Below are 113,409 nucleotides of genomic sequence, written 5' to 3'. Positions count from 1 at the left end.
AAGCGGCGGGCGGATTTCCACCGTTGCATTGGCCTATGCACAGTCATGTCATGTGCCACGTCATCGGCTGATACACCAACCCACCGTGTTCGCTCACGTCTCCGGCGAGCACTAAGCCATAACGCTGGTAGGCGGCCACCGATGGCAGGGAAGCGCTGACGGTGATTTCGCCTGCCTCGGCATGCGCCAGGGCAACCTCCATCAGACGAGCACCCACGCCACGGCGCTGCCAACCAGGCGCGACGAACAGCAGGGCGACATGTCGGCGCTGCTTGAGCTCCACCATCCCCCTGACGGCACCGTCCACCACCGCTACCCACATCCGATTGTCGCCGGTCAGGCGTTCGCCGAACGCGGCCGGCGTCACCACGTCAGCGAAGTGCGCCACGCCCTGGGCGGACAGCGACGGAGCGATCGCCTCGGTGAAGGCGCCGAGGCAGAGGGCGGAGACAGCGGAGGCATCGCCATGCGTCATGTCGCATACGTGCATGGGGTCGTCCTTGAGTGCAAGTCATGGGGATCGACCTGTATAGCAGCCTGATAGCCCAGGCGGGAAGCAAAGGCGGTAGGGGGCCTTTGTGGGGCTTGCCTGCGATGCAGGCGGTGATGGAACGGCCGCCATCGCGGGCAAGCCCACAGGTCCGTGACAGACGGTTTCGCTGCAGTGCGGCAATGGGTAAGAAGCCCTTGCCGGGGCACTGGACTCGAATCGAGCCTGACACGCAGGGTGCGCGAAAGACGAGCCTGCAAGCAGGCCGACCTGCACGACAGGCGTCGCACAGGCCATGGCCGCCTTACAACACGCTGGCGAGGAACTCGCGCAGGCGGGGGTGTTGCGGGTTGTCGAGCAAGGCACGTGCATCACCGCTCTCGACCACCTGGCCCTGGTCCATGAACACGATGTGGTCCGCCACTTCACGGGCGAAGCCGATCTCGTGGGTGACCACCACCATGGTGATACCCGAGTGCGCCAGCTGCTTCATCACCTGCAGCACTTCGCCCACCAGCTCCGGGTCCAGGGCCGAGGTCGGCTCGTCGAACAGCATCACCTCCGGTTGCATCGCCAGGGCGCGGGCGATGGCCACGCGCTGCTGCTGCCCGCCGGACAGCTCTCGCGGCCAGGCCTCGGCGCGGTGGGCCAGACCCACCTGTTCGAGCAGGTCTAGGGCCCGTGCCTGGACGTCACGGCGCGTGTGGCCGAGGATGCGCAGCGGCGCATCGACGATGTTCTGCAGCACGGTTCGGTGCGGGAACAGGTTGAACTGCTGGAACACCATGCCGATGCGCTGGCGTTGTTCGGCCACGCGCGTCTCCGGCAGTTCGTGGAGCGTCTGGCCCTTGCGCTCGTAGCCGATCAGCGTGTCGCCGACGTGGACGGTGCCGCCGTCGAGCTTTTCCAGGTGGTTGATGCAGCGCAACAGGGTCGACTTGCCCGAACCCGAGGGCCCGAGGATCACCGTCACCGAGCCGGCGGCGATGTCCAGGTCGATGCCCTTGAGCACGGTGTTGCCGGAGAACTGCTTGCGCACCCCGCGCAGGCGGATGGATTCACTCATGCTTCGGACTCCTGTCGGGCCACCGGGCGGCCCAGCCAGTTGCGCCGCCCTGGAGTGTTGCCGCGGCTGAAACGCACTTCGACCAGGTGCTGCAACACCGACAGCACCGAGGTCATCACCAGGTACCAGGCGGTGGCCACCAGCAGCAGCGGGATCACCTCGTAGGTGCGCTGGTAGATGATCTGCGCCGAGTACAGCACGTCCTGCAGGGCGATCACCGAGACCACTGCGGTGGTCTTGAGCTGGCCGATCACCTCGTTGCCGGCCGGCGGCAGGATGGTGCGCATGGCCTGGGGCAGCACGGTCTGGCGGAAGATCTGTCCAGGCCGGTAGCCCAGCGCCTTGGCCGCTTCCAGCTGCCCGGCACCGACACTCTGGATGCCGGCGCGGATGATCTCGGCGGCGTAGGCGGACTGATGGATCACCAGCGCCAGCACCGCCGCACTGAACGGGCTGATGACGTCGTTGGTGGGGGCGCTCCAGAGCTCGCCGACCCACGGCAGGCTCAGGGCCAGGCGCGGGTACAGCGCGGCGATGTTGTACCAGAGGAACAGCTGCACCAGCATCGGCACGGCGCGGAAGAACCAGGTGTAGGCCCAGCTGACGCTGACCAGCACCGGGTTCGACGACAACCGCATCAGCGCCAGCAGCGTGCCGCCCGCGAAGCCGAACACCACCGAGATCAGGGTGAGCTTGATGGTCATCAGCACGCCGTCGAGGATCGAGTCCTCGGTGAGGTTGGCGGCCACCACGTCCCATTCGAAACGCGGGTTGTCGAGCATCGAGTGCAGCACCAGACCCAGCACCGCGATCACCACGGCGGCGCTGGCCCAGCGCCCCCAGTGGCGGTTGGGAACGATGCGCAGGTCGGCGCGCTCGGCGTCGGACCCTGGCTTCATCGCAGGTTGTCTTCGTTGAGGCCGGCCGACTTGACCGCGCCGAAGCCGATCTCCCACTTGTCGAGGATCTGCTGGTAGGTGCCGTCGGCGATCAGCGAGTTGAGCGCGGCCTGGATCGGTTTGCCCAGCGGCGACTGCTTGGGCAGCGCGATGGAGACGATGGTGTCCTCGATGGTGATCTCACCGGCCAGGGTCATCCCCTTGAGGCGGCTGGCCTGGTAGCGCAAGCCCTCGTAAGGGCCGAAGAACATCGGCACACGGCTGCTCATCACCGCCTGCACGCCGGCGGGGCGGTCCGGGAAGATCGGCACGGTGATCGGCTTGTTGCCAGCGGCCACGCAGGCCTCGCTGGCCTGTTGCAGGCGGGTCACCTGGGACGTACCGGCCCCGGCGCCGACGGTCTGGCCGCACAAGGCCTCCAGGCTGTCGAATGTACCGAGCTTGGCATCGGAGCGGGCGACCAGCGCCAGCTTGGAGGCGTTGTAGTAGCCGACGAAGTCGACCTGCTCCAGGCGCTTGGCGTTGGCGTCGATGTTCGCCAGGGCCGCGTCGTAGCGGCCGGACTTGAGCCCTGGGATGATGTTGTCGAAACCCCCGGTGTCCTTGAGCTGCAACTGCACGCCCAGACGGTCGGCCACGGCGCTGATGATGTCGATCTCGCGCCCGGCCAAGGTCTTGTTGTCGGCCTTGTAGAAGGTCGTCGGCGGGGTGTTGGGGTTGGTGCCGGCGACGATGTAGCCACGTTTCTGGATGGCCTCGGGTAGGGTCGCGTGCAGAGCCGCGTCGGCTGCGGGCTTGGCGGTGGCATCGAAAGGCACGCTGCCTGTAGCAGGTGCGGCGAAGGCGCCGGGAACGGCCAGCAGCGCGGCGATGGCGCTGATCAGTGCAGGTTTAGTCATGGCTCATTCCTCGTGTGGGGTCGACGGGGCGACGGCGGCGAAGTTGTCGGTGACGCTGGGCAGGCCCAGGTTCTCGCGCAGGGTGGCGTGTGCGTATTCGGTGCGGAACAGGCCGCGGCGCTGCAGTTCGGGGATCACCAGCTCGACGAACAGCTGCAGCTGCTCGGGCAGCACCGCCGGCATGATGTTGAAGCCGTCGGCGCCACCCTGTTCCAGCCAGGCCTGGAAGTCGTCGGCGATGTCTTCGGCGGTGCCGACGATCACCCGATGGCCACGAGACCCCGCGGCCACGGCGGCCAGCTGGCGCAGGGTGAGGTTTTCCCGCGCGGCCAGTTCGGTGAGCAGCTTGACCCGGCTCTGGCTGCCTTCGGTAGGGGCGACCGGCGGCACCGGGCCGTCCAGCGGGTAGACGCTCATGTCGGTGCCGAAGCGTGCCGACAGCTGCTCGATGCCGTTGTCGATGTCCACCAGCTCGTTGAGCTGGTCCCACACCGCCTGGGCCTGCTCGCGGGTGCGCCCGACGATGGGCATCACGCCCGGCAGGATCAACAGGTGGTCCGGATTGCGCCCGGCGTCGCGCACGAACTGCTTCTGGCTGCGGTAGAAGGCCTGGCCCTCTTCCAGCGACGCGGCGGCGGTGAACACCACCTCGGCGGTCTGGGCGGCCAGCTGTTGCCCGGCCGGGGACGAGCCGGCCTCGATGATCACCGGGCGGCCCTGGGGCGAGCGGGCAATGTTGAGCGGGCCCTGGACCTGGAAGTGCTTGCCCTTGTGGTTGGCCGGGTGGATCTTGCTGTCGTCGCTGTAGCGACCGCTCGCCTTGTCGCGCACGATGGCGCCGTCTTCCCAGCCGTCCCACAGCTTGAACGCCACCTCGAGGAACTCACGCGCCACCTCGTAGCGGTCGGCGTGGGAGGGCAGGTCTTCGCGGCTGAAGTTGCGCGCGGCATCGGCCGAGAACGAGGTGACCACGTTCCAGGCGGCACGGCCATGGCTGATGTGGTCCACCGAGCACAGGGCACGGGCCAGGTGGAACGGCTCGTCGAAGGTGGTCGAGGCGGTGGCCGCCAGGCCGATGTGACGGGTCTGCACGGCCAGGGCCGAAAGCAGGGTCAGCGGCTCCAGGCGCGACAGGGTCGATGGCAGGCGGTGTACGCTGGTGGCCAGCGCGTCGCCGACGAAGAACATGTCGAACTTGCCCTGTTCGGCGGTCTTGGCGATCCAGCTGAACCACTCGATATCGGTGGGCGAACCTTGCGCACCGTCGGCGCGCCAGCCACCGACGTGATGGCCCAGGGCTTGAACGAACAGGCCCAGGCGCAGTTGACGGGAAGGCGTCTGTTGCAGGGACATGGGGGGAATCCTTAATGACAGCGAACGAGAGCGACCAGACGCTGCAACGCGGCATCGTCGGTCAGAGAAAGGTCGGCGCAGAGCGCATCGAGGCGCTCGACAGGCCAGGCCTGCAGGTTGTCGCGCAGCTTGCCGAGTACGTCGGTGGGCGCGGCTGCGGTCTGCCGGCGGGTCACGCAGTGGCTCGACGAACGGCCGTCCGCCAGGTGCAGGGTGACCCGATGAAAGCGCAGGTCCGGGTCCAGCTCGTCGGGCGGCGCGGTGAGGTCGGGTACCCGCTGCACCTTGGCGGCCAGGGCGGCGATGTCCGGGCGCACCGGGTCCTCGCCGTAGCGCTCCAGCGCGATGGCGCCGTTGAGCAGCGCATCGGCGATCACGTACTCCAGGCTGAACCGGCCTTGCACGCCGGTCTGCGGGGCGCGGATCGACGGCGCGGTGTCGGCACCGGGCGGGAAGCTGACCTCGATGGACTGCACCTGCGCCGGCGAGAAGCCGTCGCGCTCGCGCAGCACGAACGCTGCTTCGATGGCGCTGTGGGTACCGCCGCAGGTGGGGTAGCGCTTGAATTCCAGGCCCGGTGCGCTGATCCGCCAGGGCGTGCCCCAGTCGGCCAGCAGGTCGTCGGGCCGGGCCTGGCCCAGGCCGAGGATCTCCAGAAACGCCTCCAGCACGTCATCGGCCTGCGCCGCGAACCCGGCCTGGGCCAGCTGCACGGCATTCACCGCCTGCCGCGCCGCGAAGCCCGCATGCAGGGCCTTGCCCGCACTGCCGAACTGCGCGCGCAGGCCTGCGGCTTGGGTCGCTGCCAGGCCGAGGGCGATCTGGGCCTGGCTTCGATCCAGTCGTAACAGACGACAGGCCGCGCCCGTGGCCGCGATCACCCCGAGGGTCGCGGTGCTGTGCAGGCCTGCCGCGTAATGCCGCGTGCCGATGGCCTTGCCCAGGCGCCCGGCCAGTTCCACGCCGATGATGTAGGCGTCGAGAAACGCCTCATGGCCCAGGGTATCCAGCGAAGGTGCCAGCGCCAGCAGGGTCGACAGCACCACCGTGCTCGGGTGGCCACGGAAGGTCGCGTGGTAGTCGTCGAAGTCCAGTGCGTGGCTCATGTAGCCCAGCTGCAAGGCCTGGTTGTCCATGCCGGCGGCGGCAGGGAATGCCTGGCGTACCGGTGCCAGACCGCTGTCGTGCAGCAGGCCGAGCTGAATCGGCAGCAGGCAGGCCAGGTAGTCGATGACCCCCTCGCGTGCCCGCTGGCGGTGTTCGTCCCGTGGCCGGGTCTGGAGGAGCGCGTCGGCCAGCGATCCGCTCAAGGAGATACTCACGAGGCATACCTCTGGATGCAAGGCGTTGACTGGCATCAAAAAATGAATGAGAGCGAGATTTTCAGGTTCTATAAAAACTTTTACCAATAACCAAAGGTTATGGATTATTCCATGGGGTTCTATGGGTGCCGAATATGGAATAACGAGTGTGGCTGGAACGGGTCGCACAGCAGGGCACGGACGGTTCGGCGGTACTCGGTTAAGCTATGAGCGTGTAAAAGACTGCGCGGTTCCGCATGGCCCAGGCCCGTAGTCATCTGGATGCACCACGCGCCTGAGCAGGCGAATCGCTCGAAGCATGGTCAGGCAGGGGTCAGCCCCACCCCTGGTGGCTGGTCGCAGTGGACGCAAGCCCGTGCAGCATCCTCTGGCTGCTGGACCTGGAGCAAATCCAAGAGCCAGTTAGTCTGATGTGCTCGGCATATCCCATTGACATATCCCGGCCTGCCGCTAGGATTGCCAGGTATCTGATTTCTTGTGAGGTGCGTCTTGGAACAAGGTGCCGTTTTTCAGAGCAACCGCAGTCAGGCCATAAGGCTGCCCAAGGCCGCTGCGCTGCCGGACGATGTCAAGCGTGTCGACGTTGTCGTGCTAGGTCGAGCGCGACTGATCACTCCGGCAGGTGAAGCATGGGACAGCTGGTTCGATGGCGAGGGTGTGACCACAGACTTCATGGCCGAACGCGAGCAGCCGGCTGAGCAAGAGCGTGAGGCCTTCTGATGCTCAAGTTCATGCTCGACACCAACATCTGCATCTTCACTATTAAAAACCGACCTCCATTCGTACGAGAAACCTTCAAGCGGCATCATGGCCAACTGTGCATCAGCACGGTAACGCTAATGGAGTTGATCTATGGGGCAGAGAAGTCCTCTGACCCTGAGCGAAATCTGGCTGACGTAGAAGGATTTGCTGCTCGCTTGGAGGTGCTCGATTACGACCAGGCGGCTGCCGCTCACAGCGGGCAAATCCGTGCTGAGCTGGCACGGGTAGGTAGACCGATAGGGCCCTTCGATACCATGATTGCTGGACACGCCCGTTCTCGGGGGCTGACGGTCATTACCAACAACCGTCGTGAGTTCGATCGAGTGGTTGGTTTGAGAGTCGAGGATTGGGTGAGTCCTACTGCGTAAGAAAACGCAGTCGAGGGCACACGTCGTGGTGTGCAGGCATACGTCGGGCAACTGTTTGCCGCCTGGGGCTCAGCTCATCCAGATCAGCCCCGCCACCATGATTGCCAACTGAACCCCGAGTAAGGTCAGAAGCCCTCTGGGCGTTCTGCGTGTGAACCAATACAGCGCGTTCAACAGCATCGAAACGAGGTTGGTGATCCAGAGCACGGCCAGCACGAGGAAGGTCTTGCCGACAGGCCAGGCCGATGGTATCTGCAGCACATAGACGACGAACCCCAGGCCGATCATGAGGGTGGCGACGGACATGAACGCCACTGCACGGGTCAATCGCAAGGCTTCATCGGGCATCATGGCAAGGCTCCCATTCTCTGGACGGTGTTGCTGTTCTGGCAGTCGGCACAACCTTGTGTGGGAGCGGGCTTGCCCGCGACAGCGTCCGGCCCGGCGCCCCGGTAGGGGGCGCTCAGCCGCCGTGGCGATACAGGCAATCGCGGTTCTCCTGTGGGAGATTCTATGGTTTCTGCCAAGTGCGACTGTGGCCCCTGCGGGCCCAATCGCGGCCGGTCCGGCGCCCCGGCAGGGGCCGCTCACTCGCCGCAGCGATACAGGCAATTGCGGTTCCCCTGTGGGAGCGGCCCCCGTGCCGCGATGGGCCGCAGCGCGGCCCTGACATCGCTCAGCAGTAAAAAGCAGCCGCACCTTCACTGATCGACCCCACGGCCGCCGGACGACTCACGTCCTGTCCTTGGTCCCCAGCACATCGCGAATGCTGTCCACCACGTTGCTGTCCTTGATCACATCGTTCAGCCATCCTTCCAGCGGCATGTTGCCCCACTTGATGGCACGTTCGATCAGGTACGGCACCGGGCTTTGCGGCTCGCTCTGCTTGAAGAACTGGGCGATCCCGGCCAGCATCGTGAAGGCTTCGTCGCGGGTCAGCGGGGTAGTGCGCAGCGCGGCCGGGGCGCTGGGCTGGGCGGCCACGGACGTAGGCGCGCCAGCGACCTCGGCAGGCGTGTCGGTCGCCTCCACCTCAGGCGCGGCCGCCACCGGGTTGAGCTCGACGCCACGGTCCTTGAGCAGCTTTTCGGTCAGCTGGTTGGCGCGCGAGAGCATGTCCACCAGCGTGGCGAAGCTCGGCGCGTCATGACCGAACAGGCGGTCGACGGTGGCTTGCAGGCGCTGGCAGGCCTGCAGGCTGCCGGCCACTTCCACGGCCTTGGCGCACAGGTGCTCGGTGTCGCTCAGCGCCACCGAACGCTGGAAGATCTCGGCGTTGATCTTGCCTTCGTCCAGCGCGGTCTGCATGGCCTTGGGGTTCTGCAAGGCCAGGTTCTCGACGTGGCGCGATTCGTCGTAACGCAACACGCCGAAGCCCTGGCCCTGGGTGATGGGCAGGCCACCGACGATGTCGGTGAGGGTGTTCTTGAGCCAGGACAGGCGCGCGGCACGCTCGTCCAGGCCGTCTTCGAATGAGGGGTGAAGCGTCTCCCAGAAAGTGTCCAGGATGCGCTCGGCCAGTTCCAGGCCAAAGCTGATCCCGTTGAAATGCTCACGCTGGGCCAGGCCTTCGGTGAGCCAGGCCACCAGCATCAGGTCCTTGCTCTGCACGGCCAGGCCATGGGCGGCCAGGGTGACGACCTGTTCCCAGTCGGCGGTCTTCAGGTCGGTCTGCCAGTCGCCTTGCGTCAGGTAGTCAGGGTCGGCGCGACGGGCCTCCTTGATCTGGTCGAACAGGGCGGAGAAGCTCAAGTCTTCGCCACTGCCACCGTCGATCGGGGCGGCCAGCTCGGCCAACGAAAGGTCATTGAGGGTTTCAGGCATGGGACACTCGGGTCAAGAGGGAGGGGCGCGACGCGCCGGCAAGCCGGCGGTCGCAGGACACGGGCCGCGGCTGCGGCCCGTGAACGGAGCAGTGTTTAGGCAAACACTTTGTTGGCGGTACGGTCCCAGCCGCCGACGATGTTGCCGCCGGCCTGGCCATCGGAACGCTTCTGCTGGGTGTAGGTGGTCTTGATGCGAGCGAAGTTGAAGCTGATTTCTTCGATCGGCAGGTCGCTGACCGACTTGTCTTCACCGGACTGGTTGCCACCGGCGACGAACTTGACCGACGACACCACGACTTCTTCCATGTCGATGGTCAGGTAGGTGACCTTGTCGCCACCGGCGCGGTTGACGTTCAGCTTCAGCTTGGCGATGTGCTTGCCGGTGCAGCAGTGCTCGAACAGCTTGGCCGAAGCCTTGTCGACCGCCTTGCGGATCTTGAAGTCGCTCAGAGCGACACGCTCGGAGGAGGCACCGCCCGAGGAGCTGGCGGTCGCCGAGGTGGCCTGGGTGGCGCCGTACTCGTAGCCCAGCACTTCGATCCAGTCTTTGTGCTTGTCGTCCAGTACTTCGCCTGGGATGCCGTCGATTTGGATATACGCGTCAAATGCCATGGTTAAAGCTCTCCATTTACAACTGATTAAGGGTGCTTGCGCAGCCCTTGGTTTCGACCTCGCCACGTGCATCGGCTGAGGCAACTGTCCGTCCGCCAGGCTTCATCCAGTAAAGCCCGGCGGACCGGTTCTGTGAACGCCGGCTCAATTGAGCCCACGCACTTCGATTTCGACCCGTCGGTTGGGCTCCAGGCACTTGATCAACTGGGCCCGGGGTTGCTGCATGTCACATTTGACCAGCGGCTTGTTGCTGCCTTCGCCCTGGGCCTCGACCAGTTCGGCCGGCACGCCCTTGCCGACCAGGTAGGTGCGGATGGTCTGCGCACGCTGCTTGGACACCTGCAGGTTGCCCTGGCGATCACCCAACTGGTCGGCGTGACCGGAAATGATGATCTTGCCGATGTTGGGCGTGTTCAGCAGCTTGGCGGCGATCGCGCTGAGCTGGCTCTGGCCTTCGCTCTTGAGGCTCTGGAAGTCGGCGCGGCCGAAGGCGAACAGCGTGTCGGACTCCAGCGTGATGGTCTCGATCGAGCGCAGCGACTGGGCGCGCAGGCTGTCGATGTAGTTGCGTGAGCTGGAGGTCAGGAACGCGTTGTCGAGGATGCGCGGTACGTCCGGTTCGCGCAGCTGCTCGCTGTAGAAGGTGATCTGGCGGCTGGCGTAGGTGTAGTCGTGCTGGCCGTCGCCCGTGCTGTTGGCCTGGTCCAGGCGCTTGCCGGTCTGGCGGGCGATGGCCGGGTACCAATAGTCCGGGATGCGCGCATTGAGCAGCGCCGGGTCGGTCTTCTCCCGTGGCGTGGACGACAGCATCACGTAGGTGTCCAGGGTCGCCTTGCCGAAGTCGGCGATCGACTGGGCACGGTTGTCACGGGGCAGGGCTTCGGTCTGGACACTGTCGACGCCGGTCACCGGTTGCAGCTCGCGGGCGTTGCGCTGATAGACCTTGAGCGTGGTGAGCAGGTAGAGCGTGCGCGTCAGGTTGTCGGCGGTCGGCTTGAGCATCACCCCCTGCAAGGTGTCGAAATAGCGTTCGCGCAGCACCGGCTCGACCGCATGGCCGGTGTACAGCCCCAGGCGCATGCCCAGCGGCACGCCCTGGTCGTGGTGCTGCTGATAGTAGTGCGCGGTCCAGAAGCGCAGGCGGTCCAGGCTGCGCCAGGCAGTGTACTGGCCCTCGGTGGCGGCGTCCTCGGCCTGGGCCTGGGCCAGCTCGTCACCGATGCGCGTCAGCGTGCTGCGGTTGTTGACGTAGGACCAGCCCCACAGACCGCACAGGATCAGCCCGGCCAGGCTGGCTGCACCGACCCAGGCGGCCTTGCGCCGACGCTCGCGGCGGTTGCTGGTGTACAGCGCCACCAGGTGCTGGTCGGGGATGATCACCTTGCGGAACAGGCTGTTGATGAACAGCGGCGCCGCCTGGCTGCCCAGGCTCGTCTCGACGGCGCCTGGCTCCAGGGCGAAACGTTCGCTCACCTGCTGGCCATGGCTGCCCCACTGGGCATCGTCGGCCTGCAGGGCGGCGGTGAAGTAGAAGCCGCGCAGCAGTTCGGCGGACTGGTACGGGTTGGCGCGCAGCAGGCTGTCGACGAACGCTTGCAGGCGCGGCTTGAGGGCCGCCAGCTCCAGCGGGAAGCGGTACACCGCATCGTTCTGGCGGGTGACCTGGATGTCCTGCTGGACCATCTGCTGGCTCGCCATGTGCTGCCAGTACTGGGTCAGCTCGTCCATGGCCACGCCGAAACGCTGGCCCCAGTCGGCGCGCTCGTAGTCGGTGTGCGGGAAGGTCTTGCCGACCACTTCGCCGCGCGCCACATCGTCCAGCTGGCGGTAGAACGCGGTGAAGCCGGGGATCAGGTCGCACTTGGTGAACACCAGGTAGATCGGCAGGCGCACCTCCAGCAGGGCGCCGCTTTCCTGGATCCGCTCGCGCAGGCGCTTGGCCACCCGCTCCTGGTCTTCCAGCGAGCCGTGCAGCAGGTCGGCGATGCTGACGCTGACGATCAGGCCGTTGAGCGGGCGACGCTGGCGGTGCTGACGCAGCAGCTGCAGGAAGCCGCGCCACTTGCCCGCTTCCTCGGGGCTGTTGACGTAGCGCCCGGCCGTGTCCAGCAGCACCGCTTCAGAGCTGAAGAACCAGTCGCAGTTGCGCGTGCCGCCCAGCCCCGCCACGCGCACGCCTTCGCGTTCGGCGTAGGGGAAGTTCAGGCCCGACTGCACGATCATGGTGCTCTTGCCCGCCGCGGGCTGGCCGATCACCAGGTACCAGGGCAGGGCGTAGAGGGCGTCCTTGGCCGGGGTGCCACGGGGCGAGCTGCCGTGCAGGCGCTCGATGCCCTGCAGCAGGCGCTCGCGCAGCAGGCTGATCTCTTCGCGATCGGCGGGCGTGGCGTTGAGCACGGCCTGGTCGGCGTCGTCGCGCAGCAGGCCTTCGAGGTCAGGGTGCTGCCCGGCGCCCCGGTAGAGCAGCAGCACGTAGCCGGCCGACAGCAGCAGGAACAGCCCGATCCCGGCCAGCAGGCTGTGCAGCGAGGCGAAGCCCAAGGCACGGCCCAGGGCCCAGACCAGGAAGATCGCCAGGAAGAACGCGATGCCCAACAGATAGGGCTGGTATCGCAGGCAGTAGTACTTGAGCTTGTTCATACAGGCGTCGTATCCAGCGCATCGACGAACCGGTCGATGACATGTTCAAGAGGTCGGTCGTTATCGCGCACGCGCGGTGCCGATGCCAGTGGGCTGAGCAGTTCCAGGTGTTCGCAGGCCGGGGCCTGGCCGCTGAGCAGGCGGTAGGCGTTGTGGGCATGCCGTGAGGGGAAGCAGTACAGCCGCGGCAGCATGAAGTCGTCGGCCAGCAGGCTCACCGCCGGTACGCCCAGGGTCGGGTTCATCCGCGTCAGCCAGGTCAGCCAGAGGTCGGCGGTCGGGTTCTTCAAGCCGCGCTCGGCCGGCAGCGGCAGTTCGATGCCACCGGCGAAGTCGCCGTGCAACGACGGCCCGGCCTGACGCAGGCGAGCGAGCGCGGTGGCGCTGTCGAAGGCTGGCCACGAGCCGTGCAGCGCGCGGGCCACGTCGGCGAAGCTGAAGTCGTGCAGGAACTTGGCGTGCACGCGGCGGAACAGGTCCAGGTCCTGGGTCTTGAGCGGGCGCAGGGCCTTGATCCGCTCGAACAGCGGACCGCGCTCGGCGCCTTGCACCGCCTGGTGCAGCAACGGCTTGATCTGGGCGCTGAACAGCTCGCCCAGGGTGAACGGGTTGATCAAAGGCGCGGCCTGCTCGCCCTTGATCAGCTGGAAGATGAAGAACGGGTAGCGCCGCTGGCTGGCGTCGCGGGAGCTGAGCAACCCACCCACCAGCCAGTTGCCCGTGCGCGCACGGTAGCTGAAGAAGCACATCGGCAGCGGGTCGAACGACGCCTGCCAGTGCTCGCTGTGGCGCAGGGCCGCGAGCGAGGACTGCAGCCAGGCGTCGAACTCGCAGACTTCTTCGGCCGCGCCATGCAGGCTGACGAAGTCCGCGCTCGACGGGAGCTTGCCGAAACACCCGATCATCGTGCGCCCCGACCACTGCCGTTGAGCGCGCTCAAGGCCTTGACCTGGTTCAGGTCGGTGAGCTTCACGCCGCCGAAGTTGCGCACCACCAGGCTCACGCGGCCGTTGGGGGTGTTCCAGCTGAAGCGCTGCTGCACGCCGTCGAGGTCGTCGACCCGGGCGCTGTCGTTCATCCGCAGCAGGCCCCAGCGGCCCGGGAAGTCGAACACCGTGAACCGCGCACCGCTCAGGGTGACCACGTCCAGGCGCGCGCCCGGTGCGGTGCTGGTGCCCGGCCAGGCGAAGCGGTTCCAGCTGCTGCGCCCGTTGCGGTAGTGCTGTTCCTGGCCATCGAGGGTGAAGACGATGTCGGTGAAGTGGGCCGACGGCTCGAGCATGATCTCGAACCCGTTCTCACGGTCCGACAGGCTGGCGATGACCTGGCCGACGGAGCTGGCCTTGTCGATGCTGTTGAGCATGCCGGGGTTGACCAGCGACGGCGCCTTGCCATTGCCCATGCCGAGGCCCTCGCCGTCGGACAGGTTGCCGATCTCGTTGCGCTTGAAGGCAGGCAGCAGGCCGGTGTCGGGGTCGACGAAGCGTTGCAGGTCTTTCACCGAGGCCTCGTTGCGGCTGGTGCCAGCGATCGGGTAGCGGTGCGCCATGACCTGCTCCCACGGCTTGGCGATCTGCTGCGCCCAGGCCTTGGCGATCTGCTGGCCGGCCGGGTCGCGCAGGGTGTCCCAGGCGTACTGGATCGGCAGCACGAACAGGCCCTGCAGCGAACGCGACAGGCCGTCCTGGCTGGTGTCGAGGCTGCTTTCCACGTAGTTGCGCACGGTGGTCACTTCGCTCGGCTGGCCCTCGAGGGTCTCGCTGATCAGCTGCTTGCTGCCCTTGCCGACGTCCTGGGAACGCTGGATGTTGTTCATGCGCACCTTGAGCTTGCGCAGCGCGGCCAGGTAGCGGTCCATCAGGGTGCTGTCGGCGCCCTCGGCGTTGTTCTGCGCGAACATCCGCGCCACCGGCTCGAAGCGCTTGGCCAGGCTGCCATCGTCCACCGCCGGCAGCGACGGGGCGACAGTGGCCGCCACCGCGTCCTGGCTGTCGAACAGCCCGGTCACCTTGCTCCAGAAGCCGTCCTCGCGCACCACGCCCGGGGTCGGCACGTCGCGCTTGACCGGCATGTCCCACTGGGTGTTGTCGTTGACGGCGGCCAGCAGGTTCTTCACCGGCGAGTTCTGCACGTCGCTGAGCAGGCCCAGCTGGGTGGTGGCGGCGTTCAGGTCGGCGAAGTGGCGCACGCCCACGCTGCTGACCATCTTGTACCAGGCCTGGGTGTAGTCGCGCTTGTAGCGGGTCATGAACTCGCGGATGAAGTTGGCCTTCTGCACGATGGCATCGCCGCCATTGCCGTCGAGCACCCAGTCGGACTCGTTGCGCAGGTTGCCCGAGACCAGCTTGATCAGCTCCGGCTTGACGAAGGTGTCCCAGCCCTGGCGGGTGTAGATCGCCGGCACGCCGGCCGAGCCGTAGAGCAGGGCACGGCCGGGCTGTGGCACCAGGTCGTTGAGGCTCAGCATCGGGAACTGACGGCTGGACTCGAGTTGCAGGCGCAGGTACTCGCGGTCGACCAGCGAACTGGAGAGCATGAACGACTTCAGGTGCTGGCGGGTCTCGCCGACCAGCTGCTCGTTGACCGGCAGGGCAGGTGCCTCGCCCTGTTCCAGCAGCTTGACGTACAGCGGCACGTTTTCCTTGATCACGTCCGTATCGGCCGGGGTGCCTTCGCCAGCGGCGTTGGCCCAGGCCTGGGGCAGGCTGGCGGCGACGAAGGCGGGGTCCGGGTGCGCCTGGGGGTCGGTCAGCATCAGGTACAGCTTGAGGGTGTTGTAGGCCTCGATGATCGAGGCGACCTGCTGCTCGTCCAGGCGCCCGAGCATTTCCTCGGACAGCGACAGGCCACCGGTGGCCGCCGACACCTCGGCGCCGTCGCTGGCGGTGGCCAGGTTGACCTTGCGGCTCAGGTTGCCCAGGCGGGAATTGTCCAGGGCCTGCTTGGCCTTGGCCGCCGCGGCGGCTTTCAACGCCTTGCCGTTGCGCGTCTTCGGCGCCGGGGCCGGGGTGAAGTCCAGGGCCTGATTGACGTCGGTGGCGAAGGCGTTGAAGGCGCGCATCTGCACCTGCAACTGCCGCGCGATCGGCTCCAGGGCCTGGCTGCGCAGTTGCGCCAGGTAGGCGGCGCTGGCCACGTCGTGGATCGCCTCGCCGTGGTACAGGCCGGCGCTCAGGCGCAGCGGCACGCCGTGCAGGCGGTGGTCCTCGACCGTCGCCATCTGCTCGCGCAGCACCTCCAGGCCTTTGCCCGAGGCCAGTTGCGCGTCGCGGTCGTCGGCCTGGTCGAGCTGCGCCAGCTCGCCGCGCAGGCTTTCGAGCCAGTGGCGGTTGTTGACGAACGACAGCGCCTGCCAGCCGATGAACAGCAGGCCGGCAACGGCGGCCAGGGTCAGCAGCGCCGGGTTGACGGCGGACTGGCGGCCCAGGCGGGACTGGTACAGGGTCAGGTCGCGGTCGGGGAAGATCACCCGGCGGAAGGTGTCGGTGATGAAGAAGCTGCGGTTGCCGGCCGTGCGCGCAGGCGCGGTGCCTTCAGCGGCGGCGTCGAGGGCGAACGCGTCGGCGATCACGTCTTCGTAGACGCGCTCGAGCTGCTGCTCGGTCTGCAGGGCGCTGGTGAAGTACACCCCGCGCAGCAGCAGGGCACCGCCGCGCTGGCCGTGGATGAAGGGGTCGAGGAACTGCTCGAGCACATCGCCCAGGGCCGAGAAGTACTGCGGGAAGGTCAGCAGGGTGCTGTCGGCTTCGGCGCCCAGGGCGATCATCTGCGCGTCGACGTGCTGGCGCACGTGGCGCTGCAGGTTGGCCAGGCGCGCCTGGAGCACGTCACGCAGCCCCTGGGTGCGGATCTCCGAGAGGCCGAAGGTCATGCCCAGCGGCTGCTGGCGCTCGTGCAGGTCGAGGCCCTCGAAGGCCTGGTCGAAGCCCGGCAACTGGTCGACCTTGCTCAGCATCAGGTAGATCGGCGGGTTGGCGCCCAGGCACTCGGCGTATTCCTCGACCCGTGCCACCAGCTGCGCGGCCATGGCGCTGCGATCCTCGATGCTGGCGGCCAGCAGTTCGGGCAGGCTCACCACCAGCACCAGGCCGTTGATCGCCGCCTTGCCGCGCTGCTTGCGCAGCATCTTCAGGAAGGCCGCGAACTCGCTGGCTGACTGGTCGTCGCGCAGGTAGCGGCCGGCGGTGTCGATCATCACCGCGTCGGGGCTGAAGTACCAGTCGCAGTGCTGGGTGCCGCTCTCGCTGTCGTTGGCCGTGGCGATGCTGGCCGACAGGCCCGAGTGGGTCAGCAGCGAGGTCTTGCCCGCCGCCGACATGCCCATCACCAGGTACCACGGCAGGTCGGACAGCGCCGCCTTGCCACCGCCGCCGGCCGAGCGGTCGGTGCGCAGCATGGCGATGGCGTGCTTGAGGCGCTCGCGCAGCACCTGCTGATCGCGGAACTCCCCGGTGGCGTTCCAGGAACGGTCCACCTCGATCTGCAGCAGGTTCTCCAGGTTCTGCTCGGCGCGGATACGCTGGTACTGGCGCAGCACGATCGCCAGCAGGAAGCAGGCGGTGATGATCGCCAGGGCCTCGGGCACGTGCAGGCGCAGCCACGGCACCAAGGGCGCGACCAGCCAGCAGACCAGCAGGCTCAACAGCCACAGCAGTGGCAGGAGAATCCAGAAACTTTTCAACGAACGCAGTAATGTCTTCATGTCTTCCTGACTCGGCTACCTGAAGGCTCAGGCACTGAACAGCTGGCGGATGTGGTCGGAGAGGGCAGCGACGTCCTTGTCCAGCAACCAGTCGAGCGTCAGGTACACCACGACGCTGACCAGTGCGATCAAGGCCAGGTAGACCCACAGCGGCACCTCGTGGCGCAGCATCTGCGAGACCTGGTCCGGCAGCGCCCAGTCGGGGGCCAGCGCCTTGGGCGGCTTGCGGTAGCGGGCGATGTCCTGGCCCAGGGTGTTGGCCAGGTAGCGCAGCTGGTCCTTCTGACCGAGGCCGAACTTGCCTTCGAAGCCCAGTGCCAGGCACAGGTGGTAGACCTCCAGCACGTCGACGTTCTGGCGCACGTCGGCCCGCAGCGCGTCGATCTTCTCGAAGAAGCCCTCGCCGGCCAGGTGCACGCCGAAGTAGCGGAACTGCAACGGTTGCAGCTCGACGTGCTGGCGCAGGGCGCTGTCGCCCGCGCGCAGCACGCTTTCGTCGAGGAACGCGCACAGCGCGTACTGGGTGTCCTTGACCTGCTCGACGCTGTAGTTGGCGGCCCGGGCATCGCGCTCCAGGTTGCCGAAGAAGCGCTCGACGCTGGCGTCGAAGGCCGGGACCGAAGTGACCTGGCGTCCGCGGCGCAGCATCAGCGCCATGCTGATGAAGTCCTTGACCAGGTCCTTGAGCGTCGGTTGTTCGCTGGCAGCCGCCACGGCGCCCTGTTGCAGTACGGCTTCGGTCATTTGAGCACCGCCATCAGTTCAAGCTTGAGGTTGGGAAGGGCACTGGGCGCATAGAAGCAGATGGTCTGCGATTCCATCATGCGGTCGTACACGTGGCCGTGGGGTTCGATGGCGAAGTACTGGTTGTCCAGGCGCACCGGGATCGCGTTGGGCAGGCGTGCGGCATGCACCAGGGTCACGCCGGGCATGGCGCTGTTGACCACCACTTCGATGTCTTCCGGCGAGCCGATCTTGATCGCGCGGGGCGCCATGTCGAGCAGGGTCGCGCCGGCCATGTCGGCATGCACTGCGATGTAGAAGTCGGCTTCGGTCAGGCGCTGGTCGTGCAGCTGGCCCTGCCAGTAGGACGGCTTGGTCTGGGTCAGGTGGATGACCACGCACTGGTTGGGCACGACGTTGTCGAGCATCACGCGGATCATCTCGTCGAGCCGCACCAGCGACGCCGCCGGATCGTGGTGATCGTACTCGGGGATGTCGCTGAGCTGGGTGTCGAGGGTGAAGGTCAGCAGCCCGCCGGCCAGGTCGGCCAGGAACAGGTACAGCCGCTCCGGGTGTAGGCGCGGGTGGGCCAGCAGGTGCGCCAGCTGCGGGTGGGCGCGGTTGACGGTGTTGAGCAGCCAGAACAGGGTCACGTCGCTGGAGCCGAACTCGGCGATCTGGTCGGCGCGCTCGCGGCGCCGGCCGGAGAGCGCCTTGCTCTTGGCCTGCAACGCGCCGAGCAGGCGCTTGCCGATGCCGGCCAGGGTCTCGTGGCTGCCCAGGTGCAGAGTCGGGTGCACGAAGTGCGGGTCGAGGTTGAAGCCGCCCATGCTGTTGCGGGTCAGCTTGGCCAGGGCGCAGTGGCTGAACCCGTCGAGGCTGTCGCCGTCGACCAGCAGCACCACGTTCAGGCGCAGGCTGGTGATCTCGTTCTCCAGCTCGCCCTCGTTGAGGTCGGGCAGGGTGTCGAACTGCTTGCGAAAGCGCCGCGAGGCCTTGTGTTCCTGGCCGTCCTCGACGTAGTTCAAACCGAACGGTTCGGGCAGCTTGAGCGCGGCGTAGACCTTCAGGTCGTTGGCCTTGAGCAGGTCCTTCAGGTCGCGCGCGGCCGGCAGCGGGTCGTGCTGCGGGGCGTCGTACAGGCTGCCGTCGGGGAACACCAGCTTGAGGCGCTTGAGTTGCAGCGAGCCATTGGACAGCGCATCCACGTCCACCTCCAGCAGCTGCACGCCCCAGTGGAACGGGGTGCCGCGCAGGGTGGCCTCGGCCAACTGGTGCTGGTGGAACTCATCCTGGTACTGGAAGTGTTGGGGCAGCAGGAACATGCCTTCCGACCACATCACTCGGCTCTGCTTGCTCATTTGACGCTATCCACGAGAGGGTTGAAGGAGGCGTCCGCTGCGTTGCGGGCCGAGGTGCCCACCGCGTCGGTCGCCTTGTCGAGGGCCGCATCCTGCGCCTTGTCGGTCAGGGTCTTGGGCACCCAGACCGGCTCGCCGGGTACGGCCAGGCGGTCTTCGGCCGGCGGCTTGTTCAGCACGTCGACACCGCGCATGGCCTCGATGCGCGTCTGGTCGACCAGCACCCGCAAGCCGTCGGAGGAAAACCAGATGCCTTCCTTGCGCAACGAGTTGGCGTCGAAGGCGACCTTCCAGCGTGCGTCCTGGTCCTGGCGGAAGAACGCCGCCACGCCGACGTACCGGGCGTTCTTGGCCAGGGGCCACTGGTCGATCTGGCCCATGCCGGGCAGCAGGGTGATCTCGCGGGTTTCCACCAGGGTGTTGCCCAGGGCTTTTTCCGGCATGTCCCAGAGGGTGTCGGGGCTGGCCGCCGCGAACCGCTCCAGGTCGGTCAGCTGGTACACGCGCATGACCACCGACAGCGGGTGGCCTTCGGCGTCCGGGTTGAGCTGGTTGCCGCCGTCGGAGGTCAGGATCAGGTTTTCATGGTCGGCCAGCATGTCGGCCGCCCAGCTCTTGTCCATGCGCTTGCCGATGCGGTCGGTGACCCCGCAGCCGACCAGCGCCAGCAACAGCGCGGCGGTGGTCAGGTGCTTGAGGGCAGTGTGGGTGTATGAGGTCAAGGCTCGCTCTCCGGGCCTTGCAGCCGGCGTCGGAGGCAGCTTGCTGACCGCCGCCGGAGAGGCGCTAGGCAGTTTGTTGACGTCCCCCTCAGGGACGATCACCACTGCCTCACCGAACGTCTTCATCAACAGCCGCAAGGCCGCCCGCGTCGAAAAGAGCATCGGTGCCTGCGACAAGCACCCAGGGCCGGTGCAGATCGCCGAAGGCTCGACCAACGTCTTCATCAACAGCGTCGCCGCAGCGCGCAAGGGTGACAAGCTCACCTGCGGGGCCACCATCACCAGCGGTTCGGGAGACGTGATTATTGGTGGCGGCACCTACCGTTACCTGCCCGTGGACGATGAAGTCCCTGAGTGGCTGCGCACCACGGTGGATGTCCTGATGGCCGTCGCGGGCGCGGCGGGTGGTATCGCCCAGTTGATCAAGGCAGGTACGCAGGCCGGCATGAAGGCCATCATGCCCTGCGCACTGAAGTTCACCGCAGGCTTCGTGGCCGGTGAGGTCGCCAGCCGCTACGTGGTCGAACCCGTGGCACAACGCGCCATTGGCGGCCTGGTCGGCAACCCCGTGGACCTCACCACGGGCCGCAAGGTCATCCCCGATGAACTCGACTTCAGCCTGCCCGGCCTGATGCCGATCGAGTGGACCCGCTTCTACGCCAGCGACCTGACCGTCGACAGCGTGCTGGGTCGCGGCTGGGTCTTGCCGTGGGAGCAGAGCCTGCGTCGCCAGGACCGGTTCATCTACCTCACCGACAACCAGGGCCGCGAAGTACCGTTCGTGGCCCTGCAGCCAGGTGAGCGCATCTATAACCCGCATGAGCAGGTGTACTTAGTCTGTACCGAAGGCGGTCATTATATTCTGCAGACGCTGGACAACCTGTTCTTCTACTTTGGGGAAGTGCCGGACACCAACACCGATGTCCCTCTCGAACGCATCGAAAATGCGCTGGGGCACTTCCTGCACTTCACCCGCAACTCCGATGGCACGCTGACTGATATCAGCGCTACGGGCGGTATTCGCGTGCATCTGCACTACGACCACCCCCTGGGGCGCCTGACCGACATCAAACGCGTGGTGAACAACCAGGCAGTCGAAACGCTTACCCAGTACCGCTACGACGAACACGGCCAACTCAACGCCGTGGTCAACCGCAACGGCGATACCGTGCGCAGCTTCAGCTACAGCGACGGGCTGATGGTCAGCCACAGCAATGCGCTGGGCCTGACCTGTCATTACCGCTGGGATACCGTGGGGGGCCAACCCCGCGTGGTCGATCACTGGACCAGCGATGGCGAACACTACCGCTTCCGTTACGATGTCGAAGCGCGTACCAGCTGGGCCACCGACGTGCTCGGTCGCGAGCTGCAGGTGCACTACAACGCCGATCACCGCGTCATCGCCAGCCGTGATTACGGCGGTGAGCGTTACGCCGTCGAACTGGATGAGCAAGGCAACATGGTCGGCCTGGATCTGCCCGACGGCAATCGTCTGACCTTCGTCTACGACGAGTACGCTCGTCTGCTCGAAGAGGTCGATCCGCTGGGGCGCAAGATCACCTATGAATATCACCACCTGACCACGCTGGTGACCCAGGTCAGCTACCCCGACGGCAGCACCTGGAAGGCGCGCTACGACGACAAGGGCAATCTGCTTGCCGAGTTCGACGCTCTGGGGCAGATGACCGAGTATCTCAACGGCGAAGATGGCCTGCCGCATACCATCATCGATGCGACGTACAAGTCCAAGTACCTGTGGTGGAATACTCGGGCTCAGGTTGAACGCTTCCAGGACTGTTCGGGCAAGAGCACCTGGTATCGCTATGACGAACGCCAGCATCTGGTAGCAGTAACCGATGCGCTGAATCAGACTACGACGCTGGAGCGTAAGCCTGATGGTGAGGTGACTCGGATCATTCACCCGGACGGTACGACGGAACGTTTCACTTACAACGTCCACGGCCAAGTGCTCAGCCACACCGATGGCAAGGGCCAGACGGTCCAGCTGATGCGCACAGGGCGTGGCTTGCCGAGCAGTCGCCAGGACGCCAAGGGTCAACGAGTCCGGTACGAGTACGACAAAGCCATCCGCCTGACGGCGCTGGTCAACGAGAACAATGCCACCTACAGCTTTGCCTACGATGCCTCGGACCGCCTGATTGAAGAAGTACGGGTCGACAACCTGACCCGGCGCTTCAGCTACGACATCGCCGGTCATCTCACCCGCCTGGATGAGATCGGCTACGGCGAGCGAGGGGAGCGACCTGAGCGCCATACCCTGTTCGAGCGCGACAAGATCGGTCGGTTGATTGCCAAGCTCAACGGCGACGCCAAGCAAACGTACGCCTACGACGATGTCGATCGGTTGTTGAGTATTGAGCGGCACCCGACCGATACAGGCAAGCGGCTAGGGATCACCGCGGAGAAGCTCGAGTACGCCTACGACGTGCTGGGCCGACTGACGCAAGAAATCACGCCCGATGGCACGCTGGGTTATGAGTACGACCCGCTGGGCAACTTGAGCACGCTGACCTTGCCCGATGGCCGCAAGATCAATCACCTGTATTACGGCAGCGGTCACCTGCACCAGCTGAACGTGGATGGCCATGTCATCAGCGACATGGAGCGCGATGATCTGCATCGTGAGGTGTATCGCACCCAGGGCAAGCTCACCAGCTGCTTCGGCTATGACGCCATGGGCCGCAAGGCGTGGCAGTATGCCTCGACGCTGCCTGCCGACAAGCTCTCGCAGGTACATAACGCCGGGATTCAGCCGGCGCTGTATGTGGAGCATGCCTACAACCCGATTCACCGCCGTTATCAGTACGATCCGGCGGGTGAACTGGTGCGCACACTAGACAAGCTGCGTGGTGAGATCACGTACGAGTACGAAGCCAATGGCCAGTTGCGTAGTCGCAATACCGGTTCGATCACCACCAGTGAGAGCTTCCGCTACGACCCGGCAGCCAACCAGCTGGACTTCGATGCGCGGCAGTTCGACAAGGTGAAGGACAACCGGATCCGGCAGTGGCGGGATCAGGAGTATCGGTACGATCCGTGGGGCAACCTGATCGAGAAGCGCTCGGGGCCGAGCAAGGTGCAGTACTTCAGCTATGACTGCGAGAACCGCCTGGTGCGGGCGGAGACGTTCCGTGGTGGTCGGTTGGCGAGCAAGGGTGAGTACCGTTATGACAGCAATGGACGGCGAGTGGCCAAGCGGGCTGAAATTGAAGGTGTGGTGGAGCAGAAGCGATTCCTTTGGCAAGGTCTGAGGATGCTGTGCGAGGAGACGCCTGGGCAGAACATCGTGTACCTGTACGAGCCGGGGAGCTATGCGCCGTTAGCGCGGATCAATCAGGTTGAAGGGGAAGGGCAGGAGGTCTATTACTTCCATACGGATCAGATTGGAACGCCGCTGGAAATGACCGACGCCGATGGCAGCATCGTCTGGCAAGCGACCTACAAGGCGTGGGGGGCGCTGAAAACGCTGCATGTGAGCGAGGTCGAGCAGAACCTGAGGTTTCAGGGACAGTACTTCGATGACGAAACGGGGCTGCATTACAATACCTTCCGGTACTACGATCCGGAGGCGGAGCGGTTTGTGACGCAGGATCCGATTGGGTTGGCGGGTGGGTTCAACCTATACCAATACAACCTGAATCCCGTGACATGGGTGGATGCGCTGGGGCTTGCAGGATGCGAACTTTTCAAAAGTAACTCTACGGACCACGATTACCATTTGAAGTTAAATAAATCTGAATATCCTGAGACGTTTGGACATATCCAAGATGCGATAAATGGGGGGCAGCCTTATATCGTCACTATTCAGAGAGATACTGCTAAGTTAAACAGAAAGCTGAGCTTGAAAGATGTAAAAACGATGAAGGCAAAAGATCGGGATGAATGGCCTATGGCAATGTTCGAAGAAGGCGGTAAAGGTGCCAGTGTAAGACACATTGATCCTAGCGACAATCGAGGTGCAGGGTCTAGCATAGGCAACATATTGTCTGATTTGCCAAACGGTACAAAGATCAAAGTGGAGGTGTATTAATGGTTGTCTCGAATCAAGAAGTTGATTTGCTCATATCTCATAGCCAAATTCAGGTGCGCTCCCGCCCCTATGATGAGTCGGCTAGTCAGTGGGGGCAAAAAAATCTTGAGCAAGGCGCAGTTCTACATAGTGACTACGTAGTATTTGATCCACTCCCGGATGATGCGTTCGGCGCCAATGTGAAGCTATATCTTCTCGAAAGCTTTTCACTGGATGAGTCGTCCCAGCGCTGTATTGTCGTCCCTTTCAAGGTAACAAATTTGGAGCATGTTGAACTCGCCTCGGCTACCGAAAAATCCAAAATTAACCTGAGTTTGGAACAACGACAATATTCCTTATACTTCGAGGTCTGTGAGGGGGATGAAATTTTTTATAAACTAACTTTTGTCCCTTCAGTAACGAAGGTCAACGCAGAGTTTTTGATTGACGATCCGTGGGGCGGTGTAAAGAGTCGGCGGCTGGTGCAAGGCGTCGCCTGAGCGTGGACTTTGTGTTCCTCCCAATAATAAGCCTTTGTGGGGGATACCGAAAAAGTGGCTGTAGAATCTCTGTAGTCACGGCGCTCGCGCCAACCGTTCTTTTACAACCTGCTAGGTAGATGACTGACACCAAGCCTCAGTCATCTCTCTTCAAAGTTCTCTGGTAGCCGAGGTTGCTATCGCGATTAGATTGAACTGGATGCGAATGGCAACACGACAGGGCTGATCCTGCCTAAAGCTAACAGTAATGTAGGCACCTTCGTCTATTGATCAGTACTCGTAGCTGAGTAGCGAACTCACACTCACGTCGCCCGATGGGCGCAAGATCAATCACCTGTACTACGGCAGCGGTCACTTGCACCAACTGAACGTGGATGGCCAAGTCATCAGCGACATGGAGCGCGACGACCTGCACCGCGAGGTCTATCGCACACAGGGCAAGCTCACCAGCTGCTTTGGCTACGACGCCATGGGCCGCAAGGCTTGGCAGTATGCCTCGACACTGCCTGCTGACAAGCTCTCGCAGGTTCATAATGCGGGGATTCAGCCGGCGCTGTATGTGGAGCACGCGTATAACCCAATCCATCGGCGTTACGAGTACGATCCAGCCGGTGAACTGGTGCGTACGTTGGACAAGCTGCGCGGTGAGATCACGTACGAGTACGAAGCCAACGGCCAGTTGCGTAGCCGCAATACCGGCTCGATCACCACCAGCGAGAGCTTCCGCTACGACCCGGCAGCCAACCAGTTGGACTTCGATGCGCGGCAGTTCGACAAGGTGAAGGACAACCGGATTCGGCAGTGGCGGGATCAGGAGTACCGGTACGATCCGTGGGGCAACCTGATCGAGAAGCGCTCGGGGCCTAGCAAGGTGCAGTACTTCAGCTATGACTGTGAGAACCGGCTGGTGCGGGCGGAGACGTTCCAGAGTGGGCGGTTGGAGAGCAAGGGTGAGTACCTCTACGACAGCCTTGGACGGCGAGTGGCCAAGCGGGCTGAAATTGAAGGTGTGGTGGAGCAGAAGCGATTCCTTTGGCAAGGTCTGAGGATGCTGCGCGAGGAGACGCCTGGGCAGAACATCGTGTACCTGTACGAGCCGGGGAGCTATGCGCCGTTAGCGCGGATCGATCAGGTTGAAGGGGAAGGGCAGGAGGTCTATTACTTCCATACGGATCAGATTGGAACTCCGAGGGAATTAACAAATAGTCGAGGTGAGATTATTTGGCAAGCGACCTATCATGCGTGGGGAAATGCTAATCAAATAGACATTGAAAATATTAAGCAGTGCATCAGATTTCAAGGTCAGTATTTTGATGCAGAGACGCAACTGCATTACAATACATTCCGGTATTATGATCCACATATAGGCAAGTATACTTCTCAGGATCCTATCGGGCTAAATGGGGGGATCAACCTCTATCGGTATAGTAGAAATCCAATAAGCTGGATCGACCCGTGGGGCTGGGTATGTTGGAGCACTGCACGCAAAAATTATTGGAAAGCCGAGGCTAAAGCGCCGACCCGTGCCTACTCACCCGCAAACCTTGCGCTTATGGCGAAGGGAAAGGCGCCCAGGATGCAAGCTCAAGTCGTTTCGCGAAACACAGACACAGTAACCGTTAAGGAATATGCTCTAGAACTCCATCATAACGATATTCCACAACGTGTAGGAGGTCCTGGGGTGCATGATAGTTCTAATCTTCTCGCGCTTACCCCTTGGGAGCATGAGGCTATAGACCAGTTTAGGCACGTAGGTTATGATTTGATCAAGGTTGTTAAAGGGGTTGACGTATGGTAGTCGATAACTTACGCAAAGTGCAAGAGCTAGTAGGTTCTGACACTTACAAGGATTTACTGCTTAAAGTAAAGGATATAGCGAATATTGATATAGAGCCCGAGTATGAGGGCGTACTCGCTAACCTTGATTTGGCTAAAATTACAAGAGCAAAAATTGACCTTATAGATATATCTCGTGTTCTAGGTGAAAGCAGCAAGCAGATAATCAGTTATTCCGTTGCGAAGATTAACTTGTTTTCTGATGATGATGAAAGTGATGGAGAGTACCCTCCGGGGGAAGAGCCTGAACCGGACGACAGAAGCAAAACAGTTTCAGCTATTACCTACTCTCAAGGTGTTTTGCTGGGCAATACAATTGAGTACATCTTGGGAACAGATTCCCCAGAAAAACTATTGACCTATCTAAAGCTATCCAGAATTCCTCATGCAAAAAAATACGCTAGTCAGATTTTGAGGTTGATTACCTTGCATGTGGAAGAGCAATAGCACATCTTGAAGGTGCTCGTAAGATTGTAGGCTTGGTACTAGGCTTTGTACGAAAAGTCGTTTTGGCTAAAATAGCTGCCATGACCTGTTGGAGGCCCGCATGGCAAGGCGTTACGAACTCTCTGATGCATCATGGGAACTGATCAAGGATTTGGTTTCTCCAGAGCAGAAAATGGGCCGTCCTCGCAGTGATGACCGCCAGGTTTTCCATGGAATCTTGTGGGTTCTGTGCTCTAGCGCTCCCTGGCGTGACCTGCCTGAACGCTTTGGGCCATGGTCAACCGTGTATCAGCGTTTTCGTAACTGGCGCGACGACGGTACTTTTGAGCGAGTACTGGAGCGTCTGCACATCCGGCTGAACCGAGAGGGACTGATCGACTTGGACACCTGGATGATCGACTCCACCGCTGTACGAGCAACCCGAGCCTCTTCAGGCGCCGAGAAAAAGGGGGGCCTGAAGAACCGTTAGATCATGCCTTGGGGCGCAGCCGAGGCGGCCTGACCACCAAGATTCACATGGTGTGCGATACCAATAGCGTGCCACTGCATTTCAGGCTTTCACCAGGACAGGCCAGTGATAGTTCCCATGCTCAGCCGTTGCTGGATGCTGTAAGCATTGCTGGCAAGCCGGGCGACCGCGTAAACGTAGCCGGTGGTTGCTGGCAGACAAGGGATACGATGCCGAACACCTGCGTCAGTACTGCGATCGTTACCGGATGCAGCCGGTAATCCCATTGCGCGCCATGCCGCGCAAACCCCGACCTGGCTTGCCTCGGCTATTTGACCGACCAAAATACCGTCAACGGAACATCATTGAGCGGATGTTTGGCTGGCTCAAAGAGAATCGCAGAATCGGCACTCGCTATGACAAGCTGGCTAAGAGCTTTGTAGCCATGGTCACCTTGGCCTGCGGCCTACGCTGCATGCGGCAATACTTTTCGTACAAAGCCTAGAAACGCTGCATGTGGGCGAGGCCGAGCAGAACCTGAGTTTCAGGGCCAGTACCTCGACGACGAAACGTACAACACCTTCCGGTACTACGATCTGGAGGTGGGGCGGTGTGACGCAGGGTTCGATTGGGTTGGCGGGTGGGTCCAACCTGTACCAGTACAACCTGAATCCTGTGACGTGGGTAGATGCGCTGGGGCTTGCAGGATGCGCACTTCCTAAATCGAGGTGCAGGGTCTAGCATAGGCAACATATTGTCTGATTTGCCAAACGGTACGAAGATCAAAGTGGAGATGTGTTAATGGTTGTCTCGAATCAAAAAGTTGATCTGCTCATCTCTCATAGCCAAATTCAGGTGCGTTCCCGCCCCTATGACGAGTCGGCTAGTCAGTGGGGACGAAAAAATCTTGAGCAAGGCGCAGTTCTACATAGTGACTACGTAGTATTTGATCCACTCCTGGATGATGCCTTTGGCGCCAATGTGAAGCTGTATCTTCTCGAAAGCTTTTCACTGCTTGAGAGAGTGGATTAGAAGTGACATGTCGCATGGAACTCTGGCGCAGGTGACGGAAAATTTATGGTGCTGGGGTGTAAATGAAAACTATCTTGACTTGGTCAATAATGAACTAGGTCCAGAGGGCATTTTGGTATCTTGGAAACCCTCTAGCCCACGCAAAGCATCCAAAAGAATACCATGAGATTGCTGGTCTATTGCCTTGGCTCCGTAAGTCAAATGGTGAGAATCAAGAGGGCTTTTTATATGGCTATGAGTCAAACAGTAAAAAGCCTAAGCGCTGAAGCTGGCTTTTAGGTAATGGGTTCTTGATAGTGAATGATTGAGTTGCGCAGCGGAGCCATCATCGTACTCGTTCGCAAGTTGCATCAGCACCTGAAGATAACCTCGAAATCGAATTTAAAGACAGTATATTGAAAGGAGCACGTTGATGAACGGCATCAAGCATTATGAGTGGGATAAAAGACTCAAAACGAAGTCGAGTAAAGTGATTCCTGGAGATATTTTTTGTTTTAAGCTCGATCGTGATGGATATGGTGTTGGAAGGATCATGACGCGGAACAGTCTTGGGCATGTGGCAGAAATATTTGAAATGACCTTGAGTTCACCCGTATTGAGCACGCTCCCTCTAAAACGTTTGGGTGATCCGATAATATTGGATTCTTACTCTTTGTTTGATCGTAAAGCTGAGGGGGATTGGCGAATCATTGCGCATGACGATGGGTATGAAGCCCCGCTTGAAGAAGCTGTTCGGTTCGCATATGGAGTCGCTGATAATAAACGACTTGTCGATATATTTGATAACGAAGTTTTTTTGGCGGGAAGGGAAGAAGATTATCCTCGGTACTCTCCAATGGGAGATGAGAAGATAAAGAAGGTTTTCGGTCTGTAGAAATTCTTGATAATCTGATTTGGTCAGTTTGCCAAATGGCTTCGATGCGAAGAACTTTGACCCTCATTGACCTGCACCGTGAGGTGTATCGCACCCAAGGCAAGCTCACCAGCTGCTTCGGCTACGACGCCGTGGGTTGGAAGGCCTGGCATTTCGCTTGGATGTCGCTCGTCAACAAGCTCTCGTAGGTGAATAACGCAGGGATCCAGCCGGCGCTGTATGTGGAGCATGCCTATAACCCAATCTACCGTCGTTATCAGTACGACTCTAGGGGAGCTGAGGAGGCTGCGCAAAGAAACGCTTGGGCAGAACATCGTGTACCTATATGAGCCAAGGACCTGTGCGCCACTGGCGCGGATTGGCCAGGTGGAGGGGCAGGTGTTGTTCTTGGTCATATCTGGGAAATCCCCGAAACTATCTGAAAACACCGAGAAGAGATACGCGCAGATACGCAGCCGTAGCACCGGCTCGATCACGACCAGTGATGGTTTCAGGTGTGATCCAGCAGCCAACTAGCCGGACTTCAATGCACATCTGGATCTGTAATGGCGAGGTCAGGAGTATCGGTATGATCCCTTTCTATGCTTATGTACGCCGCTGATAGTATTCCAGGTACATGAGTGTATATCGTTTGGTTGCTGCAGCTCTCGATGGCGTGTGAGTTAATTAGCAGTATCTTGGTTTTGATTGGTTGGAAAATCAAGTTCAACTCAGGCATGATCGTGACTCGTATAGGGCCAGCCAGAGCTTCCGCTACGGCTCAGCGACCAGTCGTTTCAAGCTGGGTGCACACAGTGGTTTAGACGACAAGAAGCCCATTGACGATAAGCTGCAGGCACAAAAATGTCTTAAAAGTAAAAAATAAATTCTATCGTAGTGTTAGATGCCAGAGGAGGTTGGAGATGAAGGTTTTCAAGATAGTCCCTACTTCGGAAAGGGGTGCGTTTACATTTGGAGGTGACAAAGCCTATATTGAAAGTTGGCCTAAGAATCCCGAAGGCAAAGACCTTGCGCTCATGTTCAGTTTCGATTGCAAAGCTGTCAGAGACATAATGCAGAGGAGCGACCTGCCCCCGGAAGGCTTTTTGCATGTCTTCTGGACTTACGATCCTGAAGAGTATTTTCTTGATCTAATCACTTATGATCAAGTCAACCAGCAAAAGGATGTGCCTTCATACACTCTCGTTGTTCACTCGAATACAGGAAGAACTTGTCATTCGCCTCGAGCATCGATTCCGCTGCAATATGCGGATCTTGTCGAAGGGACAATTGGCGATGAGGAAATAAGCGTGGCCTCTCTGTTTGCTGATGATGCGCCGGTTGGCGCCATGATACCCCGGACCCTAGAAGATCATTACAGCTTTTTATGCCAGGTCTATGCTTCAGATTTCCCGAGTCCATACCAAGATGCGCTATATTTGACGGACGGTGTCGGGTATCTTTTGGTCAATAAAGATCTTGGTAATGAAAGGGCTGACGGGTGCTTTTTTGTTCAGGTGGCGTAGCGAGTAACAACAAGCGAGCAAACAGGGGCATTATGGGATCTGAAAATCGGTTGTATTTTGAAGCTGAACTGCTCAAGAAGCTGAAAGCCTTAGCCACAGAATTTGATGGAATCACAGCGACAAAAAACACACTAAAGTTCAAGCACAAGAAAAAATATATTGCCAATTTGTATTTGGACCATATTGGACGTGCCGACTGCTATGTTCTAGCTGGGAGTGTCTATGGCGGTGACTTATATGAATGCATGTTGCATCATGAGCCTCCCTATAAAAGTAACCTTTTCCACGATGCCTGTTTTTCGTTTATTTCATCTGGAGAGAAAGGCAGCCCGTTCAGTGGAAGCATGTCTGGCTCCATAAGCACTCCGCCTCCCGAGCAAGTCGAGGACATATGCATTCATGTTGTTTCTGCGCTAAGAAACTTTTACATTCCTAAGATTTTTTCATGCATAACACCTACAGCTCAAACAGTTGAGGGGGTGTTGTCATCCCCTAGTGCCTATGCATATCCTGCGATCTTCATAAGCTGCGCGGCTAGCTTAGGCAGCTCTTTCGACTATAGGGAGCAAATAAATAAAGCCATCGTCTCCAAGAAGATAATAAAAAATAAATCCTATGACATTCCGCTGCTTTCTGGGTTTTTACAGAGGGCATGGCGGAACTGATTCTATCCCTGCCCAATCTAGTATGGGGAGAGCGAGGCGCTACGTGGTGCCTAAGACAGGCCCCCGTGGTTGAGAAGCAACCAAGCATAGTAAGGGCTATCATGATAGGAACGATTGATGAAAGGTAAGGTGAAGTTTTGCAGCGGGGATTATTTTTCCATTCCGATGAAAGATGGGCGATTTGCAATAGCTCAGGTGCTATGGCTAGGTACGGATAGTAAGGATCGAAAGTTTAGAAAGATTTTTGCTTTCGCCGTAAGATCGATCGGCAATGATCTGAAGGTTTTTGAAGAGAAGCGATATTTGAGCTTCAGAGACTATAAAGGTGAATTCGTAGTGATATTCACTTCCTTAGAAAATCTAGTGTCAGGGGAGTGGCCGAGACTACAAGAAGGTGCTGTTTCAGATGAAGCATATCATGCGTTAGAGTTCAATATGGCTGGGACGCTCTATCGAAAGGGGTTTCCGCTACGGCCACTTGAAATAGATGAGTACAAAGATCATCTGTTGATGGGGGTGTCAGGCTATGCTTTAGTTGAGAGCTACTTGCAGCAACACACAACGACGGGATGATGATAAAGCTGCAGTATAATCGAGGGTTGGGGTTAGAAGGGTACGCCCAGGATGAACGTTATAATGGGTTGTTTAGATGAGGCTGATGGTTGCAAGTGGACAGTATCCCGAGAAATACTGGGTAAAATACGATCGTGCGGTCAATCCGCGTCATGTTGATTTTTGCCAGGCGAAAAGATTAATATGACAAATGAATCTGTTTTTGTTTTATCTCAATAGGAGGGTAAGTATGACAGCTGTCAGTAAATACGATTTTCTCTACAGTGATGGTGCTGGCCTGGTCAGTGAAAAAGCGCCAGGGTCTTTTGTGTTTAGGGTTTTGGAAAGAAGAATCAGCATTATTTTGTCGGACCGACTTGCTCAGGCGCTTGAGGCTGTTTCAGTGAAACGTGTAAGGTTTGTGTAACAGCTTCAGCTGAGTGTCTGATGATGGATATGATTGACCGTGGGGTAGATATGTATATATTCGACGCTACAGATATAAAATCTTGCGAAGAAGATGACGTATTGATCGTGGCACTCTGTGATGACGCGGTCGATCCGCAAGCCTTTATCATCATCACGCGTTTGGATGAAGAAAATAATGCCACTGTCGAGGAGGGTGTTGGGCTTCAAACTGCAGAGACAGCCTATGAAGTGACGAATGCCATCCAGAGTGTAAGTGTTTCAGAAAACAGGTTGGAGGTTGAGATAAAGCCGGGTCATTGGCAGCACTTCAACGGTAAAGCCGTTGTCGTTGAGCTAAAAGGGAAGGCTGCAGATGACAAGAGCATTAGTCTTTTAAAGGATTCGCTGAGAAAATTATTGGAAGGCAGTAGTATCTTGGTTGACTTATAGCCTTGCTTTTTCAGTTACACGCTTTGATGCTTCAGCTAACCGACGGTCCCTACGCTGGATGACGTGCTGGCTCAAGGCAATAAAGTATACCGGGCTGCGTAAAATTGGGACTTGGTAAGAGGTTGTTTGAAATGGATTCAATCACGGGGGGATTGCTGTGATGAGAAGCAAGGATTTCTATGTTGTCGGCCCTGACAGTGTTGAGGGGGTGCCCCTTTTTTTCGATGCAACATGGTCTCCAGAGCTTCCTGAATTCAATCAGGCCGGGGAGAGCCCTCAAGGGAGTTTATTTGAACGTTGTTACACTGTCAAGTTGGAGTTGGAACGGTTTGAAGTTGATGCGGTGCTGGAGCAGTATATCGTTTCATCAGGATTTTTGAATCTGTGCGCTATGCATAGATGTCGTTACATTGAGTTGCCGTTGACGATCGAGTTAGGGTCTGGAGCACGCCTGAGAGATTTCAGCTTCTTTTGCATCCTGAGTAGACGCTCTTTGCTGGATGTTGAAAGGTCAGAGTTCGCCCTAATGGATGAAGCATTGCTACGGCCGAAGGCCGAGCGGATCAATTCGTCGCCAATCTACGACCGGATTGATCGCTTCGTCATCAAAGATGATGTCCATGAAGACTTGTTTTTTTGCGAAGAGCTTACACAGGCGGTGTGTTCGTGGGCCTTCAAAGAAGCATATTCTGCCAAGAAACTTATTGGCTTGACGTTTGAGAAGATTGATGAGGCTTTCACTTTCAATCCTTGGGAGGGGTGGTGAATCGATCTGTCACTGAAGCAGTGACTCGACGAAGGACTGCTGGATTCACTATTCACGTCCTGTTATAAGCCAGCGAAACCTTTGCAACCAGTAAGGGTGATGTGATTATGATGGATGCTTCAAGCCCTGCCTACCTGCGGACGCTGAGAACGCATGCTTGAGCTTGTGTTATAGACTGGTAGGCGCGCTCCATGAGCAGCTGCCCAGCTGCTAGCAACGATGCCGACCTGCTGCTGTGAGTGTTTGAGGAGTCTCAGGTCCAGTATGAGGAGCCCTGAATGAAGATGATGGTCCCCAGTGACGAATACCCTGAAAAGTATTGGCTCAAGTATGATCATGAAAAAAACCCAAGCCACTTGGAATTCATTTTGACAAAAGCGCTAGAGCTTGACACTGATTTTGTAGCTTTCAGTATACAAAAGAAGATTAGTTTGGCAGCTTTCAAGAAATTCGATTTCCTTTACAGTGACGGTCCTGATTTGGTAAGTGGGAGAGTTTCCAGAATTCTTCGAGACAACTGCCCTGATGACGTCCAGCTTGTACCTGCTATCATCGAGGTCAATGATCAAGTTATTACAGACTATGCTGTGTTGAATGTGCTGAAGTTTGAGGAGGCCTTTGATTTGAGCAGCTGTGTGTATGGCCCCTTGATAAAGTCCATACCAGATGGGCCTAAGAGGTTCAGAAAAATAGTTTTGCAGGATAAAGTATCGGATGCTCAGTTTTTCAGGGCTTCGGAAAACAGAGAGAGTATTGTTCTTTCTAATAGTATTGCCCAGCTTTTCAAAGACGCTTCTGTCAAGGGGGTTGAGCTTGTGTCAGTGCTTGAAGGGCTTTAGTCTTGAAGCTTAAGACTCCCGCATCGAACAGCGGCTTCTCAGGGTGTGACCTTCAGTGAGGCGTTAACTAAGTAAGGTGGCGAGGTCGCTGGAAAATGTCGTAGGAGGATATGAGTCATGAAGCGAAGTGCCTTGATAGAGCTATATGCACCCGGCATGGTCTTGTTTGATCCAGCGCACCTTGCAGAATTTATAAAAAGTCAGGGGCTGGTTGATAAAAATATTTTTAATGCTTTTTTGATAGACGAAACGCTCGGGCAGAAGGCGATCGAGCAGGGAGTGGTTCTCCCTATATATCAAATTACGGAGCAAGCGTATTTTGTGTTTGCAGAGCCTCGAGATAGAAATATGGATTGCTTGCCAGAGCCAATATTCACGCATCAGGGACTCCCGCTGTCAATAATGTCTGGTATGTTGGTGGTATCAGATCTGAATGCGCTATTTGACTGGAATGAAGATTTTTTCCTGAATTATAAAAACGAGTACGATTCTAGGCTTCCCAGCAATGATTATATTGACGTCGAGCCTGGAAATTATAGTTTGTCCATCAGAGGCTACGTAGGTCTCCAACATTGTGGTTCTGAACGAGGGTATGGGCTCGAATTTTCCGCTGTTTCCAGCCTGCCTGTGATTGCTGATGCCTCAGATGTGAGTGATCTGGATTTTGAACTGACTGGCCCTTGAATGCTACAGTTCTGATGTTCATTAGTGCCCTTCAGGCACGTCTATATGGATGGAAACATGACCGCGAACGCCTTGCGCGCCTTGGTCCCACCTCCTAAACATCCTGTGGCAGCAGGCGCAGGGAAGGTATGGCCAGAGATCAAACCCGGTGTGTCCTTTCCGGCTGACTACATGGAATTCGTTGACAGTTATGGTGCCGGAAAAATAGCCAATTTCGTTGTTCTATTCAATCCATTCAGTCCTGAAAGAAGCGTAAATTTATTTGAGCAGTCCAGCTTGATTTTAACCGATCTTGACGAGTTGAATCGGGCCGATCCTGATTACTTTGACTATCCACTATTTGTCACAACGGAAGGGTTGATCCCGGTAGGTGTGACCGATAACGGCGATTACTTATTCTGGGCGGCGCGGTCGGACCGCGATAGTGATCACTGGGGCGTTGCTATCGTTGCAGCAAGATCGCCCGAAATCGAGCATTTTCAACTCAACCTGACCACCATGCTCGCTGACGTTTTATCTGGTGCACTCAAGCCACGAAGCTTTCCTAGTACGTTGGCGCATGGCATGGCCAGCTTTGATCCGATAGCCAAGGTATGCCTTTGAGCCTTATTGATCTGCCTTCGACAGAGCAGCGTGTGTTCTGCTACGACGCAAGGGCCCGGGAGGCCCGGCCGTTCGCTCCGCCGTCGCCAGCCGACAAACGTTCGCAGGTTCACAACGCAAATATCCGTAGAGTGCCACTCCAGCGTTGAATTTCTAGACCGCTTGGGTTTTACTGCTTCAAGGATAGGGTTGGATAAAGTGTAGTGAGGAGAGGTTCCGTGCTGGCTCTAAACAGATACTACAAGTTGTCAGAGATCATAGAGTATGTGAAGTGGAGTGGGGATGAAGGCGACGATTTTTGCTTGTATGGTGAAGACGACCAAGGCCTTAACCTGGAAGACGATTACTTTTTGGCAGACTATCCCAAGGTGGAAGACGATCAGGAGGTGTATCCCGAGTCTGTGAAAGCAGAAAGTTTGGACTATATGTTTTCGGGTCAGCACTGTGTCGATGTGGTGAGGTCAGTGCTGGAGCAAAAGCCCAAGGCTACCCACGAGGAATACAGTGCGGCATTGAATTATTACGCAGATCACGACACCTTCATGGATGTGGAGGTTTGAGGGACGTTGTCTAAACAAGGGTAGACAAGATGGATGCTTATGACATCGAGCGGTCCCAGAAAATTCATGTCTGGGTAGGAAGCAATTTCTCTCCAGAAGAGGAGTATCTGAAGTATTTCGAGCTGGACTAGACAGCTGATCTGGGTGACCCGGATTACAAGATCTGTGGCTTTTGCAGGGATATCGGCACCGATTGGTACGATGAGGACTTTATCGGTATTATCCCTCGGAGAGAGCAAGAGGTAAGTCTGGATGAAATTCTTTCAGAGTCATCTGTCGATCCAGGTCAAATAGCTGCTTTGAAAGCCGCCTGCCTGGCGTTGGGCATAGACAAGGCCAATGCCATATTTTGGTATTCGGATGGGGGCACATTGGTTGCCGAACCGATCCGGACTGAGTACAACGGGTTGCACTATATTGGGCTATTTGAGGGAAATTGAATACGTCAAAGCGCAGGTCTTAGGTGCGCTGCATATGGCGAAAAGCCGCCATATGCTGATAGCGACGGCCCAATGATCAACAAGAGCTGATGGTCTGTGAACCCGCTTCTCAGCGCGACGGCTAGTCTTGCAGGTCAGCCGGGTTATCGAGGGTACAGAGTCAACGCTCATGTGCCAGACGCTTGAACAGGCTTGCTCGATCATGATGAGCGTTTACGTTTGGAGATAAAAATGGAGCCGGAAACGCTGGAGCAGTACGACAAGGTGCATGTATGGGTGGGTACGAATTTTTCGTCTGAAGAAGAATACCTGAGCTATTTCGAGCTGGATTATTCAGTCGACATTGATGACCCTAAATATCAGGTTTGCGGATTTTGCAAGGATATTGGCATTTCCTGGTATGACGAAGATTTCATGGGGATCATGCCACGCAAGCCGGATGAGGTCAGCCTTGATGAACTGCTGGTCGATTCAGCAGTCGACCGCGACCGGTTGCCCGATCTCAAAGCCCAATGCATGGAGCTGGGTATTGTGAGGGCCAATGCCATCCTGTGGTACTCCGATGGGAGCGTGGAGGTTTCTGATATACCGGGCAAGCTCTATAATGGCTTGCAGTACATAGGCTTGTATGATGGAGAGTAGTGACGCAGGTTGAAAGGCCACACGTCGACGTGTCAATTCATGTCTGCATTCCAGGCGATGAAATAAACTGATCACAGTCGCCTATCACCTGTCAGGTCGTACGTGTGCATCTACAATGTCGCTTATCCTCGGAGAGTGCTTGAGGCAGAAGGGATAAGCTGGAGAAAAACCTTCGCAGGAGTATTCATGCACGACAGCAAAGTCCAGTACATCACCACCAACGATTCCAGGGTGATCGCGAATGCGGTCCTCAAGGTGGCGGACGTCGATATCGTCATGACAGATTTCGATGCTTCGGAGTTTGGCAGTGTGCAGAGAAAAGCTCTGCTCAGTTGGAGCAGGGAAGAAGAAGGTATCTACTATGGGGCCGCTGTGCGTGGCTTGAAGATTTCAGAGCAGGCACTGGACATTGAAGTGCGGGTGCCAGGAGACGTCAGTATAGACCTTGGTCCAGAAGAACTGGTCTTGGACAGTAGCCTGATTGCTCGCGGTCGCTATGTGCTATCAGTCGACATCTACTTGGACCTCCCTCTGAAGCATTTCGGCGAGGTTCCGGACCATATAAAACCTCTACTAGAGTACTCCGAGATCTTCCACGTCATCATCAGGCTCAGGCGGTCGAGTAAACTGCCGTTGTGCATAGGGATGGAAAGAAACCCGGTGTATAACAGTTATGGCCAGCTCGGATTTTTCATAGCTGACCTTGAAAAGATGAACGCCTACATCATTTCCCGATTGGGCGAAGGCGAAGTCAACTTGAAAGACGCCTTTTGTGAAACTGAACTCGCTAACGAGCTGTTCGAAGAGGGGCTTTTGATACTGGTGTGGGGCATGACTCCTACGGCATATTACGTGTACGGGCTGGATTGTGCGGACGACAGGCGTCTGGTGCCAAGCGTGGCGCAGCCTCAATTCACCGGCACGTACAAGTTCAGGTCTGACGTACAGCAGCCGAGCGTCGTACCTGGGGAGTATTTGCTCGACTGGCCCGCATGCCTGAATGCCAACTTTCCAACGATTACCCTCGCGGGCAAGTGCGAATGGGTCAGCGTCGACGTGCACGTCATGGGTTACTACTACATGGGTATTGGTACGGGTCCGAATTTCCCTGTCATAACGGCTTATCGAGATGAAGATAGTGATGCTGCGCAGCCGTTGCTCATGGTCGATATGGCCTATGTAAAGCCACAGTTGTGCTTTTGACTATGCTTCTTCCAAGGGTTATAAGATAAGCAGTTACGAATAATGCGAGACGGGTCGAGGCCGCTGTTGGATTGTACTCACATTAAAAGCAGGTACCCGGATGAAGCGATATACGTTGACAGACGTAGAACAATGGCTACACAGCAAGGATTTTTTTGAGACCCTCGTGGCGGGCGTCGATGACTGGGACACGCTGCTCGCTCAGCGCGATGACGAACGTTTCGATGCCCAATGGTCTGCTTCGTACGAGGCACTGCTAAAGGTGCCATACCGCTCCCGCGAAGATGAGAAAACGTCTGCAAGGATTCGGGAGCATGTGTTCAAAAAGGTCTTTGCTCTCACAGGAAGCTCAGAGGTGGCGGGGTATGCCTCAGACGATTTCGGCTTGATCATAGACGCCGTTTTAAAGACGTCTGGCAGTGCATGGGCGAACGTAATGCTCAACAGTTATACCGCAGGTGTGTTCCCTTGTTGATTCTGTGCCTTGTCAACGGAATGCTGTGCAAGCCCAGGTCATGAGTTGCGCCCTGCAGACCACTGTGGCAACGTGTTCATTTCGACAGTTCCGGTATGCCCATGATCACGCTGTCACGCTCCGATCCGCCAATTAGCGCTTCCGACATCGCAGCGCTCGAAACACAGATCGCAGCCCGCTTGCCTGCTTCATTCAAACACCTGTTCCTGTCATACAACGGCGGTATTCCCGACAGAGATTGCTGGGAAGGTAATGACGGCTATGAAGCGATTCAGATTAAAAAGTTCAAGGCCTTATCGCGATCTGACACACAGGACGCGTCGGAAACCAGGTACCTTGGCGGATGCTATGCCCTCATGACGGAACGGCAAGTCGTGCCGCTGACACTGCTGCCTTTTGCGATCGATGGAGGGGGCAATTTTTTCTGCCTCGACCTGGCCGATGGAAGCGTGTGCTTCTATGCGACTGACTCGTTCGATCCTGATTCGACGGTTGTCGAGAATCAACGGCATGCCTATCGTCGGTTGGCTGAAACCTTCGACAGTTTCTTGTCTGGATTGAAGGATGAGTCTGAGATCGATGCATGGGAGTAGTATCGAGGCTCCAGCTTCCCTGCTCTCACGCTTCGAGCACTGCATTCATGGAGTCAACGCCTTCGAAGACTCGATCAAAACGGTCGAAAAGGGATCGATCCTTGAATTCCTGTATGCCTTGGTGGAAGCCTGGCGCGGCGATTGGTAGGTCCCCCATAAGCCTGCCCTCGATCCCTCGACACGATCATTTCGCAGGCCGCGTACTCCAGGGCACAGGCGCATCCCACCCACTGCCGAACCCAGTCCAACCCAACAAGACCTCACCCCAAATCCCCCATGACCCTCGAATTCCACCTGCACACCGACACAGCCACCCTGGCCGTCTTCGACACGCACGCGATACGCCACCGCCTGGACGACACCTGCGATTGGTGGAGCCTTCCGCACGACGAACTGCTGGAAACCAACGCGGGCGCCATCGCCTTCCTGAACCTGCCGAGCGATGGCACCTACCAGGTCAGGGTCCAGGCGTCGCTGACGAACGCAGACGGCAGCGTCTACCTGCGCGTGCCCTCGGGCCAGGTGTTCATCGGGGCAGGCGAGGACACCACCGGAGGCGGCCTGGAGCCTGACGGGTCCGACGTGATCCAGGGGCAGTTCATCACCCTCGACAAGGGCACCTACTGCATGCGCTACAAAGGGGAGGCGGGCATCATCCACTTGTCCTTTTCACCGTCCACGACCTGCTGCAACCACCTGACCGACTCAATCAGGCTGCCGATGCCTCGTTGACGACCTGCGACAGAGCCCTGTAGCGATCGCCGTCACACACTGTCGGGATCCCCGAAGAACACCTGGATCCGCGACCGCAACCACCGCTCCGCCGGGTCATTGTCCTGCGCCCCTCGCCAGGCCATGTGCAACTCGAACGTCCCTACCTCGATCGGCGGCTCTTCCGCCCGCAACCCGCCCGCCGCGGTCAGTACCTCGGCCGTATAGTCCGGCACCGTCGCCAGGATGTCCGTCCCCGCGAGCAGGCTCCCCAGCCCATTGAACTGCGGCACCGCCAGCACCACGTGGCGCTTGCGCCCGATCGTCTCCAGCGCTTCGTCGATGAACCCCGACAGGTCCCCGGCGAACGACACCAGCGCGTGGGGCCGGGCGCAGAAGTCGTCCAGGGTGATCGCACCGGGCACGCTGTCGGCGCGCAGCAGCGTCGCCCGGCTGCGCCGCAGCACCTTGCGCTTGGCGTTGGCCGGCAGGTCGGCGGTGTAGCTCACACCCACCGAGATCTCGCCTGAGGCGAGCAGGGCGGGCATCAACAGATAGTTGACCCGGCGCACCACCAGCACGATACCGGGGGCTTCGGCGCGTATGCGCTTGAGCAGCAGCGGCAGCAGGGCGAACTCGACGTCGTCCGACAGGCCGATGCGAAACACCGCGGTGCTGGTGGCCGGGTCGAACTCGGCGGCGCGGCTGACGGCGGTGGAGATCGAGTCCAGGGCCGGAGAGAGCAGGGCGAAGATCTCTTGAGCGCGGGCCGAAGGTTCCATGGTGCGGCCGGTGCGCACGAACAGCGGATCGTCGAACAGGTTGCGCAGGCGCGACAGGGCTGCACTGATCGCCGGCTGGCCGAGGAACAGCTTTTCTGCGGCGCGGGTCACGCTGCGCTCGTGCATCAGGGTCTCGAACACAATCAGCAGGTTGAGGTCTACACGACGCAGGTCGTTACGGTTCATCGATCGTTGGGCCTGTATGCCGGGGGTGGGGCAGGGGTGAATACTAAAGCCAAAGGCTGTTACCCTGCACCGCTTTCCCGCACGTCGGGTGTCGAGGTGCCCGGCCGATCGATGTCAGGCATGTCGACTATCGATGACCGCCCATGGCTTGGCGGGCGATGTCCCGATACAGTGCAGGGTAATACGAGGTTCACACAGGCGAGGTAGGCCATGTCGCGCATCATCCGTTTCCACAAGTTCGGCGCTGCCGAGGTGCTGCGCTGCGAGCAGCAGACCGAGCCGACGCCGACCGCGGGCGAGGTGCAGGTGCGTGTCGAGGCGATCGGCATCAGCTGGTACGACGTGCTCTGGCGGCAGAACCTGGCGCCGTCCAAGGCGCGCCTGCCGGCCGGCATCGGCCAGGAGATGGCCGGCGTGGTCACCGCCGTGGGCGAAGGCGTCGAGGACATCGCCGTGGGCGATCGCGTGGCCAGCTTCCCGGCGGCCAGCGCCAATGACCATCCCGTCTATGGCGATGTGGTGGTGCTGCCACGTACCGCCATCACCCGCTACCCGGACCTGCTCTCGCCGATCGAGGCGAGCGTGCATTACACGCCCTTGCTGATCGCCTATTTCGCCTATGTCGAGCTGGCCAAGGCCAAACCGGGGCAGACCGCCTTGGTGACCGATGCCAGCCACTGCGCCGGGCCGGCCTTCGTGCAACTGGGCAAGGCCCTGGGCCTGAAGGTGTTCGCGGTGACCAAGCAGGCCGAGCAGCGTGCGCCGCTGCTGGCGCTGGGCGCCGACAAGGTGATCGTCACCGAGGAGCAGGACCTGCTGCTGCAGGTGGCCAAGTACACCGACAGCCGCGGCGTGGACATGGTCCTCGATGGGCTGGGCGGGCCGCAGATGTCGTTGCTGGGCGATGTCCTGGCGCCGCGTGGCAGCCTGGTGCTGTACGGCCTGCAGGGCGGCAACCAGACACCGTTCCCGGCCTGCGCGGCGTTCCAGAAGAACATCCAGTTCCACGTGCACTGCATCGGCAACTTCACTGGCAAGCCGGAGCTGGGCATCGCCCAGGAACAGGCCGCCATGGCGCGGGCCCTGGACGCGATCAACCGCTTCACGGCCGACCGCCTGCTGACGCCGCAGATCGTCAAGGTCTACCCGTTCAGCCAGGTGGTCGAGGCGCACCGCTACATGGACGGCTGCCCCTGTGGCGGGCGTGTGGTGCTGGACATGGCGCTCGGCTGAAACCCTCTTCGACACGCCGGTCGGAGGCCTTGGCGGCCCTGGCCGGCCACCGTGATCGCGTCCCTGTCATAAAGCGCGAAACGCGTCCTTTATCTCTTCCTTGAGAAATTTCCTACAGCACATTAAGTAATTGCCGATAGGCTGGGCGGCAAACTTTAAGTGCGCTTTTTGTTATCGTCGACACGTTGAAAAAGTCTGAATGAAAGTTGGGCGATAATACGCGTCTGAATGGTTTTTTTACCCTGATCTGTATCTGTTATTCCTGTCTCGAGAATCGATAATGGCCCCGTGATAGCCGTCGGCCAGGCCACGCAAGGTGTGGGCTGGCGCGAATGAAGGCTGCGGGAAAGTTGTCGCCAACTCGGGCAAGGCGCGCCTGTCATGGGCCGTTTTCGAAGAGCGCTTTCATTCACGGACGTGTCGCGTGAAGCACAAGCCCATATGCCAAGGAGGTGCATGACATGGCAAGTACGATTCATGACCAGGCCATGCAATACATATACAAGCAAGTACTCGAGCGCTTGTTGGACGACATGAGCCGGCCCCAGCGCGCCGCGTTGCGCTTGTTGGTCCAGCGGGTGGTGATCGCGGCGGGTGGGCCTGATGGGATCGCGCGCTTTCGCGTGTTCTTCCCCTACAGCGGCGACGACCGCAGCAGCCATGCCCTGGCCTGCCTGCGTGCGGCGCAGTTGAACCTCGCCAGCCGCGGGCCGGCGACCTTCGCCTTGCGTGTATTGCTGTTGCCCGGGGGTGGGCGCCGGATGCCGCTGCGCCACGCCTTGGAGCGCTGTTTCAGCCGCCTGTTCCTGGAGGACGACCCGCGTGTCGAGCTGCTGATGGTCGATGGCGGCCAGGTGGTGCCGTTCTGTACGCGGCGCCTGCTCGACCCGCAACTCGATGCCCTGGGGCGGGAGCGGTTGCTCACCCTCGGGCATCTCTGCCAGGGCCAGCCGGAACGTGTACTCGAGGGTTGGCACGTCCTGGCCCAGGCCGAAGCCTGCCGCGTGGCGCTGGGCCAAGAGGGCGCTGCGGACGTCCTGGCCACCGAACTGCCCCTGGCCCAGCAGCGACGGCTGCTGGCCTGGAGCCAACGCTGTCGACGGGCGATGGGCCTGCCGGAAGACCGCTGGGTGCGCTATTGCGCGCGCGGTCTGCTGAACAACCTGGGCCAGCTCTACGAGCACGTGACACCGTACAGCCCAGGCTCGGCGCGTACAGGAACGGAGGTGGCCGAGCCGGTGCCGAGCGGGCCACGCTTGCAGGTGATCGATCTGGCCGACCTGTTGCCCGACGACGCTACCGACCCCGAGTCGCTCGAGCCTTGGCTGAGCCCTCGACTCCTGGCGCCTTCCTGCGTGGGCGAGGGCACCCGGGCGGTAGAGCACTGGCGCGAGGCGTCCTACCGGGCCTTCCTGCGCACCCACGCGCTTTCCGCCCAGCAGTTCGATTGCCTGCTCAGCGCACCGTTCGTGGACCGAGGCGCAGGGCTCGAGGCCTTCATCAGGCGCTGCTACCCCGAGATGCGTGTGGCGCTGCCGTTGTTGCACCAGGCCTTGCAAGGGCGACCGTGTCCGGAAGCGGTAGGCCGCTGGCTGGTCACCGCCACCGGGTTGCCGGTCAGCACCCTACAGGCGTTGTACGCTGATGAAGGGCAGTCGCATGGCCTGCGGCGGCTGTTCGCGCACCTGACGCGGTGTGAAGACGATCTGCCCGGCTGGACCAGCGGTGGCTGCGCGGTCAGCGCGGGCCAGGCCTCGCGGTCGACAGCCCGATGAGCAAGTCGAGCCGAGGCGAGTTCGCCTATCAGGCGGTGTACCGCTACCTGTTGACGCTGACCCGTCACAACACGGTGTGCAACGAACACAAGCTGCCTTCGCTGCGGGACCTGGCCAAGCGTCTCAAGGTCTCGCTGTCGACGGTGCAGCACGCCTACAACCAGCTGGAGCACGAAGGCCGAGTGCGCTCGGTGCCCAAGTCCGGTTACTACATCAATCGCCCCTCGGCCTGCAGCCAGCATGCCCGCCTCGCTGCCCCCGTGGTCTCGGGCGATCACGATGTCCTGCGCCTGCTCGAGCCGCCGCTGCCTGCCATGCCGGCGCTGGACCATGCGCTGCTCACCGAGGAGCGTCGTTTGGCGCGACAGGGCAGCCGCAGCGTGCACGAGCGGCGCCTGGCCGGGGAGCTGATGCTGCGCAGCGCCCTGGCCACGCGCTATACGCAGTCCTCCATGCACTGCTGGAGCGCTGAGGACGTCTACCTGGCGACCGACCTGCAGGCGCTGCTGGAAACCGTGTTCGCCAGCTTGTCGCTGCAGAACGAAGCCCTCCTGGTGCCGTCACCCGTCTGCGCGCGTCTGTTGTGGCTGCTGAAGCAGACCGGTCGCCGGATCGTCGAGCTGCCCCTCGATGCCCATGGCTGCCCCGACTTGTGCGCGCTGGCGCACCTGCTGCGGCATGAACGGGTCGGGCTGGCGTTGTTGCCGTCCTGCCTGGCCAGCCCACTGGGGCGGGTGATTCCAGTGGCGGCGCAACGGGCCATGGCCGCGCTGCTCGAACAGCACCGGGTGTGGGTGCTGGAAAACGACATGGACAGCGAGCATTGTTTCGACGGCCCGCCGGCGGCGCGGTTGCGCGATACCCTCGACCCGGAACGGTTGCTGGTGCTCGGCTCGGTGCACGCCTGCGTCGGCGCGGAGGCGCCCTATGCCTATGTGCTGAGCGATCACGAGCCGGTACGCCAGGCCTTCATGTGGCGCGACTTCCGCCTGCCGCCCCTGCGTCAGCATGCGCTGGCGCGGTTGCTGGTCAAGGGCCAGGTCGATGCCCACCTGCAGGTGGTGCGCAGTGAGCTGGCGCTGCGGGTGGACGCACTGTGCGCGGAAATCGCCCGGCAGGTCCCCGGTCAACTGGCGTTCGAACGGCCCGCAGGTGGACGCGGGCTGTGGATTAGGACGTACCAGGACATCGACATGCAGCGCATGCTGCGCGAATTTTCGGCCAAGGGCCTGCACGCCGCGCCAGGGCCGATGTTCAGCGCACGTGGCTGGCATCGGCAGCATGTGTTGCTGGCCTGGGAAGGCGGCCGCCTCAACGATCTGCGCCAGGCCGTGGGCCTGCTGCGACAACGGCTGGCACGGTATCGACAGCCTGACCGCTGATCCAGTCGATTTGCCTGGGGGCGCTCTCTGTATGTATAACCAGTGGGCCCATCCCCTTGCCGCCTGTCTACCGTGATTGCCCATTCCGTCGAAGAACCCTTCTACTACCTGCACAATTTCCAGCAGGTACTCGACTGGGTCGAGCTGCGCTACGCCGACCTGCTCGACGAGCAGGAGCGCGCGTTCATCCGTACGTTCGCCGAGTTGCCACGCCCTGCACGGGCCTTGCTGGTGCGCATGGTCATGCGCAAGGGCGAGCTGTTTCGCACCGACAAGCTCCAGTACGCCGAAATCGGCTGCACCCACGCGGCCCTGGCCCCGCTGCTCGACACCGGCTGGGTGGCCGAGCAGGTCGAACTGGGCGTCGAGCAGCTGTTCGGACTGCTGCGCAAGGACGAACTGACGCGCTGTTTCGCCGGGCAACTGAGCCGGCCCAAGGCGCTCAAACACGAGCTGCTGGCCGAGCTGCTGGCTCTGGAGCTGGCGCCGCGCACCTTAGCGTCGTGGTTCCCGACATTCCCTGAACGTGTGGTGCAGTGGCGCCTGCAAGCGCTGTGCGACCGGCTGCGGCTGTTGTTCTTCGGCAACCTGTACCAGGACTGGTCGGAGTTCGTGCTGGCCGACCTGGGCTTCGCGCGCTACGAGCAGGTGGCCTTCAGCGCCGATTCCCGGGCCCTGCGCAGCCGTGAGGACGTCACGGCGGCCATGGCGCTGCATGCCTGCACCGAACAGCTGGAGCAGGGTGCCACGCCGCAGCAGGTGTTCGCCGCGTTGCCGACGCTCGCGGCCGACAACCCGTGGCTGGCCCGCCGCAGGGCGCGTTTGCTGTTCGGTCTGGGCCAGCAGTGCGAACGCTTGGGCGACTGGGACCAGGCCACGGCCATCTACGCCGAGTGCCAGCACCCGCAGGCGCGCATCCGCCAGGTCCGCGTGCTCGAGCGCAGCGAACAGTGGACCGCCGCCCATGCCCTCGCCACCCAGGTGGCCGAGGCCCCGGCCAACGCCCTGGAAGTGCAGGCCCTCGAGCGCATGCTGCCGCGCCTGGCGCGCAAGCTGGGCGGCGCGCCGCGTGCGCGTCGCAAGGCGTCGACCGCCAACCTCATTCACCTGGTGCTGCCGGCCGAGCACGCCAGCCTCGGGGTCGAACGGGCCGTCGGCCAGTACCTGCATGAGGAGCACGGCGGCCAGGTGCACTACGTGGAGAACACCCTGTTCAACGGGCTGTTCGGGCTGCTGTGCTGGGAGGTGATCTTCTCGCCCGTGCCGGGTGCGTTCTTCCACCCGTTCCAGAGCGCGCCGCAAGACCTGCACGAGGCCGACTTCCAGCTACGCCGTGCCGAGGCCTTCGAGGCCTGCTTCGCCCGGCTCGACGCCGGCACCCATGCCGAGGCCATCCGCCAGGTCCATCAGGCCAAGCACGGCTTGCAGTCACCCTTCGTCTGCTGGCCGGCGCTGTCGCCCGAGCTGCTCGAGCAGGCGCTGGGCTGCCTGCCGCCGGCACACCTGAAGGCGTGCTTCATCCGTCTGCTGCAGGACATCCGCAACAACCGCACCGGCATGCCGGACCTGATCCAGTTCTGGCCCGACGAGGGGCGTTACCGGATGATCGAGGTCAAGGGCCCCGGTGATCGCCTGCAGGACAACCAGCTGCGTTGGCTGGAGTTCTGCCGCGAGCATGGCTTGCCGGTGGACGTCTGCCACGTGCGCTGGGACAACGCGGCGTCATGAGCTACACCGTTGCCGTGCGCGCCTTGTGCGAGTTCAGTGCCAAGGTCGGCGACCTGGACCTGCGCTTCACCCCGTCGCCCACCGCCCAGGAGGGCATCGACGGCCATCGCCGCGTGGTGGCGCGCCGTGGGGCGGGGTACGAGGCCGAAGTGGCACTGGAGGGGCAGTACCAGAGCCTGCGGGTACGCGGACGGGCCGATGGCTACGATCCGGCGCTCAACCGCCTGGAGGAGATCAAGACCCACCGCGGTGACCTCTCGCGCCAGCCCGACAACCACCGGCAACTGCACTGGGCACAGGCCAAGGTCTATGGCTGGTTGCTGTGCCAGGCACGGCAGCTCGAGCGCCTCGAGGTGGCCCTGGTCTACCTGGACGTCGACAGCGACCGGCAGACGGTGATCAGCGAGTCCTGGCAGGCGACCGACCTGGAACGGTTCTTCGACAAGGTTTGTGCCTACTTTCTCGGCTGGGCCCAGGCCCAGGAGCAACGGCTGCTGGCGCGCAACGACGGCCTGCAGGCCTTGCAGTTCCCCTACGCCGCCTTCCGCCAGGGCCAGCGACAGTTGGCCGAGACCCTGTACAAGGCGGTCAGCACCGGGCGCTGCCTGATGGCCCAGGCCAGCACCGGCATCGGCAAGACCCTGGGCACGTTGTTCCCGCTGCTCAAGGCCACCTCCCCACAGCGGCTCGACAAGATCTTCTTTCTGACCGCCAAGACCCCTGGCCGTGCTCTGGCCCTGCACGCGTTGCGCCAATTGACGGAGGCCTCGCCGCAACCGGCCTTGCGCACCCTGGAACTGATCGCCCGCGACAAGGCCTGCGAGCACCCGGACAAGGCCTGCCATGGTGAGTCCTGCCCGCTGGCGCAAGGCTTCTACGATCGCCTGCCGGCGGCACGCGCGGCGGCCAACCAGCGGCCGCTGCTGGACCAGGCCGGCGTGCGCGAGGTGGCGCTGGCGCACCAGGTCTGCCCGTACTACCTGGCCCAGGAAATGGCGCGCTGGGCTGACGTGGTGGTGGCCGACTACAACTACTACTTCGATGCCCACGCCTTGCTCTTCGGCCTGGCCCAGGCCAACCAGTGGCGCACGGCGGTGCTGGTGGACGAGGCGCACAACCTGGTCGAGCGTGGGCGACAGATGTACAGCGCCAGCCTCGACCAGGGCCAGCTGGCCACCCTGCGCAAGCGCAAGCCGGCCGGATTGACCAGCGTACTGGGCGGGCTCAACCGCGCCTGGAATGCCTTGTACAAGGAACAGCGCGCCCCGTACCAGGCCAGTGCAGTGTTGCCCGAGCCGCTCCTGCGCGCCTTGCAGCGCTTCGTCGGCGTGGTGCAGGAGCAGATGAACCAGGCCCCGCTCGGCATCGAGCCGGACCTGCTGGCGTTCTACTTCCATGCCTTGCAGTTCACTCGCGTGGCCGAGCTGTTCGACGAGCATTTCCTGTTCGACGTCAGCGTGCGCGAGGGGCAGGGCAAGCGGCGCCTGGCCACCCTGTGCCTGCGTAACGTGGTCCCGGCCCGGCTGCTGGCGCCGCGCATGAGCGCCGCGCGCAGCGTCACGCTGTTCTCCGCAACGCTCGGGCCGCGCCAGTTCTACACCGACCTGCTGGGCATGCCGGCCGACACCGCCTGGCTGGAAGTGGCCGCGCCGTTTCGTGCCGAGCAGTTGCAGGTGCGCATCGCCAGCCACGTGTCGACGCGCTACCGCGAGCGGCAGGCGTCGCTGGCACCCATCGTCGAGCTGATCGCCGAGCAGTACACGCGGCAGCCGGGCAACTACCTGGCGTTCTTCAGCAGCTTCGAGTACCTGGAGCAGGTCTCGCGGTTGCTGGCCGAGCGTCATCCGTCGATCCCGCGCTGGGAGCAGGCGCCAGGCATGGACGAGGCGCGGCGCGAGGCGTTCCTGGCGCGCTTCGTGCCGGACGGGCAGGGGGTCGGTTTCGCGGTACTGGGCGGGGCGTTCGGAGAGGGGGTCGACTTGCCCGGTACGCGGCTGATCGGGGCGTTCGTCGCCACCCTCGGGCTGCCCCAGGTCAACCCGGTCAACGAGCAGTTCAAGCAGCGCCTGGAACGCCAGTTCGGTGCCGGGTTCGACTACGCCTACCTGTATCCGGGGGTGCGCAAGGTGATCCAGGCCGCGGGCCGAGTGATCCGGGGGGATCAGGATCAGGGCACGCTGGTGCTGATCGATGAGCGCTTCGCCGAGGCGCGGGTGCGGCAGATGTTTCCGTCGTGGTGGCAGTGTCCTGAGGGGTAGGCGCGTCTGCTGGGGTGTCAGCGGGATAGGGCCATTTATTGCACCCATCGGTTCACCGACATGGTACAGGCACGCTCATCCTCCTGTGGGAGCAACTGTCTTTTTTCTACTCGGTACATGCCCGACCCTATGGGCTGATGTGTGGGCTTACCTGCGATGCAGGCGGCGCCTGACCGGACGCTATCGCTGGCAAGCCAGCTCCCACCCAGACCTCTGCAGCCGTCGGTGTAGCCATGGCCGCGCAAGCAGCTTGTGGGAGCGGGCTTGCCCGCGATGGCGTCCGACCAATCACCGCCTGCATCGCGGGCAAGCCCGCTCCCACACAGAGGCGAACCGCTCTGCCAGATCAGCAAGGTGGTCTACATCGTGTCAGGTGAAAACCTTGAAAGGCCTGACCTGCAAGGCGGGTCCAAGCCATGGCCCGCGCTGCACACGCCAAGCCCATACCCCACATCACCTCGCCGCGCCCGAGAACTCTCAGTACACTGCGTGTTCCAACCCCCACACTCCAGAACACGAGGTTTTCATGACGCTCAGTCCCTTGGCAGGCAAGCCAGCACCTTCCAGTGTGCTGGTAGACATTCCCCGCCTGTTGACCGCCTATTACACCCACCGCCCTGACGCCAGCGTGGCCGCTCAGCGGGTGGCGTTCGGCACCTCGGGCCATCGTGGCACCTCGTTGGAATCGAGCTTCAACGAACATCACGTGCTGGCGATCACCCAGGCCATCTGCCTGTACCGCCAAGCCCAGGGCATCGACGGCCCGGTGTTCATCGGCGCCGACACCCATGCCCTGTCCGCACCGGCTGCCGCCAGCGCGCTGGAAGTGCTCGCCGCCAATGGCGTGCAGGTCAGGCTGTCCAAGGACGACGAGTACACCCCGACCCCGGCGGTGTCCCACGCGATCCTCTGCTACAACCGCGACCGCCAGCAGGGCCTGGCCGACGGCATCGTCATCACCCCGTCGCACAACCCGCCGCAGAGTGGCGGCTTCAAGTACAACCCGCCCAATGGCGGCCCGGCCGACAGCGACGTGACCAAGTGGATCGAGGCCAAGGCCAACGAACTGCTGGCTGCAGGCCTGGAAGGCGTCAAGCGCATGGACCACGGCCAGGCCCTGGCCGCACCGACCACCCAGCGCCATGACTACATCACCCATTACGTCGAGGACCTGCAGCACGTCATCGACTTCGACGTCATCCGCCAGGCCAACCTGCGCCTGGGCGTGGACCCCTTGGGCGGTGCCGGCGTCCATTACTGGCAGGCCATCGCCGACCGTTACCAGTTGAACCTCGAGGTGGTCAACACCGAGGTCGACCCGACCTTCCGCTTCATGACCGTCGACTGGGATGGCCAGATCCGCATGGACCCGTCCTCGCCGCACGCCATGCAGGGCCTGATCGGCCTGCGCGAGCGCTTCGACGTGGCCTTCGCCTGCGACCCGGACCACGACCGCCACGGCATCGTCACCGCCGACGGCCTGCTGGCGCCGAACAACTACCTGGCCGTGGCCATCGACTACCTGTTCCGTCACCGCCCGCAGTGGCGTGCCGACGCGGCCGTGGGCAAGACCGTGGTCAGCAGCGGCCTGATCGACCGCGTCACCGCGCAGCTGGGGCGTCGCCTGCACGAAGTGCCGGTCGGCTTCAAGTACTTCGCTCAAGGCTTGTTCGACGGCTCGCTGGGCTTCGGTGGGGAAGAGAGTGCAGGCGCGTCGTTCTTGCGGATGGACGGTGGCGTGTGGGCCACGGACAAGGACGGCCTGATTCCGGCCCTGCTGGCAGCCGAAATGACCGCCCGCACCGGCCGTACGCCGAGCCAAGCCTACGCCGACCTGACCGAGGCGCTGGGCCGCCCGTACGCCACCCGTGTCGAAGCCAAGGCCGATGCCCGGCAGAAGGCCCTGCTGAGCAAGCTGGCCCCCGAGCAGGTCACCTCGACCGAGCTGGCTGGCGAAGCCATCGAGCAGATCCTCAGCCACGCGCCGGGCAACGGCCAGGCCATCGGCGGTCTCAAGGTGATGACCACCAACGGCTGGTTCGCCGCGCGGCCGTCGGGCACCGAAGACATCTACAAGATCTACGCCGAAAGCTTCATCGACGAGGCGCACCTGCAGCGCCTGGTGGCAGAAGCCCAGGTGCTGGTCGACGCCGCCATCGCCTGATGGGGCCAGCGGGCCGCTTCGCTCGAAGCGGCCCGCACCACCGACCGGTATTCGACCAGGCGGCCGGGCGTCATGACCGCGCCGCCTTGATCGTCACCACGCCCTTGCCGGCCAGGGCGATCCTGATCACCGTTTCGTTCTCGACGCTGCACGGACCGACCGAGGCGTGCAAGCCTTCCTCTTCCGATACTGCCTGCACACGTGCATGAAGCGGCTGCCCCGTGGGGTCGATCAGGGCGTCGTAGGCCAGCAGCTCGACCTGTTCGATCAGTTGTCGACTGTGCTCGTCCGTCGCGCAGAAGAACAGCACGCCACTCAGATGAGGATCGTCGTCCGGGTTGTGCAGGTCATGATCGGCCAAGGCGCGCAGGGCAGTGCGCAGGGCTTGAAGGGCGGGGTCGTGGGTAGGCATGAGGGCAGGTTCTCACAGACGGTACGCCCGAGCCGGGCCAGGGCCTGATCATGGGCAGGCAGGGGGGGCATGGCAACGTTGTGGATTCCCAAGAGGTTGTAGGAAAAGGTTTAAGTGGCTAGCTGCAAGCTGCAAGTGGTCATAGCGGTGCGTCAGGTATCAGGTGCAGGAGTGGCGTGGCTGATCTTACGAGTCCTGTAGGCCCGATCGCGGCACAGGGGCCCCACACGTTGGATCGCATCGCTAAGCTGTCAGACCAGCGCGACTGAGCGGCCCCTGCGCCGCGATCGGGCCTGAAAGGCCCGCAAGATCAGTCAATCCTGCCTCGCCCCATGCACCATGCCCAACGCAACACCGTCCCAGCTTGCCGCTTGCCGCTTGCCGCTTGCCGCTTGCCGCTTGCCACTTGCCACTTGCCACTTCCCCCACCCCAACACAATTTTCACATCCCCTTGCTAGCATGCCCCCACCATCGACACATGAGGAAGGGTGAGTGGGCGTTCGTACGCGATGTGTCAAAGGCGTCATGCTGGTGTCCGCCGGCGTGGTGGTCAGTGCGCTGGGTTTCTTCGCCTGGCAAAGTTTCTACCCGGTCCAGGCCGCCAAGGGCTGGAGCGTGGAAGTGGTGCACCAGTCGGTCGACAAGGCCGCGTCGCTGGTACCGCTGGCCGACGGCAGCCTGCTGGTCAGCCGTGAGCTCAAGGATGGGCAGGGCAGCATCCTGCGCATCACGCCCGACGGTGAGCGGGAAGTGATGGTCAAGGGCCTGTCCAAGCCCGACGGCATGATCGCTGCACAAGGCGGCTGGGTGTTCAGCCAGGAAGGTGGCAAGGCACCGGTCAGTCTGTCGCGTGATGGGCAGATCACCCACCTGTTCGACGGCGAGAACGTGCAGGGTTTATGGAGCGATGCCCAGCACCTGTATGCAATCGAGGACCGCAAGGCCGAAGGCCGCCTGATGCGCTACGACTGGCGCACGGGTGCCCTCGACGTATTGCGCTCGGGACTGACCGAAGGCGAAGGCCTGACGCAGTGTGGCGATGGCCGTTTGCTCTACACCGAAAAGGCCGCTGGCCAGGTCCGTGCCTTGACCCCGGACGAGCGCGACCCGGTGGTGGTCGCCGGGTTGCGCAACCCGACGTTCCTGATGTGCGATCGGCGTGGACTGTGGATCAGCGAAGACTCCACCCACCGCGCCCGCTTGCTGCGCATCGACCCGCAGGGGCACCAGCACACGGTGCTGACGTTCCTCAAGGCGCCCCAGGCGATCGTGCCGGACGGCGAGGGCGGTTACCTGCTGGCCGAAGGCGGGCGTGACCGTATCCTGCACCTGACCCCGCCGACCGAGCAGCGTGACGCAACGGCGGTGGCCGAAGGCAAGCCAGGGGCGTGATCCCTATCGCCGCCCGGGCATTACAGAAAAGCCCCCCCTGTGGGGGCTTGCCCGCGATGCAGGCGGCGCCTGACAGGACCCTGTCGCTGGCAAGCCAGCTCCCACCCAGATCGCTGCAATCTGCCATGTAGGCATGGCTGCGCACGTAACCTGTGGGGCTTGCCCGCGATAGCGTCCGGCCCATCACCGCCTGCATCGCGGGCAAGCCCACATAAGGCGTGAACCGCTCTGCCAGATCAGCAATGCGGTCCACATCGTGTTAGGTAAAGACGTTGAAAGGCCCGGCCCGCTGGGCCTATAAAATCAACCACTCTGCGCCCTAGACCCTGAACTGATCCATCAACCCCTGCTGCTGGTTGGCCAGCCCATTGAGCGACTGGCTGACCCTCGCCGCTTCACCGGCCTGTTCGGACAGCGATTCGGTCACGTCGCGAATGGTGGCGATGTTGTGGTTGATCTCCTCGGCCACTGCGCTCTGTTCCTCGGCCGCGCTGGCGATCTGCAGGTTCATGTCGCTGATCACGCTGACCGCCTCGCCGATACGCTGCAAGGCGCTCACGGCATGGTTCACCTGCTCGACACTGTCCTGCGCCTGGCGGTGGCTGCCTTCCATGGCCGACACCACCTCGTGAGTGCCCGCCTGCAAGGCTTCGATGACCTGCCGGGTCTCTTCCACCGACTCCTGGGTACGCCGCGCCAGGTTGCGCACTTCGTCGGCGACCACGGCGAACCCGCGGCCGGCTTCACCGGCGCGGGCCGCCTCGATCGCGGCGTTGAGGGCCAACAGATTGGTCTGCTCGGCGATCGAACGGATCACCTCCAGCACGCTGCCGATCTGCTCGCTGTTGCGGGCCAGGCCACCGACCTGATCCATGGCGCTGTTCATCTCGTGGGCCAGGGCATCGATGCCGGTAGTGGTGCGGTCGATCACCGCCAGGCCTTCACGGGTCGCCTGGTCCGCTTCACGGGCCGCCTGCGCCGCCTGGGCGGCGCTGCGGGCAACGTCCTGGGCGGTGGCGCTCATTTCCTGCGACGCGGTGGCGGCCTGATCGACCTGGCGGAACTGCTGTTCCATGCCGGCGCTGGTCTGGCTGGCGATGGCCGCCGACTGCTCGGCGTTGCCACGCGCGGCAGTCACCGACTGCTTCACCTCGGCCACGATCGGCTGCAACTTGTCCAGGAAGCGGTTGAACCAGCCGGCCAGTTGGCCCAGCTCGTCCTGCTTGGCGTATTGCAGACGACGGGTGAGGTCGCCTTCGCCGCTGGCGATGTCCTTGAGCATCGCTGCCACGCCGAGGATCGGCCGGGTCACGCCGCGTGCCAGCAGCCAGACCAACAGCAGGCCCAGCAAAGCTGCGCCGATGCCCAGGGCCAGTTCCAGCCAGGTGCCCTGGGTGTTCAGCTGGTCGAGTTCCTGCTCCAGGGCGTCGGCCGGTTCGGTGAGCACCTGCTTGGGCGCGTCCAGCATCACGCCCCAGCGTTTGCCGCCGGGGATCGGCGCGAAGGTCGCCAGCACTTTCAGGTGATCGGTGTTCTGCAGCAGGCCCAGAGGCTTGCCTTCACCCAACAGGCGGGTCAGCTCGGCGCCCTGGGCGGTGTCCACCTGGTCGAAGCGCGTGGCCAGCTTGCTGGCATCGCCGCTGTAGCCGGCCAGCAGACCGCCCGGGCTGAGGATGCCGACCCGAGTGCGGCCTTCGTACAGGCCACGGCTGGCCTCCTCGCTGAGCGCTTGCAGGCTGTTCAGGTTGATGTCCACCGACAGGGTACCCAGCACCCGGTCGGCGACCAGTAGCGGGAACACGATGCTGGTCATCAGCACCTGCTGGCCTTCGACTTCATAGAAATAAGGCTCGCTCACGCACACCTCGCGCGTGCGATTCGGGCAGGCCCACCAGGTGTTGGCCGGCTCGCCGCTGGGGCCGACGCGGGTGTCGGTCATGTCGCTTTCCGGCAGGGTGGTGGCAGTCAGCTGACCGGCGCGCGGTTGCGACCAGTACAGCGCGAAGCGCCCCTGGGGGTTGCTGCCCAGGGCGGCCTGGTCGACGAACCGTGCATCCTGGTTGTCCAGCCCGTCCGGCTGGAACACCAGTGACAGGCCCAGCAACTCGGGTTTGCCACGCAGCGCGTTCTGCACGAGCGCGGCCAGTTCCTGACGCAGCTCGCGGGCATCGACGCCGCGCTTGCTGGCCTGCTCGCGCAGGAACAGCACCTGCCGCGCATAGCCTGCGCCGTAATGGTACGCCTCGGTGAACTGACGGCGGATGTTCTGGGCCTGCACCGTGCCCTGGGCCTCGATGCGCTCCTGGGCCGCCTGGGTCAGCATCTGCGTGCTGCTGGCCTTGACCAGGTCGCTGGTGTGAGCCATGCGGTAGAGAGACAGGCCGACCAGCAGCGTGACGATGGCCGCCAGGCATAGCCCGGCCAGCAGGGTGATCTTCCATTGGATGGACAGTTGACGCAGTGGCATGAAGCAAGCCCCTTGGTGAGTTTCAAATCGGCATGACGGCGTATCGGCCGCGCGCAGACAATCTTGATGGCCGTCATGACTTTGACATCCAGGGTGCCCTGCTTCAGAGTGTGCGCCCTTCGTGAAACCCGTTCCTGGGCCTTGGCGTGGTAGCCCGGGGCTGCCCCCGCGCCTGGCCGGACCGTTCGCAGCCTGTCGGCGCTTTCCTGGTCGCTGTGCGGTGTCACGGTTCCTCGGCGCTAACGTTCAGCCGTCCGCGAACGTCCAGGTACAGGCAAACTCGTCGCTTTTCATTCGTCGCAAGAGGTAGATCCGTTCATGAATGCAGTCATTGCCGCGGTCAGCGTCATGCTGGTGCTGAGCCTGTCCCGCGTGCACGTCGTCATCGCGCTGATCGTCGGTGCGCTGACCGGGGGCCTGGTCGGTGGGCTGGGCATCGAAGGCACGCTGGCGGCCTTCAACGGCGGCCTCGGAGGCGGTGCCACCGTGGCGCTGTCCTACGCGCTGCTCGGCGCCTTCGCCGTGGCCATCGCCAAGTCGGGGCTGGCTCATGCCCTGGCCGACCGTGCCCTGCGCATGATCGACCTGCAGGGGCATGCCGAGGGGGGCAAGGTCAAATGGTTGCTCATCGGCCTGCTGCTGATGGTCGCCATCGCTTCGCAGAACGTGTTGCCGATCCACATCGCCTTCATCCCGCTGCTGGTGCCGCCGCTGCTGTACGTGATCACCCGGCTGAAGATCGACCGGCGCCTGATCGCCTGCGTGATGACCTTCGGCCTGATCACCCCGTACATCTTCCTGCCGGTGGGCTTCGGCAACATCTTCCTCAACCAGATCCTGCTGGCCAACGTCAGCCGCGCCGGGGTCGACGTCAGCGGCATCAACGTCACCCATGCCATGGCCCTGCCAGCGGCCGGCATGCTGGTCGGGCTGCTGGTGGCGGTGTTCGTCAGCTACCGACGCAAGCGCGAGTACGACCTGGCGCGCATCGAGCAGGTCGAACAGGTCGCCGTCCGCTACAACCCCATGACCCTGCTGGTGGCCGGCATCGCCATCGTCGCGGCGTTCGTCGTCCAGCTCTGGCTGGATTCGATGATCATCGGCGCCATGGCGGGCTTTTTGATCTTCTCGCTGTCGGGGATCGTGCGCTGGAAGGACACCGATGACCTGTTCACCGAAGGCATGAAGATGATGGCCATGATCGGTTTCATCCTGATCACCGCCTCGGGCTTCGCCGAGGTCATGAAGGCCACTGGCGACGTCCAGGCCTTGGTCACCAGCGCCGCCGAATGGATCAGCCACAGCAAAGGCGTCGGCGCCTTGCTGATGCTGCTGGTGGGGTTGCTGGTGACCATGGGCATCGGCTCGTCGTTCTCCACCGTGCCGATCCTGGCGGCGATCTTCGTGCCGCTGTGCGTGCAGCTGGGCTTCGACCCGCTGGCCACCGTGTGCATCGTCGGCACCGCCGGCGCCTTGGGCGATGCCGGCTCGCCGGCGTCCGACTCGACCCTCGGCCCGACCTCGGGGCTCAATGTCGATGGGCAGCATCACCATATCTGGGACACTGTGGTGCCGACCTTCATCCACTACAACGTGCCGCTGCTGGCCTTCGGCTGGCTGGCGGCGATGGTGCTCTGAGCGCGTCGTCAGCCGCGTGAAGGGGCAGGGGAGATGCGGTTGAGGACGGTGCTGCCGTCCTGGCTGCGGGTCAGGTAGACCGGCAGCACCTTGGGCAGGGTGCGCACCAGGCCTTCGACGTCGTGGGTGCTGTAGGTACCGCTGATGCGGATCTGCCCCACGTTGCGGTCGGCCAGGCGCAGTGGCTTGGCCAGGTAGCGGTTGATCGAGGGCAGGGCCTCGGCCAGGGTCAGGTCGTCGAGCACCAGGCGCCCATTGCGCCAGGCCAGGCTGTCGCCGTTGTCTTCGGTCTGGCTCAGCTGCGGCTCGACGTCGCCGGTCTGGTAGTGCGCCTGCATGCCTGGGCCCAGGCGATAGCCGCCGGTGTCACCGTCGCTGCTGACCAGCACCGAACCTTCGACCAGCGTCACCCTGACCTGGTCCTGGTATTTCCAGACGTTGAAGCGCGTCCCGGTCACGCGCGTCTGGCCGCTGCCGGCGCGCACGATGAACGGGTGGGCACTGTCGTGCCTGACCTCGAAGAACGCCTCGCCCTTGACCAACGCCACCCGGCGTTGATCCTTGAAGTTGAAGAAGCGCAGCTCGCTGTCCAGGTTCAGTTCCACCTGGCTGCCGTCGCTCAGGCGAACGCTGCGGACCTGGTCGGTGCTTTGCAGGTGCTGGTAGCTGTTCGGCACCCAGCCTTGCTCCCAGCCGATCCAGGCGGCCAGCGGCAGCCCCAGGACGCCGATCATGGCTGCCGTCGCCAGGCGGCGCAGCGAGGTCGAACCCAGGCGTCGGCGGGGCTCGACCGGATCAGGCTCCAGCACGATGGGCGTGCGCGGCAGCAGGTCAGTGGTGTGCCAGATCTGCTCCATGGCGCGGTACTCGACGCCGTGCCGTGGGTCTTCCTCGAGCCAGCGGGTGAATGTCTGACGTTCGAGCGTGCTGCAGTCGGGCGCATGCAGGCGCATGCACCAGTACGCGGCCGCGTCGGTGATGGCGTCTTGTTCGCTGCAGGTCGGGCGGTCAGGGGTCATCGGAGCTCCATGTTTTGCGCATTCTACCTGGGGTGGATTGCCAGGGAGAACCGGGAACGCAGCGAATTGCTCTCATTTGAATTCTTTTTAGGGGGCAGGAGTACACCGCTGTCCCTGCCGAGCGCCGTCCATCGTCAGGTAGATAGCACACTAATCACCTGTTTGACATTCACTGCCTAAGCAGTAATATTTGCACACATATTTCAGCGTGTTTCTGACACCCATGGGCGATGAGGCCGATTGACTTCATGCTCAGGCGCGCCCAAGCACGATGCAGATCGGTAGATCGTTCCCGCCTCCGCCAGGTGCCCTCTTGCCCCATTTCACACCCGAAAACTTCTCGCATTGTGCCATCGGCCTGCTGCTGGGCCGTGCCGCGCTGCTCAAGGACCGTGTCCTCGATGGTCACCTCGAGCCCCACGGCGTCACGGCGGCGCAGTTCAAGGTGCTGATCATCGTGACCCAGTACCAGATCGATACGCCCGCCGAAGTGTGCCGTTACCTGGGCCTGGACAGCGGGTCGATGACGCGCATGCTCGACCGCCTGGAGCACAAGGGTCTGGTCCGACGGCAGCGCTGCCCGAGCGACCGGCGCGTGGTGCGCCTGGAGCTGACCGAGGAGGGCCAGGCCCTGGCCGATCGCCTGCCGGAGATCGGCGCGGCGGCGATGAACGACCTGGTCGGGGTGCTCGAGAGCGACGAGCTGCAGACCCTCGAGCGCCTGCTGGCCAAGGTGCTGTGCAACGCCGGTGACCCATTGACCCTGCGCCGCTTCGGCGATCGCTGACACTTTCCTGATTCGACTTCTTCCCCAAGGTATCGCCATGGCCACTCCCGCGGACACTTCTTCTACTCCCCCGGCGCCCCAGTCCTCGCGCAAGCGCAAGGTGCTGCTGCTGGGCCTGCTGTTGCTCGTGATCCTTGGCGCAGCCGGCTTCTGGGCCTGGTATTCGCTCGTCGGCCGCTGGTACGAGAGTACCGACGATGCCTACGTCAGCGGCAACGTGGTCGAGATCACCCCCCTGGTGACCGGCACCGTGACCCGCATCGGTGCCGACGACGGCGACCTGGTGCAGGCCGGCCAGGTACTGCTCACCTTCGACCCGAGCGACAGCGAAGTGGCCTTGCAGTCGGCCGAGGCCAACCTGGCCCGTACCGTGCGCCAGGTGCGTGGCCTGTACAGCAACGTCGATGCGCTCAAGGCCCAGGTGCAAAGCCGCCAGGCCCAGCTGAAGACGGCCCGCGACAACTACGGCCGACGCAAGGAGCTGGCCTCCAGCGGTGCCATCGCCGCCGAAGAGCTGTCGCACGCCCAGGATGACCTGACCAGTGCGCAAAGCGCCCTGGACAACGCCCGTCAGCAGTTGGCCACCAGCACGGCCCTGGTCGACGACACCGTGGTGGCCTCTCACCCTGACGTGATGGCCGCCGCTGCCGACCTGCGCCAGGCCTACCTCGCCCATGCCCGTACCACCCTGGTGGCCCCGGTGACCGGCCACGTCGCCAAGCGCACCGTGCAGCTGGGCCAGCGCCTGCAACCGGGTGCGGCGACCATGGCGGTGATCCCGCTGGACGAGGTGTGGATCGACGCCAACTTCAAAGAGACCCAACTGCGCGACATGCGCATCGGCCAGCCGGTGGAGGTGACCGCCGACCTGTACGGCGACGACATCGTCTACAAGGGCACGGTCGAGAGCCTGGGCGCCGGGACCGGCAGCGCCTTCGCCCTGCTGCCGGCACAGAACGCTACCGGCAACTGGATCAAGATCGTCCAGCGCGTACCGGTGCGCATCCACCTGGACCGTGAGCGGCTGCAGCAGCATCCGCTGCGCATCGGCCTGTCCACCGTGGCCGAGGTCGACCTGCACGATCAGAGCGGCCCGACCCTGGCCCAGCAACCGCCACGACAAGCGCCGTTCGCCACCCAGGTGTATGACCAGCAGCTGGCCGAGGCCGATCAGTTGATCGCCCGCCTGATCCGCGAGAACAGCGCCGCCCGCGGCAAGTCGGCGCCGCGATGAGCCAGAGCGCGCCGGCCCAGTTCACCCCGCCGAGCCTGCTGCTGACCACCATCGGTCTGTCGCTGGCCACCTTCATGCAGGTGCTCGACACGACGATTGCCAACGTCGCCTTGCCGACCATTTCCGGCAACCTGGGGGTCAGCTACGAGCAGGGCACCTGGGTGATCACCTCGTTCGCCGTCAGCAACGCCATCGCCTTGCCGCTGACTGGTTGGCTGAGCCGACGCTTCGGCGAGGTCAAGCTGTTCATCTGGGCCACCTTGCTGTTCGTGATCGCCTCGTTCCTCTGCGGCATCGCCCAGTCGATGCCCGAGCTGGTGGGCTTTCGCGTGCTGCAAGGGGTGGTCGCCGGGCCGTTGTACCCGATGACCCAAACCCTGCTGATCGCCGTCTACCCCCCGGCCAAGCGGGGCATGGCCCTGGCGCTGCTGGCGATGGTCACGGTGGTGGCACCGATTGCCGGGCCGATTCTGGGAGGCTGGATCACCGACAGCTACAGCTGGCCGTGGATCTTCTTCATCAACGTGCCGATCGGCCTGTTCGCCGCCGCCGTGGTGCGCCAGCAGATGCGCGACCGGCCGGTGGTCACCAGCCGCCAGCCGATGGATTACATCGGCCTGCTGACCTTGATCGTCGGGGTCGGCGCCTTGCAGGTGGTGCTCGACAAGGGCAACGACCTGGACTGGTTCGAGTCGCCGTTCATCATCGTCGGCAGTCTGATCTCGCTGGTGTTCCTGATCGGCTTCGTGATCTGGGAGCTGACCGATCGCCATCCGATCGTCAACCTGCGCCTGTTCGCCCACCGCAACTTCCGCGTCGGCACCCTCGTGCTGGTGGGTGGCTATGCCGGGTTCTTCGGCATCAACCTGATCCTGCCGCAGTGGTTGCAGACGCAGATGGGCTACACCGCCACCTGGGCAGGCCTGGCCGTGGCGCCGATCGGCCTGCTGCCGGTGATCATGTCGCCCTTCGTCGGCAAGTACGCCCACCGTTTCGACCTGCGCCTGCTGGCGGCGCTGGCGTTCCTCGCCATCGGTGGCAGTTGCTACATGCGCGCCGGGTTCACCGACCAGGTGGACTTCATGCACATCGCCCTGGTGCAGATGTTCATGGGGATCGGCGTGGCGCTGTTCTTCATGCCGACCCTGAGCATCCTGCTCTCGGACCTGCCGCCCCAGCAGATCGCCGACGGCTCGGGCCTGGCGACGTTCCTGCGTACCCTGGGCGGCAGCTTCGCCGCCTCGCTGACCACCTGGATCTGGATTCGCCGGGCCGATCAGCACCATGCGTACCTGAGCGAGCACATCAGCACCTATGACCCGGCGACCCGGCATGCGCTGGAGACCCTGGGGGGCGCCAACGGGCAGAGTTACGCCCAGCTGGAGCAGATCCTCAATGGCCAGGCGTACATGATGTCGACGGTGGATTACTTCATGTTGATGACCTGGGTGTTTGCCGGGTTGATCCTGCTGGTGTGGTTCGCCAAGCCCCCGTTCAGCGCCAAGCCGGCGCCGGGGTCGGGGGGGCATTGAGGCGAGGGGCTGTTCGGGTGCGTGATGCCTGAATAGGTGAAGGGGCGGGTTTTGCGGGCCCTGCGGGCCCGATCGCGGCACAGGGGCCGCTCCTACACCGGCCGCGGTGATACAGGCAGTCGCGGTCTCCTGTGTGGGCCCCTGCGCCGCGATCGGGCCCGCAGGGCCCGCACATCAGCCACCCGAAGCCGTCAGCCTATCCACACCTTGCCGCACCGTCCCTACACCATCGCCAACCGTTGCTTGCGCGTCGGCGCCGGAAACGCCCGGTCGATCGCCGCCAGATCCTGCGCCTCTAGCACCAGCGTACCCGCCGCAGCATTGAGCCGCACGTGCACCGGGTCCACCGCCTTCGGAATGGCGATCACCCCATCCTCACGCGTCACCCACGCCAGGCTCACCTGCGCCGGTGTCACACCATGCCGCTCGGCGATCTGCGCCAGCACCGGGTGCCCCAGCAACTGGCCCGCCTGGGCCAAGGGGCAGTAGGCCATGGTCGGCAAATGCCGCGCCCGGCTCCAAGGCAGCAGGTCGAACTCGATCCCGCGCGCCACCGGGTTGTACAGCACCTGGTTGGTCGCGCAGTCCGGATTGTCCAACGCTTCCAGATCACCGACATCGAAGTTCGACACCCCCCAGCGGCCGATCTTGCCCTGCTCGCGCAACCGCTCGAAGGCCTCCACGGTCTCCTCCAGCGGGTAGCGGCCGCGCCAGTGCAGCAGGTAGAGGTCGATGTGCTCGGTGCCCAGCCGCCGCAGGCTGCGTTCGCAGGCCGCGGCCACGCCTTGGCGGCCGGCATTGTGCGGATAGACCTTGCTGACCAGGGTCACCTGGTCGCGACGCCCGGCGATGGCCTGGCCGACCACCGTCTCGGCGCCGCCTTCGGCGTACATCTCCGCCGTGTCGATCAAGGTCATGCCATACTCGATGCCCCGCTGCAGGGCGGTCACCTCGGCCGCGCGGCGGGCCGGGTCCTCGCCCATGTACCAGGTGCCCTGGCCGATCACCGGCACCGTCCGGCCGGCAAGCTTCACGTGACGCATGTCCACCTCCTGCAATCCTCTATTGGCGTGGCAGTGGACAGCACGATACGAACGATGCTCCCTTCAGCGGCCGCGACGGCGCGACGCACGGGCCTCGATGTTCTTGCGCCCGATCAACAGGGCAGGGGTGTCCACCACCGGGTCGTCAGCCAGCCACTTGTACATCACCAGGCCATCGACCAGCCCCAGCCGGGCATGCCGGAACACCCGCGGCAGGCGTCCGACGGTGTCGAAGCCAAGCGTGGTCCACAGCGCCACCGCTACGTCGTTGGTGGCCACCACGCAGTTGAACTGCAAGGCCAGCAAGCCTTCCTGACGGGCCAGCTTCTGCGAGTGCTCGCACATCGCCCGAGCCACACCGCGGCCGCGCCCGGATTCGCAAACCATGTAGCCGCAGTTGCCGACGTGGGCACCAGGACCGGCGGCGTTGCGCTTGAGGTAGTAGCTGCCCAGCAGCTGGCCGTCCGCTTCGGCGACCAAGGTGCGCAGAGGCAGCTCGAGCCACAGCTGTCGGGCCTGCTCGAACGTCATCGCCGGGTCCAGGGCGTAGGTGTCGCCGGCGGCGACGATGGCCTGGAAGGTCGGCCAGAAGCGCACGAAGTCGTCCTCGGTCATGGGGCGGATATGGATCATGGGGGCTCCGTGGAGAGGTGAGCGTCGAGGGGGTGTCGCACCCAGGGCGTGCCTGCCGGTATGCCTGGGTGCGACACGCGAGTGGCCGGGGCTCAGTTGCCGGAAACGGTGCGGCCTTCGGAGAACGCCACCAGGCCATCGCCTTCCAGCCGGTAGCGGATCCACTCGTTCTGCGCCTTGGCACCGACCGCCTCGTAGAACCCGATCGCCGGGGTGTTCCAGTCCAGCACGCTCCACTCCAGACGGCCACAGCCATTGGCCACCGCTTCGCGGGCGATGTGTTGCAGCAGCGTGCGTCCGGCGCCGCCCCCGCGTTGCTCGGGCGTGACGTACAGGTCTTCCAGGTAGATGCCGCGGCGGCCCAGCCAGGTGGAGTAGCTGTAGAAGTACACGGCGAAGCCGATCGCCTGGCCGTCGCGCTCGCAGATCAGGCTGCGCGTCGTGGCGCCTTCGTCGAACAACGTGCGCTCGATGTCAGCTTCGGTTGCGATCACTTCATGGCGAGCGTGTTCGTACTCGGCCAGCTCGGTGATGAAGGACAGGATCTGCGCGGCGTCGGCACGGCGGGCGGGGCGAATGGACAGGCTCATGGGTCAACTTCCTGGTTGGACAGCCTGCCATGGTAGCGACCCTCATCACGCTTGCCGAGCGTAGAGGCGCACATTGGCGCATATGTCACAAGATCCGATCGGTACAGTGAAGTGTATGGCTTCGATAGTGTGCAACTGTATGGGTCCGGCGCGTCTGGCGTCCAGTACGGTAGAACGACGCCAACTAAACGCTCTGGAACACGCCGCCATGCTCGATTCCTTCGACCTGCTCAGCGCCTTCGTGCTGTTCGCCTTCGTCTCCTCGATCACCCCGGGGCCCAACAACACCATGCTGTTGGCCTCGGGTGTCAACTTCGGCGTGCGTCGCTCGATCCCTCACGCTCTGGGGATCAGCCTGGGCTTCATGGTGCTGGTGCTGGCAGTGGGCTTCGGGTTGGGCGAGGTGTTCAAGGCCTGGCCACCGGCCTACACCGCCTTGCGTTTCGCGGGCGCCGCCTACCTGCTGTACCTGGCCTGGAAGATCGCCACCTCCGGGCCGATGGCCAACGACGCGCCTGGTACCCGCAAGCCCCTGAGCTTCTTCGGCGCGGCAGCCTTCCAGTGGGTCAACCCCAAGGCCTGGGTCATGGCGATCGGCGCGATCACCACCTACACGCCAGCCCAGGGCTACGTGATGAACGTCATCGTCATCGCCGCGCTGTTCGCCCTGGTCAACCTGCCGAGCGTGGGGATCTGGGTGATGTTCGGCAGCGCGCTGCGCAACCTGTTGCGCAACCCACGCTGGTTGACCCTGTTCAACCTGATGATGGCGGCGCTGCTGGTCATCTCGCTGTACCCCCTGCTGTTCATGGAGGCGAGTTTCTCCTGAGCGCCTGCCGCGAGGCGTCGGGGTTGGCCGGGCGGGGGAGTGGGGTATGATGCGCTCCCTTTCTTTCGAACGAGGCCCTGCCCATGTCCTTGAGCGCTGAACAGATCCGTGAGTACCGCGTCTTCGCCGAACGCCTGGCAGAGGCGGCCGCGGTGGCGATCCAGCCGTACTTTCGTGCCGAGCTGGCGGTCGAGGACAAGGGCGGGCGCTTGTACGATCCGGTCACTGTCGCCGACCAGGCCGCCGAAGACGCCATGCGTGCTCTGATCCAGGCGCAGTACCCCGAGCACGGCATCCTTGGCGAGGAACACGGCGCAGTCGTGGGCAGCAGCCCGCTGACCTGGGTGCTCGACCCCATCGACGGCACCCGCGCGTTCATCACCGGCCTGCCCTTGTGGGGCACTTTGATCGCCCTCAACGATGGCACCCGTCCGGTGCTCGGGGTGATGAACCAGCCGTTCACCGGGGAGCGCTTCATCGGCACGCCGGAAGGCGCCTGGCGGGGCGAGACCCTGCTCAGGACCCGGCGCTGCGCGGACCTGGCCTCGGCCACCCTGATGTGCACCACCCCCGACATGTTCGACACCTCGGCCCGCCGCCAGGCCTTCGACACGGTGGCCGGGCAGGCGCGGCTGATGCGTTACGGTGGGGACTGCTATGCCTATTGCATGCTGGCGTCGGGGTTCGTCGACGTGATCGTCGAGGCCAGCCTGCAGCCCTACGACGTGCAGGCCCTGATGCCGATCGTCGAGGGCGCGGGCGGCGTGATGACCGCCTGGGACGGCGGGACCGCGCAGCATGGGGGGTGCGTGGTGGCCTGTGGTGATCCGGCGCTGCATGAGCAGGTGGTGGCACTGTTGCGCGGGGCGTTGTGATTCGATGAGCAGTTGGCAGTGCTCAGAGGCTGTGTCGCTGAGCCATGTCTAGGGCCGCTTTGCGGCCCATCGCGGCACGGGGGCCGCTCCCACATGGGCCGCGATGACCTGTACCACTGCGGCGGGTGTGGTGCGGCCCCCGTGCCGCGATTGGGCTCGCAGGGCCAGGCCTTTCAACGTCTTTGAAAAAAGCCTCAGGATAGGATCATTGACTGCACCCATCGATTCACCGGCATGATACAGGCAAGCGCAGCCCTCCTGTGTGAGTCCGCCCGCCGCCTTGGCGCCGCGCTGTCGAGCAGAGAACATGACGATAGCTGGCAGGGTCCGGGGCTTTATTGCTGATCGATTTTAGGGCCGCTTTGCGGCCCATCGCGGCACAGGGGCCGCTCTACACCCGTAGCCCCCACCGCGGAATTGCAGGCCATCACTGCCCCCTGTGGGAGCGGCCCCTGTGCCGCGATTGGGCCCGCAGGGCCCACAAAGTCCTTAAATTATTTGCTTTAAAATCAACAAGATATTTTATGTTCTATGAGGGCGGGGTGAACCGCTCTGCCAGCTCATGCAGGCGCAATCGCAGCGCAAGGCGGCTCCTGCAGGGGAACGCGATTACGCTATCGTCGATCCGCCTTCATCCGCTCGATCACCGCCCACAGCCGTTCGTCCTCGAAATCGTCGATCACCAGGTCGGCCCCGGCTTCGCGCAGGTCCTCGGCGCGCTGCGTGGTGCACAGCGCCACGGTGAACACACCGGCCGCCTTGCCGGCTTTCACCCCCGGCAGCGAATCCTCGAACACCAGTGCCTGCCCAGGCTCGACGCCGAGGCGGGCCAGGCCGGTCTGGTAGGGCAGCGGGTCAGGCTTGGGTCGGGCGATGTCCTCGGCGGCCAGCACGTGCTCGAAGCGTGTGCGCAGTCCCATGGCCTCGAGCATGTGCTCGGCATTCAGGCGCGGGGCGTTGGTCACCACGCACAGGCCGATGCCCTGGGCCTTGGCTTCGTCCAGCAGGCGCACCAGCCCCGGCATCGGCGTCAGCTCGGGCGACAGTTCGCGGAACAACGCTTCCTTGTGCGCGGCCAGGGCCTGCTGGTGCTCGGCATCGAGGTCGGGGAACAGGCGGGCGAACAGCGGGCCGTTGCCCTGGCCGCTGATCTGCGCCTTGAACTGCGCTTCGCTGAGTTCACGCCCGTCGTGCTCGTGGAGCAGGCGCCGGAAGGCCTGCAGGTGCAGGGTGTCGGTATCGGTCATGGTGCCGTCGAGATCGAACAGCAAGGCGCTCAGCATCGGTTCTCCAGACAACGTCAGGGGCGGAAGGCCGACCATCATAGCGAATCTGGCCGGCGAAGGGGGCTGGTCAGCACGCCGCGAACAGGGTACAACCGTGCGCCATGGACACCTTGACCCCCAAACGCCAGGCGATTCTCGCCTTCATCCGCGAGCGCATCGTCGACCATGCCCAGCCGCCGAGCCTGGCCGACATCGCCGAGCGCTTCGGTTTCGCCTCGCGCAGCGTGGCGCGCAAGCACATCACCGCGCTGTGCCAGGCCGGTTTCATCCACGTCACGCCGAACCAGGCCCGTGGCATTCGTCTGGCCGAGCCGCTGCGTCGCCCGGAGATGCTCGAACTGCCTGTGCTCGGGCGGGTCGCGGCCGGTGCGCCGATCGGCCCGGACGTGGACCTTCACGAGCAGCTCCACGTCGACCCCAGCCTGTTCCGGCGTACCCCGGACTACCTGCTCAAGGTGCGCGGCGATTCGATGATCGGCGACGGCATCTGCGACGGCGACCTGGTCGGCATTCGTCAGCAGGGCGAGGCGCACGAGGGGCAGATCGTCGTCGCGCGTCTGGACGGCGAGGTGACCATCAAGCGCCTGCACCGCGGGCCGGACGGCTATCGCCTGCTGGCGCGAAACCCCGACTACCCGCCGATCGAGATCGGCCCGGAGCGCGAGTTCGTCATCGAAGGCATCTACTGCGGCCTGTTACGGCGCGACTGACCGCGCCGCCGGCGAGCGAGGTCAGGCCTTGTCCAGCAGCGAGCGGATGATCTGCCCGAGGGTCGCCATGGCCTGCTCCTCGACGGGCGTCCACGGCATGCCGTAGTTCAACCGGATGCAATGGGCGAACCCTCGGGTCGGCGAGAAGATCGGCCCGGGCGCCAGGCTGATGCCCTGGGCCAGGGCGATGCGAAACAGCGCGAGCGAGTCCACCTGTTCGGGCAGCTCCAGCCACAGGAAGTACCCACCACTGGGCTGGCTGACCCGCGTCTGGGACGGGAAGTACCGCGCCACTGCCGCGCGCATGCTGGCCTGCTGGCTTTCCAGGGCATGGCGCAGGCGTCGCAGGTGTCGGTCGTAGCCACCGTGCTGCAGATAATCGGCGATGGCCGCCTGGGCCGGCATCGAGGCGCACAGCGAGGTCATCAGCTTGAGCCGCTCGACCTGGGGTGCGAACCGCCCGGCCGCCACCCAGCCGATGCGGTAGCCCGGCGCCAGGCTCTTGGCGAACGAGCCGCAGTGCAGCACCAGCCCCTCGGTGTCGAATGCCTTGGCCGGCTTGGGCGCCTGCGCCGCGTAGTACAGCTCGGCGTAGACATCGTCCTCGATCAGTGGCACCTGATGCTCGCGCAGCAACGCCACCAGCGCCCGCTTGCGCGCCTCGGGCATGCTCGCGCCCATCGGGTTCTGGAAGTTGGTCATGCTCCACACCGCCTTGATCGGGTGGCTCTGCAGGGCCTGCGACAAGGCGTCCAAGTCCATGCCTTCGCGGGGGTGCACCGGGATCTCGATGGCCTTGAGCTTCAGGCGCTCGAGTATCTGCAGGCAGGCGTAGAAGGCCGGCGCCTCGATCGCCACCAGGTCGCCCGGCACGGTGACGGCCTGCAGGCACAGGTTCAACGCTTCCAGCGCGCCGTTGGTGATCAGCAGCTCTTCGATGGGCAGCACCAGCCCGCCGACCATGTAGCGCAGGGCGATCTGCCGACGCAGGTGCGGGTTGCCCGGCGACAGGTCGGTGACCACCACACGCGGATCCATGGCCCGGCTGGCGCTGGCCAGCGAACGCGCCAGGCGCTGCAACGGGAACAGCGTCGGGCGGGGGAAGGCCGAGCCGAAGGGCACGGTGGCCGGGTCCTTCATCGAGTCGAGGATGGAGAACACCAGGTCGCTGACGTCGACCTCGGTGGACTGGCGGGTCGGCGTGGGTTGCGACGGCTCGTGGAAGGGCTGCGCCGGGTGCGCGTTGACATAGTAGCCCGAGCGCGGTCGGGCGCGGATCAGGCCGCGGCGTTCGAGCAGGTAGTAGGCCTGGAACACCGTCGAAGGGCTGACCCCATGCGCCTGGCTGGCGTAACGCACCGAGGGCACTCGCTGGCCAGGGCCAAGCACGCCGGAGCGGATCAGTTCGGCGATGTCGTCGGCGAAGCGTTCGTAGCGTTTCATGGGCAGGCTCTGGGGCGACGGGGCGGAGAAAGATGACCGCACTATGCCCCGCCGATGCCGCGCAGTACAGATGCAGCTGGCGGCGTGGAAAGCGGATCAGATGCCTTCTGCCCCTGGCCACGGGCCGTAGTGCCACCCGGTCGGCGTCCAGAGCAGTTGGTGCGTCAGCGCCAGGGCCTCGAGGAAGTCAGCATCGTGGGCGCTCACGATCAACGCGCCCTTGAATTGCCTGAGCAGCTGCTCGACGGCCTCCAGGGCAGCAAGGTCGAGGTGGTTGTTGACTTCATCGAGCAACAGCAGCTGTGTGTTCTCGGGGCCACCGGCCAGCCAGGCGAGCGCTGCGCGCAGGCGTTCGCCGCCACTGAGCTGGCCGAAGGGTGTGGCCATCTGTCGAGCGTCGAGCCCTGCGTTGGCGAAGACCTGCCGCAGGCGGCCTTCCTCGGCCACGCCCACTGCCTGACGAAGCACCTGTTCGATGCACTGGTCGGCAGCGAACGTCTGCGCGTGCTGATCGACCAGGTCCGTCCGCGCGATGTGCCGTGCTTCGCCCCGGGTCGGCGCCAGTACGCCGGCCATGACCTTGAGCACGGTCGATTTGCCGCAGCCGTTGGGCCCGACCAGGCCCACCCGCACTGGGCCCTGCAGGATGAGATCAAGGCATCGGCTGGCAGCAGGGCCGTAAGGCAGCTCGCACTGCTTCAGCGCGACCACTTGCGCCGCGTTGGCGACCAGGCCGGTGGGGGTGGCCAGTTGGCTCGGGCGTACCGGTTCGACGTTTGCACTGGCCTGCTCGACCCGATCGTGTGCCGCCTGGCTGAGGCGTGCCTGCTGGATGCGCTGATGGCCACTGTACTGCTCGGCGCGCTCGGCCTGGGCGTTGGCGACGATGGCCGGGGTACCGATGGCACGCGCGACCTTGCGCCCGTGGCTGGCGCGTTGGGCCTCGCGCTGACGCGCGTTGGCCATCTGCGCTCGACGCGTTCACGGGCGGCGCGTGCCTTGACCAGGGCTGCCTGAGCGGTGGTCTGCTCGGCCTGGCGCTGCTCACGGTAGCGGCTGTAGCCGCCGCTGTAGGTCACCAAGGCATCGCTGCGCAGTTCCAGGATACGGTCGGCCTGTTCCAGCAAGGCACGGTCATGGGAGCTGACGATGCGGGTCTCGTTGCCCTGGGTCAGTTCCTCGTTCAGTTGCTGGCGCGCCGCGCGGTCCAGGTGGTTGGTCGGCTCGTCCAGAATCAGGACGCGCGCGCCGCCAAGGCGCAGCCCGGCCAGCATCAGGCGCACGGTTTCGCCACCGCTCAGGGCACTGCTGGGTCGGTCGAGCGGCAGATGGGCCAGGCCAAGCCGCGTCAGGCAAGCCTGAACGTCCCCGGGCAGGTTCCAGCGATCGTCGAGCAGGTCGAACAGTGCCGGGTCGCAGGCGCCGGCCTCGATCCGCGCCAGGGCTTCCAAGGCTGTGCGCACCCCCAGCAGGTCGGCGACGGTGCCGCCGATCGGCGTCAGCCATTGCGGCAGGTAGCCAGGGCTGCCGGCGCACTGCACGCTGCCCTCGCTGGGCGCCAGACGTCCCGCCATGAGGCCTGCCAGCATCGACTTGCCGCTGCCGTTGGGGCCGACGATGCCGGTGAATTGGCGGCAGAAGGTCGCATTCAGGCCTGAGAACAAGGCTCTGCCATCCGGCAGGCGCAGGGTGAGGTCCTTGATGATCAAGGTAGCGGTGTCGTGGCTCATGGAGGCTCCCGATCCGATGGGTGCTGGCGCCACGTCGTGCTGCGTTCGTGACAGAGGGAGACAACGTGCGGTGGGCACGTCTCTGGCCGAAGATACCGGGTCGATGCTAGGACATAAGCGCTTCAGAGGGAAGTGAGTCGTGGGGACCTGCGGTTTCGGCGTGGCGGAATTCACGGCCCTGCCAAGGGCCGCCAGCTCAGCGCTGCCGTCCGTTCAGGCTCGACCCATGCTCACGCAAACTGCCCATACCGCCCATTGGAATACAGCAACGGCGCATGCGCCGAGTGCCAGCAATGCTGCACCTCGGCAATGATCACCAGGTGCGAACCGACCTGGGACAACTCGCGCACCTCGCAGTCGAACCCGGCGCTGCTCGCCTCCAGTGCCGGATTGCCGCTGGGCAGGCGGTGCCAGGCGTGTTCGCCGAAGCGCTGTTCAGGTGGCAGGCGCCCGGCGAAGTCGCTGGCCAGCTCCTGGGCGTCGGCGCGGAGCACGTTGACGCAGAAGCGCCGCTGCGCAAGCAGGTGGGCGTGCAGGCTCGCCGACTGGTTGATGGCGATCAGCACCGTCGGTGGGTCGGCGGTGATCGAGGTGAAGGCCGTGGCGGTCATGCCATAGTCGCCGTCGTCAGCGGCGCAGGTGATCACGTTCACCGAGGCGGCGGTATTGCGCATGGCCTGCTTGAAGGCGGTAGGGTCGAGCAGCGGAGCGGTCGGGCGTTCGAGGGCATGGACGGTCATGGGAAGGCTCGTGATCTGGAGTGAAGGGCTGCGCACGAGGCGGTGCCCAGGACAAGGTAGGCACCTTAGGACGATTCGAAACACTTTGTAAAATGCCTGTCGGGCCTATGCTGATAACCATCGTGTGCATAGAAAGGGATGAAGACTATGCGTCGTGCAGGGAGTGCGAACCACTACCGGCTTCCCAGGTTCCAATGGATTGGCATCTCACAGAAAAGGAAAACCCCATGAACCCCGAAACAGCTGGTACCGAAGAGCAAGGCCCGAGTGGCGTTCCCTTCATCAACGACCCGGAAAAACCGGCCTCGCGTCGGCAGGTCAACGAGAATGAGCCGGAGGACGAGGACGTGCAGGACGAGATGCCGTCCTGAAACGGATCTGGTCAAGGTGAGTGGATGGGCAGATTGCTGCGGCATGCTTAACATCTAGCAGTGCCTGCACCGCCGTCATCGCTGGCAAGCCAGCTCCCACGGGTAGGCTGGGCGATCGAGGGCTTCAGGTGGTCTGGGGCAGTGCCTGCACTGCTGTCATCGTTGGCAAGCGTGCTCTCGCAAAAGTCTTGGACGATCGCGGATCGGCAGGTAAATGGAGGTGGCCCTGGCAACCAGGCCGGTGTGGGAGTCGGCTTGCCGACGATGAGGGCCGAATCTTCGCCGCTGTCATTACAGGGAGGGCGCAGGCTGTCAAAAGGTGATGGCGAGAGCTGCGGTAGGAATAAGCGCCATGGCCCTACAGGCAGCATGGCGCGCGGGCGTCAGCGGTTGAGCTTGCGCTCCACCTCGGCCGTCTTTTCATTGAGGGCTTCGGTGTTCTGCTCCATCACCTTGGTGCCTACGGGCGGCACCACTTCACCGGCGGTCCTGACCGCGCCACGGTCTTCGCGCATCACGCGTTCGGCCACGTTGACCTCTTTGCCATCGACATCGGTCGGGACGGCGTCGTTCGGGCGTTGCGAGGTGTCTTTGTCATCGCTCATGCTGGCTCTCCAGTGTTCGGTTAAGCGTTAGAGACGCGCACGCCCGACAGAGTTCAAGCGTGGAGCCTGCCAGGCGCGCACCTCAGTGAGCACCGCCGTGCACCCAGGCCAGATAGTCGTCGCACAGCGCTTGTGGCAGCTTGGGCAGCAACTGCTCGGCAGCACGCAAGCCATCGGCGGTGCGGGTCCATTCGGCCACCCAGGCGTAGAGGCGCATCTGCGAAACCGGGCAGGGCGCCAGCTGCTGTTCCAACTGTTCAACCAGACGGGCGATACGGGCCAGGTTGTCATCCAATGCGCTTATCGGGTCCATGGCAGCGTTACCCTTGTGTGAGTGAAGAGAGCGGTGATCGCGTCGGCAAAGGCCTCAGGTGCTTCTTGTGGAATGTTGTGGCCAATGCCCGGCAGTACCCGTCGTTGCAGCACCTGGCGAAAGCCACGGCGTGCGTCCGCATCGCGCTGCACGGGCGCCACCCCATCGTCGGCACCCGCCAACAGCAGACTGGGCACCTCGATCGTCGGCTGTAGCGCCAAGTGCGCCTCGAGGGACCGGTAGGCAGGGTCCCCGGCCACCAGGCCGAAGCGGTGGCGGTACGAATGGGTCACCACCTCGACGAAGTCCGGATGCTCGAAGGCCTGTGCGGTGGCGGCGTAGGTCGCTTCGTCGAAGGCCCAGGACGGTGACCACTGGCGCCACAGCAGTTGGCAGAAGGCATGACGATGCGCCTGCAACCCTGCTTTGCCGCGTTCGCCGTGCAGGTAGTACTGGTACCACAGGCGGTGTTCGGCTTCAGGCTCCATCGGGCGACCCGCCGTTGCGATGTGCTGGATGTTGTAACCCGGCTCGGCACTGACCAGGCCCAGGACCCGCTCGGGCCACAAGGCTGCGACCACGCAGGCGGCCCGACCGCCCCAGTCGTAGCCGCCCAGCACCGCACGCTCGATCGCCAGGGCATCGAGCAAGGCGAGCAAGTCGGCTCCCAGCGCGGCCTGCTCACCTGAGCGTGGGGTAGTCGGCTCGAGAAACCGCGTACCGCCATAACCGCGCAGAAACGGCACCACACAACGCAGGCCCTGCGCGGTCAGGCGCGGCACCACCTCGTCGTAGGCATGGACATCATAGGGAAAGCCGTGAAGCAACACCGCCACGGGTGCATCCCGCGGACCTTCGTCACGGTAGGCGACGCTCAGCACACCGGCCTGAATCCGCTGCAGGTTTCGCTCGGTCATCACGCCTTACCTCGGAACCGATCCAGGCCTTCCACCACCGGCAGCCTGACCGGCTGACCGGTACGGGCGCTCTCGTAGATGGCTTCCATCAGTTTATGGTCCTGCACCCCTTCTTCACCCGGCGTATGCGGCTCGCGGTCGTGCAGCACACAGTCGGCCATGTGATCGAGCTCCTGGGTGAACTGGTTCTTCGGTTGCAAGGTGATCTCGCCATTGCGCGTGGCGTCGTCCGCGCGTTCGATGACCGACAAGCGCTGGCCTTGATAGGCGAAGGCATTGGGCATGTCGAGCACGGCGGTTTCCAGGTTCAGGCGCTGGTACTTGTCGTCGCGACCGCCATAACTGGTCAGGCAGTTGGCGACCGTGTGCGACGGGAAGCGCAAGGTGAACTGGACCGTTTCCTCGACTTCGGCGAAACGCGGATCGCCTGCGGGGGAATACACGCTGGCATAGACCTCGATCGGTTCCTCGCCGGTGATGAAACGGGCCGTATTGAGGCAGTACAGACCGATGTCCACCAGCGAACCACCGCCGGCCATGTCCTTCTTGTGGCGCCACTGGCGTTCGCCATCCTGGGCCACGGTCTGCGTGTTGACGCCGTGGTAGGCCACCAGGCGCCCGTGCTTTTTGTCGCGCACGCGCTGTTTGACGTGCAGGTTGTAGGGTTCGTACTGGATACGGTAGGCGACCATCAGCTTGACCTTGGCCTGACGGCACACCTCGACCATCGCCTGGCCCTGCTGGGAGCTGATCGCCATCGGCTTTTCGGTCAGCACATGCTTGCCGGCCTTGGCGGCGCGTTCGCAGAATGCGTGGTGCATGGCGTTGGGCAGGACGATATACACCACCTGCACGTCGGGGTTGTCGCGGATACGGTCGAAGTCCTGGTAGCTGTAGCAGGCTTCGGGCTTGATGCCGTATTGCTTGGCCACCGCCTGCAGCTTGTCCGGGGTGCCGGAAACCAGCGCCACCGGTTTGGCGTAGAGCGACTGGGCGAAGGCCGGAAGAATTTCTTCGAGCGACAATCGGCCCAACCCGACGATGGCGAAACCCACGCGCTGTTCGGGTGGCAGCGGCGCAGGCGGCGGCGAGGAGGGCGAGTCGGCAGGCCCGCGCCAGGCTGGAAACTTCACCTGTCCTCCTTCCACCGTGCCGACGTCCACCGGTGTCGGTGGCGTGTAGGCCTGGGCCATGACCTGCGGCGCAAGGGCCGCGGTGGAAGCACCGACGGCCATCCATTTGCACAGGCTACGACGGTTGAGTTCTGGGGGCTTGCAGGTCATCTGAGCGTCCTCGCGGGTGTATTCCGTGGCCACGGAGCGGCCTGGGCTGGGGGCGTGCTTATGCATGCCGACCGGTGGGCGAGAGGACAGGTTTCACCGAATGTAGGCAGTGGCGATCAATGGCGAGGGAGAGGTCTTTCGAAGGACGAGCGCCATCGATCAGGCATGAACGTCCTGCGCGTCGGTGTGATGGATGCAACGGCCCCTGGCGAACGCAGGGCCTGACCGTGGACCGGCGCTGCGTTCAGCACCGGTCCACCCTGAGACTCAGGTCGCGACTTGGTAGCACGGCACATAGGCCGCGCCACCGGGCAATTTCATGCGGTGCTGCTCGACGAACGCCTGCAGCAATCGTCCCAGTGGATCGAGCACCGCGCTGTCGCCGCGGATCTGGTACGGCCCGTGTTCTTCGATCAGACGGATGCCCTTGTCCTTCACGTTCCCCGCGACGATCCCGGAGAACGCCCGGCGCAGGTTCGCGGCCAGCTCGTGGGGCGGCAGGTCGCGGCGCAAGGCCAGGTTGGCCATGTTTTCGTGGGTCGGGTCGAACGGGCGCTGGAAGCTTTCCTCGATCCTGAGCAACCAGTTGAAGTGGAACGCGTCGTTGCGCTCGCGGCGGAACTGCTTGACCGTCTTGAGCCCTTCGACCATCTGCCGGGCCACCTGGGCCGGGTCGTCGATGACCATCGTGTAGTGCCGCTGCGCGGCCTCGCCCAGGGTCGCGCCGACGAAATCGTGAAGCTGGCGCAGGAACGGCTCGGCACTGCGCGGGCCGGTGAGAATCACCGGGAAGGGCAGGTCGTGGTTTTCCGGGTGCATCAGGATGCCGAGCAGGTACAGGAACTCCTCGGCCGTGCCCGCGCCACCGGGGAAGATGATGATGCCGTGGCCGACGCGCACGAAGGCTTCCAGGCGCTTTTCGATGTCCGGCAGGATCACCAGTTCGTTGACGATCGGGTTGGGCGCTTCGGCGGCGATGATGCCCGGTTCGGTCAGGCCCAGGTAGCGGCTGCCGTGCATGCGCTGCTTGGCGTGGGCGATGGTCGCGCCCTTCATCGGGCCCTTCATCACGCCCGGGCCGCAGCCGGTGCAGATGTCCAGCTTGCGCAGCCCCAGTTCATGGCCGACCTTCTTGGTGTACTGGTACTCCTCGCTGCTGATCGAGTGACCGCCCCAGCACACCACCAGCTTGGGCTCCACGCCCGGCCGCAGGGTGCGGGCGTTGCGCAGCAGGTGGAAGACGTAGTCGGTGATGCCTTGCGAGCTGTCCAGGTCGATCCGCTGGCTGGCCAGTTCGCTTTCGGTGTAGACGATGTCGCGCAGGGCGCAGAACAGCATTTCGCGGGTGCTGGCGATCATTTCGCCGTCGACGAACGCGGCCGCCGGGGCGTTGAGCAGCTCCAGGCGCACGCCACGGTCCTGCTGGTGAATGCGCACGTCGAAGTCCTGGTAGGCCTCGAGGATGGTCTTGGCGTTGTCGACGTGGGCGCCGGTGTTGAGGATGGCCAGCACGCATTGACGGAACAGCGTGTACAGACTGCCACTGCCGAATTGACTCAGTTGCTGGACTTCACGTTGTGACAAGGTTTCCAGGCTGCCTTTGGGGCTGATGGAGGCATTGATGACGTTGCGTTGGAGCATGCTGGGTTTCCTGTGCGGATGAACATCCTTTCTTTCCATGGCTTCACCATACCGCTAAATCCGTGCGACAACGAGGGGGCAGGCGAAAAGCGCGCCAGCGCCGCTCGCCAAGTCGTCAGAACGTTTGCCCGGCCGTGCCGTCTAGAGTCTTGGACACGGTCATTCGCAGACACCGGAGGGGTTAGATGACGGCACCGGACAAGGCATACGTGGAGTGGCTCGAAAGCCAGTCCATGCTCAAGGCGGCCCAGGACAGGGCCCGGACGTATTCGGGGCAGTCCCGGCTGTGGATGAACCCCTACGCCGAGGCCCGGCCACGGCGCGCCATCGAGATCGCCTCGGTGTGGTTGACGGTCTATCCCGACTCGATCATCGCTGCCGAAGGTGACAGCGTGCTCCAGGCGCTGGGACACACCGAGCTATGGAAGCGGCTGTCCGAGATCGGCGTGCAGGGCATCCATACCGGCCCGATCAAGCGCGCCGGCGGTATCCGTGGCCGAACCTTCACGCCCAGCGTGGATGGCAATTTCGACCGCATCAGCTTCGACATCGACCCGTTGTACGGCACCGAGCAGGAACTCATCCAGATGAGCCGCATCGCCGCCGCCCACAACGCGGTGACCATCGACGACTCGATCCCGTCGCACACCGGCAAGGGTGCCGACTTCCGCCTGGCCGAACTGGCCCACGGTGCGTACCCCGGCATCTACCACATGGTCGAGGTCCGCGAAGAGGACTGGGGCCTGCTGCCGGAGGTGCCGGAAGGCCGCGATGCGGTCAACCTGCCGCCAGCCGTGTGCGACGAGCTCAAGGCCCGGCACTACATCGTCGGCCAGTTGCAGCGGGTGATCTTCTTCGAGCCGGGCGTCAAGGAGACTGACTGGAGCGCCACGCCGGTGGTGGTCGGGGTCGACGGCAAGCCGCGGCGCTGGGTCTACCTGCACTATTTCAAGGAAGGCCAGCCTTCGCTGAACTGGCTGGACCCCAGCTTCACCGCGCAGCAGCTGATCATCGGCGATGCGTTGCACTCGATCGACTGCCTGGGCTCGCGCGGGCTGCGCCTGGACGCCAACGGCTTCCTCGGCGTGGAGATCCGCGCCAACGACACCGCCTGGTCGGAAAGCCACCCGTTGTCGCTCACCGGCAACCAGATCCTCGGCGGGATGATCCGCAAGGCGGGCGGCTTCAGCTTCCAGGAGCTGAACCTGACGCTGGACGACATCGCGCAGATGTCCAAGGGCGGCGCCGACCTGTCCTACGATTTCGTCACGCGCCCGGCCTACCAGCATGCCTTGCTGACCGGCAACACCGAGTTCCTGCGCCTGATGCTGCACGAGATGCACCGTTACGAGATCGACCCGGCGTCGTTGATCCACGCCCTGCAAAACCATGACGAGCTGACCATCGAGCTGGTGCATTTCTGGACCCTGCACGCCCACGACATGTACCTGTACAAGGGCCAGACCTTCCCCGGCAGCATCCTGCGCGAGCACATCCGCGAGGAGATGTACGAGCTGCTCTCCGGCGAACATGCCCCGTACAACCTGCGCTTCGTCACCAACGGCGTGTCCTGCACGACGGTCAGCATCATCACCGCCGCGCTGGGCATGCGCGACCTGGAGGCCATCGGGCCGCAGGACCTGAAGCTGATCCAGAAGATCCACCTGCTGCTGGTGATGTACAACGCCATGCAGCCAGGGGTCTTCGCCTTGTCCGGCTGGGATCTGGTGGGCGCCTTGCCGCTGGCGCCGGAGCAGGTCGCCGAGCGCATGACCGACGGCGATACCCGCTGGATCCACCGCGGCGGGTACGACCTGGCAGGCGCGGCGCCCGAGGCCGAGGCTTCGGTGATGGGCATCCCGCGTGCACGCGCGCTGTACGGCAGCCTGGAAGCACAGCTGGCCGAGGGCGACTCGTTCGCCTGCATGGTCAAGAAGGTGCTGGCGGTGCGTCAGGCGTATGGCATCGCCAGCAGCCGGCAGATCCTGGTGCCGGACGTGACCAGCCCCGGCTTGCTGGTGATGGTGCATGAGTTGCCGGCCGGGCGCGGCATCCAGATCACGGCGCTGAACTTCAGCAACGAGACCATCAGCGAGCCGCTGACGCTGACCGGCTTCACGCCGGGGCCGGTGGTGGACATGATCAACGAGACCGTGGAAGGCGACCTGAGCGAGGATGGGGTGGTGCAGATCAACCTGGACCCGTATGAGGCGTTGTCGTTGCGGATCGTCAGCAGCACCGGGCATTTATGAGGCGCAGAAGGGCTGAGCTTGGGTGGCAAGGTTGACAGGATGAGGTCGCTGGTTTGTGGGCCCTGCGGGCCCAATCGCGGCACAGGGGCCGCTCTACATTAGGGCGGTGGTGTCCTGCCAGATCAGCGCTGCGGTCCCCTGTAGGAGTGGCCCCTGCGCCGCGATCGGCCCCGCAGGGGCCGTAAAACCAGCCCTGCCAATGGCTCAGATCTCCACACCTGCCCCAGCCCCTCACCCAAACCACACCGGCCACGAACTGCGCTGCCGTCCTTCCACTGCCACACACGGAATCAACCGGTCAGTCAGCACCGCCGTCTGCCCGGTCGATACCGCGATCCGGTATTTCACCCCGTGCACACATTCGCGATCACCGAATTCACAGCGGTTGAGCGTCGTCCCGCCGCACGGTCCATTGGCCAATCCCTTGGGGCAGGTTTCCGGACACACGTACAAGGTGTCGTGCAGCCGGCAACTGCCACAGGTGTCGCACCCGACCACCGGGCGCTTCAGGCTTCGCTCCAGTCGGTGCAACCACTGCGCCCCGGTCGTGGTGGTCCACACCGGCCGCCGTATCGCCCAGCCCGCCATCCTGCCTACTGCACGTTCGGGCATGAACAACTGATCGTGTAGCCCGGACAGGAGCCGGTAACGCCAGCGTTCGCCCAGGGAGGCCGTCACGCGCTGCTCGCCCAGGCGCCAGTGGGCGCCCGGTGGATGGAAGGTGACGGCCGGCAGATCGGGCATGTGCCAGCTGGCCCGCCAGGCGTCGGCCCACTGTTCCGGGGTGAGCTGTGTGGCGAGGGCATGGGCCAGCTGGCGGTCCAGGGCGTCCAGCTGCTCGGCGTCGTGAATGCCGGACAGGTGAATCCCGGCGTACCCCATCTGCTTCAGCCCCACGATCTGGATCGCCAGCCGCTCCACGCTGCGCGCCTGGGCGTAGGCCTTGGACACCGCCTCCTCGGCCTCGAGCACCGCCCGCATCGACGGGGTCAACACCACGCCGGCAACAGATTCGAGCATCTTCGCCCGGCCCAGGGTCAGCCCCATCACGCAGGCCAGCAGCGGCTTGGGCGAGGGTTGGCGGCTCATCCAGGTCATTGCCTCCTGATGCTTGTCGGCGTCATACCCTAGCTGCAGGGTCAGGAAGTCCGCGCCTGCCGCAAGTTTCTTGTGCGCCTTGAAGTACTGCGCGCCGCCTTCTTCTTCGCGGTACTTGAACGGGTTCAATGCCGCACCCAGCAACCAGTCGGGGCGTGCCTGGCGCACCAGCTGCAGGGCCGCCACCGACTCCAGGTAGCGCACCGGGTGGCCGCCGGGCTCATGGCCCGGCAGGCGGTCGCCGGTCAGCACCAGCAGTTGCCTGAGGCCGGCGGCGTCCATGTGGGCCAGCTGTGTCAGCAAGTCGTGAGGCTCACGGTCCTTGCCAGAGAAGTGCACCAGGGACGGAATCGGCGGGTCGAAGGAGGCGACCGTGTCGAGTGGCGACAGGTCCAGGCGCCCCCCGACCCGGTCGGCCACGGCCGCCAGCATGGGCCAACCACACAGGCGGTTTTCGGCCATCAATCGCTGGAACGTGGCGAAGCGCGCCGCCGAGGGTTTGGGGACGAATTCCATGATGCACGCGAAGGTGCCATCGTGCAGGGCTTGTTGCAGTACGCTCATCGGTCCGCTTCCTGGCCAGATTGCCACAGAGGAGGGGACGGACGCTTCGCTGTGCGGCGGCCCCGACCCTGCGCATTGTCGCGCAGGAATCGGGGCCGCCCATGTCAGATCACGTACTCCAGCCGTTCGAAACGGACATTGCAGGCCGGTTGTGCGTCAGTCGCCCTTGGTGCGGCCTGGCAGCACGCTGCTCAGCACCTGTTTGGCGGTCTGCTTGAGCACACCCGCTTCATTGGGGTCGCCTTTGAGCAGGAACGAGGTGAACTTCTTGGCGTTCTCCAAGGTGATGTGCGGCGGCAGCGGTGCCACGTCCGGGTCGGTGCGGAACTCGATCACCACCGGCACGTCACTGGCCAGGGCTTGCTCCCAGGCACCGGCGACGTCCTCGGGCTTGTCGACATAGATGCCTTTAAGGCCAATGGAGATCGCAAACAAGTGATACGGGACGTCCGGCAGGTCCTGCGAGGCGGAGAACTTCGGATCGCCTTCCATCACGCGCTGTTCCCAGGTCACCTGGTTGAGGTCCTGGTTGTTGAACACCGCGCAGATCCAGCGGCCATTGGCCCACTGTTTCCAGTACTTGGCCACGGTGATCAGCTCGGCCAGGTTGTTCATCTGCATGGCGCCGTCGCCCACCAGCGCCACCACCTGACGCTCGGAATGGGCGAACTTGGCCGCAATGGCGTAAGGCACCGCCGCGCCCATCGACGCCAGGCCCCCGGACAGCGAGCACATCATGCCCTCACGGATCTTCAGGTCACGGGCGAACCAGTTGGCGCAGGAGCCGGAGTCGCTGGTGATAATGGTGTTGTCTGGCAACAGAGGCGACATTTCATGCACCACCCGCTGCGGGTTGATCGGGTCGGCGCTGGTGAGCGCGCGCTTGGCGATCTTGCGGTCCCAGTTCTCGCGCCAGGCCTCGATTTTGTGCCGCCAGCTGCGCGAGGTCTTTTGCTCGATCAGCGGAAGCAGGGCCTCCAGCGTGTCGGCCGCGTCACCTACCAGGTTGACCTCCATGGGGTAGCGCAGGCTCAGCATGTCGGGCGCCAGGTCGATCTGCACGCCGCGCGCCTGGCCTTCCTTGGGCAGGAATTCAGCGTAGGGGAAGCCCGAGCCGATCATCAGCAAGGTGTCGCATTCGTCCATCATGTTCGAGCTGGCCTCGGTGCCCAGCAGGCCGATGGTGCCGGTGACCCAGGTCAGGTCATCGGGCAGCACGGCCTTGCCGAGCAGGGCCTTGGCCACGCCTGCGCCGAGCTTCTCGGTGATCGCCTTGACCTGCTCGCCGGCCTTCAGGGCGCCGGCACCGACCAGGATGGCGACCTTCTTGCCGCTGTTGAGGACGTCGGCCGCGCGCTGCAGGTCTTCGTCGTACGGGACGACCTTCGGGCGGCTGTAGCCGACGCCGGAGTGCAGGGTGCCATGGGCGCGGGCCGGTTCCTCGTAGGGCAGCTCCTGCAGGTCGTTGGGCAGGATCAGCGCGGTGACCTTGCGCTCGCCGACGGCGGTACGTACGGCACGGTCGACCAGGTGGCGCACCTGGGAGGGTTCGGTGGCCTGCTGCACGTAGGCGCCGGCCACGTCCTTGAACATCGACACCAGGTCCAGCTCCTGCTGGTAGTGACCACCGAGGGCGGTCCGGGCCTGCTGGCCCGTGATGGCCAGCACCGGCACATGGTCCATGCGCGCATCATACAGCCCGGTCAGCAGGTGCGAGGCGCCCGGGCCGGAGGTCGAGATGCAGACACCCAGCTCACCGGTAAACTTGGCGTGAGCACTGGCCATGAACGCGGCCATTTCCTCGTGCCGGCACTGGATGAACTCGATCTTGCCGGAGCGGCGCAGGGCGCCGAACACGCCGTTGATGCCGTCGCCAGGGTAGCCATAGATACGGGTGACGCCCCATTGGCTCAAGCGCTCGACCAGGAAGTCGCCTACGGTGATTGCCATGTGTCCTACCTCGTTCTGCAAGGGTTGCTGGTACAGGTACGACTCAGGCGCGGAAGCGGGCGTTCAGGTGGATTAGGGCGTCGGGGAGGGCGGCTGGGTTCGACGACTACCCCAAGTCGCGCACGATCCGGGCGAATGTTGCCCGCTCGCCGGTGGCCGGTGAAGGGGCGATCCGAGGGGTGTCGACGGTCGAGCGATTGACCGTAGGCGCCGGCGCTTTCGGTGCGAGGGTCGTGTCGTACAGCGCCCCGAGCACGGGCAGGATGCGCGGATCGGCGATGGCGTAGAAGATCGAGCGGGACTCCCGACGACTTTTCAGCAGGCCCTTCTGACGAAGCTCGCCCAACTGTTGCGACAAGCCCGGCTGGCGCAACCCGAGCGCTCGTTCGAGCTCGGCCACGGCGCATTCGCCCTTGGCGATATGGCACAGCAGTGTCAGGCGCGTCGGATTGGCCATCACGCGGAAAAGCTCGGCCAGGTCCTCGCTGCGTGCCATCAGGGCGCTGAGCTGTGAAGGGTCCAGTTCGCGCATCAGGGCCTCCATCGGAAGTACCAGGTTTCCTCGGGCCCGGGCTCGATCGCCATGGCCTCCTGGGATTTCAGCGCGGCCGGTTCGAGCACGCGGCCGCCGGGCTGCCAGCCTTCAGGAGTCGAAGCGCTCTCTCGGTCGGCCGTCTGCAAGGCCGCGACCAGGCGCAGGAGCTCTTCGACCGAGCGGCCGACGTTCATCGGGTACCAGCTCATCGCACGGATGATGCCCTCTGGGTCGATGACGTAACTGACCCGTGTGGTCGAACTGTCGGCAGCGTCCGCCGCGAGCATGCCGTAGCCGCGGGCGATGACCATGGACGGATCCTCGATGATCGGGAATTCGACCGTCACGCCGAAGCGCTCGCGGATGTCCCGCAGCCAGGCGAGGTGGGAATAAAGGCCGTCGACAGAGAGCGCCAGGAGTCCGCAGTTCAGGTCATCGAACCGCTTCTGCGCCTTGGCGAAGGCGATGAATTCACTTGTACAGACCGGGGTGAAGTCGGCAGGGTGGGAGAACAGGAGAAGCCAGCGTCCCCGGTACGCGTGCAGTGAAATGTCACCGATGGTCGTGCGCGCCTGAAAGTCCGGGGCGGGCTCGTTGATGCGCAAGGGGGGCATGGAAGACGCGGCGCTGGCAGGGGCGTGCACGGTAGATATCCTTGATTGAACAGCTGACATGCTAACGCCACTGCACCTGAGCGTCGATGGCGGTAGCTTGAAAGCCGATACTTTATCAGTTAGCTTAATTACCTATATATTTATCTGCATCCTTGAAGGGGGTAGCGGCATGCTCGACGACCGTTCCGACCCAGGGCTCGCCACGGCCCAAGCCATCGTGCTCGAAGCCGTGCAGGAGGGGCAGGGTGTACCCCTTGTGATCTCGTTCTTCGATGAGACGACGTCGACCGTCACACACTTGGTGAAGGATCCTGGTAGTGACAGTTGCGCAATCATCGATAGTGTCCTGGATTTCGATGCTGCCAGCGGGCGGGCGGGCGAGCGATCCGCCCTGGCGCTGACCGAGTTCGTTCGACAGCAGGGGTTGAAGGTGCAGTGGCTGCTGGAGACCCATGTGCATGCGGACCACCTGTCTGCGGCGCCCGCGCTGCAAAAGCAGCTCGGCGGTCAGATAGCCATCGGCGCTCACGTCCGTGACATCAGGGCCACGCTCGGTAACCTCTTCAACGATCCAGCAGGTCGAGACGATGAAGCCACGCGGTTCGATCATCTGTTCCAGGATGGAGAAACCTTCCAGGTTGGCACGCTGAAGGCGTGCGCGCTCCATGTGCCCGGTCATACACCGGCCTGCATGGCGTATGTGATCGGCGATGCGGTGTTCCCCGGCGACACCTTGTTCATGCCCGACTACGGAACGGCCCGCTGTGATTTTCCAGGCGGTGACAGCGCTTCGCTGTACCGCTCCATCCGCAGGCTTCTGTCGCTCCCGCAGCAGGCGAGGGTGTTTCTGTGCCACGACTACAAGGCGCCAGGCCGTGATGCCTATGCCTGGGAAACCACCATCGGCGCCCAGCGTGCGGACAACGTCCATGTGCACGACGGGGTCACCGAGGCCGAGTTCGTCGCCTTGCGCGATGCCCGCGACGCCACGCTGGCCATGCCGGCACTGATGCTGCCCTCGCTGCAGGTGAACCTGCGGGCCGGGCATCTGCCCGAACCGGAATCGAACGGCGTGCGCTACCTGAAGATCCCGCTCAATCAGTTTTGACCTGGACACACCTTGTGGTGCAGTCCTCGCTCCAACCCCTCCAGGAGAATGACCATGCCACGTGATCCCGATTCACAGCGCTACGATGTCGTGATCATCGGTGCAGGCGCAGGCGGGCTGTCCGTCTGCTCGAGCCTGCTGAAGCGCCGCGAGCGCCTAAAGGTCTGCCTCGTGGATCCGGCCACTTCGCACTATTACCAGCCCGGCTGGACGCTGGTGGGGGCTGGGGTGTTCGAGCCGGCATTCACCGAACGGGCCATGGCTTCGCTCATTCCCGCGAGGGTGACCTGGGAAAAGGCCTCTGCCACGACCTTCGAGCCTGAGCACAACAGGGTGGCGCTCGATAACGGGCGCCTGCTCGCCTACGACGTGCTCATCGTCGCCCCCGGCATCAAGCTGGACTGGGACGCGATCCCTGGTCTGACCGAGACGCTCGGGCGCAATGGCGTCACGTCCAACTACCGCTTCGACCTGGCGCCTTACACCTGGTCGCTGGTGCAGGCGCTTCGTCGAGGCCGTGCGCTCTTCACGCAGCCGCCGATGCCGATCAAGTGCGCGGGCGCTCCCCAGAAGGCCCTGTACCTGTCTGCCGACCACTGGCGCCGCACCGGGGGTCTGGGTGACATCGGCATCGAATTCCATACCGCTGCCCCAGCCCTGTTCGGTGTCCAGGCCTATGTACCGGCACTGATGACCTACATGGAGCGCTACGGTGCACACCTGAATTTCGGGTCGACCCTGGCGGCCGTCAATGGCGCGGCCCGCGTGGCGACCTTCAGGCAGACCGACGCCACAGGGCGCACCGTCGAGCACACACGAGGCTTCGACATGCTGCACGTGTGCCCGCCGCAAACGGCGCCCGATTTCATTCGCCGCAGCCCCCTGGCGAACGAAGACGGCTGGGTGGACGTAGATCGAGCAACACTGTGCCATGTGCGTCACGCCAATGTGTTCTGCGTGGGTGACGCCAGCGCCACCCCCAATGCCAAGACGGCCGCCGCGGCGCGCAAGCAAGCACCGGTCGTGGCAGAAAACGCCCTGGCGCAGCTCGACGGCAAACCGTTGACGGCTGTCTATGACGGTTATGGATCCTGCCCCCTCACGGTGGAGCGCGGGAAGATCGTGCTGGCCGAATTTGGCTACGGCGGTACGCTGCTGCCCACTTTCCCGCGTTGGCTGCTCGACGGTGAACGACCTTCCCGACTGGCATGGCATCTCAAGGCCGAGGCGCTGCCACGGCTCTATTGGGACGGCATGCTCAAGGGCCGTGAGTGGTTGTGTGCACCTGCGCGGCGCACGCCGCACGTCGCAGGGTGAGTGCCTGCCCATGCCCACGTTCACCGTCGTGCAGTACCTGCTGGGCGCCTGCGCCGGGTCGTTGGTCGGGCTGACCCTGGGGCTGGTGGGCGGCGGCGGCTCCATTCTCGCCGTGCCTTTGATGGTGTACTTGGTGGGTATCGGCGACCCGCACGTCGCCATTGGCACCAGTGCCTTGGCGGTCGCGGTCAATGCGGCGGTCAACTTGCTCAATCACGCGCGGCAAGGCCATGTGAAGTGGTCCTGTGCCCTGGTGTTCACCGGGGTCGGGCTTGCCGGAGCCTTCGTAGGGTCCACCGTGGGCAAAGCCATGAACGGGCAGACGCTGCTGACCCTGTTTGCCTTGCTGATGCTGGTCGTGGCGGCGTTGACGTTGCGCCACCGGCATGCGCTCGAAGACCCTGCCGCCACGCTGGGCCGAGGTAATGCCGTTCAGTTGTCGACGGCAGGCGCCCTGACCGGCGTGGTCTCTGGGTTTTTCGGGATCGGGGGCGGGTTTCTGGTGGTGCCGGGGCTCATCGCGGCCACGCACATGCCGGCACTCATTGCCGTGGGAAGCTCGCTGGTGGCGGTGACTGCATTCGGTCTCGTGACGGCGTTCAACTACGCTCGCTCGGGGCTGGTGGACTGGCCAATGGCCTTGAGCTTCATCGCCGGAGGCGCGCTGGGCGGTCTGATCGGCGCCTGGCTGGCGTCCCGCCTGGCCCAGCGCAAGGGTGCGCTGAACGTGCTGTCCGCTGGGGTGATCGCACTGACAGCCTTCTACATGCTCTACCGGAGCGTGCTGGGCTGACCCCGAGTGATCGATGTTCACGCGGAGTCGGCCCTGTCACATGCATCCATCACAGGGGTGGTGGCCAAGCCATGAACCACGTCCCGGACGAAGAGGTGGGCAGGATCACGGCTTGCCTCAACGCAGGTCCGCCTTCAGGCGCTGACCTGCATACGCCTGCGCTTCCTGCGCCTTCTTCACCACCGCCGCCGTGCCGAAGAACTCGTGCGTCACGCCTGAGTACAGTTTGCGCTCGACGCTGACGCCCGCACCGCGCAACGCCTGCTCCAGTTGCGCGCCGTCATCACGCAGCGGATCGATCTCGGCGTTGACGATGGTCACCGGCGGCAGCCCTTGCAACTGGGCGTGCACCAGGTCGATGCGCGGGTCCTTCACATCGGCCGGCGTCTTGCTCACCTTGTCGATGAACCACAGCATCATCGGCTTGTTCAGCGGCATGGCGTCGGCGTATTTCTGGTAGGACTCGGTGTCCGTGCTGGACTGAGCCACCGGATAGACTGCCAGCACATGTTTCGGTGCGGTCACGCCGGCCTTCTGCGCGGCGATGGCAGTGGCCACGGCGAGGTTGCCCCCGGCGCTTTCGCCGGCCAGGGCCAGGCGGGTCGGGTCGCCCTTGAGCGAGGCGGCATTGCGGCTGATCCAGCGGTAGGCGGCGAGGGCGTCATCGTGGGCAGCCGGGAACTTGGCCTCCGGCGCGCGGCGGTAGTCGACCGAGACCACCACGGCACTGGCCTGCTTGGCCAGGCCGCGGGCGCCGGCGTCATACACCTTGCGGTCGGCGAAGACCCAGCCACCGCCATGGAAGTAGACGATCACCGGGAACGGCCCGGGGCCTTCTGGGGTGTACACCGTCGCCGGCAGCGCGCCTGCGGCGCCTGGCACGGTAGTGTCGCGTGCAGTGACGCCCGGGACCAGCGCTTCGGGGCTGCTGTCGCGCTTCTCGTCGGCCAGCACACCCTTGACCGCATCGGCGATGGTCGGCTGCTGACGGGCTTCGGCGGGGGTGGTCTTCTCGACGGCCTTGGCGTCGAAGCTGGCGTACTTGTTCAGCACGGTCTGCATGTCCGAATCGGTACGCAGCATGCTCTTGGTGCTGCTGACCGCCAGTTCCGACACCGAGCGCTTCTCGGGGTCCCGGGCGCAGCCAGCCAGTGCGGTGGTCACGCCCACGACGGTGAGGGCGATCAGTGTCATGCGATTGGGTTTGATCATCGGTCGTCTCCTGATAATGACGTCTGTGATGCGGCATACAGGGAAACCGACATTGGCATGCCCCGGCTGGGTGGCCGAAAGTCACCCTACCTGGATGAGGCGTCCGGGGATGTGAAATCGTTCCAACGGGATGGTGACGGAGCGGACGTCATCGCGGGCAAGCCCCCCACACCCGTAGTTCCATCACAAGGGCACAGGCCATCGCCGCTCATCTGAAGCGACACTGCCAGGGCGTCGAACCGCCCTCTGTGCGGGCTTGCCCGCGATGGCAGGCGACGCATGATACGACCTCATCGCCGACAAAATGACTTCCACACCTGTCATCACGACGCGCAGCAGCGTCCGACCAGCAGCCCTGAAACGAAAAGAGGCGCCCCTCGGGGCGCCTCTCGATACAGCATCAACGCGACGGGATCACGCTTCGGCGTCCCATGGACGGTCGCCGTGCGCGTCCTTGACGCGGGTCGGCAGGCCCATCACGTCCAGCGCCTTGAGGAACGGCTCGGCCGGCAGCTCCTCGACGTTGACCATGCGCTGCACGTCCCACTGGCCACGGGCGACCAGCAGGGCGGCCGCCACGGGCGGTACGCCGGCGGTGTACGAGATGCCCTGGCTGTCGGTCTCGGCGTAGGCGTCCTCGTGGTCGGCCACGTTGTAGATGAACACCTCGCGCGGCTGGCCATCCTTGGTGCCCTTGACCAGGTCACCGATGCAGGTCTTGCCGGTGTAGCCTGGCGCCAGCGACGAAGGGTCGGGCAGCACGGCCTTGACCACTTTCAGCGGGACCACCTCCAGGCCTTCGGCGGTGCGCACCGGCTGCTCGGAGAGCAGGCCCAGGTTCTTCAGCACGGTGAAGACGTTGATGTAGTGCTCGCCGAAGCTCATCCAGAAGCGCACGTTCGGCACGTCGAGGTTCTTCGACAGCGAGTGCACTTCGTCGTGGCCGGTCAGGTACAGGTTCTGTGCGCCCACGACCGGCAGGTCGTCCGTGCGCTTGACCTCGAACATGGTGTTGCTGGTCCACTGGCTGTCCTGCCAGCTCCAGACTTGACCGGTGAACTCGCGGAAGTTGATTTCCGGGTCGAAGTTGGTCGCGAAGTACTTGCCGTGGGAACCGGCATTGACGTCGAGGATGTCGATCGAGTCGATGCGATCGAAATACTGCTGCTGCGCCAGCTTGGCGTAGCTGTTGACCACACCCGGGTCGAAACCGACACCGAGAATGGCCGTGATGTTCTTCGCCTGGCACTCCTCGAGGTGTTTCCACTCGTAGTTGCCATACCAGGGCGGGGTCTCGCAGATCTTGCCCGGCTCTTCGTGGATCGCGGTGTCCAGGTAGGCCGCGCCGGTATCGATGCAGGCACGCAGCACCGACATGTTCAGGAAGGCGGAACCGACGTTGATCACGATCTGCGATTCGGTCTCGCGGATCAGCGTCTTGGTCGCCTCGACATCGAGGGCATTGAGCGCAAAGGCCTGGATGTCGGCGGGTACCTTGAGGCTACCCTTGGCCTTGACGCTGTCGATGATGGCCTGGCATTTGGAGATGTTCCGTGACGCGATGGCGATACGACCGAGTTCGTCGTTATGCTGCGCGCACTTGTGGGCCACCACCTTGGCGACACCTCCTGCACCAATGATAAGAACGTTCTTTCTCAATTTATCCCTTGCTCCTCGTTGAAGCCTGTCGTCAGGACAGGCTGGACACGTAGTCGTCGAAACCGAACTCGCGCACCACCTCGACGTTGCCGTCGAGCTGCTTGACCGCGATGGCCGGCATCTTCACCCCGTTGAACCAGTTTTTCTTGACCATGGTGTAGCCCGCCGCGTCGATGAACGACAGCCGATCGCCGATGGCCAGCGGACGGTCGAAGCGGTATTCGCCGAAGATGTCCCCGGCCAGGCACGACTTGCCGCAGACCATGTAGCTGTGTTCGCCGTCGCAGGGCGCCATCTTGGCGTCCAGGCGGTAGATCAGCAGGTCGAGCATGTGCGCCTCGATGGAGCTGTCGACCACGGCCAGGTGCTTGCCGTTGTACAGCGTGTCGAGCACGGTCACTTCCAGCGACGCGCTCTGGGTGATCGCCGCTTCGCCGGGCTCGAGGTAGACCTGCACGCCGTAGGTCTCGGAGAACTGCTTGAGCCGCGCGCAGAAGGCGTCCAGCGCATAGCCTTCGCCGGTGAAGTGGATGCCGCCACCCAGGCTGACCCATTGCACCTGGTGCAGCAGGTGACCGAAGCGCGCCTCGATGTGCGAGAGCATCTGGTCGAACAGGCTGAAGTCGCCGTTCTCGCAGTTGTTGTGGAACATGAAGCCGGAGATCTGATCGATGACGGTCTCGATCTTGGCCGGGTCCCATTCGCCCAGGCGGCTGAACGGGCGCGCCGGGTCGGCCAGCAGGTAGTCCGAGCTGCTCACCTGAGGGTTCACGCGCAGGCCGCGGGTCTTGCCCTCGGAGGCGTCGGCGTAGCGCTGCAACTGGCCGATGGAGTTGAAGATGATCTTGTCGCAGTGCTCGAGCATCTCGTCGATTTCGTCATCCGCCCAGGCCACGCTGTAGGCGTGGGTCTCGCCGGCGAACTTCTGGCGGCCGAGCTTGAGCTCGTACAGCGACGACGAGGTGGTGCCGTCCATGTACTGCTCCATCAGGTCGAACACCGACCAGGTCGCGAAGCACTTGAGCGCCAGCAGGGCCTTGGCCCCGGACTGCTCGCGCACGTAGGCGATCTTCTTCAGGTTGACCAGCAGCTTCTGCTTGTCGATGAGGTAGTACGGCGTCTTGATCATCACAGGCCTCCCGGCCAGGCCGGCCAAAAAAAGATGCGCATTGTGCCTGCCCTCGGCCTAGATCGAAAGGGCGAAGCGCGCATTTCGTCTGCGTGGTCGTCGAGTGACCCGCAAGAGCTTGCTCGTCATGAACCGGACGTTGTCCGCGCAGCGCTCGCCGCCTTCGACACGAGGGAATCTTCTCCCGCCTGCCGGACTCAGTTGAACAGAACCACATGACCATTGTGTGGTGCCATTGACCGCTCCATCGTCGGAGCCAGGGAGAGAGCGATGAGTTCGAAATACAAGGTGGGCGATGCCGTGCGCTGGAATTCCGAAGCCGGCGTGATCCGCGGCAAGGTCACCCAGGTGCACACGCGCGACGTAGAGTTCGCCGGCCGCACGCGCCACTGCTCGAGCGACGAACCGCAGTACGAGGTCAAGAGCGACAAGACCGGGCATCTGGCCATGCACCGCGAAGACGCCCTCGATCGCGACTGAACCCAGGTGGCGCTCTGCCAGTCCTACAGATCACCTTCACGCAAAAAGGATGTTTCCTGATGAAAGCACTGACTCGACTGTTCACTGGTCTGGCCCTGGCAGGCTCCTTGGGCGCGACTGCCGCCTGGGCCGATCAACCTGGCGCCGACTGGAAGGTCAACATCGAACAGGCCTTGCAGACCGCGAAAAGCGCCGGCTACAACCCGATCACCGAACTCAAGATCGACGACGGTCACTGGGAAGGCAAGGGTACCAAGGCCGACGGCATGAAGTACGAGTTCCACATCGACCCGCGCTCGGGCGCGATCGTCAAGGAACAGATGGATCACTGAGCCTCGCACCGCTCCTGGAGGCCGGGCCTGTCCTCGCGACACGCCCGGCCTTTTCACGTCTGCCCGGTCACCTGGCAACGGTACGCTGCCCAAGGCGCCAAGCCCTGCGATAGACTGTGCGGCCCATGCGCCGACCGTGGCGCCCCTTCCCTTGCGCAGGATGCCCATGTCCGATTCTCCCTCGCTCGCTTCGCCCATCACCGTCTTTTCCGCCGACGCGTCCCTGAGCACGGCCCATGAACAGGTCGCCCAGGCCGAGCGGCACCTGCAGCAGCGTCAGCGCCAGGTCATGCGGGTCTTCATGGGCGTGCAGACGGCGTACTGCGCCTACCTGCTGCTCAAGTGGGTCTGGCAGGGGCACTACATCGGTGGGCCGATCTATGCGGTGTTGATCTGGTGCCTGCTGTGGCTGTTGTCTGTGCCGTTGTCGCTGCTCTGGCGTCCACAAGCACGGGCACTGGAGCGCGCCCAGGCGGCGCTGGGCTCGGCACGCCTGGAGGCCGGCAAGGCGTTCCTGGCCAGCCAGTCGCTGGGCGCCTACCGCTGGATCTGCCGCAGTGGCCGGATGCTCGGGGTGTTTCCAGACCGTCAGACGCTCTATGTGTCCGGTGGCGACCTGGGCGATCGGCAGGTGCTGATCGACGCACCGCGTGCGGTCAAACAGGTCCACGTCGACGAGAAGACCTTCACCCAGAGCACGTCCCAGACCACCACCACCCACGGGCGGCGCAGCGTGTTCGCCTTCAACAAGCACATGGGTATGATCGGCAAGGGCAGGTCGCACTCGACCACCACCACGACCGACAGCACCTCGCGCAGCTTCACGCTCAACGTGCAGGTGCAAGCGGCCGGGCAGGATCCGTGGTGGGTGCAGCTGCCGTTCGGCGCGGACTGGCAAGAGGCGCTGAACTGGAAACTGCTGGTCGAGCAGGCCGCCGGGCGGCAGTGAGCCCATGCGGCGAGGCGGCGCGTGAAGGCGCCGTCAGCCAGCCTTGCGCAGGGTCAGGTTGAGGCGCCGCTCGCCCAGGCGCGGATGGTGGCCAGGCTTGACCGGCAACACACCATGAAAGCGCAAGCGATCTTCGCCGCCCCAGACCAAAACATCGCCATGGCTCAACGGTATCCGTGCGACCGGATCGCCACGCTGCATCCCTCCCAATACGAAGACCGCAGGCAGCCCGAGCGACAGCGAGACGATCGGCTGCGTGAAGTCGCGTTCGTCACGGTCCTGATGCAGGCTCAACTGCGTGCCGGGCTGGTAGTGGTTGATCAGACAGGCGTCCGGCACGAAGCCCTCGAACCCGGCCAGGGCCGCGGCACGCGTGGCCAGCGCCACGAGCAGCGGCGGCAGGGCCGGCCAGGGCTGGCCGTTGAGCGGATCGAGCGGCGTGTAGCGATAGCCGCGCGCATCGCTGACCCAGCCGAGCGCGCCGCAGTTGCTGGTGCCCACGGCCATGCGCCGACCGCCAGGGGTCTGGAGATGGCGAAAGGGCGACGCTCGCAGCACCGGGCGCAGCGCATCGAGCAACGGTTCGACGCTGTCCAGGGCGAAGCCAGGCAGCAGGACCGTGCACGGGGCCAGGCGCTGCGGCTGCGGGCCGAACAGGTTCAGGTCCGACTGGATCAGAGGGCGGCCTCCGTGAGCGAAGGGGGGGTGGAGCAGTGTAGGGGGTGGGTGAGTTACAAGCTATAAGCTATAAGCTGCAAGCTGACGGTAGGGCGATGCGTCAGGGGTTGACGGGACGTTGAGGCGTCGCTGACGTTGCCGCTTGCCGCTTGCCGCTTGCCGCTTGCCGCTTGCCGCTTGCCGCTCACGGCTCACGCCTGCCTCCCCATCAGCCCCGCCAACACCTGCTCACACGCCGCATCCCACTTCAGCGCCGACGGATGAGCCTGCAGCACGGCCAGGCCCTGGGCGGTGAAGGTACCAGGGGTGGCGATCGCTTCGCCCAACGCCTCAAGCGATCGTTCCGGCTGTGCGCGGACGCTGGTGAGGCAGTCCTGCAGGTTGCCCAGCACGAGCGCCCGGGCCTGGTCCTGGGGCAGGCCCTGGTCGACGAACCAGCGCTGCAGGTCGTTCAGCAGGAAGTAGAACCAGCCGTTCATGCACGCGGCCACGGTGGCCAGCTCGAAGGCCGGCTCGTCGTTCAGCGCCACCAACGTCCCCAGCGGCTCGAGCACGCGCCGTACCAGGTCATCCGGTGGGCAGAGGGCGACAGTGGTGGCGTTGTACTGCGCCGCATAGGACAACATGGCACGCAGGCAGCGCGCTGCCGGGAAGGCCTCTTGCAGGCGTGCCAGGTTCACGCCTGCCAGCAGCGACACCAGTGGCTGGCCTTCACGCAGGGATACCTGTGCCGCCACGGTGTCGAGCACATCGGGTCGCACGCCGAGAATCACCAGGTCGGCCGCCTCGACCACAGCCTGGTTACTGGCCAGGACCTGGCAGTCTTCCTGCTCGGCCAGGGCGGCCGCGCGTTCGGCATTGCGGGGAGACAGCGCGATGGCGCCGGTATAGCCACTGCGACGCAGGCCGCGGACCATCGTTTCTGTCAGTTCGCCGACGCCCAGGATGCCCAGCGTGTTCATGTCATCTCCTTGGTGTGAGATGGCCGGTTCGAGACGGCCACCCGGAAACAGGCGCGAGGGACAATCGCCTCGCCGGCCCTTCACTATACGCAGGGCAAGTCTCTGGCGGCCAGGCTGCGGCGGGGTCGGGTGGTGGTCATGGCGCTGAGATTGGGGAATTGTCAGCAGGGATTACCTGCGTATCGCGGGTTTTAGAGGCCCATTGCGCCCAATCGCGGCCGGTCCGGCGCCTTGGCAGGGGCTGCGCAGAAAAGTCGCGCCAGTTTGTCAGATCAGCAATGCGATCCAACGTGTGGGAGCGGGCTTGCCCGCGATAGCGTCCGGTCCATCACCGCCTGCATCGCAGGCAAGCCTGCTCCTACAGAAGGAGTGAACCGCTCTGCCAGATCAGCGATGTGGTCCACATCGTTTCAGGTAAAGACGTTAAAAAGCATGGCCCGTTGGGCTCACCAGCCCATCTTATTGATTTCAAACAAGTAACTTCGGGGCTTGCGGGCCCACAACATCCGCCCCGTCCTAGGTAAGCCCCACCCGCGCCGGCAGTACACCTGCAGACTTGGCCATGACCCAGACAACAGCCGATCACAGGTCCCCGCCGCCACACCATCCCCCCAAATCCTCCGATCCAGGCGCCCGTTCCACACGACGATTGCCCATCTTGCATCGACGCCCCTTGGAAACCAGCCCCCCTGAACGCTTGTCAAAGGCCGCGGCCACGCCGATAGTGGGCCGTTTTCACTAAAAACGCAGATGTCCTGACCGGGCAGAGGTTCTGATGACACACGACACGACGACCGAGCCAGGGCTTCCCTGCCCGCCGGTCAAGGATATCCTGAGCGCGCCGGGCGAGTGGGTCGAACCGCCGAACGTGCGCCGAGGCGGCGAGAGCGGTGTCTTGCGCGTTGCCCTCGGCGGCCTGACGTTCTACAAGAAGCAACAGGTCGGCCATATCTACCGCAGCCTGCTGCACCCCTTCGGCTACCCCACGGTCGCCCGTGAGGTCAAGGCCATTCGCGCCGCCGGCGCCCTGGGCGTGACCACCCCGTCGCTGGTGTACAGCGACGTGCACAAGCAGACCGGGGAATGGCAGGCGGTGATGGTGACCGGCGCCCTGGACGGCTACATGTCGCTGGAAGACTTCTACGTGCAGGGGTTGGACAAGACGGTGGGGCACGCGCTGCATCACGAAATCCTGGAAGCCTACGGACGTACGCTGGCGAAACTGAACCTCGGACGCTGGCAGCATGGCTGCCTGTACACCAAACATGTGTTCATCGACGCACGTCAGCCGGGCATCAAAGTCGCTTTGCTGGACTTCGAAAAGGCCCGCAAGCGCCTCACGGCCAGGAAGGCCAGCCGGCATGACCTGAGGCAGGTCAAGCGCCGCTCGGGCTGGCAGGAGGCGGAATGGCAGGCGTTCTGCAACGGCTATCGCTACGTGTTCGGGGCAGCGGTGGCCTGAGGACGCACGGTTTCGCTGGCAACGCTGCCGCCACGGCCTGAGGCGTCATTCAACGCGGCCTTGCGCGCCTTTTGGCGCCGCAAGGCCGCGTGTGCGTTCACAGGCTGATCGGGCCTGCCTTCACGGCACGGGCCGGCCCTTCATCCATCCTGTCTTCTCGTCGCTGCCACCGACCTCGTCGTGCAACGAGATCTGCGACGTCTCCGGCAGTCCAAGGCCACCTGCCAACGCCACCAGCGCGATGACCACCAGGTAGAACGCCGGGGCCAGGCTGCTGCCCGTCACGCCGATCAGCCAGGTCGCCACCAGCGGCGCGGTGCCACCGAACAGGGTGTAGGCCACGTTGTAGGTGATCGCCGAGGCGGTGTAGCGGGTACGTGTCGGGAAGGTTTCCGAGAGCAGTGCCGCGGTCACCACGCCACTGAGCAGGGCGCCGATGGCCAGCAGGATCACCCCGACGATCGCCGCCGCCACCGACCCCGAGCTGGCCAGCCAGTAGGCCGGGAACACGCAGAGCATTACCCACAGGCAGGTGAAGCCGATGGTCCTGCGTCGGCCCACGCGGTCGGAGAACGCGCCGGCCAGGGGGCAGGCCAATGCCGCGAACAGCAGCGCCACGGTCGAGACCAGCAGCGACTGCGCGCGGGTCAGGTTGCCGACCAGCTGCAGGTAGGTCGAAAAGTAAGTGGTGAACATGTAGAACGACAGCGCCGTCAGCGAGATGAACGCGCCCAGGTTGCGCATGGCTCGGCCATGGTGACGCAGCGTGTCCTTGAGCGGCGAATGCTCGGCGACCTTGCCCTCGCTCATGGCTTCACGGAACGCCGGAGTCTCTTCCATGCGCCAGCGCAGGTACAGGCCCACGATGCCCAGGGGCGCGGCGATCAGGAACGGAATGCGCCAGCCCCAGCTGGCCATCGCCTCGCTGGACAGGCTCGCCTCCAGACCGTAGGCCAGCACGGCGGCGCAGGCGAAGGCCGAGAAGGTCGACACCGGCACGAAGCTGCCATAGAACGCACGCCGATCACGGGGCGCGTGCTCCATCAGGTAGGCGCAGGCGCCGGCGTACTCGCCGCCGGCGGAGAAGCCCTGGATGCAACGCGCCAGGGTCAGCAGGATCGGTGCCAGGATGCCGATGCTCGCATAGGTCGGCAGCAGGCCAATCAAGGTCGTCGAGCCGGCCATCATCAGGATGGTCAACGACAGGATGCGCTTGCGGCCCAGTCGATCGCCCAGTGCACCGAAGACGATGCCGCCCAGGGGGCGCAGGGCGAAGGCCACCGCGAACACCGCGAAGGTCTTGAGCAGGGCCACGCTGGCGTCGCCGCTGGCGAAGAACTGGCTGGCGATCAGCGTGGCGAGAAAACCGTAGACGGCGAAGTCGAACCATTCGACGAAGTTGCCGACGGCGGCTGCGGCGATGACTCGGCGCAAGGTGGCCGGTGGTACATCATGAAGTGTGGACATGCGAGTGCTCTCCCGATTCTTGTGCATGCCGTGGGCCTGCGAGGGCCGTGGGCGTGTTGTTGTGATGAGACGGATCAGTGAGGCAGAGGTGGGAAGGAGGGGGTATGCCTTGTTATTGGGAATGCGCTGGCCAGGGCAGGCTCGCCCCGGCTTGTGTGCGCGAACCATCATAGGAGGAGGGCCCGGAAGGGGTCCATGCCTGACAGCGACCGGTGGTGTCGCATGCGCGCCGGGCCTGTGGTTCCCATGGATGGATGCCTGGCGTGGTCAGGGGCGGTTGACGCTCCAGGGGGCATAGTCCAGTTGCACCGTACCGGCGATCCGCCCGTCGTCACCGCGTGCCAGCGCTGGCACCTGACTCAGGTCCAGGCCCATGCAGCGTCGTGCCAGGCGTGTCTGCAGGTCGGCATCGGGACGAAAGGCCTCGGGCCGTGCAGCCAGGGGGGTGAGGTTGACGATGCAGGCCTCGACCGTTCCATGGGCATCGGTGCGGTACAGCAGGCTCGCCTGACCGATGCTGTCGACCCGTTCGCCCACCAGCACCTGCTGGCGCATGAAGGTGTGCAGCGCGCCGCGCGTGCGGGCCTGAGCCTTGTCGGCCTCGGTCCAGACGACCGACTGCATCACCAGGGGCGCGATGATCTCGACCGTACCGTCAGCGTCACGCAGCGAGGCCGGTGCCTTTGGATACACGCTCTTCCAGCACTGGTCGATGACCAGGCGTTTTAGCGCCGTCGAGCTGGGCGACTTGCCCCTCCGGTTGGCCGCCAGCAGCAACGGTGCGTCGCGCACGCGGTCGACGGACAGCAGGTCGCAGCCGGTGGTGCTGTTGTCGGCGGCCAGGCGGATCTTCAAGCGCAGCACACCGCTCAGGTTCCGGACGTTGGCCTTGCCCATGTCGCGCATCAGAATCGCCTGGGCATGGCGGGAGAACAGGTCGGTCGCCTCGCGTTCGGCGGCAGAGGGAGGCGGTGCAGGGCGTGAGTGACAGCCCAGGAGCAGGGTGGTCATGCACAGCAGCGAGGCGGCGAGGGCGAGGCAGGTGGGGCGGTGGGGTAGAGCGGACATAATGCTTCCTTGGCATGAGCGGCGTCTGAGGCCGGTTAAAACGTGCGCGCGCAGCGTAGATCATCAGTGCGCGAACGAAAAATCAGGCGCGTAACGTTTTTTTTCCTGTGAACGATGCTGAAAGCAGTCAGCGGTGGATGAGAATTTCTGAACTCACCCGGCGTGCGTTTGCCCACAGCTCTAGAGCCTTACACCCTATGACGAAGGAGCAGTACATGCCCAGTTCAGATGGCAAGGTCCGTTACGCAGTCGTTGGCGGCGGTTCGATTTCCCAAGGCGCTTTCATGCCAGGCGTGGGCCAGACCGACAACTCGGTGATGACCGCGCTGGTCACTGGAGACCCGGAGAAGGCCGACAAGCTGGCCGGCCTCTACGGCCTGAAGAGCTACACCTACGAGCAGTTTCCCGAGCTGTTGCAATCGGGCGAAATCGACGCGGTCTACGTCGCCACGCCGAACTTCCGCCACACCGAGTTCGTGGTGCCGGCCCTCGAGGCTGGCATCCATGTGCTGCTGGAAAAGCCCATGGCCGCGACCTTGCAGGACTGCGAGCAGATGAATGCGGCCGCTGAACGCTCCGGTGCCAAGCTGATGATCGCCTATCGGCTGCACGCCGAACCTGGCACGCTGGACATGATCGAGCGGGTCAACAAGGGCGACTTCGGTGATGCCCGGCTGTTCACCTCCACCTTCACCCAGACCGTGCGCCCGAGCAATCACCGCGCCCAGTGCGGCTTCGCCGCTGGCCCGGTGCCGGACATGGGGCCCTATCCGCTGAACATGGTGCGCCAGCTGTTCAATGCAGAGCCCATCGAAGTCAGCGCGGTCGGGGTGCGCTCGCCGGGCAGCGAGGTCAACACCTGGGATACGGTGACCGTGTCGCTGCGCTTCCCCAAGGAACGCCTGGCCCAGTTCACCGTCAGCTACACCTTGCCCAGCTCCGAGCGCTTCCAGCTGCTGGGGACGAAGGGCGAGATCGAGGCCTCGCCCTGCTTCGGCTACGGGGAGGGCGTCGGTATCGCCTACCGCGCCACCTTCGACGACGACACCACGGTGCATACGTTCCCGGTGGTCGATCAATTCGCTGGCGAGACCGCCTACTTCTCCGATTGCATCCTGCAGAACCTGCCGGTCGAGCCGTGCGGCGAGGAAGGCTGGCGCGACGTGCGCGTGATCGAGGCCATCGAACGCGCCCTGGAAACCGGCAAGCCGCAGACGCTCGAGCCCTTGGCGTCCAAGCCCCATGCGCGGCGCGACCAGCAACGCAAGTTCCCGTTGGCCAAGGTGCCGGAGTATGTCGACACTGAGGATCCGACGCAGTGAGCGGCAAGCGGTGAGCGGTGAGCTGCAAGCGGAAGGTAGAGCGGCAGGCTAGGTGCCGAGAGGACATTGAGGCAACGCTGGTGTTGTGGCTTGTGGCTTGTGGCTTGTGGCTTGTGGCTTTGGATTTCAGGGGAAGATGATTCATGAAGCCTGTGGGCCCTGCGGGCCCAATCGCGGCACAGGGGCCGCAAAGCGGCCTCAGACATCGATCAGCGATAAACCTTCAGGGCCCGCCGCTATCGCCACGTGCTTCACACGACAGCGAGCACGGTGCCAGGGCGGCGAGCGCCCTCCCACCTAGCGCTCCGGGTTGATCCCGGCCAGGCTGCACGCGGCGCCCAGCAGCGCCAGGTGGGTCAGCCCCTGGGGCAGGTTGCCCAGGAAGTGTCCCGTGTCGGCTTCGACCATCTCCGAATAGATCCCCACCCCGCGGTGCAGGCCGGCGACCGCGTCGTCGAACAGCTGTCGCGCCCGTGCACCTTCGCCCAGCAGGTTGAAGGCCTGCACCATCCAGAACGTGCAGGCGAGGAAGCAGGCCTCTTCTTCGTGTACGTGGCTGTAGCGGTAGTGGAACGCGCCATGACGCAGTTCGTCGTCGATGGCTTCCAGTGTCGAGCGCAGTCGCGCCTTGTTGGGGTAGCCGAAACGCACGGCCAGCGCCAGCGAAGCATCCACGTCGTCGCTGCCCTGATAGAAGGTGTACGCCTGACGCTGTTCGCTCCAGCAATGGGTTTCGATCCAATCGTAGACCCGCTGCCGTTCCCGGTTCCAGCGGTCGCGGCAGGTGGTCGGCAAGTGCCCGCCGTCGGCCAGTTCCACCGCCCGGCTCAGGGCCTGCCAGCAGCTGATCTTGGACATGGTGTAGTGACGCGCCTCGGGCAGCTCCCAGATGCCGCAGTCGGCCAGGCGCCAGCTGTCGGCGCAGCGGTCGGCCAGCCCCGAGAGCACCATCGCGCTGGAGGCGTCGAGGATGTTGCCCTTGTCGATGAAGCAGCGCGCGGTTTCGAAGATGTCGCCGAAGATGCCGTGCTGGTGCTGGTCCACCGCGCGGTTGCCAACGATGGGCGGGGAGTGCTTGTAGCCGGGCAGGTCGATGGGCGAGGACGTCTCGCCCAGGCAGCCGTCGAGGGTGTAGCAGACCTGCGGGCCGTGTTCGCCCAGGCGCTTGAGCAGCCACTTGAAGGCGGCCTGGGCCTCGGGCAGCGCGCCGATGCCGATGAACGCTTCGATGGTGTAGCCGGCGTCGCGTACCCAGGCGAAGCGGTAGTCGTAGTTCTTGTCGCCGCCGATGCGCTCGGGCAGAGAGGTGGTCGCAGCGGCCATGATCGAGCCGCTGGGGGAGGACAGCAGCAGTTTCAGGGCCAGCGCGCTGCGCACTACCAGGCCGTGATCGTCGCCTTCGTAGAGCAGGCCCTCGGACCACTGGCGCCATTCCTTGTCGGAGCCGTCGATCCGCGCATCGATCAGGTCCAGCGACGGCACCACCAGGGGTTCGTCGTACCCGGCGACCAGCGCTACCACGTCGCGCTGGCCCTGCTGCAGGGTGATGAAGGCCTGCAGGCCTAGGTCGTCACGGCGCTCGACGCAGGTGTGGACGCCGTGCAGGAAGGTACCGAGCACCTGGCCGGCATGGAACACGCAGCCGTTGTCGTTGGGGGTGAGGTAAGGGGCGATCTTGTCGGCCTGGGTGCCGAAGGCCATGGTCGCCTCGAACACCATGGACCCTTCCAGGCATTCCACCCGACGGGCCAGCTCCGCCCAGGGCAGGCGCCCGGCCGGGCCACTGTTGAGCGATTCGGTGACGCGGGCCTTGCCGCTGGACGTGCTGAACAAGGTTTCCAGCACATTGCTGCCAGGCAGGTAGCGCCGTGCCACGGTGAAGGCGCCCTGAGGGCGAAGCTGGAAATACCCACCGGTCTGGGGCGCCAGGATGCGGTCGAACAGGGGTGGCGAGTCCATGTGCGGGACACACCACCAGTCGATGCTGCCGTCCCACCCGACCAGCGCCACCGAGCGACCATCGCCCAGTGCGCCGTAGGCCTCCAGGGGCAGGTAGCCGTCGGCGTCACGTGCCGGGTCTGCCTGCTGCCATCGAGTCGTCGAAGAATCGTTCATGAAGCCCCACTGTGTCAGAGGATAGAAAGCGATCAGGCACTGAACGAACGCGAGCGAGCATCGCATCGGCTTGGATCGAACCTGTGGGCGCCGGCTTGCCGCCGTCGCCCCGCTGCGGTCCACCTGCCATGCAGGGCGCATCCGTTCGATGATGCCCTTTGGCTATCGACCAACGGCGGTGTACAGGGTTCGTCTTTTTGCACGACGCCGCTGTTCAGGCATGGCGCTCCAGGCGCTCGAGCAAGGCGAAGAACTCCTGCGTCAGCCGGTGCCGGGGCGCGAGGTGGGCCAAGGGCAACGACCGTTCATGGGAGTCGCGCATCTTCACCGAATGGCTCAGGTAAGTGGGCAGCACCGGCAGGCCCTCTGCGATCAGTTGTTCGATCAGGGCCGGGTGCAGCGTCGTGCGCCCGTCGAACTGGTTGATCACCACGCCTTCCACCACCAGGTCCTCGTTGTGGTCCTGGCGCAGTTCTTCGGCGTGTGCCATCACCTGCTGCAGGGCCTGGTGCGAGAAGCGGTCGCAATCGAAGGGGATCAGCAGCCGGTCGGCCGCCACCAGTGCGCTGAAGGCATAGAAGTTCAGCGCCGGGGGCGTGTCGATGTAGATGCGCTCATAGTCTTCCGACAGCTCCAGCAGCAGCTTGCGCAACTTGTTGATCTTGAACTTGCTCTCCAGTCGCGGTTGCAGGTCGAGCAGTTCGGCGCTGGCCGTGACCAGGTGCAGGTGGTCGTGTCGAGTCTCGGTGATCGCCACGCGGTTCTTCAGGCCGGCGGCCTTGCCCACGAGCGTCTGCTTGAAGAAGTCGACGATGCCAGGGGGCGTCTGTTCGCCGCTCAGACCGGTCAGGTAGTGGGTGGCGTTGGCCTGGGCGTCGAGGTCGACCAGCAGCGTGCGGTAGCCCTGTGCGGCGCTGCACGCCGCCAGGTTGCAGGCGATGCTGGACTTGCCCACGCCGCCTTTTTGATTGAAAACCACGCGACGCATCGGGGGTGCCTTCCATGAGGGGCCTGTCGGCCGGGAGATGACGGGGTGTCACGATGGCAAAGAGGTTATGACGTGGAGATGACAGTTTTAAGACAACGGCCCAAGGCAGGCGCTTTCTAGCGGGTCCAGGCGCTCTGGAGCGTCGTGTGCGAGCGGTCTGCCTGGGATGAGGTCAACCATGAGCCTGGAAGGCTTGCAGGGTTGGCCCAATGGAGGGGGCAGGTGATTCAACGGCCGACGTTTCTGTCCTTGCCGAACCTGCCCTGGCACCGTGTCATTTTCCCCGTGCTTCGACGATCGCCAGCGCATCCGGCTCCGGCCCTGCCGGCCAACGCTTGGTGACCGTCCAGTTGGACGTGTCGATCACCGCGATCTCGTCCCCACCGCTGATGGCCACATAGGCGTGCTTGCCGTCGGTCGACACTGTGGCGCCGATCGGCAGGGCCTCGGCGCCCAGTTGCGTGCGGCGGTACTGTGCGCCTTCCTTGCTCAGGCCAATGCGCTTGATCTCGCGTTGGGCCGCCACGTCCATCACCGCCAGCTCGGCCGACTTGGCGCAGGTGACCAGGGCGTACTTGCCGTCCGGGGTCATCGCGATGCGGATCGGGAACACACCGGTGCGGATCCGCTCAGTGACTTCCAGTCGTTTGGCATCGACGATGGCTACGTCGTTGCCCTCACGGTTGCTGACCCAGATCTGCGTACCGGCCGGGTTGATGGCGATCCCTTCGGTGCCGTTGCCGGTGGGGACGGTGGCGATCTTGCGTTTGGCCTGCAGGTCGACCACCGACAACGTACCGCTCTTGACGTGGGTGACGTAGGCCCGCTGGCCATCGGGCGACAGCGCCACCATGTGCGGCTTGCCACCGCCGACGTCGATGGTGTCCAGGATCTTGCCCTGCATGACGTCCACCACCAGCAGGCGTTGGCTGTCCTCGGTGGTCACCACCACACGTTGCCCATCGGGCAGGAAGCGGATGCCATGAGGACGCGCATTTTCACCCAGGTCGATGGTGCGCGTGACTTTACGTCCTGGCCAGTCCAGCACGCTCAGGCTGTTGTTGGCCTGGTGCGGGGCGCCGTAGTTGCCGACCACGGCCAGTTGCCGGTTGCCCGACACGGCCACTTCGTGAGGGCCGGTGCCGACCGGGAAGGTCAGCAGTGGGTGACCGTCGTCGGTGTTCAGCGCCGAGACCGTAGCGCCAGCCTTGTTGCCGACCAGCAGCACATCGTCGGCGTGCGCCAGAGGCACGCCGCCGAGCAACAGCCCCGCGAGGGCGAGGGGGCGCGCATGCAGACGAAGCAGGGGGAATGAGAAACGCATGTCCAATCTCCTTGTGAGGCACGGGTGTCGAGTGCCGCAGCACTGACCGTGTGACTGGACGAAGGATTTTGGAGTTCGACTGGATCGAGGCAGGCGGTTGGAGCAGGGGGGACAAACAGGTGAGGTGCTGAGGTCGACTGCAGGGCATCACTGGGCGTGCACGCCCCGCAAATCGATCATCACGCCCCGACCTGGACGGCCAGGGCGCACGCATGGATCGATCAGCTGCCAGCGCCGCTGGAGCCGCTGCCCATGCCGGAACCGCTACCGCCGCTGCCGGTGCCGACCCCATCACCGGTCGGGTTGCCGATGCCTTTGCCGCCATCGGTCTTGCCGCCGACGCCCGAGTTCGAGCCGGGTGCAGTGCCCGCGCCACCCGAGGTGTCGGAGTCCATGCCCGCGCCAGAACCGGTGGCGCCCTCGGCACCAGTGTTGCCAGTGTCGTGGCTGATGCCGCTACCGGTCGAGCCGGTGCCGCCGTTCATGCTGCCGGAGCTGGAGTTGTCGACACCGCCGCCGTTACCGGCACCGGTTGCAGAGCCATTGGTGCCGGGTGCAGTGGCAGGGCTGCCGGGTGTCTGGGCACCGGTGGTGGCCGCCATGGCCATGGGCGCTGCGATGCCGAGGCAGAGTGCAAGAGCGATATGTTGTGGACGAATTCGCTTCATGGTGAGTCTCCTGGATGGGATTGACCTACTGAAGATGGGGCAACGTCCAGGCGCAGGCGTGCCCTTTAACGGACGGACGGTCGAGGCGGTGCGACTGGGCAGAGGCAGAAGGCTATGGGCAGTGGGATCGCCGGGGGAGGGCAAAGACGAAGCAGGAAAGGCCAGGCAATGAGTGGAGCGTCGGACGTCGATCGGCCAGCGCGAGCGCGACTGGCCGGCCGATGTGCAGGCCTTAACGGCTGGCGACGCTTTCGTCGTGCGCCAGGATCGCCTTGGCCAGGTCTGCATCACTGGCTTGCAGGCCAGGATTGGACTGACGAACCTGCTGCAGAGCCGACTCAACGTAGGCACCGCGGATCGCGCCATCGCTGGCCACGAATGCGGACAGCTCGTCCTGGGCCGGAATGATGCGTTTGTCGTCCTTGAAGGTCGAGTACAGGGAGGCCGAGATACCGGCCGACGTCGCCACGTGACGAACGGTGTTGTCGGCCAGGGCCGTGCCGACCGGCAGGCACAGCAGCAGCGAAGGAACCAGCAATAGATGGCGCATGACGTATTCTCCGAGAGCCTGGAGCCAAGGTGGGTACCACTGTCGCTTGAGATCGAAAACGCAGGGGAGTAGTTCAATCGCTGCCGCGCATCGGCGCTCGCACATTGGCCTGGGGCGTGCAACTGACCGGAACCAAGCGCTGTGCAGGTCGCTCCACCGTTGACAGGTACAGGAGGCCACCGATGATTTACCTGGGAACCGCAGGCTGGACCTTGTCGCAGCCCCATGCCGAACATTTTCCGCGTGAGGGCAGCCAGCTACAACGCTACGCGTCTGGCCTGAATGCCGTGGAAATCAACAGCTCGTTCTACCGCCCCCATCGCCCGGCCACTTATGCGCGGTGGGCCGAAGCCGTGCCCCCGGACTTTCGCTTCTGCGTCAAGCTGCCCAAGGCCATCACCCATGAGCGGCGGCTGGTGGCGTGCGAAGCCGCCCTGGATGCGTTTCTCGACGGCTGTGGCGAGCTGGGGCAACGGTTGGGGTGCCTGTTGGTCCAGCTGCCGCCTTCGCTGGTGTTCGACCCGGCCCTGGTCGAGGCCTTTCTTCGTGCCCTGCGTGCGCGCCACGAGGGCGGGCTGGTCATCGAACCGCGCCACCCGTCCTGGCGACAGGCACAACCTTTGCTCGACGACCTGCGCATTGCCCGTGCGGCGGTCGATCCATCACGGTTCACCGGTGATGACCAACCATCGGGCTGGGCCAGACTGGTGTATTGGCGTCTGCACGGCATGCCGCGCATGTACTACAGCGATTACCCGGCCCCCTGGCTGGACGCCTTCACGCGACGCCTGCTCGACTCGGCAGCCTCCGGCGTACCTGTCTGGTGCATCTTTGACAACACGGCTGCCGGTGCCGCTCTGGGCAACGCGCTGAGCCTGCGTGCACGCGTGCAGGTGCAAGCCGATCAAACTTTCGCGCCGCCACGGCCTCTGCTATAGCACAAGCGACGCTCAGGGGTCGCGCTCATTCGTGCTCAAGGAGGACACCATGCCCATCGCCAGACGTTCCCACACCACTGTCATCGCCGGCCTGGGGCTGTTGTGCCTGGCCCTGCAAGGCTGCGCCGGCCGTGACACCGGCTCGCCCGTGGACGTGCCGGGCGCACCCAAGCAGACCGACACCCGCCTGCTGGAGCTGGGCGCACAGACCCTGCAGAGCCAGGCGCCCATCGATCAGCTCAACACGTACCTCGATGGCTTCCACTTCTACAACGGCCATCCGCACGTGCAGATGGAGGCCCATCACTACTGCGCCATCGTCAACGAAGAACTCATCCAGTGCGTGATCTACGATGGCAACCAGCGCGACGCACGCCTGATGGGGGTCGAATACATCATCAGCAAGCGCCTGTTCACCCAGTTGCCGGCCAAGGAGAAGGCCTTGTGGCACAGCCATGCCCACGAGATCACCTCGGGCCAGCTGATCGCGCCAGGCGTGCCGCTGGCCGCCGAGACACGCCTGATGGCCAAGCTGGCCGACACCTATGGCAAGACCTGGCACACCTGGCACACCGACCAGGACAAGGCGTTGCCCCTGGGCGTGCCGCAGCTGATGATGGGCTTCACCGCCGATGGCCAGGCCGATGCCGAAATGGTCCGTCAGCGTGACCTGCGCATGCAGGTCGATACCCAGGAGCATCGCCGCGCCCGAGCCTCGATTCGCCCGGCACCGGTGGAGCGGGGCGCCGATGCCTGGCAGAGTGGGCACGTGGTGCAGATTCCCGACCCGACCGGGCACGACCATGTGAAACCACGGCCAGCTACGCCGCAGGATGAGAATGCGCGGTCGGAGGGTGGGCGCTGATGGGGAGGTAGGAAGGGCGGAGCCTTGGTTGCAGGGAGAGGAGGCGTTTTTATATCTCGCTGTGGTAGCGGCGGTTTGCCTGATGCATGGGGTGGCTGATTTCATGGGCCCTGGCGGGCCCAATCGCGGCACGGGGCCGCTCCATCGCTGCGGTGACGCAGCCCACTGCGATCTCCTGTGAGCGGCCCCTGCCGGGGCGCCGGACCGGCCGCGATTGGGCCCGCAGGGCCCACAAAACCCGCCCCACCGAACCTTCTTGCGATACCCGCCCGACCAGCCCAGCCCTTGGACAGAATCCTCCATCTACCTATCCAAACCGCTCGCCAAAGCCCTCTTCAACGCTCCAAAACCCCTTCCACATCAACCACATCCAAAGCCACCCAACGGCATTCGAGCTACCTGTCAAGCCACCAACTATGACAAGATGTTAGCCAGCTATGAACCATCTTGCGCGCAAACAGTCGACTGCCTGACCCCAGGGAAGTGTGGCAGATCGCCGCAGTGTTCATCTGCACCAGCTGACCGACAGAAGTCAGCACGTACTCCCGGTCCCTAGTGATCAGCCATAGGTGAATCCACAATGTTGTCGAAGCAAACCTCACGGAGGAAGTTTCTGCTTTCTTCGCTCATCGCACTGCCTGCCATCGGGGTGACGATCCAGGGCCTGAGCGCCGCCGATGCCGCCGAGATGATCGCGCCGCAGCTCGATGCCTACCACCCGACCTTCTTCAGTGCCACCGAATGGGCCTTCGTCATGGCGGCCTGCGACCGTCTGATCCCTGCCGGCGGGCGTGGTCCGGGCGGCCTGGAAGCCAACGTGCCGGTGTTCCTCGACCAGCAGCTGGCGGGCGACCTGGGCAGCGAACTGTACCTGGAAGGGCCGTTCGATGTGAACGCACCGCCCACCCTGGGCTACCAGCTGCCCTACACGCCGCAGGACATCTACCGCAAGGGCATCGCCTGCACCGAGGCCTGGTGCCAGTCCGCCCATGGTCGTGGCTTCACGGCGCTGGACGCGGCCACCCAGACCGCCGTGCTCAAGCAGTTGCAGGCCGGGCAGGTGGATTTCACCGCCGCCGGCGAAACCGCGCTCAAGTCCAAACTGTTCTTCACCGAGCTGTTGAACAACACCAAACAGGGCTACCTGGCCGACCCGATCTACGGCGGCAACCGCGGCATGAAGGCGTGGATCGCCATCGGCTTCCCCGGTGCCCGCGCCAGCTACCTGGAATGGGTTGCCCAGCACAACGTCCCGTACCCCCTCGGACCGGTCAGCCTCAGTGGCGCGCGCGGTTGAACCCTGGACAAGCGGCAGTATTGAAGGATTGCAAAGATGGCACAGATCACCAATGACGAAGTCGACGTCGTCGTCGTCGGCCTCGGCTGGACCGGCTCGCTGATGAGCATCGAGCTGGCCCAGGCCGGCTTGAAAGTCCGCGCCCTCGAGCGCGGCGAAGACCGTACCAACGCCGAGTTCGCCTACCCCAAGCCGGCGGACCAGTACGCCTACGGGCTGCGCAACAAGATCATGGTCACGCCCAAGGCGGCAGCCCTGACCGTGCGTCACAACATGAACACCGTGGCTCTGCCCACCCGGCAGTGGGGCGCCTTCGTGCCCGGCACCGGCGTCGGCGGCTCGGGCCTGCACTGGACCGGCGTGCTGATTCGCCCGACGCCCACCGACCTCAAGCTCAAGACCTACGCCGACCAGGCCTACAAGCCTGGCCAGCTGCCCGAGAACATGGAAATCGGCGACTTCCCCTTCACCTGGGAAGAGATGGAGCCGTACATGGACAAGTTCGACAAGATCTGTGGCTTGTCGGCCAATACCGGCAACCTGCAGGGCCGCATCATCGAGGGCGGCGACCCGTTCGAAGGGCCGCGCTCCAATCCGGCGCCGTTGCCACCGCTGCAGGACACGCTGAACAACACGATGTTCGCCCAGGCGGCCCGCAACCTGGGCTACCACCCGTTCCCCAACCCCTCGGCCAACGTGTCGCGGGCCTGGAAGAACCCCTACGGCAACCAGATCGCCCCGTGCAACTACTGCGGCTTCTGCAGCAAGTACCCGTGCCTGAACTACTCCAAGGCCTCGCCCCAGACGGCGGTGATGGATTCGCTCAAGCGCATGGAGAACTTCTCCTACCGCACCGGCGCCAACGTGCTGCGCGTCGACCTGCACCCGGACGGCAAGACCGCCCGGGGCGTGACCTATGCCGACAACGACGGCAACGAAGTCTTCCAGCCAGCCAAGATCGTCGTGCTGGCCGGGTTCCAGTTCGTCAACGTGCGCCTGATGCTGCTCTCGGGCATCGGCAAGCCGTATGACCCGATGACCAACGAAGGCGTGATCGGGCGCAACTACGCCTACCTGAGCGTCGGCGGCAGCACGCTGTTCTTCAAGGACAAGCGCTTCAACCCGTTCGCCACCGCTGGCGCCACGGGCCAGATGTTCAACGACATCTCGCCGGGCAACTTCGACGGCCCGGGCCTGGGCGTCATTGGCGGCGCCAAGATCCACAGCTCCCAGGCCACCGGCGCGCCCATCGGCACGGCGCTGCCGGCCGGCACCCCGGACTGGGGCGATGGCTGGAAGGAAGGCCTGCAGGACTGGTACGGCCATTCCATGAAGGTCAGCATCTCCACCGGCTGCATGTCCTACCGCGAGCACTTCCTCGACCTCGATCCGAACTACAAGGATCCGTGGGGCCAGCCGCTGCTGCGCATCACCTTCGACTGGAAGCCCAACGAGCTGAAGCTGCAGCAGTACCTGCGCGGCATCGTCGGCGACATCACCAAGGAGCTGAACCCGGACAGCTTCAGCGAAAGCTACCTGACCATGGAATCGCACTGGGACATCACCCAGTACGTCTCCACCCACAACGTCGGCGGCGCGATCATGGGTGAATCGCCCAAGACCAGCGCGCTGAACCGCTACCTGCAAAGCTGGGACGTGCACAACGTCTTCGTGCCCGGCGGCAATGCCTTCCCGCAGAACTTCCAGGCCAACCCCACCGCGCTGATCGGCGCCCTGACCCTGTTCGCCGCCCAGGCGATCAAGGACCAGTACCTGAAGAACCCTGGGCCACTGGTGCAGGCATGAGGCGCGCGACGATGAAGACTCGATTCCGCTCCATCCTGCTGGTCCTGGTGATCCTCGGCCTGCTGGCGGTATTGCTGGGCTGGGCGGTGAGCCTGCTGCTCAACCGCTCCGGCGATGCCAGCGCGCAGATGACCCAGCCGGTGACGCCCGAACTGATCGACAAAGGTGCCTACCTGGCCCGTGCCGGTGACTGCGTGGCCTGCCACACCAGTCACGACGGCGGCAAGCCGTTCGCCGGTGGCCTGGGCATCGCCTCGCCGATCGGCACCATCTATTCCACCAACATCACCCCGGACAAGGCCACCGGCATCGGTGACTGGACCTACGGCGAGTTCGAGCGTGCCCTGCGTCGCGGCATCGGCCACGACGGCAGCGCGCTGTACCCGGCCATGCCGTTCCCGTCCTACGCCAAGGTCGACGACCAGGACCTCGAAGCCCTGTACGCCTACTTCATGCACGGCGTCGCGCCGGTGGCCCAGGAGAACGTCGCCAACGACATCCCCTGGCCGCTGTCGATCCGCTGGCCGCTGGCCTACTGGCGCGCGCTGTTCTCGCCAAGCGTCGAGGAAGCGGCCAAGCCCTCGCCGGGCGTGGCCGACGATGCCCAGCTGGCGCGTGGCGCCTATCTGGTGCAAGGCCTCGGCCACTGCGGCTCGTGCCACACCCCGCGGGCCCTGACCATGCAGGAGAAGGGCCTGGACGACAGCGCCAGCGACTACCTCGCCGGTGCCGAACTCAACGGCTGGGCCGTCCCGGCGCTGCGCGGCATGAAGCACTGGACCGACGAGGAGATCGTCGACTACCTGGGCACCGGCCGCAACGCCAAGGCCTCGGTGGCCGGTGAGATGACCGACGTGGTCGCCAACAGCACCTCGCACATGACCGACGATGACCTCCAGGCCATCGCGGCCTACCTCAAGTCGATCGACGGCGAAGGCCATCGCTACCGCCACGAGCCAGCGCGCAGCGAGGCCACCACCGCCAAGCTGACCGCCGCCAAGGACCTGACCCTGGGGCAGCGGCTGTACCTGGATAACTGCAACGCCTGCCACTTCGTCTCGGGTGAAGGCGCCTCCCAGGTGTTCCCTCGCTTGGACGGCGCTACCATCGTCAACGCCGAAAACGCCACCGCGCTGATCCACGTGATCCTGGCCGGCGCGCAGACGCCATCGACCGAACGCGCGCCGTCGGTGCTGCCGATGCCAGGCTTCGCCCAGCGGTTGAGCGATCAGGAGGTGGCGGAGCTGGCCAGCTTCCTGCGCCAGGGCTGGTCGAACGAAGCCTCGGTGGTCAGTGCCGAGGCGGTGGCCAAGGTACGGGCGACGCTGGATACCCATGGGGACAAGGTGCTCAAGCCGAGTGACAAGGAGTGAGCAGTTAGGGGTTAGCTGCATGCTGCAAGTGGTCAGCGGCGTGGGGTGAGCCGAGGGCTGCGAAGGGGAGGGGCGTATCGTGTGAGCGGTATGCCCCTTTTTTTGTATGCGTACTGCGCGTTTTTCTTTTCAAATGACCAAAGTTTTCAATATTGAATAGGGGTAATTTAAAAATAAAAATGCTATTCAAATTTAATAAAGGCTCTTGCTATAGAGGTACTAATTGCTGTTGGCAGGCTATTTAGGAGTGAGTGTTTTCGTATTTAAAGTGACGGTAGCTCGATAAACAAATTGTTTGTAGTGTAGCGGTCTGCTTGCCTATCGTGTTCACACTTTGTTTGTAGTGAATCCTTGCGCGTGGTTCTTTGTGAGTCGTAATCGCCTGATGTAATTGGAAACAAATTTTGGGTTTTTCTCTTGCGACCCTGAACCAATCAGGGTTTTCGCTGGGGTGCGGTTGAACGGCCACCTCTGATTGGGATCCAACTGGTTGACACGTGTGCTTCAGCACGCTTTCATAGGACAGTTTTCCACTTGACGCAGGACGCAGTGATATGTTGATGGACGCATTCAAGTCCACGTTCGCCCAACACAACCGATTGTTCACCTTCGATTCGCCGCTGCCGTTCGAGCAGGAGCTGCAACTCCTGAGTTTCTCTGGCCGCGAAGCCATCTCGAGCTGTTCAACTTCCAAGTCAATCTGATCTCTCAAGACGCACGCATCGAACTCAAGAAGCTGATTGGCAAGAAGGTCACCTTAGGCATTGCGCTGGCCGATGGCAGCACACGCTACATTAGCGCCCATGTGGCAGACTTCGTGCACACGGGCGCTGACGGCGGTATCGCCAACTACACCGCCCAACTGGTGCCGTGGATCTGGATCCTCAGTCGACGTCGCGACTCGCGCATCTTCCAGGACAAGACCACCGAACAGATCATCAAGGAAGTCTTCGAGTACTACCTGACCCTTGCCGAACACGAGTTCCGCCTGAGCAAGCCGCTCAAGCCCATCAGCTACTGCACCCAGTATCAGGAATCGGACCTCAACTTCGTGCTGCGCCTGCTCGAGCAGGAGGGGCTGTTCTTCACCTTCGAGCACAGCCAGGAAGGCCACCGGATGATCATCAGCGACGACAGCAGCGAGCTGCCGCCGCTCGAGCGCCAGCCGGTGATTCGCTACCACAGTGCCTCGGTCACCGAGACCGCCGACTCGATCACGGCATGGTCGTCCAGCCGCCGCCTGCAGCCGACCCGACTGACCCTCAAGTCCTTCGATTACAAGCAGCCGCGCAACCCGCACCTGGTGCAGCTCGACTCGATCAACCAGCAAGGCGAGATCGGCCAGTACGAAATGTTCGAGTACGAGGGAATTTACGGCTATTCCGATCTTGACGAAGGCATGGCGGTCTCAGTGACCAAGTGCAACACCCGAGGTAAGGTGCTGCATGACTACTCACTACACCCACTTGACCATCGAAGAGCGCGTAACGCTAATGATCATGCGTATGCAAGGCGCCTCGCTGCGAG

The 113,409-nt window shown here is 63.5% G+C and carries 100 protein-coding genes and 7 pseudogenes; 58 read left to right on the top strand and 49 right to left on the bottom strand.

All coding sequences use genetic code 11. From position 1 onward, the window contains the following. Positions 1-43: 43 nt before the first annotated feature. From G7007_RS06445 to G7007_RS06420, 6 genes are all read right to left on the bottom strand, one after another. Complete coding sequence (locus tag G7007_RS06445) at positions 44-490, bottom strand: GNAT family N-acetyltransferase (protein WP_181100066.1); 447 nt, start codon at positions 488-490, stop codon at positions 44-46. 304 nt (positions 491-794) lie between these two features. Next, positions 795-1,556 (bottom strand): amino acid ABC transporter ATP-binding protein, encoded by a 762-nt coding sequence (locus G7007_RS06440; RefSeq protein ID WP_181100065.1) that lies wholly within the window; start codon positions 1,554-1,556, stop codon positions 795-797. After that, positions 1,553-2,455, bottom strand: coding sequence for an amino acid ABC transporter permease (locus G7007_RS06435; protein ID WP_181100064.1), 903 nt, complete (start codon positions 2,453-2,455; stop codon positions 1,553-1,555). The genes G7007_RS06440 and G7007_RS06435 overlap by 4 nt, the downstream gene beginning before the upstream one ends. Continuing rightward, positions 2,452-3,354, bottom strand: coding sequence for an ABC transporter substrate-binding protein (locus G7007_RS06430; protein ID WP_181100063.1), 903 nt, complete (start codon positions 3,352-3,354; stop codon positions 2,452-2,454). Before G7007_RS06430 ends, G7007_RS06435 begins: the two co-directional genes overlap by 4 nt. A gap of 3 nt (positions 3,355-3,357) precedes the next feature. Next, positions 3,358-4,707, bottom strand: a complete 1,350-nt coding sequence (locus G7007_RS06425) for an LLM class flavin-dependent oxidoreductase (protein ID WP_181100061.1) — start codon at positions 4,705-4,707, stop codon at positions 3,358-3,360. A gap of 11 nt (positions 4,708-4,718) precedes the next feature. Beyond that, entirely contained in the window at positions 4,719-6,029 is a 1,311-nt protein-coding gene (locus G7007_RS06420; protein WP_219858971.1) for an MmgE/PrpD family protein, read from the bottom strand. A 489-nt stretch (positions 6,030-6,518) separates the two neighbouring features. Between G7007_RS06420 and vapB the strand changes: the two genes are divergently transcribed. Both vapB and vapC read left to right on the top strand, forming a co-directional pair. Beyond that, a complete protein-coding gene (vapB, locus tag G7007_RS06415; RefSeq protein WP_181100059.1) occupies positions 6,519-6,749 on the top strand; it encodes a type II toxin-antitoxin system VapB family antitoxin in 231 nt (76 codons plus the stop codon). Then, a complete protein-coding gene (gene vapC, locus G7007_RS06410) occupies positions 6,749-7,159 on the top strand; it encodes a type II toxin-antitoxin system tRNA(fMet)-specific endonuclease VapC (RefSeq protein ID WP_181100058.1) in 411 nt (136 codons plus the stop codon). Before vapB ends, vapC begins: the two co-directional genes overlap by 1 nt. A gap of 69 nt (positions 7,160-7,228) precedes the next feature. Here the strand turns inward: vapC and G7007_RS06405 are convergent, their stop codons facing one another. From G7007_RS06405 to tssJ, 9 genes are all read right to left on the bottom strand, one after another. Beyond that, positions 7,229-7,510, bottom strand: a complete 282-nt coding sequence (locus G7007_RS06405) for a hypothetical protein (protein ID WP_181100057.1) — start codon at positions 7,508-7,510, stop codon at positions 7,229-7,231. Positions 7,511-7,891: 381 nt separating this feature from the next. After that, positions 7,892-8,983, bottom strand: a complete 1,092-nt coding sequence (gene tssA, locus G7007_RS06400; protein WP_181100056.1) for a type VI secretion system protein TssA — start codon at positions 8,981-8,983, stop codon at positions 7,892-7,894. A gap of 95 nt (positions 8,984-9,078) precedes the next feature. Continuing rightward, positions 9,079-9,597: an Hcp family type VI secretion system effector gene (locus G7007_RS06395; RefSeq protein WP_060393523.1), complete on the bottom strand. Its 519-nt coding sequence runs from the start codon at positions 9,595-9,597 to the stop codon at positions 9,079-9,081. A gap of 144 nt (positions 9,598-9,741) precedes the next feature. After that, positions 9,742-12,237: a type VI secretion system membrane subunit TssM gene (gene tssM / locus G7007_RS06390; RefSeq protein ID WP_181100050.1), complete on the bottom strand. Its 2,496-nt coding sequence runs from the start codon at positions 12,235-12,237 to the stop codon at positions 9,742-9,744. Beyond that, entirely contained in the window at positions 12,234-13,142 is a 909-nt protein-coding gene (gene tagF / locus G7007_RS06385) for a type VI secretion system-associated protein TagF (RefSeq protein ID WP_181100042.1), read from the bottom strand. The genes tssM and tagF overlap by 4 nt, the downstream gene beginning before the upstream one ends. Continuing rightward, positions 13,139-16,939: a type VI secretion protein IcmF/TssM N-terminal domain-containing protein gene (locus G7007_RS06380; protein WP_181100040.1), complete on the bottom strand. Its 3,801-nt coding sequence runs from the start codon at positions 16,937-16,939 to the stop codon at positions 13,139-13,141. Before G7007_RS06380 ends, tagF begins: the two co-directional genes overlap by 4 nt. A 27-nt stretch (positions 16,940-16,966) precedes the next feature. After that, entirely contained in the window at positions 16,967-17,683 is a 717-nt protein-coding gene (gene icmH, locus G7007_RS06375) for a type IVB secretion system protein IcmH/DotU (RefSeq protein WP_181100038.1), read from the bottom strand. Then, complete coding sequence (gene tssK / locus G7007_RS06370) at positions 17,680-19,023, bottom strand: type VI secretion system baseplate subunit TssK (protein WP_181100036.1); 1,344 nt, start codon at positions 19,021-19,023, stop codon at positions 17,680-17,682. Before tssK ends, icmH begins: the two co-directional genes overlap by 4 nt. Beyond that, positions 19,020-19,745: a type VI secretion system lipoprotein TssJ gene (tssJ, locus tag G7007_RS06365; protein ID WP_258198498.1), complete on the bottom strand. Its 726-nt coding sequence runs from the start codon at positions 19,743-19,745 to the stop codon at positions 19,020-19,022. Before tssJ ends, tssK begins: the two co-directional genes overlap by 4 nt. Positions 19,746-19,758: 13 nt before the next feature. Here tssJ and G7007_RS06360 point away from each other — a divergent pair. The 26 genes and pseudogenes from G7007_RS06360 to G7007_RS06245 all read left to right on the top strand — a co-directional run. After that, positions 19,759-23,439, top strand: a pseudogene (locus tag G7007_RS06360) (RHS repeat-associated core domain-containing protein); the annotation flags it as partial. A 186-nt stretch (positions 23,440-23,625) separates the two neighbouring features. Further along, complete coding sequence (locus G7007_RS22650) at positions 23,626-23,796, top strand: NucA/NucB deoxyribonuclease domain-containing protein (protein ID WP_445675580.1); 171 nt, start codon at positions 23,626-23,628, stop codon at positions 23,794-23,796. Continuing rightward, on the top strand, positions 23,796-24,275 hold the full coding sequence (gene comJ, locus G7007_RS06355; protein ID WP_181100024.1) for a competence protein ComJ: 480 nt from the start codon (positions 23,796-23,798) through the stop codon (positions 24,273-24,275). Before G7007_RS22650 ends, comJ (G7007_RS06355) begins: the two co-directional genes overlap by 1 nt. A 283-nt stretch (positions 24,276-24,558) precedes the next feature. Next, positions 24,559-26,073 (top strand): annotated as a pseudogene (locus tag G7007_RS06350) (RHS repeat-associated core domain-containing protein); the annotation flags it as partial. Further along, entirely contained in the window at positions 26,067-26,558 is a 492-nt protein-coding gene (locus tag G7007_RS06345) for a hypothetical protein (protein WP_181100022.1), read from the top strand. The pseudogene G7007_RS06350 and the gene G7007_RS06345, both read left to right, overlap by 7 nt. A 100-nt stretch (positions 26,559-26,658) precedes the next feature. Then, positions 26,659-27,511, top strand: a pseudogene (locus G7007_RS06340) (IS5 family transposase). After that, positions 27,505-27,711, top strand: a pseudogene (locus G7007_RS22135) (RHS repeat-associated core domain-containing protein); the annotation flags it as partial. The pseudogenes G7007_RS06340 and G7007_RS22135, both read left to right, overlap by 7 nt. A 96-nt stretch (positions 27,712-27,807) precedes the next feature. Further along, entirely contained in the window at positions 27,808-28,038 is a 231-nt protein-coding gene (comJ, locus tag G7007_RS06330) for a competence protein ComJ (RefSeq protein ID WP_181100020.1), read from the top strand. A 412-nt stretch (positions 28,039-28,450) separates the two neighbouring features. Continuing rightward, positions 28,451-28,912 (top strand): Imm26 family immunity protein, encoded by a 462-nt coding sequence (locus tag G7007_RS06325; RefSeq protein ID WP_181100018.1) that lies wholly within the window; start codon positions 28,451-28,453, stop codon positions 28,910-28,912. Between the two features lie 68 nt (positions 28,913-28,980). After that, positions 28,981-29,248 (top strand): annotated as a pseudogene (locus G7007_RS22130) (HNH/ENDO VII family nuclease); the annotation flags it as partial. 566 nt (positions 29,249-29,814) lie between these two features. Beyond that, positions 29,815-30,417 carry a DUF1963 domain-containing protein gene (locus G7007_RS06320; protein ID WP_181100017.1) on the top strand — a complete coding sequence of 201 codons (603 nt, stop codon included), beginning with the start codon at positions 29,815-29,817 and terminating at the stop codon, positions 30,415-30,417. 32 nt (positions 30,418-30,449) lie between these two features. Then, a complete protein-coding gene (locus G7007_RS06315; RefSeq protein ID WP_181100016.1) occupies positions 30,450-31,082 on the top strand; it encodes a hypothetical protein in 633 nt (210 codons plus the stop codon). A 117-nt stretch (positions 31,083-31,199) separates the two neighbouring features. Further along, the gene (locus G7007_RS06310) at positions 31,200-31,655 is read left to right on the top strand and encodes a hypothetical protein (RefSeq protein ID WP_181100015.1); all 456 of its coding nucleotides are present in this window, start codon (positions 31,200-31,202) and stop codon (positions 31,653-31,655) included. A gap of 229 nt (positions 31,656-31,884) precedes the next feature. Further along, positions 31,885-32,061: a hypothetical protein gene (locus tag G7007_RS06305; protein ID WP_181100014.1), complete on the top strand. Its 177-nt coding sequence runs from the start codon at positions 31,885-31,887 to the stop codon at positions 32,059-32,061. Between the two features lie 20 nt (positions 32,062-32,081). Beyond that, positions 32,082-32,492: a hypothetical protein gene (locus tag G7007_RS06300; RefSeq protein WP_181100013.1), complete on the top strand. Its 411-nt coding sequence runs from the start codon at positions 32,082-32,084 to the stop codon at positions 32,490-32,492. A gap of 160 nt (positions 32,493-32,652) precedes the next feature. After that, positions 32,653-33,258: a hypothetical protein gene (locus G7007_RS06295; protein WP_181100012.1), complete on the top strand. Its 606-nt coding sequence runs from the start codon at positions 32,653-32,655 to the stop codon at positions 33,256-33,258. Positions 33,259-33,536: 278 nt separating this feature from the next. After that, positions 33,537-34,097: a hypothetical protein gene (locus G7007_RS06290; RefSeq protein ID WP_181100011.1), complete on the top strand. Its 561-nt coding sequence runs from the start codon at positions 33,537-33,539 to the stop codon at positions 34,095-34,097. 117 nt (positions 34,098-34,214) lie between these two features. Beyond that, the gene (locus tag G7007_RS06285; RefSeq protein WP_181100010.1) at positions 34,215-34,781 is read left to right on the top strand and encodes a hypothetical protein; all 567 of its coding nucleotides are present in this window, start codon (positions 34,215-34,217) and stop codon (positions 34,779-34,781) included. Positions 34,782-34,838: 57 nt separating this feature from the next. After that, positions 34,839-35,384 carry an SMI1/KNR4 family protein gene (locus G7007_RS06280; protein ID WP_181100009.1) on the top strand — a complete coding sequence of 182 codons (546 nt, stop codon included), beginning with the start codon at positions 34,839-34,841 and terminating at the stop codon, positions 35,382-35,384. 218 nt (positions 35,385-35,602) lie between these two features. Continuing rightward, positions 35,603-35,944 carry a DUF7716 domain-containing protein gene (locus G7007_RS06275; protein WP_219858970.1) on the top strand — a complete coding sequence of 114 codons (342 nt, stop codon included), beginning with the start codon at positions 35,603-35,605 and terminating at the stop codon, positions 35,942-35,944. A gap of 140 nt (positions 35,945-36,084) precedes the next feature. After that, entirely contained in the window at positions 36,085-36,384 is a 300-nt protein-coding gene (locus G7007_RS06270) for an immunity 22 family protein (protein ID WP_258198502.1), read from the top strand. 231 nt (positions 36,385-36,615) lie between these two features. Next, positions 36,616-37,026, top strand: coding sequence for an immunity 22 family protein (locus tag G7007_RS06265; RefSeq protein ID WP_181100008.1), 411 nt, complete (start codon positions 36,616-36,618; stop codon positions 37,024-37,026). A 186-nt stretch (positions 37,027-37,212) separates the two neighbouring features. Further along, positions 37,213-38,229 (top strand): hypothetical protein, encoded by a 1,017-nt coding sequence (locus G7007_RS06260; protein ID WP_181100007.1) that lies wholly within the window; start codon positions 37,213-37,215, stop codon positions 38,227-38,229. 100 nt (positions 38,230-38,329) lie between these two features. After that, the gene (locus tag G7007_RS06255; RefSeq protein ID WP_181100006.1) at positions 38,330-38,704 is read left to right on the top strand and encodes a hypothetical protein; all 375 of its coding nucleotides are present in this window, start codon (positions 38,330-38,332) and stop codon (positions 38,702-38,704) included. Positions 38,705-38,805: 101 nt separating this feature from the next. Further along, positions 38,806-39,297 carry an SMI1/KNR4 family protein gene (locus G7007_RS06250; RefSeq protein WP_258198497.1) on the top strand — a complete coding sequence of 164 codons (492 nt, stop codon included), beginning with the start codon at positions 38,806-38,808 and terminating at the stop codon, positions 39,295-39,297. A gap of 276 nt (positions 39,298-39,573) precedes the next feature. Continuing rightward, positions 39,574-40,029, top strand: a complete 456-nt coding sequence (locus G7007_RS06245) for a DUF6386 family protein (RefSeq protein WP_181100004.1) — start codon at positions 39,574-39,576, stop codon at positions 40,027-40,029. A gap of 32 nt (positions 40,030-40,061) precedes the next feature. Here the strand turns inward: G7007_RS06245 and G7007_RS06240 are convergent, their stop codons facing one another. Beyond that, entirely contained in the window at positions 40,062-40,976 is a 915-nt protein-coding gene (locus tag G7007_RS06240) for a LysR family transcriptional regulator (RefSeq protein ID WP_258197042.1), read from the bottom strand. A gap of 210 nt (positions 40,977-41,186) precedes the next feature. Between G7007_RS06240 and G7007_RS06235 the strand changes: the two genes are divergently transcribed. From G7007_RS06235 to pgm, 6 genes are all read left to right on the top strand, one after another. Then, positions 41,187-42,209 carry a zinc-dependent alcohol dehydrogenase family protein gene (locus G7007_RS06235; protein ID WP_181100003.1) on the top strand — a complete coding sequence of 341 codons (1,023 nt, stop codon included), beginning with the start codon at positions 41,187-41,189 and terminating at the stop codon, positions 42,207-42,209. A 461-nt stretch (positions 42,210-42,670) separates the two neighbouring features. Continuing rightward, on the top strand, positions 42,671-43,984 hold the full coding sequence (locus G7007_RS06230) for a hypothetical protein (RefSeq protein WP_181100002.1): 1,314 nt from the start codon (positions 42,671-42,673) through the stop codon (positions 43,982-43,984). Continuing rightward, positions 43,981-45,366, top strand: coding sequence for an aminotransferase-like domain-containing protein (locus G7007_RS06225; RefSeq protein WP_181100000.1), 1,386 nt, complete (start codon positions 43,981-43,983; stop codon positions 45,364-45,366). Before G7007_RS06230 ends, G7007_RS06225 begins: the two co-directional genes overlap by 4 nt. A 72-nt stretch (positions 45,367-45,438) precedes the next feature. After that, positions 45,439-47,094 carry a VRR-NUC domain-containing protein gene (locus G7007_RS06220; RefSeq protein ID WP_181099998.1) on the top strand — a complete coding sequence of 552 codons (1,656 nt, stop codon included), beginning with the start codon at positions 45,439-45,441 and terminating at the stop codon, positions 47,092-47,094. Further along, positions 47,091-49,352, top strand: a complete 2,262-nt coding sequence (locus G7007_RS06215) for an ATP-dependent DNA helicase (protein ID WP_181099996.1) — start codon at positions 47,091-47,093, stop codon at positions 49,350-49,352. The genes G7007_RS06220 and G7007_RS06215 overlap by 4 nt, the downstream gene beginning before the upstream one ends. A gap of 526 nt (positions 49,353-49,878) precedes the next feature. After that, on the top strand, positions 49,879-51,516 hold the full coding sequence (gene pgm, locus G7007_RS06210; protein WP_181099994.1) for a phosphoglucomutase (alpha-D-glucose-1,6-bisphosphate-dependent): 1,638 nt from the start codon (positions 49,879-49,881) through the stop codon (positions 51,514-51,516). Between the two features lie 70 nt (positions 51,517-51,586). On the opposite strand, the gene G7007_RS06205 is transcribed toward pgm, so the two are convergent. Continuing rightward, positions 51,587-51,928 carry a hypothetical protein gene (locus G7007_RS06205; protein ID WP_181099992.1) on the bottom strand — a complete coding sequence of 114 codons (342 nt, stop codon included), beginning with the start codon at positions 51,926-51,928 and terminating at the stop codon, positions 51,587-51,589. Between the two features lie 526 nt (positions 51,929-52,454). Between G7007_RS06205 and G7007_RS06200 the strand changes: the two genes are divergently transcribed. Further along, complete coding sequence (locus G7007_RS06200; protein WP_181100100.1) at positions 52,455-53,321, top strand: hypothetical protein; 867 nt, start codon at positions 52,455-52,457, stop codon at positions 53,319-53,321. Positions 53,322-53,640: 319 nt separating this feature from the next. Here G7007_RS06200 and G7007_RS22495 read toward each other — a convergent pair whose 3' ends face one another. Beyond that, positions 53,641-54,396 (bottom strand): methyl-accepting chemotaxis protein, encoded by a 756-nt coding sequence (locus G7007_RS22495; RefSeq protein ID WP_375139479.1) that lies wholly within the window; start codon positions 54,394-54,396, stop codon positions 53,641-53,643. Positions 54,397-54,498: 102 nt separating this feature from the next. Continuing rightward, positions 54,499-55,644: pseudogene (locus G7007_RS22490) on the bottom strand (PDC sensor domain-containing protein); the annotation flags it as partial. A 462-nt stretch (positions 55,645-56,106) separates the two neighbouring features. Here G7007_RS22490 and G7007_RS06190 point away from each other — a divergent pair. Further along, a complete protein-coding gene (locus G7007_RS06190) occupies positions 56,107-57,426 on the top strand; it encodes a Na+/H+ antiporter family protein (protein ID WP_181099988.1) in 1,320 nt (439 codons plus the stop codon). Between the two features lie 8 nt (positions 57,427-57,434). Here the strand turns inward: G7007_RS06190 and G7007_RS06185 are convergent, their stop codons facing one another. Next, entirely contained in the window at positions 57,435-58,445 is a 1,011-nt protein-coding gene (locus tag G7007_RS06185; RefSeq protein WP_181099986.1) for a FecR family protein, read from the bottom strand. A gap of 313 nt (positions 58,446-58,758) precedes the next feature. Here G7007_RS06185 and G7007_RS06180 point away from each other — a divergent pair, with 313 nt between their 5' ends. The 3 genes from G7007_RS06180 to G7007_RS06170 are packed head-to-tail and all read left to right on the top strand — an operon-like array spanning position 58,759 to position 61,998. After that, the gene (locus tag G7007_RS06180) at positions 58,759-59,232 is read left to right on the top strand and encodes a MarR family winged helix-turn-helix transcriptional regulator (RefSeq protein ID WP_181099984.1); all 474 of its coding nucleotides are present in this window, start codon (positions 58,759-58,761) and stop codon (positions 59,230-59,232) included. A gap of 37 nt (positions 59,233-59,269) precedes the next feature. Further along, positions 59,270-60,466: an HlyD family secretion protein gene (locus tag G7007_RS06175; RefSeq protein WP_181099982.1), complete on the top strand. Its 1,197-nt coding sequence runs from the start codon at positions 59,270-59,272 to the stop codon at positions 60,464-60,466. Next, positions 60,463-61,998 carry a DHA2 family efflux MFS transporter permease subunit gene (locus G7007_RS06170; protein WP_181099980.1) on the top strand — a complete coding sequence of 512 codons (1,536 nt, stop codon included), beginning with the start codon at positions 60,463-60,465 and terminating at the stop codon, positions 61,996-61,998. The genes G7007_RS06175 and G7007_RS06170 overlap by 4 nt, the downstream gene beginning before the upstream one ends. A gap of 221 nt (positions 61,999-62,219) precedes the next feature. On the opposite strand, the gene G7007_RS06165 is transcribed toward G7007_RS06170, so the two are convergent. The 3 genes from G7007_RS06165 to G7007_RS06155 all read right to left on the bottom strand — a co-directional run bounded on the left by G7007_RS06165 (position 62,220) and on the right by G7007_RS06155 (position 64,264). Continuing rightward, on the bottom strand, positions 62,220-63,041 hold the full coding sequence (locus tag G7007_RS06165) for an aldo/keto reductase (RefSeq protein WP_181099978.1): 822 nt from the start codon (positions 63,039-63,041) through the stop codon (positions 62,220-62,222). A gap of 63 nt (positions 63,042-63,104) precedes the next feature. Then, positions 63,105-63,674, bottom strand: a complete 570-nt coding sequence (locus G7007_RS06160; RefSeq protein WP_181099976.1) for a GNAT family N-acetyltransferase — start codon at positions 63,672-63,674, stop codon at positions 63,105-63,107. A gap of 92 nt (positions 63,675-63,766) precedes the next feature. Next, on the bottom strand, positions 63,767-64,264 hold the full coding sequence (locus tag G7007_RS06155) for a GNAT family N-acetyltransferase (protein ID WP_181099974.1): 498 nt from the start codon (positions 64,262-64,264) through the stop codon (positions 63,767-63,769). Positions 64,265-64,472: 208 nt separating this feature from the next. Here G7007_RS06155 and G7007_RS06150 point away from each other — a divergent pair, with 208 nt between their 5' ends. After that, positions 64,473-65,093: a LysE family translocator gene (locus G7007_RS06150; RefSeq protein WP_181099972.1), complete on the top strand. Its 621-nt coding sequence runs from the start codon at positions 64,473-64,475 to the stop codon at positions 65,091-65,093. A gap of 83 nt (positions 65,094-65,176) precedes the next feature. Then, entirely contained in the window at positions 65,177-65,968 is a 792-nt protein-coding gene (gene hisN / locus G7007_RS06145) for a histidinol-phosphatase (RefSeq protein WP_181099970.1), read from the top strand. Positions 65,969-66,582: 614 nt separating this feature from the next. Here hisN and G7007_RS06140 read toward each other — a convergent pair. After that, positions 66,583-67,251, bottom strand: a complete 669-nt coding sequence (locus G7007_RS06140) for an HAD family hydrolase (RefSeq protein ID WP_181099968.1) — start codon at positions 67,249-67,251, stop codon at positions 66,583-66,585. A gap of 104 nt (positions 67,252-67,355) precedes the next feature. On the opposite strand from G7007_RS06140, the gene lexA reads away from it, so the two are divergent. Beyond that, positions 67,356-67,964 carry a transcriptional repressor LexA gene (gene lexA, locus G7007_RS06135; RefSeq protein ID WP_181099966.1) on the top strand — a complete coding sequence of 203 codons (609 nt, stop codon included), beginning with the start codon at positions 67,356-67,358 and terminating at the stop codon, positions 67,962-67,964. A 21-nt stretch (positions 67,965-67,985) separates the two neighbouring features. Here the strand turns inward: lexA and mapR are convergent, their stop codons facing one another. The 4 genes from mapR to G7007_RS06120 form a co-directional block, all read right to left on the bottom strand. Next, a complete protein-coding gene (mapR, locus tag G7007_RS06130; RefSeq protein ID WP_181099965.1) occupies positions 67,986-69,407 on the bottom strand; it encodes a GntR family transcriptional regulator MpaR in 1,422 nt (473 codons plus the stop codon). A gap of 96 nt (positions 69,408-69,503) precedes the next feature. Next, a complete protein-coding gene (locus G7007_RS22125) occupies positions 69,504-70,118 on the bottom strand; it encodes an ATP-binding cassette domain-containing protein (RefSeq protein WP_308852280.1) in 615 nt (204 codons plus the stop codon). After that, positions 70,106-71,137, bottom strand: coding sequence for an ATP-binding cassette domain-containing protein (locus G7007_RS22120; protein ID WP_258198496.1), 1,032 nt, complete (start codon positions 71,135-71,137; stop codon positions 70,106-70,108). The genes G7007_RS22125 and G7007_RS22120 overlap by 13 nt, the downstream gene beginning before the upstream one ends. A gap of 230 nt (positions 71,138-71,367) precedes the next feature. Next, positions 71,368-71,877 (bottom strand): flavin reductase family protein, encoded by a 510-nt coding sequence (locus tag G7007_RS06120; protein WP_181099963.1) that lies wholly within the window; start codon positions 71,875-71,877, stop codon positions 71,368-71,370. A 227-nt stretch (positions 71,878-72,104) separates the two neighbouring features. Here G7007_RS06120 and G7007_RS06115 point away from each other — a divergent pair, with 227 nt between their 5' ends. Next, positions 72,105-72,248: a hypothetical protein gene (locus G7007_RS06115; protein ID WP_181099961.1), complete on the top strand. Its 144-nt coding sequence runs from the start codon at positions 72,105-72,107 to the stop codon at positions 72,246-72,248. A 383-nt stretch (positions 72,249-72,631) separates the two neighbouring features. Here the strand turns inward: G7007_RS06115 and G7007_RS06110 are convergent, their stop codons facing one another. The 5 genes from G7007_RS06110 to ppnN all read right to left on the bottom strand — a co-directional run bounded on the left by G7007_RS06110 (position 72,632) and on the right by ppnN (position 77,007). Beyond that, a complete protein-coding gene (locus G7007_RS06110) occupies positions 72,632-72,853 on the bottom strand; it encodes a hypothetical protein (protein WP_181099959.1) in 222 nt (73 codons plus the stop codon). An 82-nt stretch (positions 72,854-72,935) separates the two neighbouring features. Further along, positions 72,936-73,166 (bottom strand): hypothetical protein, encoded by a 231-nt coding sequence (locus G7007_RS06105; protein ID WP_181099957.1) that lies wholly within the window; start codon positions 73,164-73,166, stop codon positions 72,936-72,938. Then, entirely contained in the window at positions 73,154-74,083 is a 930-nt protein-coding gene (locus G7007_RS06100; RefSeq protein WP_219858969.1) for an alpha/beta fold hydrolase, read from the bottom strand. The genes G7007_RS06105 and G7007_RS06100 overlap by 13 nt, the downstream gene beginning before the upstream one ends. Further along, positions 74,083-75,366 (bottom strand): Gfo/Idh/MocA family protein, encoded by a 1,284-nt coding sequence (locus tag G7007_RS06095; protein WP_181099955.1) that lies wholly within the window; start codon positions 75,364-75,366, stop codon positions 74,083-74,085. Before G7007_RS06095 ends, G7007_RS06100 begins: the two co-directional genes overlap by 1 nt. Before the next feature lie 267 nt (positions 75,367-75,633). Next, complete coding sequence (gene ppnN / locus G7007_RS06090) at positions 75,634-77,007, bottom strand: nucleotide 5'-monophosphate nucleosidase PpnN (protein WP_181099953.1); 1,374 nt, start codon at positions 77,005-77,007, stop codon at positions 75,634-75,636. Between the two features lie 185 nt (positions 77,008-77,192). On the opposite strand from ppnN, the gene treS reads away from it, so the two are divergent. Continuing rightward, complete coding sequence (gene treS, locus G7007_RS06085; protein ID WP_181099951.1) at positions 77,193-79,259, top strand: maltose alpha-D-glucosyltransferase; 2,067 nt, start codon at positions 77,193-77,195, stop codon at positions 79,257-79,259. Between the two features lie 231 nt (positions 79,260-79,490). Here treS and G7007_RS06080 read toward each other — a convergent pair whose 3' ends face one another. The 4 genes from G7007_RS06080 to G7007_RS06065 all read right to left on the bottom strand — a co-directional run bounded on the left by G7007_RS06080 (position 79,491) and on the right by G7007_RS06065 (position 84,050). After that, positions 79,491-80,921 (bottom strand): methylenetetrahydrofolate reductase C-terminal domain-containing protein, encoded by a 1,431-nt coding sequence (locus G7007_RS06080; protein ID WP_181099949.1) that lies wholly within the window; start codon positions 80,919-80,921, stop codon positions 79,491-79,493. A gap of 156 nt (positions 80,922-81,077) precedes the next feature. Then, positions 81,078-82,871: a thiamine pyrophosphate-requiring protein gene (locus tag G7007_RS06075; RefSeq protein WP_181099947.1), complete on the bottom strand. Its 1,794-nt coding sequence runs from the start codon at positions 82,869-82,871 to the stop codon at positions 81,078-81,080. A 106-nt stretch (positions 82,872-82,977) separates the two neighbouring features. Then, positions 82,978-83,403 (bottom strand): ArsR/SmtB family transcription factor, encoded by a 426-nt coding sequence (locus tag G7007_RS06070; protein WP_181099945.1) that lies wholly within the window; start codon positions 83,401-83,403, stop codon positions 82,978-82,980. Then, entirely contained in the window at positions 83,403-84,050 is a 648-nt protein-coding gene (locus G7007_RS06065; protein WP_308852279.1) for a peroxiredoxin, read from the bottom strand. The genes G7007_RS06070 and G7007_RS06065 overlap by 1 nt, the downstream gene beginning before the upstream one ends. A gap of 139 nt (positions 84,051-84,189) precedes the next feature. Between G7007_RS06065 and G7007_RS06060 the strand changes: the two genes are divergently transcribed. From G7007_RS06060 to G7007_RS06050, 3 genes are read left to right on the top strand one after another with little or no spacing between them, the layout of a single operon-like run. Continuing rightward, on the top strand, positions 84,190-85,128 hold the full coding sequence (locus G7007_RS06060; protein WP_181099943.1) for an MBL fold metallo-hydrolase: 939 nt from the start codon (positions 84,190-84,192) through the stop codon (positions 85,126-85,128). A 54-nt stretch (positions 85,129-85,182) separates the two neighbouring features. Beyond that, positions 85,183-86,445 (top strand): NAD(P)/FAD-dependent oxidoreductase, encoded by a 1,263-nt coding sequence (locus G7007_RS06055; RefSeq protein ID WP_181099941.1) that lies wholly within the window; start codon positions 85,183-85,185, stop codon positions 86,443-86,445. Positions 86,446-86,455: 10 nt separating this feature from the next. Continuing rightward, on the top strand, positions 86,456-87,238 hold the full coding sequence (locus G7007_RS06050) for a sulfite exporter TauE/SafE family protein (RefSeq protein ID WP_181099939.1): 783 nt from the start codon (positions 86,456-86,458) through the stop codon (positions 87,236-87,238). Between the two features lie 117 nt (positions 87,239-87,355). Here the strand turns inward: G7007_RS06050 and G7007_RS06045 are convergent, their stop codons facing one another. The 3 genes from G7007_RS06045 to G7007_RS06035 all read right to left on the bottom strand — a co-directional run bounded on the left by G7007_RS06045 (position 87,356) and on the right by G7007_RS06035 (position 91,238). Beyond that, entirely contained in the window at positions 87,356-88,450 is a 1,095-nt protein-coding gene (locus G7007_RS06045; protein WP_219858968.1) for an alpha/beta hydrolase, read from the bottom strand. Positions 88,451-88,864: 414 nt separating this feature from the next. Beyond that, on the bottom strand, positions 88,865-90,109 hold the full coding sequence (locus G7007_RS06040) for a saccharopine dehydrogenase family protein (RefSeq protein ID WP_181099937.1): 1,245 nt from the start codon (positions 90,107-90,109) through the stop codon (positions 88,865-88,867). Between the two features lie 31 nt (positions 90,110-90,140). Next, a complete protein-coding gene (locus tag G7007_RS06035; protein WP_181099935.1) occupies positions 90,141-91,238 on the bottom strand; it encodes a carboxynorspermidine decarboxylase in 1,098 nt (365 codons plus the stop codon). 270 nt (positions 91,239-91,508) lie between these two features. Here G7007_RS06035 and G7007_RS06030 point away from each other — a divergent pair, with 270 nt between their 5' ends. From G7007_RS06030 to G7007_RS06020, 3 genes are all read left to right on the top strand, one after another. Next, positions 91,509-91,718, top strand: a complete 210-nt coding sequence (locus G7007_RS06030) for a hypervirulence associated TUDOR domain-containing protein (RefSeq protein WP_181099933.1) — start codon at positions 91,509-91,511, stop codon at positions 91,716-91,718. A 59-nt stretch (positions 91,719-91,777) separates the two neighbouring features. Continuing rightward, positions 91,778-92,050: a PepSY domain-containing protein gene (locus tag G7007_RS06025; protein ID WP_181099925.1), complete on the top strand. Its 273-nt coding sequence runs from the start codon at positions 91,778-91,780 to the stop codon at positions 92,048-92,050. 166 nt (positions 92,051-92,216) lie between these two features. After that, positions 92,217-92,999: a hypothetical protein gene (locus G7007_RS06020; RefSeq protein WP_181099923.1), complete on the top strand. Its 783-nt coding sequence runs from the start codon at positions 92,217-92,219 to the stop codon at positions 92,997-92,999. A 33-nt stretch (positions 93,000-93,032) separates the two neighbouring features. Here the strand turns inward: G7007_RS06020 and alkB are convergent, their stop codons facing one another. After that, positions 93,033-93,677, bottom strand: coding sequence for a DNA oxidative demethylase AlkB (gene alkB, locus G7007_RS06015; protein ID WP_181100095.1), 645 nt, complete (start codon positions 93,675-93,677; stop codon positions 93,033-93,035). Between the two features lie 191 nt (positions 93,678-93,868). Next, positions 93,869-94,639, bottom strand: coding sequence for an NAD(P)-binding domain-containing protein (locus G7007_RS06010; protein ID WP_181099921.1), 771 nt, complete (start codon positions 94,637-94,639; stop codon positions 93,869-93,871). 775 nt (positions 94,640-95,414) lie between these two features. Between G7007_RS06010 and G7007_RS06005 the strand changes: the two genes are divergently transcribed. After that, positions 95,415-96,101 carry a lipopolysaccharide kinase InaA family protein gene (locus G7007_RS06005; protein WP_181099919.1) on the top strand — a complete coding sequence of 229 codons (687 nt, stop codon included), beginning with the start codon at positions 95,415-95,417 and terminating at the stop codon, positions 96,099-96,101. Between the two features lie 120 nt (positions 96,102-96,221). On the opposite strand, the gene G7007_RS06000 is transcribed toward G7007_RS06005, so the two are convergent. Then, complete coding sequence (locus tag G7007_RS06000) at positions 96,222-97,568, bottom strand: MFS transporter (RefSeq protein ID WP_181099917.1); 1,347 nt, start codon at positions 97,566-97,568, stop codon at positions 96,222-96,224. 267 nt (positions 97,569-97,835) lie between these two features. After that, entirely contained in the window at positions 97,836-98,636 is an 801-nt protein-coding gene (locus G7007_RS05995; RefSeq protein ID WP_181099915.1) for a hypothetical protein, read from the bottom strand. Between the two features lie 215 nt (positions 98,637-98,851). Between G7007_RS05995 and G7007_RS05990 the strand changes: the two genes are divergently transcribed. Continuing rightward, positions 98,852-99,958 carry a Gfo/Idh/MocA family protein gene (locus G7007_RS05990; protein ID WP_181099914.1) on the top strand — a complete coding sequence of 369 codons (1,107 nt, stop codon included), beginning with the start codon at positions 98,852-98,854 and terminating at the stop codon, positions 99,956-99,958. A gap of 297 nt (positions 99,959-100,255) precedes the next feature. Here the strand turns inward: G7007_RS05990 and G7007_RS05985 are convergent, their stop codons facing one another. The 5 genes from G7007_RS05985 to G7007_RS05965 form a co-directional block, all read right to left on the bottom strand. Next, on the bottom strand, positions 100,256-102,010 hold the full coding sequence (locus G7007_RS05985; protein ID WP_181100093.1) for a glycoside hydrolase family 15 protein: 1,755 nt from the start codon (positions 102,008-102,010) through the stop codon (positions 100,256-100,258). Positions 102,011-102,287: 277 nt separating this feature from the next. Next, positions 102,288-103,061, bottom strand: coding sequence for a ParA family protein (locus tag G7007_RS05980; RefSeq protein WP_181099912.1), 774 nt, complete (start codon positions 103,059-103,061; stop codon positions 102,288-102,290). A 274-nt stretch (positions 103,062-103,335) separates the two neighbouring features. Continuing rightward, positions 103,336-104,385, bottom strand: coding sequence for a YVTN family beta-propeller repeat protein (locus G7007_RS05975; RefSeq protein ID WP_181099910.1), 1,050 nt, complete (start codon positions 104,383-104,385; stop codon positions 103,336-103,338). 221 nt (positions 104,386-104,606) lie between these two features. Further along, entirely contained in the window at positions 104,607-105,053 is a 447-nt protein-coding gene (locus tag G7007_RS05970) for a hypothetical protein (protein ID WP_181099908.1), read from the bottom strand. 232 nt (positions 105,054-105,285) lie between these two features. Beyond that, positions 105,286-105,603 carry a DUF2388 domain-containing protein gene (locus tag G7007_RS05965; protein WP_060393622.1) on the bottom strand — a complete coding sequence of 106 codons (318 nt, stop codon included), beginning with the start codon at positions 105,601-105,603 and terminating at the stop codon, positions 105,286-105,288. 182 nt (positions 105,604-105,785) lie between these two features. Here G7007_RS05965 and G7007_RS05960 point away from each other — a divergent pair, with 182 nt between their 5' ends. The 6 genes and pseudogenes from G7007_RS05960 to G7007_RS05935 all read left to right on the top strand — a co-directional run. After that, the gene (locus G7007_RS05960) at positions 105,786-106,541 is read left to right on the top strand and encodes a DUF72 domain-containing protein (protein ID WP_181099907.1); all 756 of its coding nucleotides are present in this window, start codon (positions 105,786-105,788) and stop codon (positions 106,539-106,541) included. Between the two features lie 49 nt (positions 106,542-106,590). Continuing rightward, positions 106,591-107,406: an OBAP family protein gene (locus G7007_RS05955; RefSeq protein WP_181099905.1), complete on the top strand. Its 816-nt coding sequence runs from the start codon at positions 106,591-106,593 to the stop codon at positions 107,404-107,406. A gap of 580 nt (positions 107,407-107,986) precedes the next feature. After that, the gene (locus tag G7007_RS05950; RefSeq protein WP_181099903.1) at positions 107,987-108,703 is read left to right on the top strand and encodes a gluconate 2-dehydrogenase subunit 3 family protein; all 717 of its coding nucleotides are present in this window, start codon (positions 107,987-107,989) and stop codon (positions 108,701-108,703) included. Between the two features lie 36 nt (positions 108,704-108,739). Then, entirely contained in the window at positions 108,740-110,509 is a 1,770-nt protein-coding gene (locus tag G7007_RS05945) for a GMC family oxidoreductase (RefSeq protein ID WP_181099901.1), read from the top strand. 11 nt (positions 110,510-110,520) lie between these two features. After that, positions 110,521-111,882, top strand: a complete 1,362-nt coding sequence (locus G7007_RS05940) for a c-type cytochrome (RefSeq protein WP_181099899.1) — start codon at positions 110,521-110,523, stop codon at positions 111,880-111,882. A 568-nt stretch (positions 111,883-112,450) separates the two neighbouring features. Then, a pseudogene (locus tag G7007_RS05935) lies at positions 112,451-113,233 on the top strand (phage late control D family protein); the annotation flags it as partial. Positions 113,234-113,409 lie beyond the last annotated feature (176 nt).

Origin of the sequence: Pseudomonas entomophila, from assembly GCF_013523125.1 — a bacterium.
GTDB classification, from domain to species: Bacteria; Pseudomonadota; Gammaproteobacteria; order Pseudomonadales; family Pseudomonadaceae; genus Aquipseudomonas; species Aquipseudomonas entomophila_B.
The sequence above is the reverse complement of the archived record's forward strand: the minus strand, read 5'-3'. Positions and strand labels throughout refer to the sequence as shown.

Excerpts from the sequence above, each read along its gene's own strand:
- G7007_RS06445 (WP_181100066.1), bottom strand. The coding sequence starts at position 490 with ATGCACGTATGCGACATGACGCATGGCGATGCCTCCGCTGTCTCCGCC.
- G7007_RS06440 (WP_181100065.1), bottom strand. The coding sequence starts at position 1,556 with ATGAGTGAATCCATCCGCCTGCGCGGGGTGCGCAAGCAGTTCTCCGGC.
- G7007_RS06435 (WP_181100064.1), bottom strand. The coding sequence starts at position 2,455 with ATGAAGCCAGGGTCCGACGCCGAGCGCGCCGACCTGCGCATCGTTCCC.
- G7007_RS06430 (WP_181100063.1), bottom strand. The coding sequence starts at position 3,354 with ATGACTAAACCTGCACTGATCAGCGCCATCGCCGCGCTGCTGGCCGTT.
- G7007_RS06425 (WP_181100061.1), bottom strand. The coding sequence starts at position 4,707 with ATGTCCCTGCAACAGACGCCTTCCCGTCAACTGCGCCTGGGCCTGTTC.
- vapC (WP_181100058.1), top strand. The coding sequence starts at position 6,749 with ATGCTCAAGTTCATGCTCGACACCAACATCTGCATCTTCACTATTAAA.
- G7007_RS06405 (WP_181100057.1), bottom strand. The coding sequence starts at position 7,510 with ATGATGCCCGATGAAGCCTTGCGATTGACCCGTGCAGTGGCGTTCATG.
- tssA (WP_181100056.1), bottom strand. The coding sequence starts at position 8,983 with ATGCCTGAAACCCTCAATGACCTTTCGTTGGCCGAGCTGGCCGCCCCG.
- G7007_RS06395 (WP_060393523.1), bottom strand. The coding sequence starts at position 9,597 with ATGGCATTTGACGCGTATATCCAAATCGACGGCATCCCAGGCGAAGTA.
- tssM (WP_181100050.1), bottom strand. The coding sequence starts at position 12,237 with ATGAACAAGCTCAAGTACTACTGCCTGCGATACCAGCCCTATCTGTTG.
- tagF (WP_181100042.1), bottom strand. The coding sequence starts at position 13,142 with ATGATCGGGTGTTTCGGCAAGCTCCCGTCGAGCGCGGACTTCGTCAGC.
- G7007_RS06380 (WP_181100040.1), bottom strand. The coding sequence starts at position 16,939 with ATGAAGACATTACTGCGTTCGTTGAAAAGTTTCTGGATTCTCCTGCCA.
- icmH (WP_181100038.1), bottom strand. The coding sequence starts at position 17,683 with ATGACCGAAGCCGTACTGCAACAGGGCGCCGTGGCGGCTGCCAGCGAA.
- tssK (WP_181100036.1), bottom strand. The coding sequence starts at position 19,023 with ATGAGCAAGCAGAGCCGAGTGATGTGGTCGGAAGGCATGTTCCTGCTG.
- G7007_RS22650 (WP_445675580.1), top strand. The coding sequence starts at position 23,626 with ATGAAGGCAAAAGATCGGGATGAATGGCCTATGGCAATGTTCGAAGAA.
- comJ (WP_181100024.1), top strand. The coding sequence starts at position 23,796 with ATGGTTGTCTCGAATCAAGAAGTTGATTTGCTCATATCTCATAGCCAA.
- G7007_RS06345 (WP_181100022.1), top strand. The coding sequence starts at position 26,067 with ATGGTAGTCGATAACTTACGCAAAGTGCAAGAGCTAGTAGGTTCTGAC.
- comJ (WP_181100020.1), top strand. The coding sequence starts at position 27,808 with ATGGTTGTCTCGAATCAAAAAGTTGATCTGCTCATCTCTCATAGCCAA.
- G7007_RS06325 (WP_181100018.1), top strand. The coding sequence starts at position 28,451 with ATGAACGGCATCAAGCATTATGAGTGGGATAAAAGACTCAAAACGAAG.
- G7007_RS06320 (WP_181100017.1), top strand. The coding sequence starts at position 29,815 with ATGAAGGTTTTCAAGATAGTCCCTACTTCGGAAAGGGGTGCGTTTACA.
- G7007_RS06315 (WP_181100016.1), top strand. The coding sequence starts at position 30,450 with ATGGGATCTGAAAATCGGTTGTATTTTGAAGCTGAACTGCTCAAGAAG.
- G7007_RS06310 (WP_181100015.1), top strand. The coding sequence starts at position 31,200 with ATGAAAGGTAAGGTGAAGTTTTGCAGCGGGGATTATTTTTCCATTCCG.
- G7007_RS06305 (WP_181100014.1), top strand. The coding sequence starts at position 31,885 with ATGACAGCTGTCAGTAAATACGATTTTCTCTACAGTGATGGTGCTGGC.
- G7007_RS06300 (WP_181100013.1), top strand. The coding sequence starts at position 32,082 with ATGATGGATATGATTGACCGTGGGGTAGATATGTATATATTCGACGCT.
- G7007_RS06295 (WP_181100012.1), top strand. The coding sequence starts at position 32,653 with ATGAGAAGCAAGGATTTCTATGTTGTCGGCCCTGACAGTGTTGAGGGG.
- G7007_RS06290 (WP_181100011.1), top strand. The coding sequence starts at position 33,537 with ATGAAGATGATGGTCCCCAGTGACGAATACCCTGAAAAGTATTGGCTC.
- G7007_RS06285 (WP_181100010.1), top strand. The coding sequence starts at position 34,215 with ATGAAGCGAAGTGCCTTGATAGAGCTATATGCACCCGGCATGGTCTTG.
- G7007_RS06280 (WP_181100009.1), top strand. The coding sequence starts at position 34,839 with ATGACCGCGAACGCCTTGCGCGCCTTGGTCCCACCTCCTAAACATCCT.
- G7007_RS06265 (WP_181100008.1), top strand. The coding sequence starts at position 36,616 with ATGGAGCCGGAAACGCTGGAGCAGTACGACAAGGTGCATGTATGGGTG.
- G7007_RS06260 (WP_181100007.1), top strand. The coding sequence starts at position 37,213 with ATGCACGACAGCAAAGTCCAGTACATCACCACCAACGATTCCAGGGTG.
- G7007_RS06255 (WP_181100006.1), top strand. The coding sequence starts at position 38,330 with ATGAAGCGATATACGTTGACAGACGTAGAACAATGGCTACACAGCAAG.
- G7007_RS06250 (WP_258198497.1), top strand. The coding sequence starts at position 38,806 with ATGATCACGCTGTCACGCTCCGATCCGCCAATTAGCGCTTCCGACATC.
- G7007_RS06245 (WP_181100004.1), top strand. The coding sequence starts at position 39,574 with ATGACCCTCGAATTCCACCTGCACACCGACACAGCCACCCTGGCCGTC.
- G7007_RS06240 (WP_258197042.1), bottom strand. The coding sequence starts at position 40,976 with ATGAACCGTAACGACCTGCGTCGTGTAGACCTCAACCTGCTGATTGTG.
- G7007_RS06235 (WP_181100003.1), top strand. The coding sequence starts at position 41,187 with ATGTCGCGCATCATCCGTTTCCACAAGTTCGGCGCTGCCGAGGTGCTG.
- G7007_RS06230 (WP_181100002.1), top strand. The coding sequence starts at position 42,671 with ATGGCAAGTACGATTCATGACCAGGCCATGCAATACATATACAAGCAA.
- G7007_RS06225 (WP_181100000.1), top strand. The coding sequence starts at position 43,981 with ATGAGCAAGTCGAGCCGAGGCGAGTTCGCCTATCAGGCGGTGTACCGC.
- G7007_RS06215 (WP_181099996.1), top strand. The coding sequence starts at position 47,091 with ATGAGCTACACCGTTGCCGTGCGCGCCTTGTGCGAGTTCAGTGCCAAG.
- pgm (WP_181099994.1), top strand. The coding sequence starts at position 49,879 with ATGACGCTCAGTCCCTTGGCAGGCAAGCCAGCACCTTCCAGTGTGCTG.
- G7007_RS06205 (WP_181099992.1), bottom strand. The coding sequence starts at position 51,928 with ATGCCTACCCACGACCCCGCCCTTCAAGCCCTGCGCACTGCCCTGCGC.
- G7007_RS06200 (WP_181100100.1), top strand. The coding sequence starts at position 52,455 with ATGCTGGTGTCCGCCGGCGTGGTGGTCAGTGCGCTGGGTTTCTTCGCC.
- G7007_RS22495 (WP_375139479.1), bottom strand. The coding sequence starts at position 54,396 with ATGGAACAGCAGTTCCGCCAGGTCGATCAGGCCGCCACCGCGTCGCAG.
- G7007_RS06190 (WP_181099988.1), top strand. The coding sequence starts at position 56,107 with ATGAATGCAGTCATTGCCGCGGTCAGCGTCATGCTGGTGCTGAGCCTG.
- G7007_RS06185 (WP_181099986.1), bottom strand. The coding sequence starts at position 58,445 with ATGACCCCTGACCGCCCGACCTGCAGCGAACAAGACGCCATCACCGAC.
- G7007_RS06175 (WP_181099982.1), top strand. The coding sequence starts at position 59,270 with ATGGCCACTCCCGCGGACACTTCTTCTACTCCCCCGGCGCCCCAGTCC.
- G7007_RS06170 (WP_181099980.1), top strand. The coding sequence starts at position 60,463 with ATGAGCCAGAGCGCGCCGGCCCAGTTCACCCCGCCGAGCCTGCTGCTG.
- G7007_RS06165 (WP_181099978.1), bottom strand. The coding sequence starts at position 63,041 with ATGCGTCACGTGAAGCTTGCCGGCCGGACGGTGCCGGTGATCGGCCAG.
- G7007_RS06160 (WP_181099976.1), bottom strand. The coding sequence starts at position 63,674 with ATGATCCATATCCGCCCCATGACCGAGGACGACTTCGTGCGCTTCTGG.
- G7007_RS06155 (WP_181099974.1), bottom strand. The coding sequence starts at position 64,264 with ATGAGCCTGTCCATTCGCCCCGCCCGCCGTGCCGACGCCGCGCAGATC.
- G7007_RS06150 (WP_181099972.1), top strand. The coding sequence starts at position 64,473 with ATGCTCGATTCCTTCGACCTGCTCAGCGCCTTCGTGCTGTTCGCCTTC.
- hisN (WP_181099970.1), top strand. The coding sequence starts at position 65,177 with ATGTCCTTGAGCGCTGAACAGATCCGTGAGTACCGCGTCTTCGCCGAA.
- G7007_RS06140 (WP_181099968.1), bottom strand. The coding sequence starts at position 67,251 with ATGCTGAGCGCCTTGCTGTTCGATCTCGACGGCACCATGACCGATACC.
- lexA (WP_181099966.1), top strand. The coding sequence starts at position 67,356 with ATGGACACCTTGACCCCCAAACGCCAGGCGATTCTCGCCTTCATCCGC.
- mapR (WP_181099965.1), bottom strand. The coding sequence starts at position 69,407 with ATGAAACGCTACGAACGCTTCGCCGACGACATCGCCGAACTGATCCGC.
- G7007_RS22120 (WP_258198496.1), bottom strand. The coding sequence starts at position 71,137 with ATGAGCCACGACACCGCTACCTTGATCATCAAGGACCTCACCCTGCGC.
- G7007_RS06120 (WP_181099963.1), bottom strand. The coding sequence starts at position 71,877 with ATGACCGTCCATGCCCTCGAACGCCCGACCGCTCCGCTGCTCGACCCT.
- G7007_RS06115 (WP_181099961.1), top strand. The coding sequence starts at position 72,105 with ATGAACCCCGAAACAGCTGGTACCGAAGAGCAAGGCCCGAGTGGCGTT.
- G7007_RS06110 (WP_181099959.1), bottom strand. The coding sequence starts at position 72,853 with ATGAGCGATGACAAAGACACCTCGCAACGCCCGAACGACGCCGTCCCG.
- G7007_RS06105 (WP_181099957.1), bottom strand. The coding sequence starts at position 73,166 with ATGGACCCGATAAGCGCATTGGATGACAACCTGGCCCGTATCGCCCGT.
- G7007_RS06100 (WP_219858969.1), bottom strand. The coding sequence starts at position 74,083 with ATGACCGAGCGAAACCTGCAGCGGATTCAGGCCGGTGTGCTGAGCGTC.
- G7007_RS06095 (WP_181099955.1), bottom strand. The coding sequence starts at position 75,366 with ATGACCTGCAAGCCCCCAGAACTCAACCGTCGTAGCCTGTGCAAATGG.
- ppnN (WP_181099953.1), bottom strand. The coding sequence starts at position 77,007 with ATGCTCCAACGCAACGTCATCAATGCCTCCATCAGCCCCAAAGGCAGC.
- treS (WP_181099951.1), top strand. The coding sequence starts at position 77,193 with ATGACGGCACCGGACAAGGCATACGTGGAGTGGCTCGAAAGCCAGTCC.
- G7007_RS06080 (WP_181099949.1), bottom strand. The coding sequence starts at position 80,921 with ATGAGCGTACTGCAACAAGCCCTGCACGATGGCACCTTCGCGTGCATC.
- G7007_RS06075 (WP_181099947.1), bottom strand. The coding sequence starts at position 82,871 with ATGGCAATCACCGTAGGCGACTTCCTGGTCGAGCGCTTGAGCCAATGG.
- G7007_RS06070 (WP_181099945.1), bottom strand. The coding sequence starts at position 83,403 with ATGCGCGAACTGGACCCTTCACAGCTCAGCGCCCTGATGGCACGCAGC.
- G7007_RS06060 (WP_181099943.1), top strand. The coding sequence starts at position 84,190 with ATGCTCGACGACCGTTCCGACCCAGGGCTCGCCACGGCCCAAGCCATC.
- G7007_RS06055 (WP_181099941.1), top strand. The coding sequence starts at position 85,183 with ATGCCACGTGATCCCGATTCACAGCGCTACGATGTCGTGATCATCGGT.
- G7007_RS06050 (WP_181099939.1), top strand. The coding sequence starts at position 86,456 with ATGCCCACGTTCACCGTCGTGCAGTACCTGCTGGGCGCCTGCGCCGGG.
- G7007_RS06045 (WP_219858968.1), bottom strand. The coding sequence starts at position 88,450 with ATGATCAAACCCAATCGCATGACACTGATCGCCCTCACCGTCGTGGGC.
- G7007_RS06035 (WP_181099935.1), bottom strand. The coding sequence starts at position 91,238 with ATGATCAAGACGCCGTACTACCTCATCGACAAGCAGAAGCTGCTGGTC.
- G7007_RS06030 (WP_181099933.1), top strand. The coding sequence starts at position 91,509 with ATGAGTTCGAAATACAAGGTGGGCGATGCCGTGCGCTGGAATTCCGAA.
- G7007_RS06025 (WP_181099925.1), top strand. The coding sequence starts at position 91,778 with ATGAAAGCACTGACTCGACTGTTCACTGGTCTGGCCCTGGCAGGCTCC.
- G7007_RS06020 (WP_181099923.1), top strand. The coding sequence starts at position 92,217 with ATGTCCGATTCTCCCTCGCTCGCTTCGCCCATCACCGTCTTTTCCGCC.
- G7007_RS06010 (WP_181099921.1), bottom strand. The coding sequence starts at position 94,639 with ATGAACACGCTGGGCATCCTGGGCGTCGGCGAACTGACAGAAACGATG.
- G7007_RS06005 (WP_181099919.1), top strand. The coding sequence starts at position 95,415 with ATGACACACGACACGACGACCGAGCCAGGGCTTCCCTGCCCGCCGGTC.
- G7007_RS06000 (WP_181099917.1), bottom strand. The coding sequence starts at position 97,568 with ATGTCCACACTTCATGATGTACCACCGGCCACCTTGCGCCGAGTCATC.
- G7007_RS05995 (WP_181099915.1), bottom strand. The coding sequence starts at position 98,636 with ATGTCCGCTCTACCCCACCGCCCCACCTGCCTCGCCCTCGCCGCCTCG.
- G7007_RS05990 (WP_181099914.1), top strand. The coding sequence starts at position 98,852 with ATGCCCAGTTCAGATGGCAAGGTCCGTTACGCAGTCGTTGGCGGCGGT.
- G7007_RS05980 (WP_181099912.1), bottom strand. The coding sequence starts at position 103,061 with ATGCGTCGCGTGGTTTTCAATCAAAAAGGCGGCGTGGGCAAGTCCAGC.
- G7007_RS05975 (WP_181099910.1), bottom strand. The coding sequence starts at position 104,385 with ATGCGTTTCTCATTCCCCCTGCTTCGTCTGCATGCGCGCCCCCTCGCC.
- G7007_RS05970 (WP_181099908.1), bottom strand. The coding sequence starts at position 105,053 with ATGAAGCGAATTCGTCCACAACATATCGCTCTTGCACTCTGCCTCGGC.
- G7007_RS05965 (WP_060393622.1), bottom strand. The coding sequence starts at position 105,603 with ATGCGCCATCTATTGCTGGTTCCTTCGCTGCTGCTGTGCCTGCCGGTC.
- G7007_RS05960 (WP_181099907.1), top strand. The coding sequence starts at position 105,786 with ATGATTTACCTGGGAACCGCAGGCTGGACCTTGTCGCAGCCCCATGCC.
- G7007_RS05955 (WP_181099905.1), top strand. The coding sequence starts at position 106,591 with ATGCCCATCGCCAGACGTTCCCACACCACTGTCATCGCCGGCCTGGGG.
- G7007_RS05950 (WP_181099903.1), top strand. The coding sequence starts at position 107,987 with ATGTTGTCGAAGCAAACCTCACGGAGGAAGTTTCTGCTTTCTTCGCTC.
- G7007_RS05945 (WP_181099901.1), top strand. The coding sequence starts at position 108,740 with ATGGCACAGATCACCAATGACGAAGTCGACGTCGTCGTCGTCGGCCTC.
- G7007_RS05940 (WP_181099899.1), top strand. The coding sequence starts at position 110,521 with ATGAAGACTCGATTCCGCTCCATCCTGCTGGTCCTGGTGATCCTCGGC.